The organism is Enterococcus larvae, assembly GCF_017830045.1.
Taxonomy (GTDB): domain Bacteria; phylum Bacillota; class Bacilli; order Lactobacillales; family Enterococcaceae; genus Enterococcus_L; species Enterococcus_L larvae.
The window spans coordinates 1-115,343 of record NZ_JAEDXU010000010.1; the positions used below are offsets into that span (position 1 = coordinate 1).

The following is a 115,343-nucleotide window of genomic DNA, read 5'->3' on the forward strand; positions in this document are numbered from 1 at the left end:
GTATAATCTTTAAACATAAAAGCACGCTCCTTTTGATTGGGTTTAGGCACTTTAATCATACAAGGTTGTGTGCTTTTTATGTACCCCTAAATCAAAAAAAGTGGGACAATGATCAGATTTTTTTCTGACTATTGTCCCACTCTCGATTTTTTTATTTTTACCCGATAAATGTCTCAACATCTGTATAAGGCAACTCCAAATCTGCGGCTACTGCCGGATTAGTCATTGCTCCATCGATGGTATTAACACCCTTTTTCAGTGCAGGGTTTTGCTTGATACTTTCTTCAAAGCCTTTATTAGCCAGTTCCATCACATACGGCAATGTTGCATTCGCTAAAGCATAAGCAGATGTTTGAGGAACGGCTCCCGGCATATTGGCAACCGCATAGTGGATCACGCCATGCTTTGTATATGTCGGCTGATCATGTGTTGTTACCTTGTCGATTGTTTCAAAGATTCCGCCTTGATCAATAGCAATATCAACAATGACTGAATGCTCAGGCATTGATTTTACCATTTCCTCTGTCACAAGTACCGGTGCTTTATGCCCCGGAAGGAGAACCGCACCAATCACTAGATCAGCGTTTTTCACAGAACCTTGGATATTGAATTGATTAGACATCAACGTTTTCACTGAACCGCTGAACTGATCGTCCAACTCTTGTAGACGCTTTGTGCTCACATCCAAAATCGTCACGTCTGCACCCATACCTAAAGCAACCTTCGCTGCATTCGTACCTGAGATACCGCCACCGATGATCGTCACATTTCCTTTACGCACACCCGGAACTCCGCCTAATAAGATCCCTTTCCCGTCAGGAACCTTCTCCAAGCATTTTGCTCCGATTTGTGTTGCCAATTTACCAGCAACCTCACTCATAGGAGACAGCAATGGCAAAGCACCGTTTTCAAGCTGTACACTTTCATAAGCGATTGTTTTGATTTTGCTCTTCATCAGCTCTTCTGCCAAAGGCTTGTTTGCTGCCAAGTGAAGATATGTGAACAGAACAAGATCTTCTCTTAAAAAGTGGTATTCTTCTGCCAACGGTTCTTTGACCTTCAATACCATTTCCTGTGCCCATGCTTCTTCAGCAGTTGCGACGATTGCTGCTCCCACTGCAATATACTCGTCATCCTTGATTGAAGCTCCTGCTCCTGCGTTTGTCTCCACAAACACTTCATGCCCTGCTTTGACTAAATCTAAAACACCCGCAGCAGGTAATGCCACACGGTTTTCACCAATTTTTATTTCCTTCGGAATACCAATTTTCATACGCTCTACCTTCTTTTCTGTTCATTTTTTATACATTCTTACATAGTCATGTAAAAATTATAAAGTAAGAAAAAGCGATGTGCAAGGCGATTTCCAATATTTGTGACCAGATGAGCAAACAATCGTTATTATTTTCAATAAATTTGCTCTACTATGATTTGGTTAAAGAGCCTGTCTATATTCTGCGGATCGATATGACCAGTTTTTGCCTCCAAGGCATTCAGCATCCCTGTCGTCATCCCCCATTTCAGTATTTCTTCATCAGAACAGCCCTCATTGATTCCAGCTGCCAAGCCAGCTAATGTCGCATCTCCTGAACCCACAGGATTGACCACCTCTATTTTAGGAATAGTGACCCGATAAAAGTTTCGATGATGCTTGGCTACAGCACCCTCTCCACCCATTGAAACAACGATCCATTCAATACCATCAAACAACGGATGCTGCAGCTGTTCAATCAGTGAATCCTTCTCTGTTGTATCTACCGATAACAGCTCTGCAATTTCGGTCTCATTCGGCTTGATCAAAAATGGTTTACTTTCAGAAGTCACAGCGCTCTTCAATGCATTCCCTGATGTATCCAACAGCACAGGAACCTGCTCTTCCTTTGCCAAAGCAATCAGCTGTTCATACAAGTCAGCTGACAAACCGGCAGCTAAGCTACCGGAAATCGTTACCAAAGAGCATTTTTCCAGCTGATGCTGATACCGAAGAATAAACCGCTGTTCCTCTTCTCGACTCACAACCGGTCCTTTTTCTAAAATCTCTGTCTGCTGTCCTCCGTCATGAAGGATGGCTATTGAGTTCCTTGACTCTTCCATAATTTCTGTAAAATCATGCGAGATCCCTTCCTCTGTCAATTTCTCTTTAATATAGGCACCTAGATGCCCGCCAATGACACCTGCCGCTAAAACATCCTTATCCAGCTGATATAGAACACGCGTTACATTAAGTCCCTTGCCTCCAGCAGTTTTCGATACCTGTGATACACGATTAACAGCATCTAATTTCAGATGCGGCAATGGATAAGACATATCAACAGACGGATTCATCGTTATCGTCAAAATCATCCTGTTTCCTCCTTCTTTGATAGAAAAAACGACTGGTAAGTAGATAAATACCAGCCGCCTAAGCACATCAGACCTTCATTTACTAAATCCAGAATAACTATTAGGGTATCCGTGGTTTCCCTCTATTACCAACTGCCCCTCTCTATTCCACTTCCACCTTATCATGCCATGAAGAGGCTGTACGATTAACCACTTCATTCAAGGTTTCAATATTGGCTTTTCCTTCTGAAAGTAGCCAGTCATGAGCCGCAGATTCGCCTTTTTCCACAAAAGGCTGAACACCATTCTTCCATGTCGCTCTTCCACAAAGTACCCCATTAAAGGTAGAGCCTGCTTCCTTTGCAAATTCTAATGTCTGTTGGAACAGCTCCGCAGAAACGCCGGCACTCAGAAAGATAAACGGCAGATGCGTCGCTTCACTTTGCTCCTTAAAGTACGCCAAGCCTTCTTCTCTTGAATATAAAGAATCTATACCTTGTTCGGCAAAGCCCTCCACATAATTCATATTGACAGGGACCTCAACTTTTAAAACATCCACGTTGTATTTGTCCTTCGAAAATTCTTTCATCATCTCGATTACTTTATGGGGCTTGATTTTAGCATATTCTTGCGATGCTGCATCAGAAATCTGCGCGTCATAAGAAACCAATTCTAGATAGAAAGGAATATCCTCCCCGATGCACTCACTACCTAAACGCTCAATAAAAACATGCTTCAAATGATTGATTGCCGGCTCCTCATCCACATCGTAATACAGCAGGAATTTGATTGCATCTGCCCCCGCTTCTTTCAAACGAAGAACAGACCAATCTTCTAAAAGATCCGGCAGACGCCCCGGCGTAGAAGCATCATAGCCCGTTTTTTCATAAGCTAACAATAAGCCTGCTTCTTCGTCACGAGCTTGCGCCGCTGCCAGTCCATACTCAGGATCAAGCAAAATGGATGACGCAAATGGCGTCAGATCCTTTGATACCAATTCTTTAAAATCACTGATTTGTTCTCCCTTTGCTTCTGCCCCCAGTGCAGTAATCATTTTTTTCAGCGCTCCACGCTGATCGATCGCCAGTGCCTCGATCAGTCCATCCTTTGTTGACAGACGATCCATAGCCGCCTTTTTCTCTTTGCTTAATTTCAGCATCTCTATATCCCCTTCTCAATTCTTCTCTTCATTTTTATACATAGAATGTCCATCTAAGTAGGTTTCCAATAAGGTCATATCTGGACGGATAACCAGAAAATCAGCAGGTAAACCAGACTGAATACTGCCGCAGCGATCATCAATATTCACACTCTTTGCCGGAACAAAGGATGCCATTTTAATCGCTTCCTCTACAGTAGCAATATCCCAATCCACGACATTCTTCACGCCATCAAACAGCTGTAGAATACTTCCCGCCAGACTTCCATTAGAGGTAAGACGTGCAGCACCATTTTTCACATCAACCGGAAACTCTCCTAATGTATACTCTCCGTCCGGCATTCCTCCCGCACGCATGCAATCCGTGATCAACGCTGTCTTCTCAGGCGTTTTAGTGCGAATCAGGATTTCCGCTGCCGCCGGATGTACATGATGCCCGTCGCAAATCAGTTCAGCAGTAGCCTCTTTTGTGTTCATCGCAGCTCCGACCATTCCTGGTTCTCGATGATTTAATCCACTCATCCCGTTGTAGGTATGAACAAATATTGATGCACCTGCATGAACAGCCGCCTTTGCCTCAGCATAAGCAGCAGAGCTATGACCCAGTGCCACCGCTACTCCTTGCTTAGTGACAGCTTGGATGAAATCCGCCGCACCTCGCCTTTCAGGCGCTAAAGCGATTTTTCTGATCAATCCGTTCGCCAGCTTCTGCCAGTGATTGAATACTTCAATATCCGGATCAGAAAAATAACCAGGATTTTGTGCCCCTTTATGCTCTTCTGTAAAAAATGGCCCCTCAAAGAAAATCCCTTGAATCTTAGCCCCTTCTACCTCCTTATAATGTTCACCGATCGAAGCAGTCACCTCATTCAAGGTTTCAACACCTGCTGTCAGCGTTGTGGGTAGAAAGGAGGTCACACCACAGCTAAGCAACCCTTTGGACATCTCCTTGATCCCATCAAAATTATTATCCATCACATCATGACCAAGAAACCCGTGAATATGAGTATCTACCAGTCCCGGAGCAATCCAGCGACCACTGTAATCAACAATTTTCCCATCTGGTTTTTCTTTCACAAACGTACCAAAATGACCATCAATAATTGCCAGATACCCCTCTGTCTCTACGCCGCCTTTTAAAAAGAAACGATCTGCATAAATAAAATAGCTGCTCATTTTTTCTATTCCTTCTTTCTCTAGTTAGCAAAAACTGCTGCCATTGATTCATCAACGAAAACATACTTATTCACTCATCGATTCTTGAACCTGACTCAAAAATAGCTTGATAATTTGAAAAATGGGTACACCAAAAACAGTGACAGAGATACTAGTTCTCCAACTAATATCCCGGCCCCTTAAATCTTTATACAAATATAGTAAAAGAAATACCTCATTTATCCCAGTCACTGTTTAGGAAAGTTCGTGGATCGTCACACCTTGAACGACACGGTTCACTGTTCCTGTTGGCGATGGTGTATCCGGTGTATTACCGACCTTGATGGAACTGTGTAGTGCAACAGTCTGTGCAAACAAAATATCAGGTAATGCCAGATAAGCCTCCGGCAAAAGTACCTCCTGCGTTGAATAGGTAAATGCTGTTTCCGAAAAGGAACCTTCCCCAGCTTGTCCAATACCCACTACAGCTGCAGCAATTCCGTCTCCATGAACCTCATTCAAAATATCCAAATCATATTTTCTTGTATACACATCATTACTTACGAATACAAAGACCATTGTCCGTTTGTCTACGAATGATTTCGGTCCATGTCTGAAACCAAGTGAAGAATCGAATACTGTCGCAATCTGTCCCGCTGTCAGCTCCAATACCTTCAGCTGCGCTTCCCTGGTCAAGCCGCTTAAAGAGCCTGATCCCAAATAAACGATTCGCTGGTATTCACGATCTAATACCGCTTGGATTTCAGCCTCACGCTGAATCACTTCTTGTCCCAGCTCCTGCATAGCCTGTACATATGCTGTTTTCTGTGACAGAGATTCCTGATCGAAAATCAACAAAGCAGAAAGAGTCATACATGTAAAACTGCCTGTCATCGCAAAGCCTTTATCATTTGATTTCGACGGCATCAACAATAATAAGATGTTTTCTTCGTTTTCAGCTGCCAATGCCAACTGACCATCCGCCGCACAGGTAATGGTGATATGGTAGAGCTGTTTGACGATTTTATCCGCTGCAGCAACTGCCGCCAAGCTCTCCGGAGAATTGCCGCTGCGGGCAAAGGAAACCAGGATCGTCGTTTCCTCCGGCAGTAAATAGTCATAAGGTGCACCCACGATATCTGTTGTACCAATACTCTCAAATGAAAAGCTGTGGTTGTCGCCATTTCGCGTTAAGTAAGGAACCAAGGTATCTCCAACGTATTGAGAGGTTCCTGCTCCGGTAAAAATCACGCGAATTTTTCGGTCAGTCGTCTTTTTTATCTTTTCGAGAAAAGCGTGGATTGCTACTTCATTTTTTTTATAGATTTCCAGTGTTTCCTGCCATAATTCAGGCTGTTGTTTGATTTCACTTGTTGTGATATCCGCACCCATTTTCTTTAAAATGTCTGCATTTTTTTCAAACATTCAGCATGCGCCTCCTTGTTTTAGTCAGCGAACATGGCGTACCTTATAGCGAAACTTATCAGCTCGAGCAACACTCAGTGTGAACTCGATCACTTCGTTCTTTATATTATATGTTGTCCGAACCAGATTAAGACTCGGTGCACTATAAGGCACATCCAACTGCTTCGCATCATTATCACTTACAATACTTGCATAAAATTCTTCTTCAGCCAGCTTGATCGTCTCACCATAATCATCAGCAAATAAATCATACAGCGGCTTTACTTCCAGATCTTCCCGTTTCATCGTCATAAACTTTTTATAAGGCAAATAAGAACGCTCCACCATCATCGGCATATCATCGGCACTTCTTAAGCGCTTGATTTTAATGATTTTCTCTCCAAGCGAAAGATTCAAATGCTCTGCAAAAAATTTATTCGCTTCAACGATCCGAAACTCTAAAATCGTCGTCACCGGCTCTTTTCCTAAAGACCTCATTTGTTCTGTAAAGCTGTAGCCCCCAGTCAAATTCGTTACTTCTTGACTGATTGAAGAAACAAAGGTTCCTTTGCCGTGTTGACGATAAATATAGCCCATTTTTTCTAATTCCTGTAATGCCAGACGAACCGTCGTACGGCTTAATCCGTATTTCTCAGACAGCTCCCGCTCTGACGGAAGCATCGCATGCGGCTCTAAATCATTTTCAATTTGCTCTTTCAATAGATCGACCAGCTGATCATATAATGGTTGTCTTCTCTTTCTTTCCAAAGTCTTCCCCTCCCGAATAAGCAGCTTGTCAAAAAGCCGATTTTTGCCACTCAACAGTCACACTTACATAGTGCAACGCACTGTTGGATCTAAGGCTATCTATCATTTATCTCTAAAAATCGATGACTTTCTTCCTGCTACTAACAAGTGGTAATTACCACATGATAAGTCTACCTATTCTTTTGATGAAATACAATGGTTTAGACAGAGGTTGTAAGAAAAGCGGAATGAGCTTGGTCAGCTCCCGAACAATAAGGCGAAAATAGTGCGTGGTGGCCTTTACCACGAAACACTTTTTGACTTATTGTTGAGAGGAACTAGCTCATGAAGCTAGACAACCAGAAAAGCGGAACGAGCTCGACCAGCTCCCGAACAATAAGGCGAAAATGGTGCGTGGTGTCCTTTACCATGAAACACTTTTTGACTTATTGTTGAGAGGAGCTAGCTCATGAAGCTAGACAACCAGAAAAGCGGAATAAGCTCGACTAGCTCCCGAAGCCTGCCATTGGCTAGTTGATTCCTTCTGTTACAGCCTCTTCTATGGCCAGATTGACGGCCACAGGCCAAATCCGGAGCCCACCAGCCCAATGATCAGAACAAAACCGATACATTTCAAAGGTGTCCAACCACGTTTCGCCAAGAAGAAGTACAGCATCATCGTCAATGCCAATGGAATCATTTGAGGCAATATACCATCCAATATTTCTTGAATATTGATTGTTACATCTCTTGTTTCATTTTGATTATAGGTTACTTCAAAATCTCCGGTAGCCAGCTCTTTCACACCCAATGCTTTTTCATCAGCACCGGCATCCTGTACGTCATCTGTCAGCTTGCCATCATCATCTTTTTTGTAGATGTACTCATCAAACTTGTGAACATCCGCAGCAGGTACCACCTCTGTTACTGAATACAGCGCATTGGTTGTGCCATTTGGAATCTTGACATCCACTTTTGTTGCACCATATACACACGTCAAGGCGCCAACAACGAAAATCCCCAAAATACTCGCCGCACGAGTGAACTCTTTCGCATTTTCCGTCAGAACACCGATTGCATCTGTTCCAAGCTTGTACGACCAGTTCATCAAGAAGAAACGCAGAGCAAACTGAGCAATATTGAATACCAGTAAGAAAATGAATGGTGCCGCAATGTTTCCATCAATTGCCATATTTGATGTAATACCAGCAGTGATAGGAACCAAGGTAAACCAGAACAACGCATCTCCAATACCACCTAGAGGACCCATTGCCGCCACACGGACCGCACGAATCGTTGGAATATCAGCTTTATTTTGTTCCAGGGAAAGAACGATCCCCATAACAAAAGTAACTAAAAACGGGTGAGTGTTGAAAAACTCTAGATTATGACTCATGGATGCAGATAAATCATCTTTATTGTCTCCGTGAATCTTTTTCAGTCCCGGAAGAATTGAATACAACCAGCCGCCGGCCTGCATCCGCTCATAGTTGAAGGATGCCTGCAGAAACAGGGAACGCCAAACCATCTTGTTCAGAGTCTTTTTATCCAGCTGATTAGCTGGCGTAGTGTTCTGATAGTTATCAGGAATGTTATATGCCATCTTCGTCACCTCCAACGTTAGTAGTCGCGGACTGTTTGAATTTCGTCTGGATCTGATAGTCCCAGAAAGCTAGCGCAAAGCCGATGAATGCAAGAATGATCAATGCAGGTCCGCTCAAGCTTGGTGCTGCCATTACAATAACAGCCATAGCAAAGCCGAAGAAGTAGAAGCCCCACATGTCTCTTGATACCATCACCTTAAGCAAAATAGCAAACCCGACATAACGCATCATACCGCCGGCAGCACTCAAACCACCCATCAGCCACTCAGGAATTGCATCAACAACGGTTTGTCCAAACGCCTGACCACCAATAAAGAATAAAACAACAATAATACCAAAAATGCTTCCCAAAGCCAGCATTGCCAGATAGTTGATCTTATCGATCCCCTTGGTATTCCCTTCATGTGCATAGTTGTCAGCCACAGTCATAACTGGAGACATCAATGAGAAAATCAACGTTACGCCATACTGTCCTAATAATGAAAATGGAATTGCTGTTGCAACTGCTACTGTTGGTTCAAGCTTCAATGTGATCGCCAGAACCGCGGCCATGATCCCACCGATTACTGCATTTGGCGGCTGCGCGCCTCCAACCGGCATATTCCCGATCGTCATCAGCTGATACGTACCACCAACGATCAAGCCTGTTTGCAAATCCCCTAAAATCAACCCAATGACCATACCGGTCACAATTGGCTGATACAGAGACTCTAAAAAACTGAACTGATCGATCGCCGCAATAAAGGTTACTAAAAACACTAATAATATTTGCAGAATACTGTAATCCATTTTTTTATCTCCTTTCCAGCTCTAACTAAAAAGTTTCTTCGTGTCTTCCACAGGCGTGGTCGGCACACGGCGAATTTCTAATTCTACGCCTGCATCCTGCAGCTTTCTAAAGGCTGCCACATCCTGATCATCGACTGCTACGGTTGTTGCCACTTGTCTTTTTCCTTCAGCCATATGCATGTTGCCGATGTTGACTTTCTTGATCGGTACACCACCTTCCACTAGTGTCAACACATCTTCAGGATTCTCAGCAATGATAAAAATCTTTTGATTCGCTGAAGCTTTATGAATAATATCAATGGTTTTCTGCAATGTGAAATAACGTGTTGCAACGCCATTTGGTGCAGCCATATCCATTAGTCCCTGTCTGACCTTATCCCCTGCTACCTTGTCATTTGCTACTAAAATTAAATTAGAGCCGATTGAACCGTTCCATTGTGTTGCCACTTGTCCATGAATCAAGCGATTATCGATACGTGTCAGTAAAATATTCGGCATGTCTCTTTTCCCCTTTCTTGAACTATATGAATACTATTAAGGATTTATCACATGAAAAATGTGTAACAAAAGAGTTAGCAGCAATTGTTATTTCTTTAATAGGATTTATATATTTATTAAAAAGTTTGTGGCCTAAGTATGGGTCAACTTTCCGGAGCTTAAAATAGTATTCCGGAATCAGTTCGCTGCTTTCGTCACAACCTCCGTAATAGCGAATCTCGAAACTTCCATCACTGCATTGGATTTCACCTTCACATCAACCGTCTCATCTCCTACTCGAGTCAATGTACCGTAGATCCCATTTAAGAAAACGACCTGTTGACCGACAGCCAGCTCTTGGTGGAGCTTTCTGTAATGATCCTTCTGAGCCTTGACGCCCTTATAATTGAGAAGATAATAAACGAGTGCCATCGCGCCAAGAAAAACAATCATTACAATCGATGATGCCAATATGTTTTGCCACATGATTATATCCCTTCTTCCTCATCTTCTGCTGCTGATACATCGATCAAATCAAGTGTTGCATGCATCAAGCCATCTTTTCCGATAGCCAAAATTGCGGGGATAAAATCTTCAACAGAATCAAATGCCTGACGAAGACCGCTACCCTCAATCAATATCGGCAGGTTGGTCCCTGCAATCACTTGTACCTGCTCCTTGCCGGAAGCTGCCAGCATCGCTGTTCGAAATGGTGTCCCTCCAAGAAGATCCGTAAATATCACAATGCCCTCAGCCGACGAAAGATTTTCTAACGCCTGTGTCATTTTTCCTTCAAAAGCCTCCAATGCTTCCTCCTCTCGAAAAGGAATTACTTCAAAAAGCTCTTGAGGTCCAGCAATCATCTCTACAGCACCCATCATTCCCGGGGAAAAACTGCCATGCCCTGTTAAAATACAGCCAATCATATTCTCACATCCTTTCACTGGTATTTAAGAAAAGCTGAACAGACTTGCTCAACTTCCGAGCAATATAGGAACTTGACTCACTGGTACTCTTTTTACCAGTGCAGGAAAGTTATCTTATTGCCGAAGAAGTTAGTCTGTAAAGCTAGACACTCAGAAAAGCTGAATGAGTCGAGAGCTCATGAGCGATATAGGGAACTGGCTCAGTGATGCCCTCTATCACTGAAGACAGTTCGTCTTATCGTTGATTGAGCTGACTCATGAAGCTAGACACTAGAAAAGCTGAATGAGCTTGAACAGCTCCCGAACAATAAGAGCAAAACTGACACATGGTGTTCTTTACCATGAGGCATGTTTTGACTTATTGTTGAGTGGAGCTAGCTCATGAGCGATATAGGGAACTTTTCCTAATCGGCTAACTCATCTTAATGAAGTGAATTTCCCTTTGAAAATCCACTCCACTCTTCGTTTCGCATACCATTCTACTAATAGTTCCTACAAAAGTAGAACTGACAATATCCTTTATCACTGAAGACAGTTCATTTTATTGTCGATTGAGCTTGTCAGATCCCCTATTTGATCAACAAACCCCAACTGGTAGTAACCACAATATGAGTATAAAGCAAAAACGTTTACAAAGTCAACCAATAATACTATATTTATAGTGATATTTCCGTAAAACCATCCTTTTATACATAAATAAAGGTATCTTTTTAGATACCAGTTAAAAATGCAAAAAGCTACGAAAATGTTGAAAAAATCAGCATTTCCGTAGCTTTGAAGTCTTTATTCGAATCCTATTCTACCTTATCACGCCAAGAACTAGCACTTTGTTCCACGATCTCATTCAAGGTTTCGATATTGTCTCTTCCTTTTGTCCTGAACCATTCTTTTCCGGCTTCCTCGCCATTCATCACATAGGGTTTCACACCATCACGCCAAGTTGCCCGACCGCAAAGAACACCATTAAAGGTTGAACCCGCTTCTTTTGCAAATTTAATCGTTTCTTGGAATAGCTCCATCGTTACGCCAGCACTAAGGAAGATAAACGGCAGTGCTGCTGCCTCACTTTGTTCTTTGAAGTAACTCAATGCTTCTTTTCTAGAATAAACAGACTCACTGTCAGAGAAGCCTTCTACATAATTCATGTCTACTGGTACTTCCAGTTTCAGAACATCCACATGATATTTCGGTTTCGCAAATTCTCTCGTAGATTCGATGACCTTTCTAGGCTTGATTCGAGCAAAATCTGCTGAATGAACATCTTCGATATCTGTATCATAGGTCACGATTTCAAGGAAAAACGGAATGTCTTCTCCTTCACACTCGCTGCCCAATCGTTCCACAAACACATGCTTCAAATGGTTGATCCGTCTATCGTCGTCCGGGTTATAGTACAGTAAGAATTTGATTGCGTCTGCGCCTTTTTCTTTTAGCCTCGCTACGGACCAATCTTCAAGGACATCCGGCATTCTTCCCGGAGTGGAAATATCATAACCTGTTTTTTCATAAGCTAGAAGTAAACCGGCATTCGCTGCACGTTCTTTTGCAGCAGGCAGGCCATACTCCGGATCAAGTAAAATGGCTGAAGCATATTTTGTCAGCTCTTCAGAAGCCGCTTTTTTGAAATGAATGATTTCTTCTTCTGCATTATTTTCGCCAAAACTGGCCATCATTTTCTTCAAGGAGCCGCGTTGGTCGATTGCAAGCGCCTCAATGATTCCATTTTTAGAGGATAGACGTTCCAGCGCAGCTTTTTTTCCTTCACTTATTTTCAACATTATTCGATAGTCTCCTTTCAATTCTCTTGCTCGCCTTGAGTATATGCCCGACTTGCCAAAATTACAAAAGAGATGCCTTTTTATTATTTTTCCCTTGACCTGTTACGCGTTTCAGAAAGTATAGTAAAGAAAACAAAGGAGGAATTCATCATGATTCAGGCTATTGTAGAATACAGTGACACGTTAGGAATGGATTTTTATTTCGTTACTGTCAGTATCAATAACGGTATAATGGAAGTAGACAGCTTAAACAGCTATTGTAAAGCCTTCAATAAAACGATAGACTTAACTCAGCTTACTCAATTAGCTGTACAAAAAGACGACTGCCCTTCTATCTATTTTTCCAGTGAAAACGAGGACTACCGTTTTGTCGATTACGGCAACGGCATCGTCTCTTATATAGAATCCAGATTACCGTCCGTGATCTATTGTTAAGCTATTGTTCTTCGTTGCTGCACTTGAAAGACTTGAACCTGTAGAAGCATTGACCAACTGACAACAAGGAGACTACTATGACGACTATTCGTGATATCGCTCGGCTGGCTGATTGTTCTGTCACAACGGTTTCCCGTGTACTGAACCGTCATCCCTATGTATCTGAAGTAAAAAGAAAACAGATCCTCGAAATTATCGATGAGCTGGACTACGTCCCTAGCGCTCAGGCTAGAGACCTGAGCTACGGCCTATCAAAAAACATCGGGGTACTGATTCCATATGCAAATGTCCCTTATTACGATAAAATCATCAGCGGGGTATTGAACGCAGCCTTTAAAGAAGGCTACAAAATCACTCTACTGCCGACAAATTACGAAGCGGAAAAGGAAAAATACTACTTGAAGCAGTTAGCCGCCAAAGCCTTTGATGGACTCATCATCACATCAAAGGTTATTTCCTTTGAAACGATCCAACAGCATTTGAAATACGGCCCTATCGTCTGTTGTGAGGATACTGGGGATTATCCGATTTCCTGTGTCTCTTTTAATAGAGAGGAATCCTATGTGGAGGTTTTTCAGCACTTCAAAGAAAGCGGGCTGCGCCACATCGGACTGGCCGTTGGACGACATCAGTCGATCAGTCCCAGTACAGCACTGATGCTGAATGCCCATAAAAAAGTCTTCGGGCACTTTCCTGAAGACTCATTGGTCATCCCTGATTGCCGCAATTATGAGGGTGGTGTCAAAGCCGGCAAGCTGTTTGCGCAATTACCGCAGCTAGATGGTATTTTCGCAAACAGCGATGAAGTGGCTGCTGGTATTCTTCAAACAGTCGACCTTCACTCGATAAAAATCATTGGTGAGGAGAATTTGCTTGCCGGTCATCTGTTACATTTTTCTACAGTTGATCATCATTTAGATCGTTGCGGCGAAGAAGCTTTTCAACTGCTATTCGAACCAAAGAATACCCGTTTATCAATCCCCTATCGCTTTATTAAACGCGAAAAAAACAACAGCTGATTTACTCAACTGTTGTTTTTTTCTTTTTATTGTTCTTTTTCCCTTTTTTTAGTTTATATCCCAAGAAGGCCAGGACGACCAAACCTATCAGGAAATAAATACTGTTGCTTGCTGTGAAAACGATCAGGTTTTCAGCTTTTTCTTTCCAAAACAGCTTCTGTTTTTCCAAATTCCCTGAAATTCGCGTAGTCAAGGAAGGGCTTTCCTGCTTCTTCTCAACCTTGTTGACCTCATCAATAGAAAGCTCCACCGTTACATAGTCAACTTGGTTATCAATGCCCTTATTGGAACGGACAAGTGTCTCTCTTTCTGCACGAATCGTGGATAAGCGTTCCTGAATTTTCAGCATATCCTCCAGTTTATCACTTTTTTCCAGCATTCCCAGTAATGCAGTTTCCTCTGTTTCTAATGCTTCAATACGACTTTCATTATCTGTATATGTTGAAGAGTAGTTCTCTGTCCGGACATTCTCATCGATGGTATCACCGATTTCACGAAGCTTCTCCAGCGTTTCCTTACTACCGTTACCTGCTTCCGGAATCCGAATCTTGTAATAAGCAGATTGTAAATCACCGGACCAATTGCTTCTATTCGAGGTTTCAATATAGCTGCCGCTTTCGTCAATCAATTTTTCCAGCTTATCAATATCTCCAGAAAAATCCGTCGTTTGCTTCGAATACTCATAAAATCGAGCAGTCTTATCAGAAACCGCAGTTGGTGCATCATCCTTACTCTTCGCCTCGCTGTCTCCAGCTCCGACAGTGCTTGGTTCCGCATCAAAATTTGATTCTGCTTCCTCATTCACCACCGCTTCACCATTGCTATAATCCGCTTCCTGTGTTGCAGTATCATAGGAATACTTCATTGTTTCCTGTCGAGACCAGTAGACGCCAGTCCCTACCACCAGCACCAGTGCACCTGTAGCTAGTAAATACCATGTCCGTTTGCGAAACTTTAATTTGATCGGTTTAACAGCTGTTTTGATTTTTTCTATAAGCGTCAGCTTCTCGGGCTTCTCAGTTGTTTTCTCAATGATTTGTGTGATTTTCAGTTCCGGAACTTCTATCTCGTCCCATTGTTGTTTCCATTCTTGATTCAGTTTCATTGCTCTCCCTCCTCAAGATATCCTTTTAGTTTCGTTCGTGCTTCATGCAGCTTATATTTTATCGTCCCCAAGGGTTCATTCAGAACTGCACTGATCTCTTTTACTTTTTTCCCATAAAAATAATGAAGAATCGTTACCTCCTGCAAATGCTGAGGCAGCTTTCGTATCCCTTCATAGATATCCAAGTGTTCTTCATTCGATAACCCCTTTTCAGGATCACAGATCTGTTCATCCATTTCCTCCATATACGCCGCATTCTTCTTCAAATGATCCAGAGACGTAAAAATCACGACTCGTACCGCCCATGTCGTAAAATATTCCGGAAATTGGAGTGTATTTATTTTATTCATGATTTTGATCACTGCATCCTGCACAATATCGAGGGCATCGGATTCATTTTTCACATAGAGAAAGGCCGTCTTGTATAATTGCTGATAATGCTCCTTCAAAAGTACCTCTAAGGCATCACGGCTTCCATCTATTGCTTTTTCAACCAGTACGTTCTTCATTTTTTCACCTTCTTTGCTTGTTAGACGATTGAGCGATAGAAAAGGTTGGAAACTTTTTCTAATTTCTTTATTTTATACTTCCTATTGTACTTTTTATGACAAGGTAAGCGATATTTCGTTGTAGCTAAAGGAAATAGGCGCTTGCTCTATTCTTTCACAGAGTCCATCTACTTTGATTATACAGGACTTCTTCAAAAGAAATCCTTCTGCAAACAAAAAAACGGCGGCATTCCATTAGAACACCACCGTTTTTCATGATATGTCATTTTATTCATCAGTTGTTACTGCCAGACATGCTCTTTTTCTATTCCATAGACTGATCAATCTGCAACAGACTTAGAGCTCCGCTGAAGTGAATACCTCAGAAACATCATCATCATCTTCCAGCTTATCAATTAAATTTTGCAGTTTTTCATTTTGTTCCTCTGTGAGTGTCACAAGCGTCTGAGGAATCATCGTCAGCTCTGCTTGAGCAAATGTATACCCTTGCTCCTGCAGTTGATCCCTAACGTCCGCAAAATCCTCAGGAGCCGCATAAACCTCAAATACCTCTTCCGATGTTTCCAAATCCTCCGCACCGGCTTCAAGTACTTGCTCTAGCAGCGTATCCTCATCCACGTCAAGTCCGGCACGTTCGATGACCAGATATCCCTTGCGATCAAACATATAGCTGACCGAACCGCTTTCTCCTAATGACCCACCATTTCTATTAAAGGCCGTACGGACATTTGTCCCTGTTCGATTCCTATTATCCGTCAATGCATAAACAAGTACCGCTGAACCACCCGGGCCGTAGCCTTCATAGGTGATTTCATCATAGTGCTCGTTATCCCCTGAACTGCCGGCTTTTTTTATGGCACGATCGATATTGTCATTCGGCATGTTCGCTGATTTTGCCTTATCAATAACCAAACGCAGGGAGGGGTTCATCGCGGGATCAATTCCACCGCTTTTTGCTGCCATGTAGATCTCTCTGGAAAGCTTCTGAAATATCTTTCCCCTTTTTGCATCCTGCGCATTTTTTCTACCTTGAATATTCTTCCACTTACTATGCCCTGCCATTCTATTTCCTCCTCCACATTTTCTTCTATGTTATATAAATCCCTTTAAAGATTCCATCACGTAAAAAACCGCTGCTGTCCCTCGTGCAGGCAAAAAAAATACTTTTTAAACTCATTTCTTCCACAGGACTCATCTATAATTGTACTATTCTTTCTTCTAAGTGCAACTTTTCTACAACTATCACTTAAACAATCAAAAAACAGTCCCTCACAACAAGCAGGAACTGTCTAACATACTATTTCTTCCGACTCTTCCAGCCGATAATCACTAAACACAGAACTGCCGCAGTCAACGCACCGATTGAGTCCAGTGCAATATCCTGAAACAACGGGGAACGACCGCCCGTAAACATCTGATGCAGCTCATCCAAAGCAGCATAACCTGTAGCCGCCAGCCAAGAAACAATGACCGTCAGCCCCAGCTGATTGATTCGAGGCTTCAAGCCAATGACCCAACTTGTTGATAAAAGGAAATACGTTCCAAAGTGAGCACCCTTTCGAATAAAGAACTCAATAAAGCTGAAATATCCTCTTGCTTGAATACTTACTTCCTCTGAAGCATAAACAAATGAAATACCACTCAAGCGCTCCTTAAACGGCTCATCAACCAATAATCGCTGCAACAGACCAAGCTGAGATTGCTCTTCATAGGTCTGTGAAGAACTGTAGAACAGGATGCCCATAATAATAAATGCTATAACTAAATACAAATTGCTATTTTTAAATAAACCTTTCACTTCATCACCCCACCTCATTAATATTAGCCTTTTTCGCTATAAGAAACAATGGGTTTTACGTTATAATAGGTAAATAACTACAGAAAAGAAAGAAGGTTGTTTTATGAGCTACTCTCTTACTTGGGATTTAGATAGTATCTTTCCCGGAGGAAGTTCCTCTAAAGAGTTAAAAACAAGAATGGAGGAATTGAAAAAACAAGCAAATCAGTATCAGACAAGCATTCGCCAATGGACCATTGACGCTGCGGATAAAGAAAAACAGCTTGAAGCAATCATCGCCTTGCAAAGCACTGCAGTAGAAGGATTCAGTCAATGCAGCAGCTATATAAATGCATTGCTGGCTGCCAACACAGGAGATAGTGATGCAAAGGTTCTGTTAGGTGCTCTCAATGATTTATCTCCTGCTTTACAGCTAGGGGATACGTTACTGAAAAAGAAGCTGACAGAAATCACTGATGCGAATTGGGCGTTATTTATTAAGCAGGATTCATTAAAACAACTGGCCTTCCGTCTTGATGAATTGAGAACAGAAGGAAAACGACTTCTTTCAGAAAAAGAAGAAGACATCATCAACACCCTCTCACTCAATGGCCTAATTGCTTGGAGTGGGCATTATGACACAATTGTTTCCACACTTACGATTTCTCACACTGAAAAGGATGGCAGCGTGGTACAGCTTTCTGCCGGACAAGCCTTTAACCGAATGACCAGTGATCCTGATGAAGCTGTTCGACAGAAATTATTTGAAAAATGGGAAGCCGCATGGCAGGAAAAATCTCCTTTGCTGGCGGATACATTAAATCATTTAGATGGTTTCCGACTCAGTGACTATCAGCTTCATGGGATCGATGATTTTCTGAGTGAGCCGTTGACCTACAACCGAATGAGCGAACAGACCTTGCAAACGATGTGGCAGGTCATTACAGAAAACAAACAGCACTTCATCAATTACCTTACTCGAAAAGCCCAGCTCTTCGGTAAAGAAAAAATGGACTGGCAGGATCAGGATGCACCAGTCATTCTAGGCAATCTACAAGAGAAAACATTCTCATTTGATCAAGCTGCGGATTTTATTCTCGAAAATTTTGAAAAATTCAGTCCTAAAATGGAGCAGTTTGCTAAAGAAGTTTTTGAGAAAAGCTGGATAGAAGCAGAGGATCGCCCTGGAAAGCGGCCCGGCGGTTATTGTACAGAATTACCTGAAACGAAGGAATCACGAATTTTCATGACCTTTGGCGGTTCAATCAACGAAGTCGCAACCTTAGCGCATGAGCTGGGACATGCTTTCCACAGCAGTGTGATGTGGGATCTTCCTACACTAAATCGAGATTACGCAATGAATGTCGCTGAAACCGCTAGTACCTTTGCGGAGTTGATTGTTGCTGATGCTTCTTTAAAAACAGCGAAAACAAAAGAAGAAAAAATCAATTTACTAGATGCAAAGCTGCAAAATGCCAATGCTATGTTTATGAATATTCATGCTCGATTCATCTTCGAGAAAAGCTACTACCAAGCAAGAAAAGAAGGCTTACTGACTGAAGAACAAATCACTGAGCTGATGCTTACTGCTCAAAAAGAAAGTTACCAAGATTCACTAAATCAATACCACCCACATTTCTGGGCAAGCAAGCTGCACTTCTTTATTGATGATGTGCCCTTTTACAATTTCCCATATACCTTCGGCTATCTATTCAGTATGGGTATCTATGCTATTGCACAGCAAAGCGGCGCTGATTTTGAGGATAAATACATTGACTTGCTGCGAGATACAGCTTCCATGACCTCAGAAGAGCTGGCACAAAAGCATCTGCAGGTGGATCTGACAAAACCGGAATTCTGGCAGCATGCAGTTGACTTAGTGATTGCAGATATCAATGAGTTCCTTGCATTGACAGAAGAATATAAATAGAGAAAATCAATGCCTGAAAGCTTTCTATGATTAGCTTTCAGGCATTGACTTATTCATCCACCACTCTACCTTCAAAGAAATGATAAAACCCCTTTGAAGATCTACCTCTTTCAGAATCAATCATCACTCTCTTTCAGTATTTATTAGATTTAAACAAAAAAAGATCTGGATGTCTCCAGATCTTTTTGATTATTCAATTAAAATTACATACGAACTGCAAAGCTTGGTGTGTAAGAACCTACGTTACCAGTAGTTACACCTTCACTTGGGTTAGCCGCATGGATGAAGCCGCCTCCGCCAGTAGCAATTGCTACGTGCCAAGAAGCTCCTGGTGAACCCCAGAAGTATAAGTCTCCTGCTTGTGCTTCAGATACAGAAATACGAGTTCCTGCACCCTCTTGGGCAACAGTATATCCACCTACATTACGACCTTGAGAAGTCATAAATGCATAATAAACTAGTCCTGAACAGTCAAAGCTGTTTGGTCCTTTTGCACCCCAAACATATGATTTACCAATTTGTGCTGCCGCAACAGAAACTGCTGAGCCACCAGTTGCAGGTGGTGCTGGTGTTTCTGGTACTTGCGGTGTTTCCGGTACTTGTGGTGTCTCCGGCACTTGTGGTGTTTCCGGTACTTGCGGTGTTTCTGGTGTTTGCGGTGTTTCGACTACACCAGTATTTCCAGTATTTGTATTGCCGCTCTCAGTACTAGTTGATGTTCCAGTAGTTGATGAGCTTGTTGTATCTTCAGTAACAACTGCTGTTTCAGCTGCAATAGCTTGTTCAGCTGCTACTTTCGCTGCTGCTTCTTGTTGTGCTACTAAAGCTCTTTGTGCTTCGGCTTCAGCTTTTTGCTGAACCAATGAAGCCTTTTGATCTTCTGCAGTTGCACGTTCCGCTGCAAGACCAGTCTGTAAAATTTCTAAGTCAAGCTGTGCTTTGATGATATCGCCCTTTTGAGCTTCCAAAGCTACTTGGTTTTCTTCGATTTGTTTTGATTTTTCGTCGTTTTCAGCTTTTTTCGCTTCGACTGCTTGTTGGTCAGTCTTTTGCTGTTGAACTAAGTCATTATTCGCACCAATGATTGTTGTCATTGCTTGAACACGACTAATAGCATCAGAGAAATTATCTGCTGATAAAATTGCATCCATATAGCTTAGGCTGCCGTTTACTTGTACGTCACGTGCCTGACCTTGAATAGCTTCTTCACGCTTTTCGATACGTTTTGTTAAATCAGCAATTTCCGTTTCAAGAGTTGCTGTTTGGTCTCTTAAATCAGTTTGTTGTACTTGCAGCTCGTCTGATTGAACAGCGATTCCTGCAATTTCATTTTGTAAAGAAGCGATCTGTGTTTGTACAGTTGCTTCCTGTGTTTTCAATCCGCTAATTTTTTGGTCCTGCTGTTGGATGTTCGAATCAACGTCATCCGCAAACACCGTTGTAGAAGGTCCAATTGTTGAAAGTACTAATGAGCTTAACATCAGCATTGGTATAACACTTTTCTTCACTATTCATTCCTCCGACAAATTATTTAAAGTTAACTATAACAGTAAAAAATTCTTTTTTCAATTAATGACTTCATCAGTTTAACATATTCCTATGTCACAGAGATAATAGAAATATTACAAAAGTGTTTCAAATCAAATAAATAAGCAAAAATCTTCATATATCAACATTTATCGATTATTTTTCTTAAACAGGATGTGGTATCTTTTTCGAAAAAACAAGATGGAACAAAAGCAGCTCCTACGGTTCTCACTATGCTCTGCTTCGTTCCTCAACATATATAGAGTTTGTTCCGCCGTTTATTCGGATTAAAGGAATCAAAAAGTGTGGGAGCAGATTCCTGTCCCACACTCGTTTATTCATCGTTATGAGTTATCCTGGAAAACGCCAAACCACTGCTCTAAAGTTAGCAGGTGGTGCCGGTGTCCAGCCCTTTGTTGTTGATACATAACCTGATCCGCCAGGGTTGTTGGCTTCCACGATATGAAGTGTCCCATTGCTGACGCCTACGATCAATACCGTATGAACGCCGCCGATCCAGCCTTCCGGAGTATAAATGTTTTCATACTGAATGACGTCTCCCGGTTTTATTTCAGATAAAGATACTTGCGTTGCACCAGATGCTGAATAGCCGCTATGAGGTCCGCCTACTGCAAAATTGATGCCGCCTGCGTTCAACCACCGACGAACTGATACCAGACATTCGCCTTGTGCGCCCCACCCGGTCGGATAGCTGTTGCCTACATCGGCTAAGGCTGCACTGATTGCTGCTTGCTTCGCAGAAGAAACTTCTCCTGCACTTTCAGGTATAGAAACATCGGCTCCATTGCTGCCGCCTGTAGAAGTTGACTGTTCAGGGGTGACGATTGTTGATGTTGTTCCATCTTCTTCGATCACATTGGTTCTAGTTGTCTGCGCTAGAATCTCCTGAGCAAGTCGTTCTGCTTCTTCTTGCTTTTTCTTTTGTGCAGCTTGTTCTTCTTCTAATTTCTTTTCAGCCGCTTCTTTTTGCGAGATATATTCAGATTTTTTACTTTCTTCTGTTGCACGTTGCGCTTCTAATTCGTTTTTCGCAATTTCTTGTTGAAGCTTCAATGTGTCCAAAGAATCCTGTTTATCGTTCAAATCTTTTTCCGCTTTTTCCAAAGCTGAAATCTGACCTTCAACTACTTCAGTCTTCTCTTCTACTGTCCCTTTATCTGTAGTTTGCTGCTCTAACAAATCGTTGTTGGCATTTACCAATGTGGTAAGTCCTTGTACTTTTGTCAATGCATCAGAAATAGATTCAGAGTTCAACAAAACTTCAAGATAGCTTGTTCCATTTCCGCTGACTTGAACATCTCTTGCTTGTTTTTGCATCTGCACATCTCTTTTTTGAATTCGAACATTCAAATCAGAGATTTCATTGTAAAGAGACTTGATTTCCTCAGTCAAAAGATCTTTCGTATCTGAAAGCTCATCGATTTTATCCGCAGTTGTATTCAACTCATCTTCGATTTCCGCTAATGCAGTTTCCGCTTCTGCTTCTTTTGTTTTCAAGTCATTTATTTTTTGATCCTGTTCTTTGATTTGCGTGTCGTAATCTGTTGCTTCCACAGACACTGGCAGGCTCACAGCTGTTAATACCAGCGAACAAACCATCAAAGTGGATAAGAGATTCTTTTTCACTAATTTATTCCTCCGAATTTATGTATAAGTATGTATGTTTTCAACTTCTTCATCTAATTTCCAGTTCACAACACTCAAATTGTAACACAGATTTATGTCATCTATATAAAAGTAATGTTACAAAACTGTTTCAACAACTTTTTTAAAATAACAAATATTATAGAATAAAAACCGAAAAACATAACAAAAAAGAGACTACTTTGTAGAAAATAGCCTCTTCATTGGATAGAAAAATAACACGAATATCAACATATTAAATAGCAGTGTAGGCCCCAGCACCCTCGTCACGAATATGATTGGTCCGACGTTAGATAGATGGAAAATCACCTGCAGCGCAACTGCAATCAACTCATAGCTGGTAACGAATATAACCATCCCAAAGAAAGCAGTGGGAATATTTGTTTCCACGATTCCCTGAAACGTATACATGAGCATCACAGTAGCAACTAAGGCAACTGTGTAGATTCCCAGCACACCTAAATAATAACTGTCGCAAATCAGTCCGATGATAAGGGAACTGACGATTACATAACCTTTGGACAAATTTGGAATGAGCAATAAATAGGCTAAAAGCAAAAGATGAACACTTGGATAATAAATATTATCCAGTATGTTTTCTGCTCCCATTGTCAACTGACCGTCAATCAGCAGCAATAGAAAGAAAATAGCAGGCGCAAAGTATTTTACTTTTTCCTTTGGAATCATTCATTTCCCCCTGCCGATCTTTGAATAATTGTCACAACTTTAAAATCATCTAAATCCGCATATGGTTTAACATAAACTTCTCGATCTAAGCCATATAAATCCGGTTCAACCTTCTCAACAGTTCCTATTGGTAAATTGGCTGGTGAGTTCCCCCCTAATCCGGAGGTTTGAACTACTGCCCCAACCTTGATTTCCGTATTACCAGTAAGCTGCGTAGCAACCAGCATTTGTTCCTTTTCATCGTATTCCTTCAATAATCCATATGAGTCATCATTTTCAGAACTAACTCGTACAGGAAAATGATTGGAGTTTTGATTTTTTGATGTAAGCAGCTCCACTTTTGATGAGAGGGTATTGACTTCGATCACTCGACCAATCAAGCCCTTTTGAGACATGACTGCCATATTGACTTCAATGCCGTCTGCACTTCCTTTGTCGACGACCATGATATCCTGCCATGTATCCGGCGAGCGAGTAATGACATTCGCTGTGACCTTTTCATAATCTGTCAGCGTTTCGTTCAGCTCAAGCTCTGCTTTCAACGCATCGATTTCTTTCTGGTAATTATCATTTTGAATAGCCAGATCATTGTAGCTATCAATCTTGGTCTTTAAACGTTGATTTTCATCATATGTATTAAAAAGATCCGACAAAGAAGTCAGGCTTCCGGCAACTGCTTTAGCCGGTGCTGAAATCATCTTGTCCACGAGTCCGACTCCGTCATTTACAACAGATTGAACGGGATTATTTTTTCCTCCTGCTCGTTGTGCGGCAGTTAGACTGATTACAATAACAACGATAATTACTAATATCAAAGTAATGATTATATTTTTATTTGGGTTGAATTTTTTCACTACGACACCTCAGATAGTCTTCAAACTGATAGCATTAATTTTACCACTAATTCACTGTAAACAAAAGAGGCGCAAGCGCTCTTTAACTTTTTTTATCATTTTTTACTATATGAAACCTTTTAAAGATTCCTCATACGAAAAATGACCGTTGATCCAAGTGTCTAACAAAGGAAATAAAATTAATTGTCATTTCTTTCAGTAGGATTCATATATAAGGAAAAACGAACAGGTTGTTTGCTGCTGCACCCATTCGTTTTTCAGATAATCAAATCTTTTTAATATTTATTTATTTTCTTCGTTCAACAATGCTTTTCTTGAAACGTTGACACGACCTTGCTTGTCGATTTCTGTTACTTTTACAAGCACTTCATCGCCAAGCTTCACAACGTCTTCCACGTTATTTACACGTTCATTTGCAAGCTGAGAAATATGAACCAGTCCATCTTTTCCTTTGATCAGGTTAACGAATGCGCCGAATTTTTCAATTCGAACAACTTTCCCTAAGTAGACTTGACCAACTTCAACTTCTTTTGTCAGCTCTTCAATGATCTTGATTGCTTTTTTGATCATATCTGCATCGGCAGAAGCGATACTTACGTTACCTTCTTGATCGATGTCGATCTTCACGCCAGTTTCATCGATGATACCATTGATCGTTTCTCCACCTTTACCAATCACATCCTTGATCTTAGCTGGTTTGATTTGGATCATTTCGATCTTCGGTGCGTACTGGCTAAGCTCTTCACGAGGTGCACTCAGAGTTGATGTCAGCTCAGCAAGAATTTCCATACGGGCTTTCTTCGCTTGAGTCAATGCCTCTGTCAGGATTTGCTCAGTGATCCCTTGAATCTTGATATCCATCTGCAATGCAGTGATCCCGTCTTTTGTTCCGGCAACCTTGAAGTCCATGTCGCCCAAGTGGTCTTCAAGTCCTTGAATATCTGTCAAAATAGTATAATTTTCTCCATCACTAACCAAGCCCATGGCGATACCTGCGACTGGTGCTTTGATTGGTACACCTGCATCCATCAATGCCAGAATACCAGCACAGATACTTGCTTGTGAAGAAGAACCATTTGATTCCAGCACTTCAGAAACTACACGAATTGTGTAAGGGAAATCTGCTTCATCTGGAATAACCTGTGCCATTGCACGCTCACCCAATGCTCCATGTCCGATTTCACGACGCCCAGGAGAACCGGCGCGGCCTGTTGAACCTACAGAGAACTGAGGGAAATTGTAATGGTGAATGAATCGCTTGCTGTCTTCCACACCTAAACCATCAATGATTTGGTGTTCACCCAATGGTGCTAAGGTACATACTGACAACGCTTGTGTTTGTCCACGTGTGAACAGGCCTGAACCATGTACACGAGGTAAAATTCCTACTTCTGAGGCAAGTGGACGGATTTCATCCAATTTACGGCCGTCAGGACGGATTTTATCGATTGTGATCAGCTCACGCACAACATCTTTTTCAAGATCTTCAGCGATTTGCTTCACTTCTTTAGTTATCTGATCCAACTCATCTGAATCAGCGAATTTTTCAGCGTAAACTTCTTTTACTTGGTCTTTAACAGCGTCGATGTTGTCCTCACGGGCAAGCTTTTCTTCTGTCATTACAGCTTCTTTCATCGTACCATAGTATGCATCGAAAATTTCTTTTTTCAAATCCGCATCTACTTGTAAAAGCTTCACTTCCATCTTAGGTTTACCGACTGCTGCGACGATTTCTTCTTGGAAAGCAACCAACTCTTTGATTGCATCAAAACCGAACAACAATGCACCAAGCATATCTTCTTCAGATACTTCTTTAGCACCACTCTCAACCATGTTGATAGCTTTTTTCGTACCGGCAACTGTCAGTTCGATATCAGTCTTTTCAGACTGTTCAATCGTTGGATTCAATACATATTCGCCATCCACACGACCAACATTCACACCGGCAATTGGTCCCGCAAACGGGATATCTGAAATTGCCAATGCTAGAGAAGAACCAAACATTGCAGCCATTTCCGGCGTACAATCCTGTTCCACACTCATCACAACGTTTGTGATCTGCACTTCGTTACGGAAGCCTTCCGCAAACATCGGACGAATCGGACGGTCAATCAGACGAGCTGTCAAGGTTGCACGCTCACTTGGACGACCTTCACGCTTGATGAATCCTCCTGGGATTTTACCAACTGCGTACATTTTTTCTTCATAGTTCACTGTCAACGGGAAAAAGTCAAAATCTCTTGCATCTTTAGAGGCAACAGCTGCACTCAATACGACTGTGTCGCCATAGCGAACCAATACCGCACCATTTGCCTGTTTTGCCATTTGACCAATCTCGACCTGCAGAGGGCGACCGCCCCAAGTGGTTTTAAATACTTGTTTCTCTGACATAAAAAATCTCCTTCTTTATTGAAGATAATTCGTTGATTTTGTCCAAAACATGAATTACCTTCATTTTATGATTTTCTGTCCATTGACTTCTATTCGTTGAAACACGACAATTGTCTTTCCAACTTCAACTAAAATAGAAGCAACGGCTTCTTTCTGCCCTCTGAAAAGCGAGACGCTACTAAACAAATGGAAAAATCCGAACACGGTTAGATTCTTTCATTTGATTAGTAGAGTTCTGACTGGCTTTCCAAAACGCAGTGACCAACATTCCTCTGGCTCATTTCCTTTTTTGACACATCCGGATATCCATATGAGACCAGCCTCATCAAAACAGGCAATCTAGTCTAGAAGAACTCCCAATGCAAAATCAATGCTATGAGACACGACCAACTGCCATGTCTCATAGCAAAAAAGTGAGATTCCGGTGAATCTCACTTTCGCATGTTTGATTAACGACGTAAACCTAGGCGTTGGATCAATTCACGGTAACGTTGGATGTCAGTTTTACGTAAGTAAGCTAACAAGTTACGGCGATGACCGATTTTTTTCATTAGTCCACGGTAAGAATGGTGATCTTTTTTGTGAACACGTGCATGTTCGTTCAGGTGATTGATATCAGCAGTTAATACAGCGATCTGTACTTCTGGTGAACCAGTATCTCCTTCATGACGAGCATATTCGCTAATGATTTGGTTTTTCTGTTCTTTTGACATTGCCATCTTTTCCACCTCTTTCTAAAGTATCATCTGCTTACTGAGTAGTACGTTGGTGATTCGTACAACCAAGTAAAAGACGGTGTGTTTCCACACAGATTATACTTTACAGGATAGCCCCTTAAAATGCAAGATAAAGCGTAGAGAAACAACCGCTTTTCTATAGAAAACTCCCCATTTTATTTTATTTTGTGATACACTTAATTACGCAAAACAATCAAGTATCAGTAAAAGCAGCAGCCTTTACTGTTTCGATGGTATAGAAGGAGGAATTATCCTAGTGATCACGATGAAAGATATTATCCGAGAAGGTCACCCGACATTGCGTAAAGTCGCAGAAGAGGTTACTTTCCCATTATCTGAGGAAAATGTTGAATTAGGAAAAGAAATGATGACATTTCTGAAAAACAGTCAGGACCCTGAAAAAGCAGCTGAACTGGAATTAAGAGGCGGTGTCGGCCTAGCAGCACCACAGCTGGACATTTCCAAGCGAATCATTGCTGTCCATGTTCCAAGCGGCGATCTGGAAAACCCTGAGCCTGTTCTCAGCGCAGTAATGTATAACCCGAAGATCATCAGCCATTCTGTTCAGGATGCCTGTCTGGCAGAAGGGGAAGGATGCTTGTCTGTTGATCGTGAAGTGCCCGGCTATGTTGTTCGCCATAATAAAATCACGATTTCCTATTTCGATGCGAACGGAGAAAAACACAAAACACGGTTAAAGAATTATGAAGCAATCGTAGTACAGCATGAGATCGACCATATCAACGGCGTGATGTTCTATGATCATATCAATGCTGAAAACCCATTCGCACTGAAGGACGGCGTACTGGTAATTGACTAGTCGTTATCAAAAAAAGCACCTGTCTTTCTTATAAACAGACGCGAGACAAAATTTCCACTATTTTTCTGCAGACGCGCTATACTGACGTTGTGAGAAACGAAAGGACTGAGCAGGATGCTGGAAATTCATTATCTTGTCACAAGTAGTGACACAGTGGAAAGTGTGAAAATATACGAAAAGGCGGCTGACTTTGTTGCCGCGCAGCAACGAGAGGTTCCTGATCTGGAGGATTATTTCCACGTGACTGAAGCATCGGTTGATGGGAAAAAATTGGAGCTGAAGGAACCGACCATATACGGACTGTTCAACAAATTAAATCAAGCAAATTGATTGATTCGCGATGAGCCTATCCAACAAAAAGAAGGAGAGTGGGACAATAATCTGTTGCCACTCTTTTCCATACTCTAAATCCGAATAAACGGCGAGTCAGAAGTAGCTCCTACGACAATAAGTCGGAATTCAACAAAAATTTGTGAAACAATTTTCGTGAATTCCGGCTTATTGCTTGTAGCTAAACACTTCTGTCTCAGCCTCCTTCTTTTCTGATTGATTTCAGGTATCTAATCGGGTTACTTAATCCACCGTTGAGTGAGAATAATATTCAGCCTCCAACTCCTGAGCATCGATCTGAAAGGTCACAATATAAGGTTCCTTGTCCTTATATACCCACATAGTGATTTTCTGCGGTTGTACTTCAATCACTCTACTGGAATCCATATGGGAATAATTGGTATACGAACCAAGGTGCTTTTCCCTATACGCTTCCGAAAAGCGGTGGTCCTCCGACGGACGACCACCCAATACAGCCGTTCCTTCAATTTGAATATTATCCACGCACAATGCAACCTGCTGATTCTTTTGTATTTGCTGATACTTCAACAGCTTCGTACTCGTTTGAAAAACAATTTTTCCGTCGTATACAACTACACTTACTGGTCTCGAGCTGACATGATCCGCAGCAGAAGTTGCTAAAACGGCTACTCCTCTTTTGGCTACCTTAGCCAACACCTTTTTAAGCTCATTTTCAAATAGCTCCATATCCTTTGCCTCCCTTATTCCTTCAATAACCCGCCATGAAAGACTAATTCATACAGCTTCTTCTCATTGAAATAGACTTCTTCCCTGCCAATCACCCAGTCTAAATCCCCGTCGATCTGACAATGATAGACCAAAGCACCCTTTTGAAAATGAACAGGACCTCTAAATGGCCGTTCCGGCGTAGTTTGAAACAATGCTTCTTTCAAAAATCTCGAAGAAAAATCTGTATCAAGTACACGTCCTTGATAGCTCAACGTCCAAATCGGCTGCCTATCAAAGGTCACGATTTCCTGCCCTGAAAAAATTTCATTCCCCACATAGCTGTCGTGATAATGATAAGGAGATTCTTCATAAGAATAATCATGCGAGTACTCTCGTAGACCTGTTGTATCCTGTTCAATTCCTGAAGCATAAGTTTTGATTTTAGCCCTATATAAAAATTGCCGCAGCTCAGTCTGATCGACCTCTACAGTTTCTTGAAGTCCTTCTTTTTTCGAACAGATTTCCGGCTGCTTTACTAGAAAATCAATGGAAACATCAAAGAGCTTACTTAGAGCAATCAAGTTCGTGATATCTGGAAAAATGTCCCCTGACTCCCATTTCGCTACCGCTTGCCGTGAAACACCAATTTCTTCAGCCAGCCGATCTTGAGAAAGGTGCAGCAGCTTTCTGAGCATTTTCAGCTTTTCATTAAACATCCTAATCCACTCCTTTTCTGTACCTTCATCCTAACAAAATCCGACGCCTGCAACAATACACCTCTCGTTGCTCTTTTGTAATTGTTGTTATACATTTCAGTTTCAAGAACTTTTAGGAGAGGCAAAGAAGCCGTTACCGACATTTCCAGCTACCTCCTACACAAAAAGCCGACCAGACTTTTTGCGGTCTGGTCGACTAGTGATTTTCTTATCTATTGTTTAGGCATACTCTAAATAAAGCGCAATTCCTTCAATGCTTTCCAAATGCCATCCTGATCATTGGTATCTGTAACCATAGCCGCTTCTTTCTGTACATGCGACTCTGCATTACCCATCGCAATACCGACCCCTACTTCACGAAGCATTTCCCGATCATTGTCTCCGTCACCAAAGGCAATAATATCCTCTCGCTTGATGCCCACTCTATCTGCCAAATTCAAAATCGTTGCCGCCTTTGAACCACCTTGAGGAAGGATATCTACACTTTCAGGATGCCAGCGGACAAAACGAAACTTCGGAAACAGCTGATCGAATTTGCCCTCGCAAGAACCATCATAGAAGGCCAATGCTTGATAGATGTCTGCAGATTGAGCAAAATGCTCATCGAAATCCAAATCATGGAAATCAATCGACTGCATTGCCGTCACGACTTGATCGGCACGATGACTGTTGGTTTTCTTGACATCATCAAGACCGACATACGCAAGCCCCAGCTCCTGTTTTTCCAATTCTGATGAAAAACGCTGCAGCTCTGTTTCATCCAAAAGATTTTGATAGTATTGTTCGTGATCCAAAAAACCAGCTGCGCCATTACACAGGATATAATTCGAAAATTCCAAATCTAAAATGACCTTCTGAGCCATATAGCGGCTTCTCCCCGTAGCAATCGTCACCAAATGACCTTGTTTTCTAAGCGCCTGCAGTGCTTCTCTCGTACTGTCCAATGCTTGCTTATCTGTTCCCAGTAACGTACCGTCGATGTCGAATGCAAAAAGTTTTCTTTTCATGGAATGTCACTTTGCCTGCCTTCATTTAAGATTTTTGTTCTTTTTACCATTGAATTGCGCTTCTGTAACTACACAACCTATTAAAAAATTGGAAATTACTTTCTTTCCCTTTGCCTGTGTCACAATCTAAGATCCCCGCACGCGTAATGAACGCTTTTATAGGATCTACGAATAGAGGCCGTCACATTTATTTTTTCATACGCAATAATTGTACCTTATCTATTTTACATATTTTCAGAAAAAAAGCCAACTCATCAAGATACATTGCTGTAAATCATTTTAAATATTTTTCTTGTAATTTTATCGTTTTTCATAACATGTTGACAAATTTATTATTATTATTGTGTGTTTTTCTATGATAAACTATCAGAACAATAATTCTAAAATTGAAAAGAACGGTGTTCCAGAAACAACTACTTCGGAAATAAGCCAAAATATACTGAAAATATGGAAAGCTATTTTCGTATATTTCTCCTTATTTCTCGTAGCTGAACGTTTCTGTCACAACCTTATCTGCACGTGCCTCCTCAGCTCAAATGAGCCAGGCTGCGAATGCTCTGAGCACCATCCAAACATTCGAATCAGACACTGGACAAACGACCGTCTCAGGGAATAAGAATGCACAGAGTACCATTAAACAGACGACACAAGCAATCAACAACTTCGTCTCCGCTTTCAACGGGGATATAGAAAAGATAACTACCGTCTCCAGCGAATTTGCCCGTGTCGATGCAGAGCGAGCAGAATCCTTCAATGCCTTCGACGCAGTCAACCCATTAGGCAGGTGGACGCCTGGATGACGGATAAAGAGACCGATAAAGAAGTCCAGCTGACTGGACAGCTCAGGCGTATCAATGAGCAACAGGAGGATAATCAGTTAGCATTAAGAAAGCGGAATGAATCAGAAGATTTTATTCATGAAGCCTATTCGTTGGAGCAATCCTTTCTAAATGATCTATCTGAAGTCCTTCACACCTCCAACTCCGTCCAATTCCTGCAGAGTATTGAGGAGGAGCATCACATGTGTAGACGCCAAAGCTTCACACGTTTAGAAGAACAGCTCGAAAACCTGCAGCAAGAAAAACAGACATTAACTGAAAAGGAAAATGACCTGCTCTGCGAAAGAACAGCGTTGCTTCAAGAGGAGGTCAAAGCCGATGAGTATTGATATGTACCTCTCTGAGGTCAGAAGCCAGACGAGCAGTGCTGTACAGCTGGCAAACGCCTATAGTCAAGCCATTGGTGCAATCACCGACAGCTGTCGGGCATTCATGGACGCCCCGCTTTCCGGTCAAACCTATGATTCAGCGAAAATCTATTTCACCACCGTCTATCCGCCTCTTGTCAATGGCGTTACCATGGTTTGCGAAGCCTTGACAGAAGCCCATCAGAAATTTCCAGATGATTTTGAACAAACCGTGGACAGCTGCGATATCAAAGAAAGTGAATTAAAAGAAAAAATCGCACAAGGAAAACAGGTACTGCAAGCACAATACAAAGCCATCGACAGCTTAGAGGAATCCGATCCTGCTTTAGAACAAAGCATTATGAGAACCCAGGCAACCATTGCGAAGCTGGAAGAAAAGCTAAGCCAGCTCTACTTGTTCAATGGTTCTTCTCCCGGTATTTTCTCTGATGTAGAAAGCTTATTGAACCAGCTCAATCAAGGAATCTCTGAGGTCGGCAAAGGCAGTGCGTGGAATGCCAGTTCCGGCACCTTTGAGCTGAATCGGATGAGCCTGTCATGGATTCAGCCGTTGAATGAAAAGTGGAAGGAACGCGGTCAATCAAAAATGGATTCAGAGCTGAATAAAGAGCTCAAAAAATATACACTAATCGAATGTTATGATGCATTCAATAATCGTGTCACTTGGTCAATCGAGCATAATGGAAAACGTTTAGATAATCCTGCATTGCAAGCCTATTTAAAAGAAATTGGCGCATATTTGGATGGATCGAACTATGATATACTACAGTTGACTCCAAAAGAGTGGGAAACACGAATAAACAATCAGTGGAAAAATGGAACTGAATATTTCAATGGAACCGACGTACCGTGGTTTTTCCAAGGGTTAGGACATATTCAAGATTTTGTTGGTAAAAGACAAACTGATGGTACTTGGGATGTGATGTGGAGCCTTGGTTTTACTTTCGCCAACATTCGGAATATTCAATTAAACACTAAAGGAGCTAATTTTGGAAGCATAGATCAATTGGAGTCTCACTTTTCAAAGCATGGTGGTGAATTCGGAAAAGCCTATTCCAATGCAAATGAGTACTTAGCTGGAGCAAATAATCTAATGAAATATGGCACAAAAGTTCAGTATCAGTACAAAGGGGAAGTACGAACAGGATACGTCAAGTTTATGAGAAACAGTAGCATAACCAATTCAAATGGTATTCCGATAAAAAGTTATGCTAAATTTGAATTTGTAGGAACAAATCGGTTTGGAGAAATCACAACTTATCATGTTGAAAGTGGGAAAACTTTTTGGAAAATGATGAATAACAAGAAAAATATCCCAGTTATCAATCCGGTGGAAAAGAGGTTGAAAAAATGAATAATACAATAAAAGTAAATAGGGTTGATTCGCTTATCGAAGAAGAAGTAGGATTTTCTGTTAATAATCTAGATATCGTCGGTTTTAATGTATCACCTCGAGAATTAGTACTTGGAGAGACATACGAAGCTGAGATAGATATATTTATGATTGATTTTTTAGACATGAAAAAACAAGAAGATGCAGAAAATAAAGAAATCAAACATATCAATAATTTTACTTATCATCTCTGGGGAAAATTACTTGATAAGAACGTTCTAGATGTTGGTTTCTACATTACCAGCGATTTGTTCGAAGATTATCAATATTTAGCGGGAGAGTATGTTTCGTTAGTGGTAGATAGATTACAAGTATATTGTGAATAAACCTATATATTAGTATGAGAACAACTTATTCCGTTAACAAAAAAACAGATTAAAATAAAACTGTCCAATAATCTTTGAATATGTAACAATACAAACGAAAAGTTATTAATTCCTTAAATAAATCAAAAAAAGCTACGAATGCGTCTATCTCAGCATTCGTAGCTTTCTTCGTACTCTAGTCTAAATAATTTGTATCTGCATTGTTCAACCAAGCGTAGCCCAGTCCCATGACTAGCCCGCCGCCGATAAAGTTTCCAATCAGTGCAAATACCAGATTGTGGATTACATTGCCGACTGTCAGTGCAGCCATTGTTCCGTGTGAAGCAAAATACGCAAGCGTAAATGCCGGGAAGTTTGCGATAACGTGTTCGTAGCCTAGAAATGCAAAGATGAAGATGATGAAGATGATTGCTGCAACTTTACCTGCATCGTCCTTCATGCGCATGCTTACCAATACAGCAGTGTTTACTACAATATTGGCAAACATACCTTCAACAAGGATTTGAACCGTGCTCTTTGTCAGCTTTCCTGAGATTGCTGTAAACATATAATTATCTGAAGCTAAATCTTGAAATGGAGCAGTCTGAGAAACAAGGAATCCGAAAAGCACTCCTCCGACTAGGTTAAACAAGATACATGTAATCAAAATCTTTGCTGCAAACGGGAATGAAATTCTTTTACGGTATACACCAACTGTCATATAAAGCATGTTTGACGTCCCCAGTTCAGCATTCATATAAAGGATCATTACCAAAGACCAACTGAACATAAAGGCATAAAGGATTTTTCCTACCCCATGTGCAATGTCCTCGCCCTTCATTGCGATAGCAAAGGCTACTGCGGTACCTAGTGTCAAAAACATACACGCCAGTATTGCACGAAAAGCGTAGCGAACAACACTATTTTGAAACAAACTCATTTTCTTATTGATCGACTTGTCGATTTGTTCAAAAAGAGGAGATACTGGTTTCATTATTACTGCTCCTTTTCAATTGATTTTCAATATGCGTTTTCAAAATATCCTTTTTTATTTTAATGACCTTAGCGCCATTTGTCCAGTAATTTTTTCACTCTTATTGTCTCATCCACTCATTTTCTTCTATTTATTCCCTCCAAAAATCCAGAAACAGCTTGACTTGACAAGGGTTTTCACGGTATAATACTCTTCGTGTAAAATAATGCAGCAGAAGAATAATAACTCGTCAACAGTTCATTGCCTCATAATATGGTTCAACTGCGTAACCGCGGCTGCAAAGGTGAAGGTTGAAGAATGAACTGCACGAATATGAATTTTTCAGAAGATTATTTTACTCCAAAAAAATTGATTTATTGGAGGAATTTTTAATGTCACGTTATACAGGACCATCTTGGAAAATCTCTCGTCGTCTAGGTATCTCTCTATCAGGAACTGGTAAAGAACTAGCACGTCGCCCATACAAACCAGGTCAACACGGACCAAACAGCCGTGGTAAATTATCTGAATATGGTTTGCAATTAACTGAAAAACAAAAATTACGTCATATGTACGGTATGAACGAACGTCAATTCGTTAACTTGTTTGTTAAAGCAAGCAAAATCAAAGAAGGTAAACACGGTGTTAACTTCATGATCTTGCTGGAACAACGTTTAGACAACGTCGTTTACCGTTTAGGTCTTGCTACTACACGTCGTCAAGCACGTCAATTGGTTAACCATGGTCACGTGACTGTTGATGGCAAGCGCGTAGATATCCCTTCATACCACGTTGAAGTTGGTCAAGTGATCTCTATCCGTGAAAAATCTAAAAATATCACAACAGTTAAAGAAGCTGTTGAAGCAACTATCGGCCGTACGGCTTTTGTTAGCTTCGATGCTGAAAAACTGGAAGGAAGCCTAACTCGCTTACCAGAGCGTGAAGAGCTTTATGCAGAAATCGACGAAGCACTTATCGTTGAATACTACAACCAAAAAATGTAATATCGTACTACTCAAAAACCTTGTCGAAATATTCGACAAGGTTTTTTTTATTTATTGATCAGTTCGTTCAATTCTCTGCTCTGTTTCTTGGCATCTATTTTCCCATAGACATAAAATGCCAGTGAATGGAGAAGAACAGACAGCAACAGCATCCCCGGAAGCCAGGGCAGAATAAAGGTAAACATGTCTATTGAAAATAAACAGACGGAAATTAGTCCAAAGCTGATGTTCAGCACAGAAGAAATCAACACATTCCATATTGGTTTAAGAGTCAAATAATTCCACAGTCCACTATAAACTACTCCGAACATCACTCCGCAACTCGCTGAAATCCCAATCAAATTCCAAAGATAATAGATGGTGATCGTCTGTTTACCAAAGAAAATCGTCAACAGCAACGTGACCCATACAAACGTCACTGTAAATACTTGAAAAAAAGAATGTCTTAACTGCTTGATCATGAAAATACCCTCCTGAATGTTTTAATATAGTGCCTGCTGATAAAATAGGCTGCCCCGTCCTTCATCAACAATTCGATCCTTGCGTTTGTTGTAGCTGAAAATTGTTCGATTTCTTTACAATTGATTATTACCTGATTGTTTATCCGAATAAAGCCATAGACAGCAAATTCTTCCTCTACATACTTCAAGCGTTTATTGTAAAGAAACATCTCTCCACTCACTAACCTTAAATTACATAAGCGGTCCTCCGACTCAATACTACTGATCGAGTTGATTGGGATTTGACTGTTGCGGTTGTTTTTTCCATTGATAACTGTCAGCATTTTCCCCGACTGCTCAATTGCTTGTCTGAATTGCGGCCATTCCTTCTGCTTTACTGGGTGCGTCATGACCAGTACATCCTCTGTCGCAAGCTGTTCTTTCACTTTGAATACGATATTCATCTGTTCCCCTCCTACTGGCTCTATAGTAAAGAATCTCCTCGCTGAATACGAGGTTTTTGTGGTTTGTTGCATGTTTTGTTTGCTTTGTTTCATCTGTCCATAAAAAATAATCAGCCCCTCGCATGATTCAAGCGACAGACTGATTATTCTTATTTCGATCCCCAATAAACTTTGCTGCTTATAAAAGGTTTTGGCTATTCATTATCTTGTATTTCCTGATCACGATACAGCTCCATTTTTTCTTGGAAGTAGGTCTCAGTTTTTCCATAAGTCGTGTATGTGATTGCATTCGCACCAGCTTCGATCGTTTCTCGGATTTGCTCATCCGTCTTTCCTCCTGAAGCAATGATTGGAAATTCCGGATATTGTGCTCTGATCCACTTCACTAGCTCTACTGTTTTAGAACCGCCTGCCACATTGAAGATATCAACACCGGCTGAAATCAGCTTACTAAGATCCCGCTTGTCATTTACAACAGTATAAATGATTGGAATATCCACTGCTTCATTAACAATTTCTATCGTGGTAAGGTCGCTTGGACCATTCAATACTACACCATACGCCCCATGTTCCTCTGCAAATGTTCCCAATCTTGACGAACGGTTCCCGGAAGTTAGGCCGCCGCCTATTCCAGCCAGGATTGGTACTTGCGCAACCTGAGAAATGGCACTTAAAATGCGAGTATTTGGTGTCCACGGATATACAGCCAATACCGCATCCGCGTCATTATTTGCAATAACTGCAACATCCATCGTATAGATGATGCTCTTGATTCTTTTTCCATAGATACTGATCCCACTACATTCACGAATCACCTTAGGCATCTTGATGATACTTTGTCGCAGTTCTGATGATAATTCCGGCATATGTCGATTATTTTTTTCCATTGATTTTTCTCCTTTATGTTGAGCCTGCCGCTCTTTTCCAACAACCTTACGGGACTTGCCAGCATCTCTCAATGAAGGCTTACGACAGTCTGTTTTTTTCGTACAAATTGCTAACAAGAGCCTGGGCACCGATTCGCACCTCAGACTCTTGACTGCTACTTCCTGTTTTTACAGCTCTGCATTAAATAATTGCTTCAGCTGATACACAACATCATCATTATCTGCATTGATTGTCGCACTTTCATTGATCGCTGACAGCTTCTTCAGTTCATCAAGCTGTGCGTTATAGCCGATCGTATTGACCGACACACCCAAACTTTTAATGATTGGCGCTACTTTATTGAACTCATACCCTTCATTGGTTTCACCATCAGATAAAACAAAGATGATCGGACGTGCATCCGGTACTTCTTCTAATTTCTCCTGAATCATGCTCAGCGCTACAAGCGTTCCGTCATAGGTCGCCGTTCCACCGTCAGCAGTCAGATTCTTGATTGCTCCAGTGAAATAGCTTCTCTGTTTAGAGTCCATACGTTCGATTGGCAGCTCGATCGTCACCTGATCACTATAAGAAACCAGCCCAACATAAGCATCATCCCCAATGTATTTTCCGCTGTTCAATAGCGACTGCTTCAACGAATTGATCGGCGCACCGTCCATTGAACCAGATACATCCGCCACAAAGACTGCAATAATCGGTTTTCCGCCGTTTTTATTCTCTTTCCACAGCTTTTGAATCGATGTGATTGTTGCTCCGTCGATTGCTTCCAGCTGGTAATCATAGTCGTCCAATTGATTGAAGCCATAGCTTGAAGCCTTCTCCTGATTCGCTTGTTCCTCCACAAACTCCGTAAAGGCTGAAACAACCTGCTGCTTCTCCTTGGCTGCATCATTCATTACATACATCGGTGAGTCCTGACGCATTCCTAACGGTACGTATTTGTACTGCTTGAACTCTGGTGTATTGATATAGGTCTGATAACTGATTGAAAGAATATCCACTGAACCGTTTTTAGCTACTTCTCTAAGCTGCAGTGTATTATACAGCGTAGATGGTAAGTCCTTCTGGAAGTTTCTCAACGCATCGACCGCTTGATCACTTAACGGATTCTCACTGTCAAAGTGAGTCATCAATTGCGTCAATAAGCTAAGTCCTGTAGAGGACGTATAAGGATTGGTATAGCCTAAAAGCATATCGTCATCCATGACCGCTTTGACTAAAGAATCAACTGTGACCTCGCCATATTTTTCTACAATATCATCGTAGGTTGCTTCCTTCATAAGAAGTCCGCCGGTATTCCCTATTGTGCGCTCAGCGACCGTGGTAAGTCCTGTTCCTTGTGTCTCAAGCATTTTACCCCATAATTGGTTGGACGGTGTGTAGGCATCCGGAACGTAGCTCTCACTACTGATGTAATCAAGACCAGTACCTGAAGCCATCGAACGAATAGAGACAGAAACTGTTTTTCCATCGATTGTTACATTCTTTTTATTGAAGGCTTCTGCCATTTCGTTGAACAGGCCATCCTTCCCGCTCCCCGCTTTTTCTGGACTGACAAAGATTTCTGCGTTGATCTGATTCGATCCTTCTACAGTCAGTGGATAGGTTTTATCGATATCCGGCAGTTCCGCCTTGGTATCAACAGAACCACTGTCAATGTCCCTCTTTGGCGTCGCCGTGCTTGGACCGATTTTTTTCACATAGCTGTTTAATTCTGTTTTTGCATCTGCCTCAGATAGTTTTTTGATATTATTTGAGGAATTGTCGATTTTCCCGTCGTTCCCGGTAGTACATCCTACTAAAAAGCTCAGCAGCAGCACACAGGCAACGCTAACAACAGTCATTGTTTTTCTTTTCATTCTCATTTTCTCCTTTTTACTACTCAATCGTTTGATTTAATGTTTTCAAGGCTTGTGTCATACTTTCTAAATCAGCCTTTGTTGACGGGGACTTGGAATCCAGATAGTTCACCGTTTCATTCAGCAGTCCTTTTACCTGTTGGACGATCTCCCCACTATTTTCCAGACGTTTGTTGATTTCAAGGCGATCTCCTTCTATTGTTACTCGGTTGATGATGCTTTTTGAATTTTGCAGGATCTGTGTTTTCGCCTGAATCATTGAGTAATTGATTTTATCCAATAATTCATAGTCGTTGTTTCCCTGTAATTCCTGTAGATCCTCCATTGAAGCATTGATCTGATCGATCAGTCTCTTCGCTTCATTAAGCTCTGCTTCATAGCTGACATTTTGCTTCGTCAGTTTTGTCAACCGTGCTAAAATCTCGCGTTCGTCATAGGTAGGATCATGTTTTTTCGCTTGAGCTTCTTCCTTCACTTTACGTGCCGTTTTCGCCTTTGATGTCAGTTGAAGACCAACCGCTGACAGCAGTGCCAAAGCAAACAATCCCCAGAGACTGTTCCCAATTGTTTGATATGTCCTCACTGTTTGAGAACCGTAGTTTATGATCGCCTGGTCGATGTCAAGAAGCCTTATCTTGAAAAAAACACCGCCCGCAAGGCCTATGCCTGCAAGAACGATCAAAAACAGCTGTATTCTTTTTTTGTTCATTCCTGTCTCTCCTTACTTACCGGCAGAAGCATCGATCAGTGCAGTTGCCAGCTCTGCACGCATTTTAGCCATTTCGCCTTGCGCATACTGACGATTTTCTGCTCCTTTTACTCGGATTGTTTGAATGTCTTTCAACGCTAAAATCGTTTGTGTGTTCACTTCCTTCAGCGTATCGATATCAACGATGCTTCGCTCTGCTGATTCCGCCGCCTGTGTGGATACATGATGAATCTTTTCAGCATTTCTCTTGAATAATTCGTTTGTAATATCTGAAACGGCATTGTCTGCTTCGATTGCTGAAAGTGTGTGCTGTGCAGACAATGCAATCACCATCTGCTGCTTCCACATCGGGATCGTATTTGTCAGTGTAGACTGAATTTTATACGCCATCGCCTTGTTGGCATTCTGAATGACGCGAATCTGTGTCGCCATTTGCTGGCTGATCATTTTGGTCATGTCCAAATCATGAACCTTTTTCTCAAACTGAGTCAGTTTATCTGAAAAATCAGAGAGGTTATTCAGGTTTTCTTGATCCTGATCTTGTGCCTTCTGCTGTAATTCAGGTAATGTTGTCGCTTTCAGCTCAACGATTTTTGCTTGACCAGCTTCAACGTATACTGACAGCTTTTGATAGAACAGCTTATTAGCCTCTGACATCTCCTCAAGGCTTAGGATGTCATTTGTCAAAGTAACATAGTGGGCTTCTAAATTATTGATGATTCGTTCGACATTTGCGTTCACATCCTCAAATCGAATCAGCATCGTGTTGATTTTATTCTTGCCGCGCTTGAATAATTTCGTCAATACACCTTCCGATTCTTCCGGCGTAAAGCTTTCTAACTCAACCACTAATTCATTAATGATTTTTCCTACATCTCCCAGCTCACTGCTTTTTACCTTTACCAGTGCCTGATCAGAAAATTCAGAAAGTCTTTTTTGCTCCGCTGCGCCGTAGTTCATGACTCCCAGTGCATCATTGATGTCGATTTGATCCTTAAGACCGCTGATTGCATTTGTCTGAGCTTCTGTCAGTTGGATCTGCTCTTGTGTCGGTGCCTTTATATCCAACAGCTGCTCGATTTCTTTTGTTTCCTCTTTTGGTACACCAAATGTGAATTCTTCCATAACACATACACCTTCCTTATTTCATCAAACTAGTTCCACTTATCGCTATGTCCTTTTTATTTCATCGTTTGCTTACGCTTGAGCCATAATCACTCACCAGCTCCTGTACCAGACTTTCTCAGTCTGATCCCAACGGATTTCAATGAGCGTATAGAATCATTCTTCGTCAACTATCTGCAGCAGCTTCTCCTATTCATTTTCAACTTACATATAAATACAGTATACACAATTTAGAGTCAGTTATTAATAACCCTTTTAAGAAAATTTTCCATTAGGTATCATTCAACTCTCATTATCCCCTCATTCCGGTAATAAGACTACATTTTTTTCTAAATTACTTGATGTATTCAAACAACCGACACAACATGTAAATTATTCATCACTTTGCTATTCACAGCTTATGCCGATGATTTAGCTACTTACTCTAGAAGATCATTCTGTCGTTAGCCAACCTCCTTCGATAGCAGCTATCAAAGAGCTGCTAACTGTATAGAAAAAAGCTGTAGATGAAGTCTTGTATACCTTCATCTACAGCTTCTATTTCAACTCAACTTTTTACTTCCAATCTATAGGGATCTGCACATCACCTTCATAATGAAAAGCCCCTTGTGTGACTGTCCAGCTAAGGTTCAGGTATTCTGTGTCCTGCGGTACAGCATTCCATTTCAATAATTCATCAGTGTTCGTAAACGTTGCATCCGTTGAAGAGTATACAATTTCGGCTCCTTCAAATTGAGACGAAAGAACGATTGGGTTAAACACTTCATATTTTCGGTACCCACTTCTCATGGAAATCGACTGCATGCCCCCGGCTGTCTTAATATCTACCTGCTCTAAAGAAGGATGATCGGATAATTCGGAAACATCCAGTAACGCATTGGTCGCATCGGCGCTATCTCCCTGTTCATATTTAAATGTTTTCAAGTTCACAAAACCTTGGCGCATAAACGACAAATCCTGAGAACCAGTCTTTGCTCGCCCACCATAGCCGTGCCCGCCAACAAGGTAGATCTCCAATTCTTCCAAGCGCCAAATATTCGCAATCGGATTGAAATCATATGGCTGCCCGTGTAAAACCAGTTTTTTAGTGTCTACATTCTGCAGCCCTTCCAAGCTGGAAGATTCATACCCCATGATTCGTGGCTCAAATGAAAGAAACTCCTTCTCAAATAAATAGCGAGGAACGCCGCCATAGCTTTGATCCAGCTCCAAATCCTGTCCTTCTTCAGGAACAAATCCAATAGACAGCTCTTCATTCAAATAATTCGTCAGTGTATAACTGGGCACCTGCACATTCCCATAATATGCTTCCGCCTTTCCACTAAATCCTACTAAACCAAATCCCAGCAACACGCCGCCAATAACCATTTTTCTACCTAACTTCATTTTGTTACCTCCCTGTTCTTCTTCACATTTTTAAACAAATTCCGCTATTTTTGTATGCGGTTAAACACATTGTATCATCATTTTAAGATACTTTATATTTTAATTTCAAATAAATTCAAATTTTTTTACAATCAGATTGAAAAAACTTAAAAAAGAAAATATCAGAGAAATATCAGCTGGCATATGCATCCTTTGTAGAACTCTATGGTTCGATTAAAATATTTTATCTATCCTTCAAAAACACTTTACAAAAGGAACGTACGTTCGTATAATGGTAATTGACTCTATAAACGAATAAACAATGATCAGGAGGAAACGAAATGAAATTAGTTGTCACGGAACGGCATTTAGGCGAGGGAATCTTCCCTTTATTTTCAGCCGGAGTAAAAGTTACAGAACTCATCCCCTGTACAAAATACAAGAATTGGACAGCAGGAACGATCGAAGGATACGCTACCTACTTACCACTGGATTATCTCGATAAGGATACCTTGATCCGCGACTACAATCCTACCGAGCTTGTAGCTGCTGAAAACAGTATCGTCGAGCTGATGGAGGTCGTCTACGAATGGGCATTGGTTAAAAATAAGGATGGCCTGAGCGGCTGGCTTCCCTTTGAGAAATTAAAATCTCTGGACTTCACTTGAAGTAGGTCGGCTGGAGACGATTCCTTATGAAAAAATATATTGGCTCTTTGAAGGAAAAGAGATCTGCTTTGATGACTGATGAGCTTCTGATTGCCCACGTCAGACATCTTCAGTATCTAGAACAGGCGGGAACACTGCTGCTATGCGGCCCTCTTAAAGACAATGATCAGGCTTTTCAATTATTGCAGGCAGAATCTCTTCTGGAGGCCCAGCTCCTTTTCTTCAGCGACCCGTTTATCCAAAACGGGTATTATAATCACTGTACTGTTCATGAATTGGTTGAAGCAAATCCAGCTAATCATTTTTTGATTTCCGATTCTAAACTCCTCAATCGATTAGGACAGGATAAATAAAAAAATAAGACGAAAAATACGAAATTGATTGAATACAATTTCAGTATTTTACGTCTTATTTTCGAATAGAATCGAGGGCTTATCCCTCTTTCAATTGCAGCACACCGTCATTCATCACAAAAACTTGATCGCATCGCTCGATCAATCGTTCATCATGGGTAACCATGATTGTTGCCTTATTTTTTTCTTTTGTTTCCTTCGCCAAGATATCAACAACTTCAAATGCCTTTTCCGAATCCAGACTGGCTGTCGGTTCATCCGCTAGAATGATCGATGGATTATTATATAATGCTCTAGCAATCGCTACACGCTGCCGTTCCCCTCCAGATACCTCATCCGGATATTTATTTTTCAGCTTATCCACCCCTAGTTGCTCCAACAGTTCTTGAATCCCATTCGCCGATTTTTTTTCTTTCTTCACCTTATCAACTAAACGAAGCTGTTTTTCGATGGTTAAAAAGGGCACTAAATTAGAGGCCTGTAAAATAAAACCAATTTCAGAAAAACGAAGCAAGGAACGCTTCTTCTCATTCTCGCTGCTAAAAGGCTGTTCATTGATTCTGACCTCACCTTTTGTAGGTGTTTGAAGCCCTCCGGCAATTGTCAAAAAAGTGCTCTTTCCTGATCCGCTGGGACCAATCACTGCTGCAAAAGTACCTTTTTTCAAAGAAAATTCTGTTGGCTTCAGTGCATCGATCGTCGCATCACCATCTAAAAAGTTTTTTTCTACTTGCTTGAATTCTATTGCTTTCATTGATTTATCACCATCCCTTACCCAATCGCTTTAAGAGGATCGACCTTAACGATCGTCCGTACAGAAAACAGTGCGCCCAGTACTGCAACCACTAGCATCGCACCGCTGATTCCTGTGAAAAACAGCCAATTTACCTGAAAAGGAACGGCTGCCGGAAGAACCAACGCTGTACCTACCGTACCCAGAAGTCCTAAACTGACCCCAATCACAGCCAGTAAGAATGTCTGCATGATCACAGAAGAAGAAATATAACCGCTTGATATCCCTTGTGCTTTCATCACACCAAAAATACTGATTTTTTGAAGCGTCAGCACATAGATAAAGATACCAATGACAATTGCCGCTATGATGATTAGAAAACCGATCATGAAACTAAAGGTCAGGACCTGTGCGTTATACCCTGGTAGTTCACTGATGAATGTCTGAATACTATAAAGCGACAGATCGTCGCTATTGACCTTAACCTGATCAAGATCGCCCTCTTTGCCCCGCACGATGATGCCATTGATACGTGCCTGATCTGCTGGCACTTTTTTTTCAAAACGAATCACTTGAAAATCTTCAATCGATACATACAAAACCGGTGAAACTGTGTATCGGGCATTTTCTGTAAAGCCAACGATTTTTATTTTTTCATCACTGCCGGATAAAGTCACGACATCATTCAGCTTTACACCGTCTTCATTTTTTAATGTGATATCCGCCACTGCTTCTCTTTCATTTTCAAACATACGGCCTTCAATAATATTCGGCGCTAAAAATTCATTTTTATTGATACCAAAAAAGCTGATATCCACCTTCTCTTTATTTTCTTTGCCTGTTTTAATGATTCCGGCGGTTTGACCGAAAGCTGCTTTTTCCGCTGCCTCCACCTCATCCAATGACTTGACCGACAGCATTGACATATTCAGATTTACATTGGATTCCTCTGACAGGATGATCCCGTCTGCCTGCCACTTATCGATAGCCATCCGATAATCCTGAGACAAACCATACGCCAACCCGGTTAGAAAAAATACCAGATACGCAATCAAAAACATCACGCCAACAATCAAGCTGTACCTCAATTTAGAGTGTTTGATTTCATTCCATGCTAAAAACATACTATTCCCCCCTAAAATCCTCAACAGGACGAGTATAGCAAATGGTTGATTTTCTTACAAAACAACTGCTTTCTTCACACGTTCAAAAATTTTTCTTTACTTTTTTTCTTTTGTCCTTTATATTATCGTTAACCAATAAAAAAAACAAGTTGACGAAGAGGTGCACGACATATGAACCAATCTTTACGATCCACGATTCTGGCAGCAGAATTTGCTGCTATCATCGCAGTTCTTTCCCAAATGACAATCCCTTTCGGACTCATTCCCCTGACGGGTCAAACATTAGCCGTTGGTCTTTCAGTAACGATTTTGGGACGAAAAACCGGCACTTATGCTATTTTAATTTATCTCCTTCTTGGTTTGATTGGACTGCCGGTATTTGCCGGCATGAGTAGCGGTGTTTCCGTTCTCTTCGGTCCAACGGGAGGCTATTTAGTAGGTTTCATCATCAATGGTTTTGTTACCGGTGATATCCTTGAACGGACGAGCTTCACTTATAAGTGGGCAATAATAGCTAATCTGATCGGTGCTGCATTTACTTTACTGTTTGGTACTGTCTGGCTGAAGCTGTCCGGCCAGATGGATTGGGCCGGTGCGTTTCAAGGCGGCTTTCTTCCCTTTATTTTACCTGGAGCAATCAAAGCAATCGCCGCAGCATATTTAGGGATTGTTCTAAGACAACGATTACCGTTTTTTACAGAAAATTCTAAACGATCCGTTTAAACCACTGGAAAAACAAGGTATACTATCCATATAACCACTATTAAATTATCATCGTACAATAAACGCCCTTTGCTTTAACGTTCGCAGCAAAGGAAATGAAAAGTTTAGTAGGTAGAAAAATCTGGAGGGATAGTAGTGACTAAACAAAACAAAAAGAAGCGATTTCGCACCGCAGCAGAATTTATTCTCTTGATCGGTTTTGTCTTTCTTTTGAGACACTTTGTTTTCAATCCTGTTGAGGTATCCGGTACCTCGATGGAACCAAATTACCAAGATGCTGATCGCTTATGGCAGACGACCTTTATCGCTCCCGACCGCTTTGATGTAATTACGTTCAAAAGCCCGAGGAATGGTAAATCTATCGTCAAACGTGTGATTGGACTGCCTGGCGACACTATCCGCTATGAAAATGATCAATTATATATCAACGATATTGCCTATGAAGAACCCTACTTAGATGAGTTCAAAGAGGCTAAGAAAACTGACCTGCTGACTGATGACTTTACCTTTGCCAGTCTACAACCAGTCGTTACCTCTAAAACAGTTCCGGACGAAAGCTATTTCGTTCTGGGAGATAACCGACAAAAAACAGACGATAGTCGCTATTTCGGCTTCGTAAACAAGGAAGACATTACAGGCGTGGTTTTCTTTCGATTTTTCCCACTTGAAAAAATTGGTGCGCCATAATCAGCTAAATGAAAACACAGCAAATGTATTTTTAAGTACACGTTTGCTGTGTTTTCTAATTCTTTATCAGTGACATAGTATTTTGGAGCACATAATTAGGGAGTAACTAAAAAACTCAAAAGAGGTCGAATTTTTTAGCAATCAAGAAAAAATTGTAGGTTATATGGCGCATAAGAGAGAATTTATGAGGCTACGGTCCCTTAAAATCACAAGAACAGTTGCTGCTAGATTTTTTCAGACACAGGCTATCATTGTTCATAGTTTATCTCAGCATTTTTATGTGTTTATACTTACTAAGCTTACGCCTAGAAGGATTTCAGAAAAGGACACAGCGTTCATTGTGATATCCCTCTATGACTCAGCAGCACAGATGACCACCATTTCGGTATGTGGCAAGGTCTATGTATGAGCGTGGGATAAAATCATCCCGAGCTCCTACAACCTAAACATTTAACACATATCCCCTTGAACGAACTGTTTTTATATATTCCGGCTTCAAGGGATCTTTTTCGATTTTTCTTCTTAAATGGAAAATCAAATTGGCCACACGAAACTTCAAATTCTCAGACTCTTCTTTATTGTTCCAAACTTGTCGATAAATCGCTTGATAAGGGATTGCCTCAGATTTCTTTCTGTACAAGAGCTCGATGGTTTTAAACTCAAGCTTTGTCAGCCCAACTTCTCTATCACCGTCAACTACCACACTTAAATTGCTTGGAACCAATTTGAAGTCCTTTGGTCCTTCAACTGCTTCTGTTAAGGATTGTGACATGTTTTGCATTGCACCATGCCGCAGTGAATTTTTCAGCATCAGCTGATACTCTTCAGGATCTACTTGTGAATTGACAATACCATCTGCCCCTAACTGTAAGAGGATGATTCTTGTCGTTTTAGGAAGCTCATCTGAAAAAATCCAGATCATAGCACTCGTCTCTTTCCGTATTTTTATCAACAGCTCACAAACTTTCCCAACTTCTCCTTCTGAATCGCTTTGAATAATCAACGCATCCATTTCTCTGACTTCTTCAACTTCCTTCTTCAGCGACATCTCAAGCAACCTGAATGACTCATCACTCTTCAAGGCTTCGATGTGCTGATTGTCTGGAAGCCCATTATTTGAAACAAACCCAATCTGGTACATACCATTTCCTCCTTAAATAAAATTAGTGTTATGCTAAGCTCTTTTTAAAGCATTATTCCCTGTTTCTTGATATAATTGCTATTAATAGACACGTCCTATTTAAGCCTTCCCACAGCCGTCTCTCGTACATTTGTCCGGTAATTTTTTCTTTAAATCATTAGTTCTGAGAAAAAAACTAAAAATAGTTGTTATATAGGCGTGTTATATATTCTTTGACGGTTTAAATGACGGCTCTTTACTTTACGTAACGAATCAAGTACAGCGGTAAATTAAAGAAGCTTCGCAAGAAAATCACGAAACTTCTTTCATAAAACTATTTAAATTTAATTTAGAATCCAACCTTGAAATTGCAACCTGCCTATTTTCCCACATAGAATCCGTATAGGTATCCAGCGTCATCTTGACAGAAGAATGACCTAGAAGCCTGCTTAATGTCGCAACATCGACCCCCTCTTCAATACACCGCGTTGCAAACGTATGCCTTAGTACATGAAAATGAATTCCCAATCCAGCCTTTTCCGTAATTTTTTTGAAGCGATAATTGATCACTCGCGGCTCCGCAAAGCTTTTTTTACAGGAAATCAGAAATTCCGAATCAGATTTTTCTTGATTTGCCAGTAGATACTCTTTCAAATTTTCAGCTAAGGGAATGTCTCGCCTTGACGTTTCTGTTTTTGGTGAACTTAAAATCAGCTTTGTTTTTTTGCTGTCTCCTTCACAAGTAACTCGAAGAAGTGTACGTCTCACTTGAATGATATTACTTTGAAAATCAATATCCGACCACTTCAGCCCACTGATTTCACCAATACGCATACCCGTATACAAGGCAAGTATCACCGGAGAGCAACTCCTCTCCTGCAAAGCCACCTGTTCCAGCCTTTTCTGCTGTTCAATAGTCATCGCACTGACGCGTGTATTTCTGTTTTTAGGAAGCACGACATCTTCGCATGGGTTTTCTGTAAGATAACGCTCTTTACATGCCTGATTCAACGCATGCTTCAATACAGTGATAATGCCCTTGATTGTTGTTGGCGACAACGCCTGATTTTGCAGAAAATAGACAAAATCTGTAATGTCTGTGTGCTTCAGCAACGCCATTTTTTTGCTCCCTAAAAAGGGAATGATATGTCTTTGTACACGACCGAAGTACGCAGCATATGTCGTGACCTTGACGTTTCTTCTTACCGTGTATTCAAGCCAACGGTTCAGCCAGTCCGCTAAACTGCCCTGAAAGATCAACTGAGACTTATCTGGTTGATTGTATTGTGATTTTAAAATCGTCAGTTTATTTTTTACCGTATTATATTTTTTTCCATACACATACCCAAAAACTATTTTGCCATTTTCAGTTCTGTTTTTTATATAGCGGCCTTCATAACGACCATCTTTTCTTTTATAGATATTTTCACCTTTTCTAGCCAAAAAAGATCACTTCCTACTATTAGTTTTGACGGCTTTTCCGACGGCTTATTAAATATTGAAAACAAATTTCCTTAGATTTGCTTATTATCTGCTGTCTTTCAATGTTTCTAACTTCATTTTTATCATTTGTTTCGTTTTTTTACGAAAAATATGAAAACAAAATCGCAAAAAAACGATAGACTGACAAACTTTTTTCGGTTAGAATACTATTGGAATCATAAATTCTGTCACTTATTCTGATAAAAATGACTTTTTTCTCAGAACTAATGATTTAAAGAAAAAATTTCTTTTTTTCTTATAAAATAAATGTATAATAATCAGATAATTTAAACAATACCAAAATCTCAATATTTCTCTGTAAAAATTGACAGTATCTCCCATTCTTATTATCAGATAGATATTACTCCATGTAAATAAACAGCGCCATCCTTCACCTTACCGTTTTATCTATCCAATACTCCTATTTCAAAACACTGACAGTAGTTTTCTCTCACCGTCAAATCTGCAACAACTTTTCCAACCTAAGCTTGATCCGTCCTATCCAACAACAACTATACATAAAAAATCCTGATCTTTTTTGCAAGCAATTATTAATCACTCAACAACAAAACAGAAACTTTAAGCGATTCATTCGTTCTTTAAAGGGAGTAAATACATATAAAAAGATCACTTTTATCGAAATCAATCAGCGTTTACGCAAACAGAAGGGACTCTGACTTTCAATCGTCAGAGCCCCTTCTATAATTTAGAAAGCTTTCTAAAGCTGAATATACAAATTGAAATTAGCAGCATACAGCCATTTCTCAACAGTATAAAAGACCGTTCTTAACAACTATCTTTTCATGAAGAAACTACTGAAAAAAATCCTTCAATGCCACTAGCTCCATTTGGGAAAATGTCCTGCTCCACTGCTCCAAAATCCAATAACTTTCAAAAGGAGTCTAAAGTCCAATCTCTCCCCTGCCATCTATTAAAGATTATTCATGCAACCTATTTTTAAGAAGCCAAATGACCGCTACCCTTGCTCCATCGCTAAAGTGTATAGCGGCAACAGTTGCTGATAGGTATCCAGCATATAGGCTTTCGCTTTCTCAGGGTCCTCTAAAAGTTGAGAATCTTTTCGGATGATTCGTCCTACTTGAAACTCCCCTTTTTTTATATTACAAAATCGAAGCAGCCCACGCTCTACATCCGCCTCATTCAACTTCTCGATTTCAGGCTGCGTATGATCCAAAGACATGTAGAAGTCTTCCGGCAAAAGATCCAACAACTCTTGATTATTTAAGAACGCCTCAGCAATTTTTTGTTCGTTTTTAGGATTATCGATCAATGACAACCACATGAAGATGTACTCCGGCCAGATCCCTAATTGAAAATGAGGCTCCATCTTATACCCACGTTTTTTTTGGCTTAGCGCAGACCACGTATTCTCAGGCGGGTATGCTGTCCGACGACGATGCTGTGCGATATGAACAAACAATTCTTTGTTGATCGCTTCTCCCAGCTCCAATGCAAAATATTCATCCAACTCTTGAAAAACAGGCTGAATCAAGCTGCGGATTTCTTCCATTCTCGGCTCCAGACCATCAATTTCAAATACTTCAAAACTTTTCTCTGTAAACATTAAAATAGAAACTCCCCCTTTGGTGATATAAGTCCTCTTTCACTCGAATAAGCCCATCCAAAGATGCGGCATACCAGTCCATCTAACGAATGAATAACGAGTACTTACTTTTTGAAATAAAACATGTCTAACTCTTCCTGCTATTTGAACCTATCTTTTTGATAAATTCAGCAGTCCAACTAGTCAACTATCCATTTTTCATGCTTAAGAGTAACACCTCTGCAAAAGAAATACAACTCCAATAACTATCATAATTTTTAATAAATTGAGTACTTGAAGAGAATAAGTATCCATGTTAATATATAGTTAAGCTATATATAGCCAAACTGTATATAATCAAATAACAAGCAGATAAGGAAATCGTTATGAATACACCATTGACCGAGACAACCTATTACATCCTATTATCACTAGTGACCCCCTTGCATGGTTACGGCATCATCACTAATGTCAGCGAACTAAGCAATGGACAAGTTCTTATCGCGGCGGGGACCCTTTATGGTGCTTTAGAAAACCTAAAAAAGAAGGGGTATATCGAATTATTTACAGAAAGCAGCTTAAGGAAGAAGAAGGAATATACATTGACAGAAGAAGGTTGGAGGGTGTTGAAAGAAGACTTTCAACGAATGAAGCAATTGGTCGCAATCAGTGAAGAGTTATTAGGAGGAAAAGACAATGAAAAGAATTAGATTCTGGTTTCCTGTAAACTCGGAAGAGAAGTGGCTAAACAAACAAGCAAAAAACGGCTACGAATTGGATACAATCGTCCCATTCCGCTTATTTGTTCCCTTAGAGATGCGTGTCTATGAGTTTAAGAAGACAAAAAACAAGAACCTGCACTACAGGATCGATTATCGCTCATTCCCATCGAAAGAAGCACTCAATGACTACCTTGACCTTCTTAAAGAAGATGGCTGGCAGCATTTCAAAAAGGACTTCAGCTATGATAACACGACAAATGCGCTTTATTTTTACAATGTTACCGATAGTCACAAAGAACTTTTCTCCGACAAGCAATCAGAAAAGGAACGAAACCATCGCGCCTCCTTTACGCTAGTAAAGATGAGCCTGCTCCCTTTTCTCGCAGCAGTATTGCTCCCTTATTACCGTAACTTACCCCCAGCTGACAGCTTCCTTTCATTCATCGGAAAATACTTTTTCCCTCTGGCGACTGCCGGTATGCTGATTGCTGCTGGTCTCTTAAAAATAACCGAAGACAAAAAAACACAGCTTCATCAGTAAATAAAAAACAGCTTATGAAAAAGCGTACCCTGCCTTTTCATAAGCTGTTTTGATTCCTACTAAACCTTTCGATAAACTGACAATAATTTATCCATTCGACCACCGTCTATTTTCAACATTCCACATGCGATCATACCGACCATCGCAAGGACCTCCACTATATTATGAAGAATAAATTCCATAGGATCGATTGCTGATTTAGTAAGAATGATGGATAATCCTTCAACACCAAAGCTCAAAAACAAGGCCAATACTGCCAACCACCAGAATCCAATCGACGTAAAACGCCACATCAGAACAAGTACCCAGCTATAACCAACCCAAACAGCGGCTACAGTTAGAAGCTGCTTTAAATCAAGCTCCTGGTTATAGCGTTGAATGACTACCATCAACAATGCAACCAGAATAGTTACGGATGCCCCTGCTTTGATTAGCCTTTCAGTCTCCGTATACCTCCATGTAGAAAGAATTGCTCCCGCTATCATACAGCCAACGACCACAATCAAAGACCAAGTAAACGCCTGATTGTATATAAAATCAATGCCCAGACAAATCAGACCGCTGACTGTCAACGTACTCATAAACACCATATAAAGAACTTCCCGTATATTTTTTCTTTTTAAACTGCTGACCATTTTCTTATCCCCCTTCAATAACGCATCTAAAGAGATTGAAAAAATTTCACTTAGCTGGATCAGGCTTTCAATATCCGGATAGCTTCGTCCCACCTCCCAGTTTGAAATCGTCTGCCTGGATACATGCATTCTATCTGCCAACTCCTGCTGAGTAAAATGATATTCCTGTCTTTTCTCTTTTAGCTTTTCTCCTAAATTCATTGTTGTCTCCTTCTGTTTTCACTATAGGAAAATCATACCATTTTCACAAGAAAAGAAAATGAGCAACTGATAAAAATCCAACGCCAAGAATCTAAGCACCTTGATATGACAGGGTTTCCGTACATTTCAAAAGAAGTACAACGCAAAAAAACGACCACCAAACGTTAGCTTTTCAAGCTAATGTTTAGTGGCCAATTCAGCCTATCGATACTTTTACCGCTGTTTATTTTTATAATTTACCATAAAGCTTCGTCAATAAAATCACTCTTTTATGTTCCACTGTTCTGTATACGAAATCAGATCTTCTACGATTCCTCTTCACTTTCTTTTACTAAACTGGCATAGATAACTTTATCGTCTGCTTTATAGATATAGATATGAATCGTTTGATTGTCATCCACTGTATATCGATATAATTGTACATCCTCCTCCGAATTCAAATAATCCATCAGCTCTACAAACTCCGGAAGACTTTCTATCTCATCACCGTTTTCCTGCAGATCAAGATTCACATACTTATCCAGATTTTCCATTGACAAATCCATTATCTCTGTCGGACTGCCAAGCTCCGCCTTTACCTCAGAAACAGTCATCCCCAGCTTAACTTTGTTCAAATCGTCTGCAGTGATCGTTTTTGAACAACCAGTTAGCAGAGAAAGGCCCACTGCAATCACGATACCTGTGATAATTTTTTTCATTATTTTCCTCATTCCATAATGGATTCCAACTATAATCCCTATCTATACGTGCTAAAAACGATGCACAGCCTACTTACGATAATCAATCGTTGCCGCATAAATTTGGTATAGAACACCATTTTCATCATAATTCACACCAAATATTTTCCCAAACAGGAGCGTTTCATCCTCTTGAGGCGTTTCATAAATGATTATCTTCTGCCCTTTCAAATCTTCCTGCTCTTTGGTTGCTTCTTTGAATGTCTCAAGCAGCTCATCTAGGTTCTCAAGCTTAAGGAGTTCACCGATTTTTTTCAAGACTGCATCCAGATTTTTACCGTTAAAGGTATTTTCAGCAACTGAATTGTAGATATCCAAACGCTGGCTGTAAAGGATCGTTTGTTCCAATTCTTCCAAATATTGAAATCTGGCTGTTACTGTCCCGTAAGAAGAGTAGTTCTCTCCATTCTTAAACTTTATCTTACTGATAAATCTCAGTTCCCTGCCGGAAGCATTGAACGTAAATTCCTCTGGTTCCTGTACTGCGCTGTCAACCTTCATCTCGGTCTTGATCAGGTCACGCCAGTCATCGAACAGCGGCGGCTTTTCCAACTGAAACTTATCTGTCAGATCTTCTACAGCCTCGGCTTCATCCTTCACGATATAATCATAATCGCCAAAATCCTGCGAGCGTTCTTTCCGCCACGTAAAGCCTGCTTCTTCTTCTGAAAGTGTTTCATCAAAGATTGACTGAGTCGTCTGATCCGCACATCCCGAAACAACAACGAGGAAGCTGATCGCAGCGGCTCCTATTATCCATTTTCTCATCCACATTCTCCTGCCTATCTTTCAATTGTCAGCTGCATCGGCGTACTACCATCAATCTTACCTGCATCTGCCTGAACAGTGATCGTCTGCTTTTCAGAGTGAAGGTCGTAGACCACTGCACATTCCATCGATTTTCCTGCAGCAATCTGCTGACTGCTCTGCTCAATCAAGTAACGCAGCTCATCATCTGCCGTTTCCAACTGCTTCATTGCCGATAACTTCTCCGTTCCTTCCGTAACTGTAAACAGCTCTTGCCATTCGTCTAATGGGATTAAAGGAGCCTCTGTTTTATTAGTGATCACATAGCGCAAAATCAATTGCTGATCGGTAACCTTGGAGCCTGTGATCCGAACAGAAAGCCGTTCATTTTCCAGCTGACGTGTCGTTTCAGGTTCGCTCTGGCTATCTTCTTCAGACTTTTCGCTTTCTCTGCTGCTTACTTGAATCAGAGAGTCGACGGATTCTCTGATCAGCTGCTGTTGCTTCTCCGCACTGTTATCTCTAGGGCGGTAGCACTGCAGATTAATTATATGGTTCTCTGTCACGATGTAGTAGATATCCAGCCAGACAGCCTTTTTTTCATAAACGCTGGGCATTAGATAATGGACGGCCGGATAGCCTTCTACTTCAAAGCTTTCCTGCTCGCCAGTCTCCAATTTATAATACGCACTCAATTCTTTTTCTGTCTGTTCAAGCAGTTCAGCCTCCGTTATCGGCTCACTTTTTTGTGCTCGAATAAATAATACAGAACGACTATTTTGATCCTCAGCGCCAAAGACAGCCGCTTCATTGAATACTTCCTTGTAGTCGTCCTCTACTTTCCAGCCTTCCGGAATCTGAATGCTGTATTCACTGCCATCGGCACTAAAGGTTTCACTTTCCTGATTCAACTGACCCTTCTGACAGGCTGTCAACAATACACTGATCAGGCCAAACCATAGAAAAATAGAAAGTCGCTTTTTCATATGCTTTCCTCACTTTTTTCTTTTTCCTCCTGCATCAGCTGCTTTCTTCTGCCCCACCAGACATACACGCTAAAGCAAAGTATGCAGCTAACAAATAAGACGGCACCCACAGCGAATCCTTGTGGTAAAAAGACAAATTCGATTTCATGCGCCCCTGCCGGTATCTTGACTGATAGGAAAGCATCTTTAAAGGTCGTAACCTCCGCCTCTTCTCCGTCGATCAGCACCTTCCAGCCGCGATCATATGGAATAGTTGTAAGAAGCACCTGTTCTTCTTCTAGTTCCACTGAAGCTTTTGCTCTCCGACCTTCTGTCTGAAACGCTACTCCCTGTTCCTGAATCTTTTCTGCTGCCTCAGCAAAACGCTCTGTATCTAAATAAACAGCATCCGGGCGATAAAGCGACAGACTTTGACTAGCATCCCCATCAGAAAATCCGACTTCTACTTCAACAGTTGTTGTTTCTTCGTAATACCCTAAATCATAGTATTGCCCTGTATTGACCAGTTTGCTGGTTTCAGCTGCAGCTTCTCCATTTATAGTCAATTTCACAGTTACACCGTTGGCTTCTGACCAATTGGCCGGTACAAGACTTAAATAGGCCTGCATCTTAGCAGGGACCGTTACCATCCAAGTAACCCTCTTCGTCAGATTCGGCTCCTTTTCACTGATGGTGATGGTTTTTTCTTCTTCCGTCACAATTGCATTCTCTGTACGGATCAATGCTGCTTCACCAAATGCAAACAGCTCTCCATCCATTCCTGACAAATGATTAAACAGCTCTGTCTGGTTTGCTACTGCATCTTTTCCATAAATAGCCTCATCTGTCAGCACACCCAGAGGCATTGCATATTGATTTTCATATAAGGAGTATTCCCCCGACTCAGCTACTTTTTTATAACCGAATTTATTTACTTCTCCTTTAGTCAGGTTGTATTTCATACCAATCAAAGTATCTGCCAGTAATGTATTGTTTTTGTACTCAATGGTCAGATTTGTACCCAACGACCGGAAACCCAATGCATTCAAATATTGAGAGGAATGACGGTTCCGAATGGAAGAAAACATCGAGACCCCATGAGTGCCGAAATTGAAACTGGAATTCAACGAATCTGTACCGGCGATATCCGACCGGAAAAATGCCGTTTCCTCCTGCCCCATCGTCCCAACTAGCGTTTCTATATCATCATAAGATTCTGTGTAATAGGAGCGAGGCGGATAGCCCCAATCATGCAGAACACCGCTTATCATTGCTTTTGCATTTATCCCAGCCTCTCCAAACATCAAAATCAGGAGCAAGACAGGAACCCATTTCTTCCATTTTGAATCAGAAATCCAAAACAACCAAATCAGTAAATACGCCAACAGCAATCCAATCGTCAAAACCAATGATTCTGTAGTGATCACGTCATAACGTTTTTTATTGGAGAAATAAAGGAAAGCCAAAAATACTGCCCCGATCCCCAAGATGCCATTGACCAATCGATTGCTTTCTTCCTTTGAAAACTGTTCTAGCCCATACCCGGCAAGTAAAATAACCAGAAATGACAACAAAAAACTAAAACGAAACAAAAACATATTCGGGGCATGCATCCCATGCCAGAATAAATTTAAAGGATAGATATAGACGCTGGCAATCACCAAAAGCATCAGACTTCCATAGCCTAGTTTATTCTTCAAAGGAATCTTCCCGCTTAAAAAATAAAACATACAGAAAATCACAGGAACCAGACCGATATAAACGAACGGCATGCTTTCATATTTCGAGGTATCATATACACCCACCATACTTTTCGCAATTAAATCCCAAACACCAGTATCAGGAGTCAATAACGAAGTGATTTCGTTCAAGCTTTCCCCGTTATAACTCAAATCCATAATCGTTGGAAGGATCGTTATCATTGATGCTCCGCCAGCCAGAAAGGAAGTAATCAAATAAGACACAAAGCGACCCTTGTATCGCTTCCAATCAAGAGTCGTCCGAATAAATGCATATAGGAAGGTAAATACACCCACCATGAAAGCCATGTAAAAATTCGATAAAAACAAAAGCAGATAACTGACAAAAAGAAGTGTTGGTTTTTTTTGATCCATCAGACGATGGATTCCCCAGACAATCAGCGGTAAGTATAGAAAAGTATCCAGCCACATGATTACAGGAGAGTAGCTTACAGCATAAGACATCAACGCATAAGAGACACTTAGTCCGACTGTCAGCCAACGGTTGATTTTAAATGTATGCTGCGCAAAAAACCAAAAGGATAGTCCGCTTGCACCAAATTTCAATAATGTCAGGTAATAGATTGTATCCGGCATGGCTGCATTGTCAAAAAGAGCAACGAGCGGTGTAAAAACACCGTTTAGATAATAGGCCATCAACGACCAGTAATTCAGCCCTAAAGAACCTGACCAAGTATAAAAAATACTCTGTTTCCCTTGAAGAACATTTTTGAAGCTGGCATGAAAATTGGAATATTGTGCAAAAGAATCCGTTGCCAAGATGCTTCGCTCACTCCCCGGATAAATATCTATAGAGTAATAGGCAATAATCATCAGCAGTACAGGAATACTGAAGCTCAGGATCATTGCCGGATAATGCTGTTTGATAAACGTTTGTAGTCGTTTCATTTACTTTCTCTCTTTCTTATCTTCTGGTCTCAATGAACAAGCCCCATCGTATTCAATGGATAATAACGATACACAACAATACCTTCGATTTGAGTGCTCTCAATCAAACCGAATTCACGGCTGTCACTTGAATGAAGACGATTATCTCCCTGAACAAAGTAGTGGTCTGCCGGGATTCGATCAAGATGAAGCAGTTCATTCGCCGCCTGTTGAGACAAGGTGACTTTAATTGTGCCATCCGATAGTTCCTCAGAATCTTCTACTTCATCCTGTTCATTTTCTTTCGGTAATAGGTACAAAGAAAGGCCTCTCACCTGAATTTTATCTCCCGGAAGGCCAATTACTCGCTTTACATAGGAATCATCCTCTGTATATTTCGGATCAAATGCAACAATCGAGTACCGTGTGATCTCTTTTGTCTTAACAATTAAAATCCGATCCCCATTCTGAAATGTCGGTTCCATCGACTGACCATCCACTTGATGAGCCGTAAACCTTAAAAAGAAGCATAAAACAGCTGCCAATAAAAGAAGCAGCCACAGCGTTTCTTTCTGCCTTAACCCTCTGAGAAAATTTTTTCCGGTTTTTTTCCAAAAGGAAGGCTGTTTCAGTCGATGCAGACGCTGCTTCCACGTCAGTTTTTTTCTTCTGACAGGTGCCCGCCCCTTCTTTTTACTGCTCTTCCCCGTTTTTTTCTGAGGTGGTCTTCTTTTTTTCTTCTTATTTCCGACTGGCGACTGTCTGTCGGATTTTCTTCTCTGCTGTTCCATCAATCTTAATCCTCATTAAAACTGGCGCATTGCATGGATCGGAAAAATACGTGCTTTAACAACGCCAATTATTTCTTTCTTCTTTACAAAGCCAAAATAACGACTATCGGTTGCATAGGATCGATTATCCCCCATGACAAAATAACAGTCCTCCGGCACTCGATTGCTGCCTGTTGCTTCATTCAAGGTAAAATCCTCTGTCAATAATTCATCTACGCCATCGATACTACCTGTAGAAAGAAAGCGCTCCGGAATCTCATTGCCATTCACAAATAAACTACCGTTTTTATAGTACAGCTCTTCTCCTGGCAAACCAATCACTCGACGTACAAGATTTTCCTCGGAAGAAGCCTCTTGAAAATAAATCAGACTAAATCGACGAATCGTTCCCCATTTGTAAACCAGCAGTCGATCCTGATCATTCGTTGTAGGGGTCATAGAGTAACCTTCCACTTTTGGCAAGCTGAGCAGCAGCTGAAAGACGGCAAAGAACAGAAGCAAAGAAATTCCTAATGCGAGCAATATTTCCATGACTGTTGTTCGCCTTGTTTTTCTCTTCCTGTTCTTTTTCGTTTTACGCTTTCTCTGGACCAACTTTCTTTTTCTTGTATTTGCAGAGGCTTTCTTCTTCTGTCTTAAATTACCGCTGTCCCTTTTTGCAGTCGCTTTTTTTGCTGATTGTCTGCTCTTTTTTGAACGTCTTACATTGCCTTTAGGAACCAGCTTCTTTTTTTTACTCACTGTTCAGCACCTCAGATCGTCTCTGTTATTGCTGCTTTTTCAAGGCTTGTTCATTGACACTGAAACGCTTGAATACACTGCTCTGACTTTCCTGCACTTTTTCAATATCCTTCAGATAGCTTTCAGCCGTTGCCTGATTTGCAAGGCTATCGACCGTCTGTCCATTTAAATTGACACCTAACTCCCGCAGTAATGTGAAATGACGGTTCAGCAGATTCTGTCCATCTTCTGCAAGACTAAGGGACGCACGACGAGCACCATAGCTTGCTAAACGAGAGGTGATTTCCTGTAGGTTTTTAATCGACTTTTGCGGATTTTCACCAGCAGCAATGTTATTGATCTGCAGCTGTGCTTCATCCAATAAATAGTAACTCTGAACTAAAGCCTCAGAATCTTCACTTGGCAAATGATTTTGCTGATAATAACGGGAATATAGGCCTGTCCCCAGAGATAACCCAGCTATCAATAACAGCAGCACACTTCTAAAAAGCTGCTTTTTTCTTTTTTTCTCCAATTGTTTACGCAAGCGTAAAAACTGCCGACGCTTCTTTTTGTTTTTCGGCGGACGTTTCTTTTTTACAGCCTTATATTTACGGCCAGTCCGAAAAGAACTAATAAAAAAGAGGAAGCCGAACAGGGAAAAAAGAAGAGTGCTGGATAATAAGAGAACAAATGACCAGTCTAATACACTCATACTTCTTTCTTCCTTTCTTTTCCCTTACTCTTCGCGAGGCTTTTTAGATTTTTTTTGTTTACGTGCTGCCTTTTTCTTCGCTTCTTTTCTTTTACGTACAATGCGTACGATCCCGAAAATAATCAGAATCACGACTACCATACCGCCGACAATCATTCCCACCAACATCCAGTTTATGCCTTCTTCTTGTACTAAGTTTACATCCTGTTTGTTGTACTTATCAGCTTCTTCATCTGTAATAGTAAACTCCTGATCCCATTCCCATTTCCGTTCTCCGGAAGCAGCCGTGACCTTTGCACGATAATTTCCCGGTACCATTTTTTCACCATTCATTGAGACAGGGAAATCCAGCATACTATTAGGAGCAACTCGCATATTTGCCTTCTTAGTATCATAAAGAACTGTTTCTGACCCTTGCTCAGTGACCTGTACCTCGATTGTCAGATCATCTAAATACGCTGCTTCAATATTAGACAGATTAACAAAGATACTGTTTCGGTAGTTGTTCAATCCGGCATAAACGCTGTTCAAATCCAGCTCCGGCTCCACCACAGTATCCGTTTCCGTCAGCAGCATCCCGACCATAAAGGCGTACTCGTTGATGACCCCTGTCTGTTCTTTTCTAGCTTCCTCATCCACCGCTCGCTTCAACTGAATCCCGCCGGAGATAACACCGTCATATCCTGCTTCCGGCATAGTAATCGTTAAATCAAACATGGCAGTCCCGCCAGCTGGAACCACAATAAATTCCGGAGCCTTCACAATATCTGCAAAATCATATTTTAATGATTTGTCATTATCTATTGCGCTTGGCCCATATTCTATTACACCATTCCCATTCGTTTTTGCCCCGTTCAAAGAGACACTTACCTCTGTATCCGTATTTCCATCGTTTGCCAGCTCGATTTGTACAACCTGCTGTTGACCAGGCGTCATTCGCAGATCAAAGTAGCCCACCTGTGTATTCAGTTGGTTTTCTGGTTGAATCGTTTTATAAGAAAATCCCAGTGCACTTGCTGTATCAGCTGCTGCAGACGATGCTTCCTCTGCATATGTTGGTGTTGATATACACCCTATTCCTACTATGTATAAAACAATAGATAAAAACACGACAAGTCGTTTCTTCATGCTTTTCGGCTCCTTCTCTTTCATCATAAAAGAAGGTTTCCGGCTCATGTGAGCCGGAAACCTCACTCATTTTGATTCGTTTTTTCTTTAGATAGTTTCAGACAATGTCCAAGTGATTACTGCATTGTAATCGCCTGATCCGATTGGAGATCCATCAGGAATATTCAGAGTTACTGACTCTGCTGCTTCCTGTGAAGCATCGCCAACTTTACCGAAGTTCAATTCGAACTGTCCGTAACCAATACCATTTACACCAGTGTTACGGATAAATGTAATTGAGTTGTTTGAAGCTGAATCGATTGTTCCACCTGTGTTGTTTACTCCATCAGGATCTAAAAGAGCAGAACCAGTTTGTGTTGTATACACATTTTTATAAGTGATGTTTGCCCCTTTAAGTTCAACACCTGAAGCTGTTTGGAAGTTTTGAGTCATTGTTGCAGATAATGCATATGCATGGTTTTCTTGAGTACGCAAGTCTTGGTATTTAACAAAGTTTTGTACTTCGAATTCTTCTGTTCCAGCTGTTGTGCTTCCTGGGTTAGCAGTAAATGCCAACGCATCGTAGTCACGTTTGTTTGTTGCTGTCAGAACATTATGAGAATCAAATTCCAATGGTGTTACAGCGATGATCCCGAATTCACCTGGGTTTGTTACTGATGGAAGGTTTGTGATAGTTGTTCCGTCAGTTACACCTGGTTCTGTTGGAATTACGTCTGAAGTATCTGTACCCAGAGTAAATTCGATATGTCCAGTACCCGTTTTAGAATCGTCAGCTGCCTTTGTTGTGTTTGGTACTGCAAGTGCTACACCTGCTGCTGCTACGATTGCAGCGCCGCATAATTTGTGTGTTAATTTCATTTGTGTTTCCTCCTAATATTATGTGTTTTTTTATTTATGGCAACTCGGCTAATATCCAAGTTAACACCGTAGAGTAAGCGACCGGATCCTTTTTAGTTGCCCCCGGTACAGACAACGTGATTGCACTGTTTTCATGAATGGCTTTGCCATAAACGGCATCCTGCATCGGATTTCCGTCAATTCCCTGCTTTTCTGTCAGCGTATTAGTCTGTCCCTTTGGGTTCTCGCTAGAGGCACCGAAGGAAATCGACCAAGTACCGGCACCGGTACCCGACTTTGCTTCAGCAAGGTTATAGGTTGCACCAATATTGTCCAGTTGAATCACTTCTTTAGAAACAGTTGGCGCCATTGAGCTGTCCATAGTGGAATTTACCCATGACTTATCCAGTGATAGTACAGCCCCATCTAATTGACTGTTGGCTGTACCAGTATTTTGAAATTGCGTCTCCTGCCTAAGCTGTAATGTCCAGCCCAACGCAGCGCCGCGATAATCAGAAATCTGTACAAAATTTCCTCTGGCAGCCGTATCATCATGAAACAGCTGTGCATTAACAGAGTAAATCATGTCCTTATCAGAAATTTTATTGACGCTTGTAAAATCAAACTGAGGAACAAAGTCGATCCGAAGTTTTCCGGATGTACTTGGACTTTCTCCTGGATTCGTTGGATTTTCGGGATTTTCAGGATCACGTACTCCTACATCATCATAATCCCCTGTAAATTCTACATTCCCGCTACCATCTCTTGTGCTTTCCGCATAAGCCTGCAGACTTGCAGGAAGGAATAGACACGTGCTGAAAACAAGTGTCAAAGAAGCCCGCATCAAAAAATGCTTCATTCTTCTGCCTCCTTTTTCTTACGCTTGAACAAGAACAGGATAAAAGCAATCATCAAAAGAGCGATACCGCTAATTGACAAGCTTGTTTTTACCAGCTCACCAGTAGATGGATACTTTCCTGTCGGCTTTGTTACCGCCGTACTTGAATCCTGCACACTTGAAGAGCTCGGCACTTGTGATGAACTAGATTCCTTTATAGGAGGTTCTTCACTTGTAGAAGAGCTTGGTTCTGTCTCCCCTTCATAAAAACCGATGTGTCCATTCGTCTGAACAGCACCGCCGACTCCTTCAGCTGCAAATACCAAAGAAGCGGATGAGCTGCAAGCCATTACCAACACCAAGGAAGATAACAACAGACAGATTGTTTTTTTCACTATTGTTTCCTCCCTTTTTATGGTGTTTCACTCAATGTGAATAGGATAATTGCCTGATATTCACTCATTTTTCTATATTGGTTCGCTGATAGATGCAATTCAAAACCATTATCTTTATTTTCCCATTCAGCTTCACTCACGTTATAGCTGCCGCTGGAAGAATGTTGATGCTCTGTAATGATTTTCGCTTGATTCAGCTCCAGAACCTCTCCGCCGCCATCACTCTTGTAAACCAATGCATCGGGCAACAGATAAGATGAGTCCTCAAGAGAGGTCATTACCTGTGTGACTGTTGCAGTTAATTTCCAACTAGTTAAGGTCGCTCTGCTGTCACTGACAACCAACGGCGTATCATAAGTTGGTTTCTTAGCCGAGAACTCCCCATAACTTCTAGTTTCTCTTACACCGAAATCAATTTTGTTTGGTGCGGAAACCAGCTGCAGTGTACCGAAAACATTGCCTGGTGCTGCTGCTGCATTGGAGCTTACTTCATAGGTTTCGTGATCAGCGTTTGGATCAATCGGCCCTGCAACAAACGGTGTTTCTCTTGGAGAGTCACCGATTGCACTTGCTTGATTGGTAACGATTGTTCCTACTGCTGAATCGTTAACTGTCACCTTGAAGGTCACTACCACATCCTGCTGGCTGCTCAGATCACCTACGTTAACTGTCAGTACATGTGTACCAGCATCGTAGTTGTAATCCGGCGTCACAGAAGTGCCATCAACAGTAACGGTCAGCTCTGCTGATGCAGAATCAAAATCGACACCTGTCGGTAACCCATCCGTAATAACAACGTTTGCCCAATTTGTATCAATTGTGTCAGCCTTGTCATTTTTCGCCGTCAATGTATACAGCAAGGTATCGCCTACCTGAGTAGTGGTTACTTCCGCATTGTTTCGATAAACCTTAACGCCTTTAGTCATGGTTGGACTATCCGGCAGCACGTCGATTGTCATCAAGTGTAACGATGGATCAAAACGTTCATCTGCTGTATCTGTCTTCACCGCATCATGATAGCCTATAAAGCTGTCATAGCTGTGAATATCAATATTCAGATTTCCATATGCGCCATTCGGTTCTTGTGTGTAAGAATCCGGTAACACATAGCCTGGATTCGGATCGATCACGGTATTGTCTTTCAAGTAGACATCCACGTCATCGTTTTTCTCTAAATAAGCAGACAGATCCAATGTCCATTGACCACCGGAAACTGTTGTTGTTACAACGTCGCCAGAGCTGTTTTTCAGCCATTGACCATTCACTTTGACAAAAACATTTGCTCCGTTTTCATCACTCGTTCCAGTCAGCTGTTTCGTCGCATTCGTCAAACTCCAACCACTAGCAACAGCTGCCTGGGTTGGTGGTGTAACATCGATCGTTGTTGTAATGCCTACTTGAATGTCTTCCGGGCTACTTACATGTACACGATCAGAATTGGCATCTGAACCACCACGCCATGCAGCAACAACTTCTACTGTCATGCCTTCCTGAATAAATTTCCCATCAGGAATAGGGATTTTAACCATTCCTCCACGTGCTTCTTCGCCGTACACACTTAAGCCGGCACTCGTATCATCTTTACCGATCGTTGTCCCTACGGTTGTAAATGCAGTTGTACCATCAGGATTTTTCACAACAACTTCTACATAAACTTCGTCTGTCCAAGCGTCACGAATGTCATCGATTCCCTCCGGAACAGAGACATGTCCATAAACGTACTTATCTGCATTTGTCGGAACTCTTATTTCATCAATGATTGCCGCCGCATTATTGGCACTCATACGTGCGTAAGCCTGTGCTCCGGTAGATCCATAAGAATCTGCCGCAGTATTGAACTCCGCCGGCACATTTGTTGAAACAATATTTCGGAAATTTGCACCAGATAGAGAATAATCAAAAATCGACCATGCTCTGAATGGATTACCATCTAAGTTAGAACCGGTTTTCCAAACAGATAAATCTGAATTTTTAGAAACCATCGTTGAAGCAGATCCACCTGAAAGCGCATAGCCTCCACCTGGACGGTTATTTCTCAAATCAAAGTATTTTGGTGCGTCTAACTCAAAGATCAACGTACTTGCATTGATCGCTCCACCATTAGTAGCTCCAGATGATCTTCCTTCCAAGGAATAGATAGTCTTCGGACCAGCTGTTGCACTCAACGTAGAAGATGAGTAGATAGCCGGACCTTCTGCTGCGTAAACATCTACTAAGCTGTTTTCACCTGAAAGATTGAACGACCCAGTTCCTGTGTACTCAATACCACCACGATCATCATTATCGGCACTGCCATTGTATCCTTCGTTACTGATACGTAATTGACCGCCATTAGTAACGTTGGCATGGTTATCATTTCCATACATACGAATTCCGAAGGATGTCGTATTTTTAGAAACAATATTTACAATCCCATTATCGATATTGAAGGTTTGCTGCCCTCTGATCCGGAATCTCAGTGTCGAGCCCAAATTATAGTCAGAAGCACCTTGGCTATCTTTAACTAAATGCATTTCAGCACCGCCGCTAACATTGAAGATCGATCCTTGAGACTGCATTTGCAAAGCAGAACTACGGATATTTCGACTGTGAAGTTCAGCTTCGTCAGTCAAATTAAACGTAGCACCGTCTCCTTGTACACGCATCGTTGCTCCATTATTCGCTGTAAAGCTTGTGTTGTCAGACGACATATTCAACAAGGTTCCCAGACCTGAAATATTGATAGTTGCCGGCTTATCAGCGTGAGCACCATCACCAAAATCATAAGCAAGGGCTACTGCCTCTCTTGTCTTTGAGTGGACATTAAAAACTGCACCACTAGACATATTCAGCTCATTTTTTGTTCGTGTCCAATAACCAACAGCAAAAGCATTGATAGTCATTTCAGAATTAGGTTCCAGTGTAAATTTAGAAATTGTTCCATAAATACCATGGGAACCATTAGACCCTGCACTTAAGTCACCGGTAGTTGTCACTGTATTAGATGTACCATTATTGGTAATTGTTACTTTGGCACCTTCTTTAATAAGAACTTCGGCCTCTTCATCAAGGAAAACCACCGCATCACTCGTTGCATTGTTACTAGCCAACTCAAGTGTAGCGTCCTTCCCAACAACTAAGCCTGTACCATAAATCCTGCTTCCAGATCCTGTAGGTGTTACTTTGAGTTCCACATTGTCTTCAACGACAAATTTCTTCACATTGAAGGAATAGCTAAACGTATTTGCTGCATAAGTGTACTCAAGGTTGAAGTTTGCACCTTCACGAACAATAAATTCAGCTGCCGCAGATTTCACCTGTGATACAGTTGCTCCGTTCGCAGTTAAGTTTAATGTGCCGCCATTCAGAACATTGATTGCCCCTGTGGCATCCAACTGCGTACTATTCGCACCAGTACTCGAACTAGTGATTACAGCACCTGACTCCACCGTTAAATCACCAGTGGTAGCAATAACACGTGTATAAGTTGACGTTGAACTTGTTTCTACTTTAGAACCCATTTTTGCAGTAAACGATCCCGCATTGATAATGGTTGTATAGTTTGCAGAGATTGCTGTCGCAGTACCTGCTTTGATAACAGCATTTTCTTCAAGAGTCACAGCCCCTGTAACATTGATACCAAAAGCATTAGTAGCCGCTGCTCCATTGACACTCCAAGTGCCTAAATCAACTGTTGCATCTTTGCCAACAGTTATAGTCTCTCCTTGGAAAGCACCACCATTTCTCAATGCTGATGTATTGAACACCACGTTTGCGTTGTCCAATACATTTAATGTCGTTGCCCGAATATGAGGTGCGCCTGCCGCTGAGTTCATTCTCAGTTGCGTATTTCCAGAAATATTTACCACCGCACCTGCAGCGTCTATTAATGCGCTTTGTGCAGCAGTTGTTTTAGTTCCAGAGGTCACATTATTCACATTGATCACCCAGTTTGCTCCAGCTCCTGAAAAAGTAGCTGTTGCCGGGGTTGTGTACTTATGGAAGTCAACATTATTCAGAGTCAATGTAGTTGTTTGTCCAACACTCCCCAAAATGATTCCATTGCCAGGCGCTGTTGTACCGGTAAAGAAGTTGATTGAGTGACTATTCCCATTAATTGTCACATCTCTTGAGATTGTGCCTGGCGAAGCAGAGCCACTGGCAGGTTTTGTAATATCTCCACTTAGGTTTATCTCAGAAACAGTAGATGTCTGCAGTGCCGTAACAAAACCATCCCAGTCACTGACAGTTGTGCTTGACGCGTAAGCCTTATCTGATCCGGAAAAACCTAAACAAAATAGTACTGCCACTAGCCCTGTCACTACAGCGATCTGTCTGAGTTTGCTAAATCTGTTTCCTAAGCTCATAATTCTTCTCCTTTCCTCAAAATTTTCGTGTTTCACTAATCCAAACACTTATATTCCAAATCCCAAAAAATAAGTTGTTAAATTTCATATCGTGTTTCAACTTGACTATTTCATTGGGAATGAAACCTGATTGAATGATTGCCGATCAAATCACAGCATTTAAGAATCATGATTCAGACAGCATATAGCCCTTAGACCGAACTGTACGAATAATTGAAGGCTTTGCTCCGCCATTTTCCAGCTTTACTCTTAAATGAAAAACCAAATTGGCTACTTTATATTTATATTTATTATTCTCATAGGGTGCCTGCCAAATTTCTTCATAGATATCTTTGTAGGAAACACCTTTTGAATGATTTTCATAAAGCAGCCTCATCAATTGGAACTCAAGCCGTGTCAAAGGAATTTCCTCTGAACGTCCAGATGGTCTTACACTTAGGTTATGATTAATCAGTTTCAGACCTCCCTCTTCTTTCTCTTCGCAGATATCTTCTATTGTGTTTATCTTTTGATACCTCTTTAGCGAGTTGTTCATCGATAAACTCATTTCTTCCGGGCTGTTGTCTTTAGTAAAAATCCCATCTGCTCCCAATTGAAGATAAATGATTTTTTGCACATCCACAGGTTCATCACAGAATATCCAGATAAAGGAATTCGACATCTTTTTGATCTTTATTATCAGTTCGCAAATTTCGCCAATATTCTGACTCGTATTCTCTTTAAGAACAACACCATCTAAGTCATCAATCACCTCTTCTATATCCTTTTCATCCACTAAGGAGAGGTTGCACTCGGATTTGTTGATTGTATTCACATATGTATTTTCAAATTTTTCATTCACTAAGTTTATTCCTATGTTGTACATACTTCGATTCTCCTTGTATACTAAAATTTAAGTGTCTATTTTTATAACTGCTGTTTTTGAGTGTCTAACTATTTGGGTATTCACTATCGCTTGCCATTACGTTTGCTTTCCACTACAAATCCAGAGCAAGTTAAATACGATTTTCCGCCAAACAGCTTATAATCTAGATAGTAATAACAAGCACCTGCACTGTTGAAGAATCCAGATTGCCTCAACTTAAAATTATCAAATGGCCCTCCCATCTATAATTTAGTTGACCTCTGTTACATGTAGTTCAAAACGGATGATTTAGCAGTGCTTACAAATTTTCTCTTGTAATGAGTAATTACAAGAAAAACACCTGTATCAAGTCCTGATACAGGTGTTAGAATAACAATTGACGGTATTATTGACGGTTAATAACTTCAGAATAATCAAATTGCCGTTGATCAATGACGGCCATAGCCTCCCTTCTTTTTTCCCATAGAGAATCTGCATAGGTATCTAAAGTCAGCTTTGTTGACCTATGTCCTAACAATTTACTAAGCGAGGAAATATCCACACCATTTTCCACACAGCGTGTAGCAAACGTATGTCTCAATACATGGAAGTGAATAGGCGTTATGCCCGCCTGCCGAACCAGCTTTCGCAAATGATAATTGACCATACGAGGCTCTGTATGATTTCCATTAGTAGAAACCACATATTTAGAATCACTCTCTCCATACTTTTTGAGTAGATACATTTTGAGAAACTTACCTAATGGGATTTTCCGAATCGAGCTTTTTGTTTTCGGTGTACTGATCAGCACTTTTGTCCTGTTCAAATCATCAGGATTCGGTATTCTCTGAAGCGTGCAGTTCACATTAATCATCTCTTGCTCAAAATCAATATCTGCCCATCTTAAACCGCAAATTTCTCCCACCCGCATTCCAGTAGCCAACCCAATGATCACAGCAGAACTACCTTTTTCTTCAAAAGCTAAAGCTTCCAACTTTTTCTGTTCATTGGTCGTCAAGGCATGAACAGCATTGCTTTTACTTGTAAAAGAGATAGAGATGCTTCTGCATGGGTTGGTTACTAAATAACCATTATCAACAGCGTAGTTGATGCTGATTTTTAATATAGTAATGATATTTTTAGTTGTGTTGTCTGAATAGTTTTCAGTAGACAGCTGTTGAACAAACATGTTGATATGCTCTTTCTCCAATAAATGCAGCTTCTTCTTTCCTAGAGAAGGAATAATGTGATTTCTTATTTTCGATTCATAGCTTGTCCATGTCGACTGCTTTACCTGATCCTTTATTGCTGTATAGAGCCAGTAATCCAGCCATTCGGCAAGCGTCCCTTCAAATACTCTATTTGTGTTTCCGGAATATTGCTGCTTCTTCTCTAGAAGCTTTTCTCGTGCCTCACTATACGTTTTCCCATAAATATAGCCATAAATGATCCGGCCATTCTTGCTTCTCGATTTCTTATATCGACCTTCCCACCTACCGTCTTTTCTTTTATAAATGTTTTCTCCTCTTTTAACCAATAGATACACACTCCTATATGACGCTTCATTTGACGTTTTATATATTTTTACAAAGACAATCATTTAAAATAAATAGTAAGATTTAGAAAATAAAACTAAAAAAACTGTAAATTTTCTCATTTTTTTACAATATAACTAAAAAACATGAGAGAAATGTTTCGTTTTCTATATAGACTTGCGAAAAAACATGTATTATAATCGTATTGAATTAAGAAAAACCATCCTTTCCATCTCTTGTAATTACTCATTACAAGAGAAAATATAGGTTTTTTTTAAGGAAATGATGCCTCTAATTCAGTATTTTTTTAAATAAATGAATAATATAAGAACAATTATGCAAGTAACTACTGGAATACGAAGTTGCTTCTTTTTTTTATTTAAATATCAGAATCAGATAAACAGATCGGTTGTACCACCGCTGATACTACAATTCTTATGATATATAAGTATTGCCGGAGTCCTTCTAGGACAGCCAGCAGTACTTTTTTATTATGCGACAGCAAAACAGACAGACGATCTCCACAAAAAATAGACAATACTTTTCATAAAAAAAAAGCAATCTCTCAACTAAAATAATTATTTCAAAATCTTATTCCCCCTCAATATTATTCTTTCCCATACACTTTCACCTTCTATATTATGAGCAGCATCCTCACCATCTCCTTCCTAACTCTCCCCAAACTTCTTAAATATCTTTCTTCAATAAAAATCATAACATTTCAATAATAAAATAAGATTATGCCTTGATTAGGAGGAAGCCCCAATTATTCAGAAGATAGCAATAAATCAATGCGTATATATTGAAAGGAAGTCGAATCTCAAATCTATTCAAACAACTTACAACTGAAGACTGCACATAAATGTACAAGAAAAATTTTAACTATTGATGTTTTGCGGCTTTTTGATTCTCAAAAGGAAAAAAACACTCCCATTATTCATCGTAAAAAAGACTGTATCACGCCCTTTCCAGCGAATTCCCTTCCTTCTAAATGTATATTTTATTACAAAAATGCATTTTTCTGCATATTTATTTACAAAAATGGTTGATTTTTGAATTTTCAAATGCTATGATAAGTTCAATTCAATTTTTGAGATTAAACAAGGGGTGCATTTGATGAAAGAAAAAGTAGTATTAGCATATTCCGGAGGGCTTGATACCTCCGTCGCGGTTAAATGGTTAGTAGATGAAGGCTATGATGTCATCGCCTGCTGTTTGGATGTTGGCGAGAGAAAGAATTTGGCCTTTATCAAGGAGAAGGCTTTGAATGTGGGGGCTTCGGCTTCTTATACCATTGATGCAAAGGAAGAGTTCGCTCAAGAATTCGCCTTGATTGCATTACAAGGACATACCTTCTATGAACAGTCTTACCCGTTGGTTTCCGCACTATCACGACCACTGATTGCGAAAAAACTGGTAGAGCTGGCAAAAGAAACAGGCGCAACAACGATTGCTCATGGCTGTACAGGAAAAGGCAACGACCAAGTCCGTTTTGAAGTGGCAATCAATGCATTGGCACCTGAGATCAAGGTCATTGCTCCTGTTCGTGAATGGAAATGGTCACGTGAGGAAGAAATCAATTATGCACTGGAAAAAGGCGTGCCTGTTCCAGCTGATTTAGATAATCCTTATTCTATCGACCAAAATCTGTGGGGCAGAGCAAACGAATGCGGCATTTTGGAAGATCCATGGGCAACACCTCCAGAGGGGGCATACGAGCTGACAGCCAGCTTAGAAGATGCGCCTGATCAAGCAGATATCATTGAAATCACATTTGTAGAGGGTGTTCCAACAGCAATCAACGGAGAAGAAATGCTTTTGTCTGAGTTGATCTTGTATCTAAATGATTTAGCCGGCAAGCATGGGGTCGGTCGGATCGATCACGTGGAAAACAGACTGGTAGGCATCAAATCACGTGAAGTCTATGAATGTCCGGGAGCAATCACCTTGATGACTGCTCATAAAGAACTGGAAGACCTGACATTTGTTCGTGAGGTTGCTCATTTCAAACCAACTATTGAAAATCAGCTGTCACAGGTTATCTATGATGGCTTATGGTTCAATCCGCTGACCGATGCGTTGATTGCCTTCTTAAAATCAACACAGAAGTATGTGAACGGCGTTGTACGTGTCAAGCTGTTCAAGGGACATGCCATCGTAGAGGGCAGAAAGTCAGCCAACAGCTTATATAATGAAGAGCTGGCAACTTATACATCCGCGGATACCTTCGATCAAGATGCAGCAATCGGCTTTATCAAGCTGTGGGGCTTGCCGACGAAGGTTCATGCAGAAGTACAGGCACAGGTAAACAAAGAAGAATAGAATGTGTTTCATAGAGAGATGACCTTTACAGCGCGCTGTAAATAAGGATACCCAACACATTTTTTCGATACTTGCTTCTAGAGAGGCTCCTTTCGTTCTGCGGGATGAAATAACGAGTACAGCAAGGCTTTCATCACGAATCATATCCACTCAGATATCGCTTCCGAGTGGGTGTGATTACCCCTGAAATACAATACAGACGGTTCGTCTATGAAGTAGAGATAGACGAACCGTCCTTTTCTTTAATGAAAAAACAAATCATAATGAGGTGACGAACATGAAAAAACTATGGGGCGGACGTTTCGAAGGAAAGAGCGAGAGCTGGATCGATGAATTCGGTGCATCTATTTCTTTCGATCAGGCATTGGCTGCACAGGATATCCAAGGGAGCTTGGCTCACGTGAAAATGCTGGGACATACAGGAATCATTCATGCAGATGAAGCGGAAACCATCAAGAACGGTCTGTTAGCAGTTCAAGAAAAGCTGGCGAACGAGGAACTGACCTTCAGCATTGAAAATGAAGATATCCATTTAAATATAGAAACCTTCCTTCACCAGGAGATAGGCACCGTAGCTGGGAAGCTCCATACAGGCAGAAGTCGAAATGATCAGGTCGCTACCGATATGCATTTGTATTTGAAGACAATTGTTCAACAAACCATCGAAAAAATCCATACCTTCCGTCATGTTCTGGTGGAGAAGGCGGAAAAGCATGTAGAAACGATCATGCCCGGCTATACTCACCTGCAGCATGCACAGCCGATTTCTTTTGCGCATCACTTAATGGCTTATTACGGCATGCTGACAAGAGATCAGGAACGTTTTTCAGAAAGCCTGAAACGGATCGACATTTCTCCTTTAGGCTGTGCTGCACTAGCAGGGACGACATTTCCAATCGACCGAGAATATTCAGCAAAAGAGCTTGGTTTCTCTTCTGTTTATGAAAATAGTCTGGACGGCGTGAGTGATCGAGACTTCATCTTAGAATTTTTGAGCAACAGCTCGATCATGATGATGCACCTTACTCGTTTTTGCGAGGAACTTATATTATGGTGCAGTCATGAATTTCAATTTATCGAGTTGACGGATACCTTTTCCACCGGCAGCTCGATCATGCCGCAAAAAAAGAATCCAGATATGGCTGAGCTGATTCGTGGGAAATCTGGACGGGTTTTTGGCAACTTATTTGGTTTGCTGACTGTATTGAAAGGTCTTCCTCTGGCTTACAATAAGGATTTGCAAGAGGATAAGGAAGGCATGATCGATACTGCTCATACGATTCTGACCAGCTTGGATATCATGGCTGGCATGATCGATACCATGAAAATCAACGAGGAAATCATGGAGAAATCCACAGAGAAAGACTTCTCTAATGCAACAGAATTGGCTGATTATTTGGCTGCGAAGGGTATGCCCTTCAGACAAGCTCATGAGGTCGTCGGCAAGTTGGTATTAGAATGTACGAAAAGAAGCACCTATCTACAGGATGTTCCGTTAGAAGAGTATCAAAGCATTACACCTTTGATTGAAAAAGATATTTACACTGCACTGGCTTCACGGACAGCTGTTGAGCGTCGGCATTCACTGGGTGGTACAGGCTTTGAGCAGGTAACAGCTGCAATTAATAAAGCCACGGCTCAATTAGCTGGAGAATAAAAGAAAAAGAGCGAGACTTACTCCAACCGGAGTCACTGTCTCGCTCTTCTTCTAGCTATTTATAGTTTCAAGTCTTAATTATCTGGTTTTAGTACGTGTATCTGCATCAATGCCAGGTGCTTTTCCTAATTTTGCCTGAATCATCCAGATTTTCTTTTCGATATCTGTTTTGTTGGCAATAAAGATATCTTGAGTAGAGTCGTCGCCTTCGTCGCCGGAAACATCGATCCCTTTTTGATACAGATCAGCTAAGTAGCGGTAGCCCTCTACTAATTTTTCCATGCGTTCAGGAATTGTACGATCCCAATTTCCGATTTCATCTTCGATTCCGGTATTATCCGCAAATTCTCTTAATGTAGAATAAGGAGAACCATCTAAAGTGATCAGACGTTCAGAAACCACGTCCAGCTGATCATTGATTTCATCCATAAATTCGTCCATTAATGGATGCAGCGTCAAAAATTCAGGGCCGCGCATATACCAATGTGTTTGGTGGATAACTACTGAAAACTGGCTTAAATCTGCTACTAACTGATTCAATACTTCTTTTGTTTGTTCAAATTTCATTTCTTCATCCTCCTATTTCTATATGAATACGACGAAATAAACAATGGTAAAAATGACCTTTATTATCTGTGTGCCAGACAATCGTCATTTTTCGTATAAAGTATTATTTCGTGAGTTCCATACACCTAATATTCTATACTATCATTGTATTATGAAATGAATGGAAAGTACAACAAAATCACTCAAAATTAGAATATTTATTTTTTGATAATAATTACATTCTATTCCGAAGCGCTTGTTGAGGACTCCTCCGTACTTTCCTGCGCTTCTCTTAACAGGTCATCTACAGCATCTTTCAGCTCATCATCAGAAGTATTTTCATCCAATGCCGGCTGACTATAAAGATCATCTAATAATTCATTCATCACTTCATCCGTCACTTCGTTGAGTGCTTCATCCAGTTCCTCAGGTTTCTCTGTTCCGGAAATAAACGCCATAAAGATATTAGACACTACTTCTTTCTGATCGTCAGGAATAAACCATTTGCCATTCGCCTTCTCCAGCCTCAAATCCATTTCAATAGAGTCGTTCTCTATCTTTATAACCTGTATCCGTTCGGTCAAGATTGTAATAGCAGACTGAAGAGTCTCTTCACCGCTTGCCTCATCCTCAGATTGTTCTGCCGCTTCACTCGCCTCTCGAATCAGCGTACGGGTCATCTCCTTCACTGCGTTCACCAGATCCAATCCGGTAATAAAGTAAGTGATCGTCGCTGTATCCTTCTCCTCTTTGATTCCGGCAACCTTGAAACTTGTCTTCTCTCTCATTTGCTTCAGCAATTCTTGAGTGAGTCCGGCAACATCTCTTTCAGAAACACTCTCGTCACCTGTTAATAACCCTTCCAAAAAATCATCTTCAAACTTCTCAGCATTCTTATCCAGCTCTTCTCCGGTTTTCACACCATCCTCAAAAGCATCAGCAAATTCATTCGTCCGTTCCTGATAAATCAAACGGTCGATAAGCAGCTCTCCGGCTTCATCCGCTGGTATTGCTTTGTTACAGCCGGTAAGAACTAGCGCTGTAACAGCAATTATGAACAATGCAGTTTTTTTCATATGTGTTTTTTCCTCCATCTATGTACTCTGTCATTCCTATCTATTCAACTACTCTTATAGTCTATTATTCCTAAAAGATTCCGAAAAGTCTACCTGAAATAAAAAAATTTACTATTTTTGCGTATTTTCTTTTGAAGGGAGGAATAATATGACACAAGTAATACTATTCATTCTGGGATGCTGTCTGGGTTCATTCTATTGTCTGATTGCAGAAAGAGTGCCGCAAGGGAAATCTATTCTTTCCCCAGCCTCACACTGTCCCTATTGCAGACAAAGGCTTTCTTTTTATGAATTGATCCCATTGCTGTCCATCACAACCCAACAATTCCAATGCAGATCTTGTTTTAAACAACTACCAATCATCTATTTTATCAGTGAACTGGCAGGCGGATTTCTTTGTGTTTTCTGCTTTGCTCAGGGGCTGCATCCCTCCTCCCTTTATCTCTTCTTATTTTTGAGTATGGGCCTGCTTCTCTCATTGACAGACTGCTTCTATCTGATTGTTGAACCAAGGATATTTTATTCCTTTTCTATCACTTTATTGGCTTGGCAGCTTTGGTGTTCATTCTCCCTGCACCTAGCCGCCGGTCTTATCATAAGCCTCTTTCTTTGCGGTTTGAACAAGCTCTTTCCACAAGCCATCGGCGGCGGTGATATTTTATTATTAGGCTGTTGGAGCTTGCTGCTTGGGTGGGAAAGCATTTTACTACTGCTATTTTCAGCAAGTACAAGTGCACTGCTTTACAGCATGACCCAGCAGCTCCTTTTTCGAAAGAGAATCACACAGCTTCCGTTCGTCCCTTTTTTAACAATTGGATTATTCTCAGTATTTCTATTTAAGTAGCTCGAGTAATAAAAGAACCATTTGAACTGCTCGTCTGTGTTGGGCGATTGTTCAAGTGGTTCAGTCCTCGATTTTATTTGCTATTTTTTCCAATGATCCTTGATAAATTTTGCACGGCCGGAACCTTGTCTGTATAGATTATAGTGCAGACTGTTCTTTTGATAATAATCCTGATGGTACTCTTCAGCAGGATAGAATGGCTGTGCCGGCTCAATTTTTGTTACGATTGGTTTGGTGAAGCGACCGCTATTTTGTAATGCAGCTTTCGATGCCTCCGCAATCTCCTTCTGTTCCTCGTTCATGTAAAAAATCACTGGACGATAGGAATCTCCTCGATCCGCAAATTGCCCCAATGCATCAGTCGGATCTGTCTGTTGCCAGTAGATTTCTACTAAATCCTTATACGATAAAACTGTTGGGTCAAAGGTGATTTCAACAGCCTCTGTGTGACCGGTGGTTCCAGTCGTTACCTGCGCATAGGTTGGGTTCTCTACATGTCCTCCGGTATATCCGGACACGACAGAAATAACGCCCGGCTGTTCATCAAAAGGATGTACCATACACCAGAAGCAACCTCCGGCAAAAATTGCTTTTTCATACTGCATACTCATGATCGTCCCTCCACTTTTTTTCTTCATCATACGCTTATTCCAGAAGGAACAACAATTATCTGCACTCTAAAAGGATAATGGAGCTCTGACACCGATCTGTCAGAGCGCCATAAATAAACAATCATTTCCATTGATCCTTTTCAAAACTCTGTTCAGCCCACTCAAGAATACAGCTACTTCAACGCAGCTATAGTATACTCTACCCGATTTTCTTAAACCCGAAGATACAGCTGCTATAACGGCCTCAATTCATCTGCTTATTGATGATAGAGCGTGCCACTTTTTCCCTCATTTGAAGCTCGTTGATACCATAAGTTTTCTCATAATATGTGATCAATAAATCAATTGCAAATACTTGAGAAACCTTTCCTGTCAAAGATCCACCATTCAATAGATACTCTTCGATCGCTGTCTGCAACACGACATCACTGATTTGAGCAATCGGAGACAACACATAATTGGAGATGGCGATGATCGTTGCTTTGTTTTCTTTGGCAATTGATAATGCATCATAGATATCTTTAGTTTTTCCAGTAAGACTCAGAGCGATCACAACATCCTCTTTAGTAAACAGTGAAGCACTCATCGCTTGATAATGCGAATCTGTAATTGCTTTTGCTTCGACACCACCCCGTAAAAAACGTGATTCCATATCTCTCGCAGTTATCCCACTGGAACCTACACCAAATATATAGATATTTTTAGCGTTGTAAATGTATTCAACAGCTGCTTTCAGCTTTTCTTCATCCGCCAATACACTGGTCTCTTGTATTGCCTTTATCAAGCGATTCTCCACCACTTTAACAAATGATTTCTCTGAAGAATCAGCATGATTTGATGCCGAGGACGGGAATCCTTCTTTAGCAATATCGATCTTCAAATCGGAAAATCCATTATAGCCAAGCTTTTGACAGAATCTGACAATCGTAGCATCACCGACCATTGTCGCTTTTTTTATATCTACCAACGTTTGATGAAGGACTTTCTCTCCCGAAGAAACGATATAATCAGCTACTTTTTTTTCTGATTTTGTTAGATAGGTGTAATTGGCATGTATATTCTCTAAATAGCTCATAAGTACGCTCCACTTTTTCATGTTTTCTCTATTTTCCATTGATTTACAAATTTTGTCAAATTTCTCCGCCCCTCCATATTTACTTTTGTGGAGGAGTGTAGTATATTAGAATCAAATTCGGAGTTTTTCTCCGAAAATAAAATATTGGAGGAAAAAATGAAAAAGAACGAATTTCTATCCGCAATAAAAAACGGCATTATCGTTTCCTGCCAAGCACTCCCTGGCGAACCGTTATACTCCGCCCTAGGCGGAATCATGCCCCTGATGGCTAAAGCTGCCCAGGAGGCTGGTGCAGTGGGGATTCGAGCAAATTCTGTACGTGACATCAAAGAAATTCAAGCGGTGACATCTTTACCAATCATCGGAATCATTAAGCGGGAGTATCTACCCCAAGAGCCTTTTATCACCGCAACGATGAAAGAAGTGGATGAATTAGCTGAATCCGGCGTTCCTGTTATCGCCTTAGACTGCACAGAAAGAGAGCGTTTTGACGAAAAATCCGTTGCTCAAAATATACAGGAAATCAAATCAAAATATCCGGATATTCTTTTGATGGCAGACATTTCCACAGTTGAAGAAGGTATCCTCGCTTGGGAGGCGGGAGTAGATTTTGTTGGAACGACATTGGCTGGCTATACGAAGGAAAGTACACCATCTGACGGGCCTGATTTCAACTTGATTCAACAGCTTACTGCTGCTGGAATAGACGTTATTGCAGAGGGGAAAATTCACACACCAGAGCAAGCTGCTGCAATTCATAAACTAGGTGTTGCCGGAATCGTCGTTGGCGGTGCAATCACACGTCCGAAGGAAATCGCTGCACGTTTTATTGATGCAATCAACTAAGGAGTTACCAAAAGATGAAGGAGGATTTTTATGTTTAAGAAATTTTCACAGTTAGGAAGAGCATTTATGCTGCCTATTGCTATTTTACCAGCTGCTGGTCTTTTGCTAGGTATAGGCGGAGCGTTGTCAAATGCCAGTGCCATTCAAGCATATCCTTGGCTGGATCAGCAATGGCTGCAGACTATTTTAACGATCATGAGCAATGCGGGGAATGCCGTTTTTAGTAACTTAGCACTTATTTTTGCTATCGGTTTGGCTGTTGGTTTGGCAAACGGGGACAAAGGAACTGCTGGTTTGGCTGGTGGAGTTTCTTTCCTTGTTTATACTGCAACGATCAGTGGTTTACTGCAATTATTTTCGCCTGACAACACGATCGATACTGGTGTTGTCGGATCTATTGCTATTGGTGGAACGGTTGCTTTTCTCCATAATCGTTACCGTAAAATCGAGCTGCCCAGATTCTTAGGCTTCTTTGGCGGTTCCCGCTTCATACCCATCATTTCTTCCATGGCAGCAATTGTAATCGGTGTCATTTTCTTTCTGATTTGGCCGCCGATCCAACAAGTAATGACTAGTGCAGGAGAAGCAGTTGCAGGTATGGGAAGTTTCGGGACTTTCCTCTACGGTTTCTTACTTCGTTTGACAGGGGCCGTCGGGTTACACCATACGATCTATCCGATGTTCTGGTACACCTCTTTAGGCGGCGTAGAAGTTGTAGCCGGTGAACAAATTGTCGGGGCACAGAATATTTTCTTTGCTCAGCTGGCAGATTCAAATCACACAGGTCTATTTACTTATGGTACACGCTTTTTTGCAGGGCGTTTTGCAACAATGATGTTCGGGCTTCCCGCAGCCTGTTTTGCAATGTATCGAGCTATTCCTAAAGAGAATAGAAAGAATACCGGCGGCCTGTATGCCAGCGGCGCATTGACATCATTTTTGACAGGGATCACAGAACCGATTGAATATATGTTTTTATTTGGGGCACCATGGCTGTACGTTATCCATGCTTTTTTAGATGGTTGTTCATTTCTCGCAGCCGATTTATTGAATATCCGCATTGGAAATTCATTTTCCGGCGGTTTGATCGACTTTCTGTTGTTCGGTGTTTTCCAAGGACAGGATCGCACTCATTGGCTCTATGTAATCCCATTAGGCTTAGTCTGGGCAGCAATCTACTACTTCGTCTTTACTTTCTTCATCAAAAAATTCAAGGTGGCAATTCCCGGAATGGAGAGTAGTGATGAAATAGAAGCTGTAACAACTCCTGCTTCAAAGGGAACCAATGCACTTTATGATGATTCCTTGATTATCATTGACGCCCTCGGTGGTGAAAAAAACATCGATTCTGTCACGGCTTGTGCCACTCGGTTAAGAGTAGCCGTCAAGGACAGCACCGCTGTAAACAAGGATCAGATCAAACGTTTAGGGGCCGTAGCTGTACTAGAAATCGATGGTGGTATTCAAGCTGTCTTCGGTGGAAAAGCTGATCTGTTCAGCCAAGAAATCAATCAGATATTAGGCAGCGAATAAAAAAAATGGCAGCCGCCCAAAGCTAGCATTACGTTCCTAGCCTTGGGCGGTCATTTTATGATGAATAGCACACCGTTCATTTTTTCTTTACTAGATTGCTTCTATATTAATCAAGCGTCTCTGCCATCATATAGGAAATAGTCTCAACGCCAGATTTTCTGTTGAATAACTGTTTCTCTTCTCTCATGAATCAGTGTCTGCATCCGTCCTTCAACCAGCAACCTTCGTCCCTTTGGATTTCTAGTATAGACAATGGAAACACTTGGAATCTTTTTACGGATTGCTTTCAAGAAATGCTCGGCTTCTTGCTTTTTCCTTCCATAACGCTCTGGTACAGCATAGGTATTTCCTCCAATCAGCAGCAAATACCTTGGATTTTCGATTGCTTCAAGCATCTCCTTTGCTGCGTCAATGAATAGTCGCTCATTATGATAACTGACTGTCTTCACTTCACAATAGAAGCTGTTTGCCTCAATAGCTGTGTAAAGCTGATCTTCCTCAGCAATCAGCTGGTCCTGCTTCAGTAAATCCAACAAAGCCTGCAGCAGCTGTTCCTTTTGCCGACATTTCCTGCGCCAGTTTCGCTCTCGTTTTCTTTCACTGAAATAGTTGGATAATTCTCCGGCTGTTAGAGAAGACCAAAAGCCCTTTTTCGGCTGTTCCTTGATTGTCAGGAAATGCTGCTGCTCATTTTTTTTACTTATCTCTTTGAGGAAAAGCGGCATCGACAAGCGAGACCCTCGAACCAGCGCCTTCTGCCAAGTTTCCCGATGCTGCTCTCTTTCAGCCGCCATAAACAATTGCTGGTGCGTATAGGTATTGATTTGCTCCAATGTTGCTTCCCCTGGAAGATCAAACCGTTCATTGCCGGTCGTGATCAGTGGTGGTGCTTCAAACTCATTTATCCCTTCAATATACGACAAGCGCTTGATGATAGGAGCAATATCCGGCTGTTCAGCGAAGGGAACATTGGGAAAAACCAAGCCTAAATGCCAGATATTTGTTAATTTACTCTCAGAAGACCTTCTTAGCCCACGCCCGCGAATTTGTTGGATTTGAACGTACGAGGATGAACGATTCCCTAAAATCACTGTATTGATTGCCGGACAATTCCAGCCTTCACCCAGCAGACTGATTGTTCCGACTAAAATATGAAGCCTTTTTTGATCCAAAAGCTGTGTCGTCTGTGATAAGATTTCTGCTTTGTTTTTTTCAGTTAATGGTAGATAGTAGTAACCATCACATAATGGATGCTTTTGAAAAAATTCGCTGTAACCTAAATAGTACCTGTCCCCCAGCTGTTGACTGATCAATAGAAACTCTCCGCAAATCGCTGCCAGTTCCGTTTGCGGTTGAATCAGATCCTTTAAGGTTAGAAAAATCGGAACTACACCGTAGGACCATTCCATATCCTCCCCCTGCAGAACCTCTTTTTTGATACGATCCAGAAAAACCACACAGGACAGTTCCTGCCCCAAATAACTTTCTTCCTTGATCACAATATGGCTGATTGCCTCTTTCAGCTGCGGGATATTCTGCCTATATTCATTGTTCAAGGTATACTCCGGAAATAGATGAAGTTTACTATCATAAAACCATTTCATCTTCTCCAGATAAGTAAAAATAGTTAACTCAGGCTGGCTCTTGTATAACTGTGTATACAAATCAATCAGCGATTTTTTCGACTGTTCAGGAATTGTCATTCGCTTATCCAATCCAAGCACTAGCCAATGATCCTTACTCAACTCGTAATCTTGCTCGTTCAAATAAAACAAGCAGCTAAGATAGTAATCAAAATTTTTATAAATAAATTCAGTTTCTTCCAAAGGCGTTTGTAGAAAATCCTGTTGTAATAAGTAGTCGGTGACTTCCTGATCACTGCACAGCACTTGCCTGATTTGCTCCTGTTCATATAAAAACTGTTCAAATTTTCGATAGCCTTCTGCTGTTACAGGAACTAGGTAAACGTAATCCTGATACGGTGCAAGAACCTTTTCCTTGATCAGCTCTGAAACTGAAATTTCCTCATCGATCGCTCCATTTAATTCTACATATCGCTGCCATTCCTTCCCAGCTGCATCAAAGGGCGGTGTCGCAGTCAAGGATAGGGTTTGCAAATCCGGAGCATTTCCCTTTAGCTGAAGCAGGACCTCTGACCAGCTGTTTTTCAGATGATGTGCTTCATCCAATACTAAAAACTCAATACCTTCCTCTGCAAAAAAGAGCGGTTCTGCCCTTTTTTTGCTGTACAGTTCCTGATAAGTTGTTACTGTAACGACCTCTGAATCAAGCAGGTTTTCTGAGATAGCCAGAGAATCATCATATTGCCTTAAAACAGCCAACCATTGCTCCTTCAAAATCAAGGACGGTACTAAAATCAATGTCTTTTTCTGCAGGCGATGCGTGATACCCACACCTAATAGTGTTTTCCCCGAACCCGGCGGTGCAATCAAATGAATACTTTGATCATCCAAATAACTCTCTAAATTGGCAAGCACTCGTGTCTGATAGCTTCGCCACTGAACCTGTTCTTTCTTCAAGAAATCCCCCCTTTCTATCTAGCACTGCTATTGGTTTGATAGCTTTCCAACAGCTTTTATCAAAGCTGCTACATTTTCAGCAGTTCGCTCCAGATTTGTCTCCGCCTCAGCTAAAACAGTCTGTAGATCTGCCGGTTCATTGACTGTTGAAAAAACAGCATCAATCCCATATTCAACAGCTTGTTCACTCCCAGCACCAGTACTTCCACAGATTGCCACTACCGGTATACCCTTAGGGACTCTGCGAGCAATACCAACAGGAGCTTTCCCTTCCATACTCTGACCATCCATTTTCCCTTCACCGACAATAACAACATCCGCTGTAACCACCTTTTCGTCAAACGCCAATAGATCCAGTACATAATCGATCCCTGAGACAAGCTTTCCGTGAGCGAAAGCTACTAATCCTGCTCCCATACCACCACCTGCTCCACTTCCCGGCACATCGATGATCTTAGGGGAAACCAGAGAATAAAAATGATGCATAGCTTTATCTGCCTCGCCCATTTGTGATTCAGCCAAACCTTTTTGAAGGCCAAAAATATATGCTGCACCATTTTCTCCACATAGAGGGTTAGCCACATCTGTGATTACAGTGATTTCCGGCAGCTTCAGCTCAGCTAACCCTTGCGGCGGTTGAAAAGAAGCTACCTTCCCCAAATTTTCACCAATCGCTTCAAGCCTATCACCAGCCTCGTCAAAAAAAGTATAGCCCAAACCTTCCGCCATACCAATGCCGCCATCGTTTGTTCCACTTCCACCGACGCCAATGAACAGCTTTTCGACACCTTCCTCTGCCAAGTCTCGGATCAACTCTCCTAGACCTCTGGTTGATAGGCGGAGCGGCGCTCTTTTTTCCTTTGGAATAGCCTGCAGACCAACTAATGCCGCCATTTCAACTAATGCTGTTTTACCATCTGAGGTGTAAGATATCTTTACTTCAGAACCAAATGGCCCCGCCACTTTCTTACTCATTTCTGTCAATCCCATATTGGCAGACAAAGCAGCTACCGTGCCTTCCCCACCATCACCTACTGGCAGTAATTCATAATCAGCATGCGGAAAAACCTTCTCAAATCCCCTTTTGATGATTTGCGCTGCTTCTAATGCAGACAAGCTTTCTTTAAACGAATCTGGTGCAATCAAAAAGCGCATACGCTCGTCCTCCTATTCTCTAATTTTTATCCTATATACAGCATCTCACCTACTTAGCAGGAAAGGTTGATCCATTCTAAATATCAACTGCTGTTTCTTTCGACAGCTTCAACAAAAAATCAATCCTATCAGCTATTATTCTATGGGTAAACTACTTCGGATACAAGAAAATTTGCATTCTACTTTTTTAGTCTGTCATTTCTCACTAAAGACTGGTAAACTATTGAGGGCTTTTACATCGTATCAGGAGGAAAGAACATGATCAAAAAAATACCATTCAATAACAAACAATCCAGCTGGATCAATATAAATACTGAAGATAAAGAAGCATTGAAAAACATTTACGCAGAATATGGGATCGACGATGAAATTGTTGAGTATTCTCTGGATAAAAATGAGCGGGCTCACTTAGACTATGATTCAAAGACAAATACCTTTGTTCTTATTTTCAATGTGCCGAATCGACAAAAAATCGATAACCACTATGAAACGATCCCGATGACTTTCATCATCAAGGACAATCGCTTCATTACTATCACCAATAAAAAGAATAAATATATTTTCTTGGAAATGGAAAAATACTTAGATGGAAACCCGGAAATAACAATTTTTAAATTTCTGTTCAGCACGCTGTTTCTGATCACTGATCTCTTTTTCCCTTATGTCGAAGAGATGAATACTGGCAGAAAAAGGGTCAATGACAAGCTGAAAGAAAAAACCAGCAAGCAAAATCTACTATTGCTGTCGGATTTAGAGACAGGAATTGTCTATTTCGTTTCTGCTTCTAAGCAAAATGTGGTGCTATTAGAACAGGTAAAAACCCATCAACTTTATAAAGGACTATCTGAGTTTGAAAAAGAAGAGCTGGACGATGCATTGATTGAGGCAAAACAGCTGGTTGAAATGACCCAGCTGTCTTCACAAATTCTTCAGCAATTGTCAGGCACCTATACCAATATCCTAAACAATAACTTGAATGAAGGGATGCGTGTTTTGACCGTTCTATCTGTTCTATTGACTGTTCCAACCATCATCACCGGTTTCTTCGGCATGAACATGCCCTTACCGTTGGAAAAAAACACCTTTGGCTGGATCATTACTATCATGCTCAGTGCTTTTCTTTGGTTCGCCTTGTCGTTTGCGTTGAAGAAACTCATGAAGTAGCTCTAACCATAAAAAAACCGTTCCTCAAGTCTTAAGGCTTGGGGAACGGTTTTTTAACTATCAAGAAGAACGTATCTTCTTATTTGTTTAGCTCATTCAATGCATCTTCAGCAGCCATCTGTGCTTCAATATCAGAGATACTGTAAACATTCTCGCTGGCTACTTTAACCTCTTTAGGTTCCATGTTACGGTAGCGAGCCATACCTGTACCAGCAGGAATGATCTTACCGATGATAACATTTTCCTTCAGACCAAGTAGAGGATCTTTCTTACCACGGATCGCAGCATCTGTCAGCACACGAGTTGTTTCCTGGAAGGACGCAGCAGATAAGAAGCTGTTTGTTTCCAGAGAGGCTTTCGTGATACCAAGTAATACTGGACGACTTGTCGCAGGAACACCGCCGGCAACAAGTGTATCGTAGTTACGGTCTTTGAATTCAGCAATATCCAGTAATGTTCCCGGCAAGATATCTGTATCACCTGGGTCCATAACGCGGACTTTACGAAGCATTTGGCGAACCATTACCTCGATATGCTTATCGCCGATTTCCACCCCTTGCATACGGTAAACACGTTGTACTTCACGCAACAGGTAGTTTTCAACTGAAAGGACATCACGAACTTGAAGCAATTGCTTCGGATCGATCGAACCTTCTGTTAAAGGCATACCACGGTGGATCGTATCGCCTTCTGCCACTTTCATGCGGGCAGTATATGGAACAGTATACGTACGTGTATCTGTTTTTCCTTTGATTGTTACTTCTTTTTGGCGTGTTGCAGGATCTTCAGAAATATCGATAACTTCACCGGTAACTTCTGTGATGACCGCTTGACCTTTCGGATTACGGGCTTCAAAGATTTCCTGAACACGGGGCAGACCTTGAGTGATATCGTCACCGGCAACCCCGCCGGTATGGAATGTACGCATGGTCAGCTGTGTACCAGGTTCTCCGATAGACTGAGCGGCAATTGTACCAACTGCTTCTCCGACTTCGACATCTGAACCAGTCGCAAGGTTACGTCCGTAACAATGCTTACATACGCCGTGTTTCGTGTTACATGTGAATACGGAACGAATCGTTACTGTTTCAACACCAGCATCGATGATTTCCTTCGCAATATCTTCTGTGATCAAATCATCTGCACCAATGATAACTTCACCTGTTTCAGGATGGCTGATTGCTTTACGTGTATAACGTCCAAGCAAACGTTCTTCCAGAGACTCGATGATTTCATTACCCTCTTTGATTGCTGCAATTTCCAGACCACGATCTGTTCCACAGTCGTCTTCACGAATGATAACATCCTGTGCCACATCAACCAGACGACGAGTCAGGTAACCTGAATCGGCTGTCTTCAAGGCTGTATCGGTCATTCCTTTACGAGCACCATGGGTAGAGATAAACATTTCCAAGACAGATAGTCCTTCACGGAAATTCGAGATGATCGGTAATTCCATGATACGTCCGTTTGGTGCTGCCATCAGTCCACGCATACCAGCAAGCTGAGTAAAGTTGGAGATGTTACCACGGGCTCCGGAATCCGACATCATGAAGATTGGATTTTTTGCATCCATACTTTCAATCAGCTTCAACTGGATCTCGTCTTTTGCACCGTTCCAAACAGCAATAACACGTTCATAACGTTCGTCATCTGTAATCAAACCACGACGGAATTGCTTCGTGATTGTTTCTACTTGTTTATGTGCTGCATCAATGATTTCTTGTTTCTCATGAAGAACCATGATATCAGCGATACCTACAGTGATACCGGCATGAGTAGAATGCTTGTACCCAAGGTCTTTCATACGGTCAAGCATTTTAGAAGTTTCAGTGATATGGAATCTCTTGAATACTTCTGCAATGATATTTCCAAGATTTTTCTTCTTGAACGGTAAAACCAGTTCCTGTTCTTTGATGTAAGTCGGAATATCTGTTCCAGCTTCAACAAAGTATTTATCAGGTGTTTGAACCGTCAAGTTGTAATCTGTTGGTTCATTCAGGTAAGGGAACTCCACAGGCATGATCTCGTTGAAGATGATCTTACCGACAGTCGTGATCAGCAGACGTTCTTTCTGCCAGTCTGTAAATGGTTTGTCTCCCAACAAGGTTGTTTGAACACCAATACGTGAGTGTAAATGGACATAACCATTACGCCATGCCAGTACAGCTTCATTCATATCACGGAAGACCATACCTTCGCCTTCACGATCGTCTTCTTCCATTGTCAGGTAGTAGTTACCCAAGACCATATCCTGAGACGGTGTTACAACCGGTTTTCCATCTTTTGGATTCAAGATGTTTTGAGCAGCCAGCATCAGCATACGTGCTTCTGCCTGTGCTTCTTCGTTCAACGGCACATGGACAGCCATTTGGTCTCCATCGAAATCGGCATTGTAAGCTTCACATACCAATGGATGCAGACGGATTGCACGACCTTCAACCAATACTGGTTCGAATGCCTGGATACCCAATCTATGCAGCGTAGGTGCCCGGTTCAGTAGAACTGGGTGTTCTTGAATGACTTCTTCAAGGATATCCCATACTTCATCTTCTCCGCGCTCAATTTTACGTTTTGCATTTTTAATGTTCGTTGCGATTTCACGCTGAACCAATACACGCATAACGAATGGTTTAAATAGTTCAATTGCCATTTCTTTCGGCAAACCACACTGATACATCTTCAAGTTTGGACCAACGACGATAACAGAACGACCAGAGTAGTCAACACGTTTACCCAGCAAGTTCTGACGGAAACGACCTTGTTTCCCTTTCAACATATGAGAAAGAGATTTCAATGGACGGTTACCCGGACCAGTTACCGGACGTCCGCGACGACCGTTATCGATCAATGCATCAACAGCTTCTTGAAGCATACGTTTTTCATTTTGAACGATGATACTTGGTGCATTTAGATCCAACAGACGTTTCAGACGGTTGTTACGGTTGATCACACGACGGTATAAGTCGTTCAAATCACTTGTCGCAAAACGTCCACCTTCCAATTGAACCATCGGACGAAGATCCGGTGGAATAACTGGGATAACATCCATGACCATCCAGCTTGGCAAGTTTCCGGATGAACGGAAAGCTTCCAAAATATCCAGACGGCGGATTGCACGTGTTCTCTTTTGTCCTTGGGCAGTCTTCAGCTCTTCTTTCAAGCTGGCAACTTCGCCATCAGGATCAACAGCATCCAACAGCTGTTTGATTGCTTCTGCACCCATTGCTGCTGAGAATCCTTGACCATATTGGTCACGTTTTTCACGATACTCACGCTCTGTCAGCAGTTGTTTTTTCTCCAGTCCAGTATCACCGGCATCAATAACAACATAAGAAGCAAAATAGATGATTTCCTCTAACGCACGCGGACTCATGTCTAACACAAGCCCCATACGAGAAGGAATACCTTTGAAGTACCAAATGTGTGATACTGGTGCAGCCAATTCAATATGACCCATACGTTCACGACGAACTTTAGAACGAGTCACTTCTACACCACATCGGTCACAGACGATACCTTTATAACGAATACGTTTATATTTCCCGCAAGCACATTCCCAATCTTTGGTAGGACCGAAAATACGTTCACAGAACAAGCCTTCACGTTCAGGCTTAAGCGTACGATAGTTAATCGTTTCTGGTTTCTTTACTTCCCCATACGACCAGCTTCTGATCTTCTCAGGCGAAGCTAAACCGATCTGCATACTCTCGAATTTATTTACATCGATCAAAAGGGGTTCCCTCCATTTCATAATAAGAAAAGCTGAACAAGTCGTCTAACTCATGAGCGATAAGCTCGAACAAAACACATGATGCTCTTTATCATGAGGTTCGTTTGACTTATCGTCGATAGAGTTGACTTGTGAAGCTAGACAGCGAAAAGCTGCACGAGTCGTCTAACTCATCAGTAATTCAACACCTGGGCTATGTCTGGAAAATTGAATTTTCCAGACACGACCTCATTAATCTTGACGATCTTCGGCAGTTTCTATACTTTGAACAACATCAGCTTCAGCTGCTTCTTTCGCTGCTGCCGCTTCTTTTTCTAATTGTTTTGCGGATTGCTGTTCAGCAAACTTAGTCAATGCATCGACAGTGATCAAATCATCGTCGTCATCATCCATATCACGCAATTCAATTTCTTGTTCTTCAATATCAAGGACACGCATATCCAGACCAAGCGACTGCAACTCTTTTACCAATACGCGGAATGATTCCGGTACGCCTGGTTTTGGAATTGGTTCACCCTTAACAATTGCTTCGTATGTTTTCACACGACCAACAACGTCATCTGATTTGTATGTCAGGATTTCTTGAAGTGTATAAGCAGCACCGTAAGCTTCCAGTGCCCAAACTTCCATCTCACCAAAACGCTGTCCACCGAACTGTGCTTTACCACCCAACGGTTGTTGTGTAACCAATGAGTAAGGTCCGATTGAACGAGCATGCAGTTTATCATCGACCATGTGGGCCAATTTGATCATATACATGACACCGACAGAAATTCGATTATCAAATGGTTCCCCTGTACGTCCGTCATAAAGAACGGTCTTCGCATCACTGGCCATACCAGCTTCACGAACAGTTTCCCACACATCATCATCGTTAGCTCCATCGAATACAGGAGTAGCAACATGAATACCTAATTGACGGGCAGCCATACCTAAGTGCAGCTCAAGCACCTGTCCGATATTCATCCGTGATGGTACCCCTAATGGGTTCAGCATGATATCGATTGGTGTTCCGTCAGGTAAGAACGGCATATCTTCTTCCGGCATGATTCGGGAAACAACCCCTTTGTTTCCGTGACGTCCGGCCATTTTATCCCCTTCGTGAATTTTACGTTTTTGAACGATATAAACACGAACCAGCATATTTACACCAGGAGACAGCTCGTCGCCGCCTTCGCGGGTAAAGATTTTCACGTCATGAACGATACCGCCGCCGCCGTGAGGCACACGTAGAGAAGTATCACGAACTTCGCGGGCTTTCTCCCCAAAGATCGCATGCAGCAGACGTTCTTCTGCAGATAATTCAGTTACACCCTTAGGCGTTACTTTACCTACCAATAGATCGCCATCTTTTACTTCTGCACCGATACGGATAATACCCATTTCATCCAAATCTTTCAGTGCATCTTCACCGACGTTTGGAATTTCACGAGTGATTTCTTCAGGTCCTAATTTTGTATCACGAGCTTCTGATTCATATTCTTCAATATGGATAGATGTATACACATCGTCTTTTACCAGACGACGACTCATGATGATCGCATCCTCATAGTTATACCCTTCCCATGTCATGAAGCCGACTAGAACATTTTGTCCTAAAGCCATTTCTCCTTCTTCCATGGATGGTCCGTCAGCCAGAATGTCGCCGCGCTCGACTTTTTCGCCAAGAGTCACGATTGGACGCTGGTTATAACTTGTTCCTGAATTAGAACGACGGAATTTCGTTACCATATATTTATCTAAAGCACCATTGTCACGACGGACACGTACTTCAGAAGCATCAACAAATTCTACAACACCATCGTGTTTACATAACAGGGCAGCACCTGAGTCATGCGCTGCTTTGTATTCCATCCCTGTCCCGACAAACGGAGAACGAGGCTGAATCAAAGGAACGGCCTGACGCTGCATGTTCGCACCCATCAAGGCACGGTTGGAGTCATCGTTTTCCAAGAACGGGATACATGCTGTCGCTACAGCAACTACCTGTTTTGGCGATACGTCCATGTAATCGACCTGATCGATAGCAATTTCCAGGTTTTCACTTTGCAGACGCGCCATAACAACATCTTCAGCGAATGTTCCATCTTCGTTCAGCTTAGAGTTAGCCTGAGCTACAATGTAATGATCCTCTGTGTCAGCTGTTAGGTAATCAACTTCGCTAGTTACCTGACCAGTTGCACGATCCACACGACGATACGGTGTTTCGATAAAACCGAATTTATTTACTTTCGCATAGCTTGACAAGCTGTTGATCAGCCCGATATTCGGACCTTCAGGTGTTTCGATCGGACACATACGACCATAGTGGGAATAGTGAACATCTCGAACTTCATAACCGGCACGGTCACGAGTCAAACCACCAGGTCCCAAGGCAGATAGACGACGTTTGTGCGTCAACTCACCCAATGGGTTGGTTTGGTCCATGAACTGTGACAACTGAGAAGAACCAAAGAATTCTTTGATACTTGCTACAACTGGACGAATGTTGATCAACTGTTGCGGTGTCAATGTTTCAGTGTCCTGAATGGACATTCTTTCACGAACCACACGCTCCATACGAGCCAATCCAATACGGAATTGGTTCTGTAAAAGCTCACCAACGGAACGGATACGACGATTACCCAAGTGATCGATATCATCCACATTGCCGATATCCTCCATCAAGTTGAAGAAGTAGCTCATTGAAGCCACGATATCCGCAGGACGAACAGTTTTCACGCTTGAATCAGGATAGCCATTACCGATCACATTTACGATACGCTCAGGATCTTTTGGTGATTCCACCTTGATCACTTGAACAGTCATTGGTTCTGTTACAACACCATCTTCACTAGGATAGTAAGTGATACTGTTCAGACCATTATCAATGTGTGCGCCTAATGTTTCCATTACTTGGTGTGTCAGGACAGTGCCTTTTTCAACCAAGATTTCTCCTGTTTCCGCATCGATCAGCGTTTCAGCCAATGTCAGGTTCAACAAACGAGTTTTTAAATCTAATTTTTTATTTACTTTGTAACGACCAACATTTGCCAAGTCGTAACGTTTTGGATCAAAGAAGCGAGCTGTCAGTAAGTTACGTGAGCTGTCAGCTGTTTTCGGTTCGCCCGGGCGGAGTCGCTCGTAAATGTCTTTCAAGCCTTCCTCTGTACGGGAATCACTTGCGTTTTTATGCAAGTCCTTTTCAATTGTATTTCTAAGTCCTTCGCTTTCGCCAAAGATTTCAAAAATCGTATCATCTGAACCAAAACCTAATGCACGTACCAAGACAGTTAAAGGAATTTTACGTGTACGGTCAATACGAACATAAGAGATATCTTTCGCATCAGTTTCCATTTCCAACCATGCACCACGGTTCGGGATAACTGTTGAGCCGAAGCCTTCTTTTCCGTTTTTATCCACTTTTCCATGGAAATAAACACCAGGAGAACGTACCAACTGGGAAACGATAACACGTTCTGCACCATTGATAATGAATGTTCCCATCTCAGTCATCAATGGGAAGTCCCCAAAGAATACTTCTTGAGATTTGATTTCTCCGGTTTCACGGTTTGTCAGACGCAACGTCACATGTAAAGGAGCCGAATAGTTCGCATCATGCGCACGTGCTTCTTCTACTGTGTACTTAGGTTCCTTCAATTCATAATCTACAAATTCCAGGGACAGGTTTCCTTGAAAATCTTCAATTGGCAGAATATCCTCAAACATTTCGCGTAACCCTTCATCTAAAAACCACTGATAAGAGTCTGTTTGGATCTCGATTAAATTTGGTAATTCCAACACTTCACTGATACGCGCGAAACTTCTACGTTCGCGATGCTTTCCGTATTTTACTACGTGTCCAGCCAAGCTCTTCACCCCTCTAGATATAAGTCTGTCAAAACTCTACCCAAAACAATTACATTTAAGTTACGAATATTAAATTAACGTAACAAAAAGCATTTTTTGCGGTTTTTAGGCAAAAAAAAACCAAAAATAGAACATCCTCATGATCAATAAATCAAGTGTTTCTACTTTTGTTTCCTTATTTAAAACCGGAACGGACAATATTTCGCTCCTGCTTCGTCATTTTTTAGATAGTTTTTGCATCTATATATTTTACTTCCTTCTATAGTAAAAGTCAAGGGGTCTATCGAAGTTCTTTGCGCTCGCATTGATTATGAAAAAGCGATCTTTTTTGTGCAATTGTTCTTAGGCTCTCATTGATACCGATAATGCGTTCAGCACAAGCACTTGAAACTTGGCTCATTTATTCGCTAAATGTTGTTAAAGTAACCAATCGAGCTAAAACCAATGATTTACTAAAATAAACGCAGCAACCTTGAATTCTCCCGGTTACTGCGTTTATTAATTATTTTTAAGTGTATACACACGTACGACGTTTGTTAAAAACTGACCATTTCATTCAGTGTCATATATTCAAAGTCTGTTTTACTTTTTCTAGTAGTTCTAGCAATTCTGAATCATCAGGATTCTTTTCTATCTCGGTTTTTACATTTCGATCTAAACAGCTGTAAAAAGTTTCAAAATCTAAATATGCTATTTGATCTACTTCGACAGCAGGAGCCCCTAATTCTACTAGAACACGCTTATCATCTAATGGTAAGGACAGTTGAGCCATATCATAATCATCTAAATCCGATTGAAAAGAAACAAAAACTATTTCTCGACCAAAACCTTCTTTATTTGCAAAGTATTCTAAAGCTCTTTTTAAATACTTTCTATTAATAAAATTGAAATAAGTTGACATTAGCTCATCAATGCTCTTTTTTTCCTCTAAAATATGAAATTCCTTCTCCATGGCAGTGTGATCCAATCATTCTATATTTTCTTTTAAATCAGCATGTTTGATACTTTCAGTTGGAATTGTTATGACCTTATTAGCAGTTTTCCCAGCCGCAGAAGATAATTCGATTGTATCAGGGTAGTTATCCCAAAAATAGAACTGATCAAAGGGGAAAATCTGTAATTTTCTCCTTTGATCTTTTGTGAGTCGCTAGCCACTTGCTATGCTTGCCAGAAACATATTCTCAATTTTCGAAAGATGTGTCTAAGACACTAAAATCAAAATTTTTGCACTCAAAAGAGAATAAACTGTTCTCATCTTCAACTATTCTATAGTTGATACCCTCCATTTGATATGAAGATATATCCGTAATAGAAAGAACAGTTTTAAAGAGTCCGTCTAAATCCTTTATTTTCAAATCTTTAACATTTTGAAAATCCATTACTAATTTTTTATCGCCAAGTGTATAAGGATAAGAGAAAAAAGAAATCTTTAAATTATTAACCAATTCATTTTCATCCTCAATATCTCTATAAATAGTTAAAGATTCAATATAGCCAAATTGTAGTTGCTCTTTGTAAAATTGAGTTATTTTTTCATTGTTTTTCATGGTTTATACCCTTCAGTATACATTCTATAGTTGTGAGGGATTTCGTTCATGAGGCTCGTAGACAAGAGGTTACTTACTCTACCAACTATAAATTGTTTGTTTTTTCGTAAGTGTATATAGACTCACGATGACTGCCAGAAACTCATCGCTTGATTCGGTGCTAGATATTTAAAGCCAGCTTTACTTTTTCTAGCAGATCTAGCAATTCTGAATCATCAGGATTCTTTTCTATCTCGGTTTTTACATTTCGATCTAAATAGCTATAAAAAGTTTCAAAATCTAAATATGCTAACTGCTCTACTTCGACAGCAGGAGCCCCTAATTCTACTAGAACATGCTTATCATCTAATGGTAAGGGCAGTTGAGCCATATCATAATCATCTAAATCCGATTGAAAAGAAACAAAAACTATTTCTTGACCATAACCTTCTTTATTTGCAAACAGTTTTAGAGCCTTGCTCAATTTACTATTGATTACTGAAAAATATGTTTGCATTAATTGATCAATTTCGCTTTTAAGCGTCAGTACTTCAAAATTTTCTGTCATGTTACCATCCAACTCCAACCAGATTATAAAGTGTCGTTTTCCATTACATTTGCTTATCCAGTTTATAGTTTTTAATCCAATTAAGTGTTTCTCTTTTATTCATAATTAGTTTGATAAAATTTTCTTCCTCGAATTGAACTCGAGTATCTTTTATATTGACACCATGAATTTCACTTAATAAATCAATTATCATTACTTTTCCTTTTGAACTAGATAATAAATATTGATTACCTTCTAAAAATATACCCTCATATCGGCTTCCCTCGTACAGCTCATCATTAAAATTAGTCTTCTTACTATTATCATCAGAAACTACAAAATCTATTGTTTCCTGTAAATTATCTTCATCCATCTCTGAAAGTAAAAAATCCTCTAGTTTAAATAGTTGCTGTTGTTCACATGATTGTATGATATCTGCTATTTTTTTATCACTTATTATGCTTACCTCCTATTTAAGGTTTTGGAACAGAATATAGGTAATTATCCAAAACTAGAAATGATAAAAAAGTCAAACGCAGAGAACGCAGATCTCCACGTTTGGCTCTCTTTGAATTTTTTGTAAGTGGCGGCGAGCCACTTACTATCTTACTACCCTTGCCAGAGACAAGTAGGAACTACAGATATTTATTTGTAGGAGATGTTTACTTTCCAGTTATCTCCAGGCATTTCTTTGTTGTAGTCATCTAGTAATTCTTTTAAAAGAGCAGAATCTTCAGGTAAATTTCCTTCTAAATCCATCCAATTTTCAAATACTATATTTTTTGGCATTGCTACTAATCCAGTTATAGCATCCCAAAAAGCATCCCAATTTTTCCCATAAAAATCTGGGAAATCTAGACTTTCTTTCAGTACCATGTGCAGTTGTTTAGCTGTTTGTATGCCTTTTACATCAATAACTGTTTGTTCTTTTCTTGATTCTTCCATGTCTATTCTCCTTTATGGTAAGTATGTTCCGATAAAATGAACTGTTTCATAATGATCAGTAGTTATATATAATAACCCATCATTAGAATATAGCAATCTTGTTCCAGGTTGTTTTGCCCGAGACATTGTTCCGATGAGTCCTACATCAGCTTCATGCCAAATTCTACCAGGATTTTCTGGTAAAATTTTGGTTTTATTTTTATAAATTCCACCACCAATTTGACCTCCATGTACATAATTTTCTAATGCTTTTCCTGATTCCCAACCAGCGAGTCTCGCAGCATTATGATCAAGGTAATTACTTGGTAAGTTACCAGTCTGTCTGAGACTATCTACTAATGGATTTGCTTTTTCTGTTGTGCTTAAAATGTCTTTATATTTTTCATAGCTGACTATATTATTGGCACCACTAGCAACTTTTCCAGCATCCACCACATCATCAGCAATCTCCACTTTTTTGACCACTTTGGCTGCCGCATGTGCTTCTTTCAATGCTTCCCAGCTGGCTGAAGATAACTTGATCGCATCCATCGTTGTATCGCCATTTTTCAGCAGCTTCGCTGTTTTTATCAGCGCTTCGATCTCATCAGCCGGCAAGATGCTCATCAAAAGAAAAATACTGGCAGCTGATTTTTGCACAGTACTTGACTCGCTATCTAGTAGTACTTCCACATCATCCAAATTTAGCCAAATTTTAATGATCTCCGGTCCCAACTCTTTCAGCATATCCCAATTCTTGTGTGTAATCAACCAGTTGTATTCCGCTGTCTTTTCTGGATCTTGTACCCCATTCTTCAAGACAACAACGCCATCTGCGAATTCTAATATCTCGTAGCGATCCTTTGGCGCAGTATCGTTCCTTTTTTTCAATGTTTGATACCAAGCCGCAGAAGTATAGTCTACCAACTTGAACCCATCTTTTCCTCCGGTGAAGTTCCCAGATGATCCTAAAAAATCGATGCCGCTTTTTACTGCCTGTAATGTGGTACACAATCCGGAGAAATCACCGGCATGAGCGCTTTCAAATGCCTGATATTTTTCTAAAACGGCAATTTCAGAAGCCGTCTCCACCATCGTGTTTTCCTGAAACCAGTTGCCAATAAAAGGAATATCCTTAAAGGCTGCCGCTAAAGCTTCATTGATCTCATTTCTCTTTAGCTGTTCTTGCCGCAGCTGGTTGCGGAGTTCTTCCAGCTTGTCTGTATCCAATCGATTTTTTGCAGCGCCAACTGATCCGACGAAATCATTTAGATAGCTGGATAAGGCATCATCTACATCGTATAGTGCATTGTAAATGCCGCTGGCAACTTCTTCATAGGGAGAAAAATAGGCTCTGGCAGAATCCCAACTATCCCCAGTCAGTTTCCCCGAACTGTCTTGGAAGGTTTGATTGGCTACAGTAAAGGCAGTAAATTGCGTGACGACCCCTCGGCGCAGCCGCTTTACTTCAGCGGATACCGTCTGCAGTTCACTGTAGTCAATTTTGGGCATGTTCTTCCTCCTTGGCTTGTGAAACTCTCCATTCAGACCAAGCCTCTTCCGTCTCATTTAGGGCTTTCTGCTGCTCCTTAACCATCAGATTCAGCTCTTCCTTGCCTTCTTCGAAAGTATGCTTGTACCGTTCTTCTTCATGGTAGGCATCCTCTAATCGATAGCGAGCCTCATTTTCAGCTTCTGTCCCTTGGCTATAAAAAAGAATCTCGTCAAGAATTGCCTGTTCTCGTTTATAACTGGCAAGAGCATCCTGAATAATGCTCTTGGCATTCTCTCGTCTGTTTTTAAGACTAGTGATTTCTTCTTCATGATGAGCTACCTGCTCTCTAAACTGTCGATCCATTAAGAACCTCCCTGAGCAAGCTTCTGATCTGTTTCTTGAATGTAAGTATGAATTTTTGTTAAATTTTGTACATCTGTTTTGGCGGTACTCTGGAAGGTTTGTACAGAGGTATCTAGATACGCCAAACATAAGATCAAGCCGTTCATCGCCGTACTGTCAGAGTAGCTGATGGATTCTTTACAAGAAAAAGACAGTCCGCTTAAGCTTGAGTTGAAGCCAGAAGTGACCGAAGTCACTGTACCGTTATCCGTACTTACCTTAGTCATAAATTACCACCACCAGCCTTCTATTTTCACGCATTTTCATCATTGGTTCATTTCTCCTTTTTTTCACGGGCTCTTTCTCATAAACCCACATACTAACCATTACTTTTGTACTTTTAAAATTTATTTTTATCACTTGTTTCCTCCTTTTTGTCCCAAAACACTAACCCTAACCAAAATGCTATCACAATATTAAAATTCAATTCAACATATAATTAGAAAATAATAATAAAATAGATTTTTTCACCACCTGCCTTTCTCTCAAAAACCTGACTAGCTTGCTGTGGCTGCAAGCTCAATCAGTCACTATATTTAGAAGTATCTTCTATGCCATTTTTCTGCTCTGCAATAATCAAATAGTAAAACCATCATTCATTACAACTGTTTTTTAATTCGTCAGAAAATTCTAAAAATCTGTTGACATTTTTTCCTCGTCTGTATATACTAGGAACAATTCAATCATGCGAAGGAGAATTCCTATGACACATTTATCCATTCACGCACAATTGAATAATTACTACTTTAGCTATTTTAGATAGGTTTGTATTCATACTTCATGGGTACAGACGGACAAACTCGTTTTTGTATCTATGATGGCTAGAGCACTTTGCTTCGAACAAAACAGCCGCGTAGACGATATTTCTAAGTGGCTATGAAAATAAGAGACGTACTTGATTTGTTCTTATCATCCATTTAGGCATATTGTCTAAATGGATTTTTTGTTTCAATGACAACTCACAAAAGAAAACGGAGGAATAAAAGATGAAAAAGAAATTAATTGGATTAGGCATATTGGCAACAGCGGCAGTCGTTCTCGGCGCCTGCGGAAATGAAAAGGAAGACAGCGGCAGTAGTGACAGCATTACAATTGGGGTTTTACAGCCGGTTGAACACGGTTCTTTAGATGCTGCATACGAAGGATTCAAGGAAGGGCTGGCTGAAAACGGCTATAAAGAAGGAGAAAACGTGACCTTCGAATACAGTAACGCTCAAAATGATCAATCTCAACTAAAAACAATGAGTGAAAAGCTGGTTAAATCAAAACCGGAGCTGCTTCTTGGAATCGGCACACCAGCAGCGCAGTCTCTTCTAAATGAAACAACAGAAATTCCGATGGTCGTTACAGCAGTAACTGATTTAGTCGGAGCCAAGCTAGTCAAATCAGATGAAGAGCCTGGTGGAAACGTAACTGGAACAACTGACATGGTTTCTATCGAAAAACAAATCGAGTTCCTGCTAAGTATCGTTCCTGATGCAAAAACAATCGGGATTATGTACAACGCCGGAGAAGCAAACTCAAAAATCCAAGCCGATCTAGCAGAAGAAGCGTTGAAGAAAGCGGGTGTTGGTGTTAAGGTACTGACTGCCAACTCTACCAACGATGTTCAGCAAGTAACAACCAGTCTGGCAAAAGATGTGGATGGTATCTACATCCCTACGGATAATACCTTTGCTTCTGCTTCTGCCGTTATCGGCGACGTAGCTAAGGAACTGAAAATACCAATCGTTCCTGCTTCTATCGATCAAGTAAAAGAAGGCGGACTAGCAACAATCGGGATCGACTACCATTCATTAGGAAAACAAACTGGTGTGATGGCAGCGAAAATCCTGAAGGGCGAAGCAGAACCCGCAACAATGCCGGTTGAAAGTGCAAACGAACTGGAATTATATGTCAATGAAGACATGGCTGCTGCTTTAGGAATCGACCCAGACAGCATTCAAGTACCAAAGTAAACAACGCTCGCTTAACTTTAATATGAAAACAAAAAAATAGAGGGAATAAGCTGACTATCAGAGTCGTCAGACTTATTTCCCCTACAAATTCGAATAGACGGTGTTCCAATCGCTGTTTGACATCGAAGGTCGCAGAGAATCTCATAAAGACGTGGTGTTTTATGACGAGAATTGAGTACTTTTTAACAAGGCATGCAAAAAGCACTTTCTCAGCTTGAAGCAAAAACCCTAGATGTAAAAACTCCCCAGCTTCGAAAATCGAAGCAACAGATAGCGAATCATTGGCACACCTCGATACATAAAACTTACTGGAAAGAAGCTGATTTTTTTGATAGACATTTTACTTTCTTCAACCTCACAGGGGCTCTTATGGTCGTTACTGGCTATTGGTGTTTTCCTGACTTACCGTATTCTTGATATTGCCGATTTAACAACAGAAGGCAGCTTCCCTCTCGGTGGAGCCGTTGCGGCTGTGATTTTGGTAAAAGAACCGGAAACCTGGCCGGATTTTCTTCAACCAATTCTTACAAGCCATCCATTAGTCCTGCCTATTTTTGCTCTTATTCTTGCTTTTATCGCAGGCGCACTTGCCGGCTTGGTTTCAGGGATTCTGCATACGAAACTAAAAATCCCTGCCCTATTGGCCGGAATTATCACAATGACTGGCTTATATAGTATCAATTCACGGATCATGGGAGCACCAAACATTTCACTTTTAGGTGCAGAAACGATTTTTTCTCAGGCTCAAAGCCTTGGTATCGATCGAGTAACTAGCGTGATCATCGTAGGATTGATCGTCGTGATGATCGTGATTGGCTTATTGACCCTGTTCTTCAAAACAGAAATCGGGTTAGCCACTCGTGCTACCGGAGATAATATTGAAATGAGCCAGGCAAATGGGATCAATACAGACCGAATGAAGATGATCGGCTATATGCTTTCTAACGGCTGCATCGCCTTAGCCGGCGCATTACTGATTCAAAATAATAACTTTGCAGACTTGAACTCTGGAATCGGGACAATCGTTATTGGACTAGCTTCCATCATCATTGCTGAAGTACTGCTTAGAAACAGACCACTGTTTTCCCGCATGATCACAATCGTTGTAGGCGCGATCCTTTACCGTTTCATTCTGGCGTTAGTTCTGGAATTCAATGTCGATCCGACCGATCTTAAGCTCTTTTCCGCACTGATCCTTGTGCTGTGTCTGTCTTCACCGCTGATCCAGAAAAAAATGAAACTACCTAAAAAGGGAGGCGCTCGCTAATGGAAGCTGTACTGACTATCGAAAATTTACATCAATACTTCGAACGAGGAACCGTCAACGAAAACCATGTGTTGAAGGGCATCAACCTGACAATCAACAAAGGCGAATTCATCACGATCATCGGCGGAAACGGTGCTGGGAAATCAACCCTGTTGAATAGTATCGCCGGAACATTGCCAATAGAAGAAGGCAAGCTGTTTTTGAATAAAAAGGATATTACTAAGCAAAAGGTCATGACTCGCTCGAAGCAAATCAGTCGTGTCTTCCAAGACCCGAAGATGGGCACTGCTGTCAGATTGACCGTGGAGGAAAATATGGCGCTGGCAATGAAGCGTGGGAAAAAGCGCGGCTTAGGCAGCGGCGTTCGTAAAAGTGACCGAGAATTTTTCAAAGAACATCTGGCAAAACTAAACCTCAATTTGGAAAATCGGCTGACTGCTGAAATCGGACTGCTTTCCGGCGGACAGCGTCAAGCCATTACTTTATTGATGGCAACGTTGATACAACCGGAGCTTATTCTTCTGGATGAGCACACAGCGGCTCTTGACCCTAAAACATCAGCTACAGTTATGGAGCTGACAGATCGTTTGATCAAAGAGCAGCAATTGACCGCCTTTATGGTTACCCATAATATGGAGGATGCTATTCGTTACGGCAACCGTCTGATCATGCTGCATCAAGGAAATATCGTAGTAGATGTAGATGCTGAAGCGAAGAAAAATTTGACCGTCAACGAATTGATGGAGCTGTTCCATAAAAACAGTGGTACTGAACTAAAAGATGATCAGCTGCTCTTAGTTTGATTTTCTTTATGCAAACAAAAAAATACGGACAGCTGTTCCAACTGGAACGCTCGTCCGTATTTTTATTTTCAACTATTAGCCACCGATCAAGAAGTCTAAGACATTCCAGCCGTCTGATGTTTGTCCTCTGTATAGTTCTGTGAAACCGCATTTTGAACAGCTCACCGTAATAAATTTCTTGTTCTGTACATCAAAGATCTTGGCAAAGTTGCCGCCAGTTGCTTGAAACTGATCTGAAACATAGTGAGTATTTCCACATTTATCACAAACATATTGCTTTCTTTCCATTTTTGTCTTCCTCTTTTCTGTTGTTGTTGATAAAATTATATCAAAATCAAACGCATTGCACATACATCTAAGGAATGAATTTTCAATAGTATTTCACTATTTTTGACAGCATCAATCAGAAACGATACGTTTTTAGATTAGGACAACAGACAAAACAACAAAGGACGTGACGAAATGACCGTAAAAAGCAGTATCCTTTCCCTATTGATGGAACAATCTCCTGCATTCATTTCCGGCGAAGAAATGGCACAGCAGCTGAATGTCTCAAGGACCGCGATCTGGAAGGCCATCAATGAACTAAAAAAGGAAGGACATCTGATCAACAGTGATCGAAAAGGCTATCAATATCAGTCATCGGATATTTTATCTATAGAAGGCATTCGACTCCATCTTGCAAAAGAGACACCGGAGCTATCGATCAAGTTATTGAGCTCCTCTTCTTCCACAATGAAGGATGCCAAGCTTGCGGCACTTGATGGTGAAGCGGAAAATACGCTAGTCATTGCCGATATGCAGGAAGCCCCGAAAGGACGATTTGGCCGTCCATTTTTTGCCAGTAAGGGCGGCGGGATTTACATGAGCATTCTTCTACGTCCGAATCAAAGCTTTGAAGAGATGGCCCAATACACAATCATCATGGCTGTTGCCATTTCAGAAGCTATAGAAGCTACTACTGGAATCACAACAGAAATCAAGTGGGTCAATGACATTTATAAAGATAGGAAGAAAATCTGCGGCATCCTCTCTGAAGCAATGAGTGATGTAGAATCCGGTCAAATTACAAATATCGTGATTGGAATGGGCATCAACTTCTCCATCAAGCAGGAGGAATTTCCGAAGGATATACAGGAAAAAGCTACTTCGCTTTTCAGCGACCAGCAGCCGACACTAACTCGAAATGAATTGATTGCAGCGATTTGGAACCGATTCTATGCTATCCTTGACAAAAACAATACGGATTTTCTTGATTATTACCGAAGAAAGTCCTTTGTTCTAGGAAAAGAAGTGACCTTCACCCAAGCTGGCACTCCATTCAACGGAACAGCTGAAACAATCAATGAACAAGGAGAACTGATTGTGCGCCTAAAAGATGGTACACAAAAAATACTCTCTTCCGGAGAAGTCAGCTTAAGCGAAATCAAGTAAAGTACCTAAAAATAGAAAGCCCTTCTGGAAAGCTATTTCGTGAATAACTTCCCAGAAGGGCTCTTGTGTCTCATGCTTCTATTCTAATTAGTTTTTATAAAGTCCGCCTCGGAATGCTTCTTCCAGATAGTCATAGTAACTAGAGTAAGAACTCTTTGTTTGGATTTCCCACTTGTCGTCTTTTTTCTTCAAGACCATCTTGAATGAATCACTATAGCTTTCTGCTTCAGCCGGGAATGAACTCTTGAACAGCTCAGGAAGTTTTGCCAAGACAGCTTTGTCAGCACCTTCCCAACGAGCTTCATAATCTAAATCATTATTAGATTCTACGAAGTCTTCTTCGATTCTATCCATTTCGTCTTCCATTTCATCAAACAAAAGAACTTCCGCTTTGATGGCGATTTCCGCAGAATCAGGGAAATAAGAAGTGACTTCATAAGTAACTTCTGCTACTTCTCCATTCGCTTCCTTAAATGCCTTTCCAACTGAGCTTGCTTCATCATCCGTCACTTTATAGTAGTAGAAAGCATTTTTGAGTCCTTTAGTAAAGTTTGAATCAAATGCGCTGATTTGTGCATCACGGTCATTGCTGACTAATTTATTGTAGTTTTCGTTTGTCGTTGCCAAGAATACTTCATCAATATATGCAGTTGCTGCATTCACTGCTTCTTCACTATTGTCTTCGTAATCACCTGTGTTCACATCCAAAACAACAGGGTCCAACTCTTTATCGATTTCATAGATCGTTGGTTCATAGTGCAGCTGATAGGCTTCGTCTTTTCCTACTTCAAAAATAATGTAGCCGGTTTTGCTTTTTCCGGCAGAGATTTTTTCATAAGAAAGAGTTTTGATACCTGTCTCGCTCATGTAAAAGTTCTCTAAAGAGATCTTATTGTCTTCTTCATCATAAAGCATGAAATCATCTGAAGCCAAGTCGATACTTTTATCTGATTCGTTTGTGATTTTAACCTTCAGTGCCAGAAAGCCGTCCCCTTCGCTAGCTTCTGCCTCACTGGCTTGAGGAATGATATATTCCCCTTCTTCAATTGCGATAGACGCAACATCAGACTTTCCTTTTTCTGTTTTCCCTGCATCACCAGTGTTGCACGCAGCAAGTAGAACAACTGCTGCCACAGAAACAAATGATAACCCTAATTTTCTCATTTTTTTCGGTCTCCTCTTCTTTTTCGTTTTTAACTACCAAAAATACTATAACAAAAATACCATTCACTAGCAATCTCAGTAAAAAAATTCGTACAACCTGAACTTAGGAGAACATGGTGTTTTTAACGCCTTTTCAGCTTATCCAATGTTCCTCAGAGATAGATATCGTTCAGTCATTAATCGCTCTAGAAGCTGCAAGAAGTATGCTATATTCATTTGATCTACAGCATAGTCTCCAACTATATTCCGTGCTCGTCAAAAATTCTAAAAAGGCACGCCTTTATTTCCTCTTGATGGAAATCGACGCGCCGTTTGCAAAGTCAGCTTCGACAAAAAAAGCCAGCTTCTAAATGCTTTTCAGCACTCAGAAGATGACTCAAGTATATCTCTCAATCTTTTATGGGTAGATGCTACGAGAGCTTATTCAAAAGAATCGTAGCCAACAAACCAATCAGATAGCTTCCGTTGAATAGAATCAGATTACTGATTGAAAAGCGGAAGCTCTGCGGCTGCGGTAATTCCTTTTTGAATTGCTGCAAATTTTTACGGATTTTTGGAAAGGAAATCAAAACCAGCAGGATCGGCCAATCATAAACACCGAAAACCATGCCGAAGAAAATAATAGCGTAGCAAAACAGCTGCATCAGCTGAAAAAGCAGAACGCCTTTTTTACGTCCAATATAATAAACCAATGTATACCGATGATTCTCTATATCCGTATCTAAATCCCGCAGGTTATTAGCCAGCATGATATTGGCAATCGTCAGCACCAGAGGCAGCGATGCCCAGATGACTGCTAATGTCTGCCAAATATTTCCTGTTAAAGCAAAGGTTCCCTTGATAAAGGAGATGTCCAGGTAAAATGGAGGATTCGTTCCTACGTTCAGATAAACCGTCATCGCAAAAATCCCCAGCCCCATTGTTACACCGCTGAACACTTCGCCTAACGGCATCCGAGACAAAGGAATCGGTCCGAAGGTATAAAATATCCCGATCAAACAGCATAGTCCGCCCATGACCAGCAGCAGCCAGCCTGTCTGAATCGTCAATATCACCCCAATTACAGCAGTAAAACCAATCATCCCGAAAATCATGTTCCTTACCAAAGTCGGCGAAACACCGGAAACACCGATGACATTCTCCTGATACTTGTAGGTCTCTGATTTCGCTTTGTGAAAATCCATGTAATTATTGATCGCTGTTGTCGCCATATCAAAAACAATCATCCCGATAAAAAACAGTAGTGTATGTGACCATGAAAACTGGTCAAAATGAGCCATTGAAAATAAAACACCCACAAAAAAAGGAAACAGACTTGCAAGCTTCGTTCGAATTTCCACTACTTCTAAAAACACCTTTATTGACATACATTTCTGCTCCTTACTTCAGCTCTGAACGATCGCCCATCGTATAGCCGGAATCTTCCCCCAGTACAAACGTTTCTTCGATGTCTTTACTTATATATACCTTGTCTTCTTTCGTTACAAAGATCGCATCAACATCCTTTAGACCTTCCACATATTCCAGTCCCTCTTTCACGCCCATAGAGAATACTGCAGTCGACAGCCCGTCACCATCAATTGATTTATTCGTGATGATCGTTACACCGGCAATATCGTTATCGAAAGGATAGCCCGTTGTCGGATCGAATAAATGGTGGTAAGTCTCCCCATTGACTTTCAAGTATCGTTCATAGATACCTGAAGTGACCAAGGTCTTGTCGCGTTCTTTCACTGTACCAATAACTGTATTTCTTGCCTTGTTCGGATCTTGAATCCCAACGTTCCAGTCCTCATCTTCGCCTCGTGGACTGTGTCCTAAAACATACACATTTCCGCCTAGATCGATGATCGCTGTTGTCACGCCGTTATCCTCTAATACTTTAACCACTTCATCAGTGATATAGCCTTTGGCAATCGCACCAAGATCCAGCTCCATCCCTTTTTCTTCAAGGTAAACCGTTTTTTCCTTATCATCTAATACGACTTTATGATAATCCACTAGTTTCAGCGCCTGATCGATTTCTTCTTGTGACGGCTTCCGAGCATCATCAAAACCGATATGCCACAGCTGCGTGATTGGGCCAATCGCCATATCAAAGCCGCCCTTGGAATCTTCACTGTATTCATACGCCCGTTTCAATAATGTATATACATCATCCGAGACTTCGACAGGCTCGATTCCCGCTTTTTCGTTGACGGCATCAATTTCAGAACCAGGCTCGTTGACTGTGATTTTGTCCCCAAGTTCTTTGACCCGATCAAACGCTTTATCCAGAACCTCTTCTTTTCCATCATCATAGATTCTTATCTGTACATAGGTCCCCAGCAATAGCTCCTGTTTCGAATACGGGTCCTTATTGACTTTCGTTTCTTCCTTTTGATTACTCGAACAGCCAGCAATCACCAATCCTAGAACAAACAGCAGACTGAAGCCTACCCAAAATCGTCGGTTTTTCATCATCACGCCACATCCTTATTCATTATCTATTCAATAAATATATTTCTTTCATTTAACAAAACACTTCCAAGTATAATGCAGAACACTTGATTTCACTAGCAAAATCTCTTTTATATTATAATACTATGTATTTTTTCTCAAAACGACTATTCCAGTAAATACGAACAGGGATACAGATCCGTCATTTCAAGTACGTAAAAAACAGGACAATCATCATAGTGAAAATTGTCCTGCCTTCTACACTAGAATGAATAGTAAGACAGAAAATGTCTTATTTAGGCAGCATATTTCACCGCTTATCATTCAAGTAAATGGTGTTCTGGAAGTATCTTCCGTCACAGCCTGTTATTTTGCCATTACGATATTGTCAACGATGATTTCAGTTGTGTCGCCTTTTTCAGCAGCGTTGATCAATTGCTCTGCATAGATAACGAATGAGTGGAAGCTATGTGTTGCACCAGTCACAACATCCATTTCAGCAGGAGAGCCGTCTTCTTCGCCCATTGCTTTTACGAATTCTTCGTTAAGTGTAGGGATGAATTCAGATGGATCTGTACCAGCTTTTTCCTTCATCATTTCGTTGTACTCTGTATCATCTTGTTTTGATTTTCCTTCATCATTTACGTTGTCATATTTAGACTCTGTTACTTTGCCGTCTTTTACAACCATTGTAAATTCAGTGTGGTAACCATTTGAATTGTTTTTCTCTTTCAATGTGTATGAACCGTCTTTCAGTTCAGCACCATTGTCGATTTCAATTGTATCTGTATTTCCAGCTTGTGCTGCTTGGATCAATTGTTGTGCATAGTTTTGGAATGACTCGAATGAGTGAGTCGCGCCAGATACTACATCAATATCAGAAGGTGATTGTTTTGCAACCAGCTCTTCATTAAATTTAGGGATAAATTCTTCCGGACTTACACCTGCTTTATCCTTCATGTTTGTGTTGTACTCTGTGTTGTCAACTTTTGATTCGCCAGCTTCGTTGATGTTGTCGTAGTTAGATTCTACGATTTTTCCATCTTTCACAGTGATTTCAAAAGATACACGGTAATCGTTAGAATAGTTTTTCTCTTCTAATTTATACGTACCGTCCTGCAGGTCCCCACCCGCTTCTTTTACTGCTTCTGTTGATTCTTCCGTTGCTGAAGAAGAAGCCGCTGTTGATGATGATGCACTTGAAGAATCAGCTGTATCCTTGCTGTCTGATCCACATGCCGCTAAAACCATTGTAGTCAATGCAATTGCTGCAACGCTCTTGATAAATTTGTTCGCTTTCATTTTTTTCCACCTTTTCCTTTGTAATGATACGTCAACCTTAGTATGAATCCTGTTGATAAATAGGCACAAAAATCAGGAACTTGATAGTTCACACTATCGCCTTCAGTAAATCTTTGTGAGATAAAATACCAAACGGTCTCCATACATAAATCTTGTGAAAAAATAAAAAATGTGCTCATTTCCTTTGTTTTTACGGTGTTCAAAGATTTCTTCTCACACAATAAAAACTTTAGCAAGGTGTATATAGTCACAAATTTTTCACAAAAACTTTGTGATTCAATTAACATTCTAACGATTTATCTTTTTCTGTCAACTGCACATTAGAATAATTCAGAAAACTTATCGCATTTTCATATTCTTTTAATCTGAAATCATTTATTTGCTTTATTATAGGAATTGTTATTAGACAAAAGGCTAAACTCACTATATAATGGATTCGATTGCGAAATTATGATCAATTATACTTTTATTTTTTAAGGAGCGGATTACCAATGACAAAGCAAAAAATTGTCGTTGTAGGTGCTGGGTATGCTGGGGTATCAGCAACCAAATTTCTAGCTAAAAAGCTGAAAAAAGACGACGTGGAGATCACTTTGATCGACCGTCATTCTTACCACACTATGATGACAGAGCTGCACGAAGTAGCAGGGGGCCGCGTAGAACCAAGTGCGATCCAATATGATTTACAACGACTGTTCTCACGCAAAAAGAATGTTAAGCTTGTCACAGATACAGTAACAGGAATCGATAAAGACAAAAAAGTCGTTACAACAAAACTGGGTTCTTATGAATTCGATCAACTGATCATCGGTATGGGTGGTGAGCCAAACGACTTCGGTACACCTGGTGTTAAAGAAAACGGCTTTACTTTATGGTCATTCGAGGATTCTGTGAGAATTCGTGAGCATATCGAAAAAACAGTAGAAAAAGCAGCGATCGAGCCTGATGCAGAAGTCCGCAAAGCTATGCTGACATTTGTTGTCTGTGGTTCCGGATTTACCGGGATCGAAATGATCGGTGAGCTGATTGACTGGAAAGATCGTTTAGCGAAAGAAACAAAAATCGATCCAAACGAAATCACTTTAATGGTTGTCGAAGCAATGCCTACGATTCTGAATATGCTGACACGTAATGATGCGGCAAAAGCAGAGCGATATATGGAGAAAAAGAAAGTAACATTAATGAAAAACTCTCCTATCGTAGAAGTAGCTGCAGATCATATCAAATTGAAAGACGGTACACAAGTACCAACACATACCCTTATCTGGACAGCTGGTGTTAAAGCAACATCTGATGCTGCTGATTTCGGATTGGAAGCAGCTCGCGGTAATCGTCTGATTGCTAATGAGTTCATGCAAGCCAAAGGATATGAAGATAAAAATATTTATGTCATCGGTGACTTGGTTTATTACGAAGAATTTCCAGATACACCAACACCACAAATCGTTCAGGCTGCTGAACAAACTGGACACACAGCTGCAGCAAACATCGTTGCTGATATCAAGGGCGGCGAAAAGCATAAATTCAAAGGAAATTATCAAGGCTTCATGGTTTCCATCGGCGCGAAATGGGGTGTTGCGAACCTGTTTGATAAGATCCATTTAAGCGGGTTTTTAGCTATCATCATGAAGCATATCGTCAACCTGAAATATTTCTTCGATATTCGTTCAGGCTACTATATGTTCCAATACATGATGCATGAATTCTTCCATATCAAAGACGACCGCAATGTGGCAAGAGGTCACTCTTCTCGTTACGGCAATATTTTATGGAGTGTTCCTTTACGTGTCTTCTACGGTTTGATGTGGTTTGTAGAAGCGGCGAAGAAAGTCGTCGGAAATGGTGAATACCTGAAACCAGGAACATGGTTCGGCGAAGGTTCATGGTTCTCTGATACCGTTGTCTTCCCATTCCCATGGCTGCAAGATCAAGTAACTACTGGTGCCTCTGCAGCAGCTGATGCAACTACAGCCGCAAGCGGTGCAACAGATGCCGCAGCTGAAACAGCTACTCAAGCAGCTCATTTTGGATTGAACTACGCTTACGGCGAAGAACCAATGCTGGTCTTCGATCATATGCCGAAATGGTTTGAAAGTGTAATGAAGTTCATGATGCCGAATCAGGAAGTTGCTTTGTTCTTCCAGAAATTCATGACGATCGTTGAGATTCTGATTGCATTAGCATTGATTGCCGGTCTATTCACTTGGTTATGTAGTGCAGCAACAATCGGATTGGTGGCTGCCTTCAGTCTATCCGGTATGTTCTATTGGGTAAATATCTGGTTCGTCTTTGTAGCATTTGCTCTAATGAACGGCTCCGGACGTGCACTAGGATTGGATCGCTGGGTTATCCCTTGGGTTCAACGTACAGTAGGTAAATGGTGGTACGGGACACCAAAATCCAGATACGGAACCAAGTAGCATTACCATATAATAAAAATGAGGTTGTTGCAGAAGTGAACAGCTCAGAGAAATAAGAAGGATGACCCAAAAATAGCTTCTCATATTTTCTGGATCATTCGACTTATTTTTGAAAGAGCTGCTTCTAAAACACCGTTTAAGCTGGTTTTATCACCAGTTAAAGTCGGGACAGAAGTATGTAACTCCGGGAAATAAGAAGAGCTTTCCAAAAAAACTTTGCGAAACCTCGACTTATCTCTAAGAGAACTGCTTCTGTCCCGCCATTTGTTTAAGTAGAAAATCTGAGCGAACTTGGGAAGCTGAATAATCGAAAAACTGAACGCGTTCGTTCAGCTTTTTCTTTGAGTGTGTTAAAATGAAGAACTACAAAGGAGAGGAAAGAACAATGAACGTAAAGGATTTCATCAAGAAAAGCTACTTACGCCCATGGGATATCATCATCATTTTAGTCTTGGCTGTCGGTTCTTTTCTGCCCCTTGTTGTTTTTAGTACCCAAAATACTGATTCTGTAACAAAGCAGGCCGTCTTAAAGGTCGATGGAAAAATCATCAAGACCTTCGAGTTAAAAAAAGGAGCACCTGCCTATACATACAAATACGAAGATCCGGACGGTGACTACAACTTGATCGAGGTTGACGGCGACCGGATTCGTATAAAAGAGGCAAATTGCACAGACCTCGCTTGTGTTCGCCGCGGTTGGATATCCAATGCCGGTGAAACACCGATCGCCTGTCTGCCTCACAATTTATTTATCACGGTCGAAGCTTCCGACGGAAACGAGGACGGCAGTCTGATTTACTGATACTGCCTATACCAATCATGACTAAATTACAAAAAAACATCTACATCTCTATGCTGGTTGCTCAAGGCGTCATCATTTCTCTAATTGAGAACATGATCCCTTACCCCTTCGCTTTTGCTCCCGGAGCTAAGCTGGGATTGGCAAACCTAATTACAATCATTGCCATCTTTACGATGAAAAAAAGAGAGACTGTCTTTTTGATTTCAATGCGTCTGGTGCTGGCTACACTTCTTGGAGGGACGATTTCAACCTTCTTTTACAGTGCCAGCGGTGCATATCTCAGCTTCCTTGGCATGCTGCTGATTAAACAACTGGGACCAAAGCGCGTCAGTATTATCGGAATCAGTGCAGTCGGCGGCTTCCTTCATAATGTCGGACAGCTGTTGACCACCTCGTTTTTCGCTCAGTCATGGGCGCCGATGCTGTACCTGCCTTTCCTATCGATATTAGGCTTGCTGTCAGGAATCGCTATTGGGATCGCCGCAAACTATTTGCTGCAGCACGTACAGACGTTGAAAAAATTTCAGCTTGATTATGAACAGACATCTAAACAAAAATGGGAAATTTTTTAAAAAGAATTAAAGGAGCTATCCTATGAATATCCATCAAATGTGGAATCCTTATCCTCTGCTTTCAGAAGAGCTTGAAGCAACACTGCACCTTATGGAGGAAAGTATTCAAATCGAAAATAAAGAGGTGGAACAGGCGATCTTATCCATGATCCACTCTGGCGGAAAGCTGCTGCGCCCCGCCTATCAATTACTGTTTGCCCAATTTGGGCCGGCAAAGGATGAACAAAAAGCGATTGCTCTGTCTGCATCGATCGAAATGCTTCACACAGCAACGCTGATTCATGACGACATTGTTGATCACGCGGATACAAGAAGAAACCTGCCGACGATTCGCTCGCAATTCGGCAATCAAACAGCAGTCTATGCTGGAGATTACCTGTTTATTTGCTGTTTCAAGCTTTTAGCAGAATACTCTTCTTCATTAAAGAGCATTCAGCTGAATTCAAAAAGTATGGAGAAAATCCTTTCCGGTGAATTAGGCCAGATGGATACTCATTACGATTGGTCTATGACGATTGATCAATACATCGACAATATTTCCGGAAAAACTGCCGAGCTTTTTGCTTTGAGCAGCTTCATCGGTGCTTACGAAAGCGGCTGTTCGGATCAATTCGCCAACAAATGTAGAGAAATCGGGAAAAATATTGGGATCGCCTTCCAAATCATCGATGATATTCTCGACTACTCACAGTCCTCTGATCATATCGGAAAACCTGTCTTAGAAGATGTGAAACAAGGTGTCTATTCATTGCCTCTGCTCTACGCATTGAAAAAGGATAAAAAGAAGCTTCTGCCTTATTTAGAAAAACGGGAAAACTTATCCACAGAGGAAACACAAGAGGTCTATCAACTTGTCCACAGCCTTGGTGGTGTGGATAACGCCCAGAAACTGGCTGAAAAATATACACAGAAAGCATTGAAGGCTATCCAAAAACTGCCGGCTAATGACTTGCATACAAAAGAATTGCTATTAGATATTACTGGTAAAATCTTGAATCGTACAAGTTAAGAAAACTGATAAAACAGCTATACCAAAAAAAGGCTGGGCCAAAAGCGGGAGGCTCTGAGAATTAAGAAGAAATAGACGAAAATGATTTTTCATATTTTCAGTATATTTCGGCTTAATTCGGAAGGAGCAGCTTTTGGCTCGCCGTTTATTCATGTTTAGAGTGTGAAACAATTTCTAATTTGATTATTGTCTTACACTTTTTTTGATTTAACGATTCAAACAAGTATTCTTAAAAACCGTAACTGTCTTCTTTAGCCACTGAACCAGCTGCTACTAAATTTTCTACTACTGCCTGATCAATTTTATATAATTGATAGTTCGATTGACTGGTAGTTGTCTGGAAATAGTAAGATACGGGACTACCCTTGATCATAATAAGGGCATAGAGACCAGACATTCCTTCTTCCAGATTTTTGTTCAATTCTGGGATTTCCTTAGCTAAATCATCCAATGCCCCATCATAAGAAAGAACAACGCCAAAATTTGATTTTGTATAATCAGATAACACAATCGGCAACCCAACTTCATCGTTCACCCATTCAAAAGGTCCAGGTAAAGCCACATTGTTAAGTTCTTCTTGGTAGTAGGAACCAGAATCAAGACCATAAGCATTGATTGTATCAGCGGACAGCATTCCTCCATAGATACCTCCGGGTTCTGTCACAGAAAGAGGCTCAGTGATTGTGATAGGCGAATAGACCGCATATTCCTCTTGAGAACCATAAGAACCCGATGTAAAGCTGATCGTCACTTCATAAACAGACAGCTCGTCCTTAATCAGTTCTTTTGTCAGCGCAAGACCTTGATCAGTTGTATATTCAGGATCAAGCTGCTTTTCAAACTCATAGTATTTTTTCCCATCTTTTTCAACTAATAAATCATTTGGATCAAAGCCGTCCTTATTATCGATATTATCGTTTCTAAGATTGTCATAAACCATTGCCAGCGAAGCAAAATATTTATTCGTTCCCGGACTCTTGGTGTAATTCAACTGAACATCTGTATAGCCTTGATCCTTTAATGCTTTTTTCAATGTATCACTGATTTTCAAAGAATCTTTTTTTACTAAATAAGGCGCAATAGAGTACAGGCTGTCTATTGTTTCGGTAATTGCGGTCTCAGAAATATTTGTTAAGGTGTGTGCTTTTACCCCATTAGAGATTGTCGCTTCAAACTCTAAATCTTTCGTTGATTCAGCCACTTTCTGAGTGAAACTAAGATAGTCTTGCAAGAATTCCACCCCATCAGCTGGCTCGCTTTCTAAAGGAACAGAAATATCACTTATTACAAGTGAGTCATCGCTCAATTCTGTTTGAATCAACTTGCGGTATTTTTTATTAAAGCTTTTATCCCCAATCTGTGCTATCAACTCTTCTAAATCGTCGTAGCCAAAAGTATCTCTCAGCCTTTTGCCATTTTTGGTAGAAATCGTATATTCTACATCTGGAAATTCCTTTATAGCAACTAATGCTGTCCAATTCTTTTCAGAGATTTTAGCGTATTCCAATTTTTTTACGACCACTGTTTGATTGTGGTTCTTTTTTGCGTAAGCAATTGCTTCGCTTTTGATTTGATTTGGTTTTACATAATACAAATATGCACCGATGCTTACCACGGCAACGGCCAATAGCCCAACTAGACTAAAAATAACCCCTTTTTTTATTTTCATTTTTTCCTCCTAAAAAGTAATGCATTCTAAGCCATTATATAAAACTTTTAACAGGAAAAACAATCTTTTTTTCGAAAAACAGGAATGCTATAATAGAGCAGATGGTATTAATTTTTTAGTATAAAGGAGACAATAAATGAAAAAAGGGATTGTTGGATGTATTACTGTAGGAATGTTGAGTATCATGCTGCTTCCGGCAAATGGGGTTGCTCAGGAGTATCCGGATGTGATAGATGTTTATGATAAAAATAATGATGTTACCACAACTGAACCCTATCAAACAACGAAGCAGACATTTGAGAAAGAGGCCTTTTCAGACCCTGAGTATAGTGCCTACATGACAATGAAAAGCTTGTACGGAGATGGATTCAAAGACAGCAAAGAGATTTTGCCAGTTACAGAAGAAGACTTTTGGAAAAAAGTGGAGGACGCTTATCAAGATGAGGTGACGAAAGACAGTCGCGGAGTGATTGTAAAAGACCGTACCTTTACACCGGAAGAACTAGCTAAGGCAAGAGCTAACTCAGTCAAAGCATTAGTGAAGCAAATTGTTAATTACCAAGTTCTTTCTTCTAAAGTTGATGGTGAT

General features: G+C 40.9%; 107 protein-coding genes (1 of these 107 running past the window's edge). 31 read left to right on the top strand and 76 right to left on the bottom strand.

Annotated features, from left to right (window positions below):
- Positions 1–157: 157 nt before the first annotated feature.
- The 12 genes from ald to lacD (I6N96_RS16145) form a co-directional block, all read right to left on the bottom strand.
- Entirely contained in the window at positions 158–1,273 is a 1,116-nt protein-coding gene (gene ald, locus I6N96_RS16090; RefSeq protein ID WP_209558593.1) for an alanine dehydrogenase, read from the bottom strand.
- A 134-nt stretch (positions 1,274–1,407) separates the two neighbouring features.
- Positions 1,408–2,343 carry a hexose kinase gene (locus I6N96_RS16095; RefSeq protein WP_209558594.1) on the bottom strand — a complete coding sequence of 312 codons (936 nt, stop codon included), beginning with the start codon at positions 2,341–2,343 and terminating at the stop codon, positions 1,408–1,410.
- Between the two features lie 142 nt (positions 2,344–2,485).
- Complete coding sequence (lacD, locus tag I6N96_RS16100; protein ID WP_209558595.1) at positions 2,486–3,481, bottom strand: tagatose-bisphosphate aldolase; 996 nt, start codon at positions 3,479–3,481, stop codon at positions 2,486–2,488.
- Between the two features lie 15 nt (positions 3,482–3,496).
- A complete protein-coding gene (nagA, locus tag I6N96_RS16105) occupies positions 3,497–4,657 on the bottom strand; it encodes an N-acetylglucosamine-6-phosphate deacetylase (protein ID WP_209558596.1) in 1,161 nt (386 codons plus the stop codon).
- 234 nt (positions 4,658–4,891) lie between these two features.
- Complete coding sequence (locus tag I6N96_RS16110; protein ID WP_209558597.1) at positions 4,892–6,061, bottom strand: AgaS family sugar isomerase; 1,170 nt, start codon at positions 6,059–6,061, stop codon at positions 4,892–4,894.
- A 24-nt stretch (positions 6,062–6,085) separates the two neighbouring features.
- Positions 6,086–6,808 carry a GntR family transcriptional regulator gene (locus I6N96_RS16115; protein WP_209558598.1) on the bottom strand — a complete coding sequence of 241 codons (723 nt, stop codon included), beginning with the start codon at positions 6,806–6,808 and terminating at the stop codon, positions 6,086–6,088.
- Positions 6,809–7,346: 538 nt separating this feature from the next.
- Positions 7,347–8,390 (bottom strand): PTS system mannose/fructose/sorbose family transporter subunit IID, encoded by a 1,044-nt coding sequence (locus I6N96_RS16120; protein ID WP_209558599.1) that lies wholly within the window; start codon positions 8,388–8,390, stop codon positions 7,347–7,349.
- On the bottom strand, positions 8,380–9,180 hold the full coding sequence (locus I6N96_RS16125) for a PTS mannose/fructose/sorbose/N-acetylgalactosamine transporter subunit IIC (protein ID WP_209558600.1): 801 nt from the start codon (positions 9,178–9,180) through the stop codon (positions 8,380–8,382). Before I6N96_RS16125 ends, I6N96_RS16120 begins: the two co-directional genes overlap by 11 nt.
- Positions 9,181–9,201: 21 nt before the next feature.
- Positions 9,202–9,678: a PTS N-acetylgalactosamine transporter subunit IIB gene (gene agaV, locus I6N96_RS16130; RefSeq protein WP_209558601.1), complete on the bottom strand. Its 477-nt coding sequence runs from the start codon at positions 9,676–9,678 to the stop codon at positions 9,202–9,204.
- A gap of 177 nt (positions 9,679–9,855) precedes the next feature.
- Positions 9,856–10,143 (bottom strand): preprotein translocase subunit YajC, encoded by a 288-nt coding sequence (gene yajC / locus I6N96_RS16135; RefSeq protein ID WP_245187009.1) that lies wholly within the window; start codon positions 10,141–10,143, stop codon positions 9,856–9,858.
- A 2-nt stretch (positions 10,144–10,145) separates the two neighbouring features.
- Positions 10,146–10,583: a PTS sugar transporter subunit IIA gene (locus I6N96_RS16140; protein ID WP_209558602.1), complete on the bottom strand. Its 438-nt coding sequence runs from the start codon at positions 10,581–10,583 to the stop codon at positions 10,146–10,148.
- A 794-nt stretch (positions 10,584–11,377) separates the two neighbouring features.
- On the bottom strand, positions 11,378–12,361 hold the full coding sequence (gene lacD, locus I6N96_RS16145; RefSeq protein ID WP_209558603.1) for a tagatose-bisphosphate aldolase: 984 nt from the start codon (positions 12,359–12,361) through the stop codon (positions 11,378–11,380).
- A 150-nt stretch (positions 12,362–12,511) separates the two neighbouring features.
- On the opposite strand from lacD (I6N96_RS16145), the gene I6N96_RS16150 reads away from it, so the two are divergent.
- Both I6N96_RS16150 and I6N96_RS16155 read left to right on the top strand, forming a co-directional pair.
- Complete coding sequence (locus I6N96_RS16150; protein ID WP_209558604.1) at positions 12,512–12,796, top strand: hypothetical protein; 285 nt, start codon at positions 12,512–12,514, stop codon at positions 12,794–12,796.
- Positions 12,797–12,873: 77 nt separating this feature from the next.
- Positions 12,874–13,815, top strand: coding sequence for a LacI family DNA-binding transcriptional regulator (locus I6N96_RS16155; RefSeq protein ID WP_209558605.1), 942 nt, complete (start codon positions 12,874–12,876; stop codon positions 13,813–13,815).
- 1 nt (position 13,816) lies between these two features.
- Here I6N96_RS16155 and I6N96_RS16160 read toward each other — a convergent pair whose 3' ends face one another.
- From I6N96_RS16160 to I6N96_RS16175, 4 genes are all read right to left on the bottom strand, one after another.
- Positions 13,817–14,920 (bottom strand): DUF4349 domain-containing protein, encoded by a 1,104-nt coding sequence (locus I6N96_RS16160; protein ID WP_209558606.1) that lies wholly within the window; start codon positions 14,918–14,920, stop codon positions 13,817–13,819.
- Entirely contained in the window at positions 14,917–15,429 is a 513-nt protein-coding gene (locus I6N96_RS16165; RefSeq protein WP_209558607.1) for a sigma-70 family RNA polymerase sigma factor, read from the bottom strand. The genes I6N96_RS16160 and I6N96_RS16165 overlap by 4 nt, the downstream gene beginning before the upstream one ends.
- Positions 15,430–15,765: 336 nt before the next feature.
- On the bottom strand, positions 15,766–16,491 hold the full coding sequence (locus I6N96_RS16170) for a YebC/PmpR family DNA-binding transcriptional regulator (RefSeq protein WP_209558608.1): 726 nt from the start codon (positions 16,489–16,491) through the stop codon (positions 15,766–15,768).
- A 235-nt stretch (positions 16,492–16,726) separates the two neighbouring features.
- On the bottom strand, positions 16,727–17,227 hold the full coding sequence (locus I6N96_RS16175; RefSeq protein ID WP_347339092.1) for a VanZ family protein: 501 nt from the start codon (positions 17,225–17,227) through the stop codon (positions 16,727–16,729).
- Positions 17,228–17,330: 103 nt separating this feature from the next.
- On the opposite strand from I6N96_RS16175, the gene I6N96_RS16180 reads away from it, so the two are divergent.
- Positions 17,331–19,136, top strand: coding sequence for a M3 family oligoendopeptidase (locus I6N96_RS16180; protein WP_209558610.1), 1,806 nt, complete (start codon positions 17,331–17,333; stop codon positions 19,134–19,136).
- Positions 19,137–19,339: 203 nt separating this feature from the next.
- On the opposite strand, the gene I6N96_RS16185 is transcribed toward I6N96_RS16180, so the two are convergent.
- The 6 genes from I6N96_RS16185 to rpsO all read right to left on the bottom strand — a co-directional run bounded on the left by I6N96_RS16185 (position 19,340) and on the right by rpsO (position 26,979).
- Complete coding sequence (locus I6N96_RS16185) at positions 19,340–20,644, bottom strand: C40 family peptidase (RefSeq protein WP_347339093.1); 1,305 nt, start codon at positions 20,642–20,644, stop codon at positions 19,340–19,342.
- A gap of 370 nt (positions 20,645–21,014) precedes the next feature.
- On the bottom strand, positions 21,015–22,283 hold the full coding sequence (locus I6N96_RS16190; protein ID WP_209558701.1) for a coiled-coil domain-containing protein: 1,269 nt from the start codon (positions 22,281–22,283) through the stop codon (positions 21,015–21,017).
- A 222-nt stretch (positions 22,284–22,505) separates the two neighbouring features.
- Positions 22,506–23,015, bottom strand: a complete 510-nt coding sequence (gene mreD, locus I6N96_RS16195) for a rod shape-determining protein MreD (RefSeq protein WP_209558611.1) — start codon at positions 23,013–23,015, stop codon at positions 22,506–22,508.
- Positions 23,012–23,869, bottom strand: coding sequence for a rod shape-determining protein MreC (gene mreC / locus I6N96_RS16200; RefSeq protein WP_209558612.1), 858 nt, complete (start codon positions 23,867–23,869; stop codon positions 23,012–23,014). Before mreC ends, mreD begins: the two co-directional genes overlap by 4 nt.
- Before the next feature lie 282 nt (positions 23,870–24,151).
- On the bottom strand, positions 24,152–26,260 hold the full coding sequence (gene pnp / locus I6N96_RS16205) for a polyribonucleotide nucleotidyltransferase (protein WP_209558613.1): 2,109 nt from the start codon (positions 26,258–26,260) through the stop codon (positions 24,152–24,154).
- 449 nt (positions 26,261–26,709) lie between these two features.
- On the bottom strand, positions 26,710–26,979 hold the full coding sequence (gene rpsO / locus I6N96_RS16210; protein ID WP_086349479.1) for a 30S ribosomal protein S15: 270 nt from the start codon (positions 26,977–26,979) through the stop codon (positions 26,710–26,712).
- A 274-nt stretch (positions 26,980–27,253) separates the two neighbouring features.
- Here rpsO and def point away from each other — a divergent pair, with 274 nt between their 5' ends.
- Positions 27,254–27,817, top strand: coding sequence for a peptide deformylase (def, locus tag I6N96_RS16215; RefSeq protein ID WP_209558614.1), 564 nt, complete (start codon positions 27,254–27,256; stop codon positions 27,815–27,817).
- Between the two features lie 114 nt (positions 27,818–27,931).
- Complete coding sequence (locus I6N96_RS16220) at positions 27,932–28,147, top strand: DUF4649 family protein (RefSeq protein ID WP_209558615.1); 216 nt, start codon at positions 27,932–27,934, stop codon at positions 28,145–28,147.
- Between the two features lie 243 nt (positions 28,148–28,390).
- Here I6N96_RS16220 and I6N96_RS16225 read toward each other — a convergent pair whose 3' ends face one another.
- The 3 genes from I6N96_RS16225 to I6N96_RS16235 all read right to left on the bottom strand — a co-directional run bounded on the left by I6N96_RS16225 (position 28,391) and on the right by I6N96_RS16235 (position 30,560).
- Positions 28,391–28,855, bottom strand: coding sequence for a pyridoxamine 5'-phosphate oxidase family protein (locus I6N96_RS16225; protein ID WP_209558616.1), 465 nt, complete (start codon positions 28,853–28,855; stop codon positions 28,391–28,393).
- Positions 28,856–28,869: 14 nt separating this feature from the next.
- Entirely contained in the window at positions 28,870–29,553 is a 684-nt protein-coding gene (locus tag I6N96_RS16230) for a DUF5680 domain-containing protein (protein ID WP_209558617.1), read from the bottom strand.
- 230 nt (positions 29,554–29,783) lie between these two features.
- Entirely contained in the window at positions 29,784–30,560 is a 777-nt protein-coding gene (locus I6N96_RS16235) for a Cof-type HAD-IIB family hydrolase (protein ID WP_209558618.1), read from the bottom strand.
- 488 nt (positions 30,561–31,048) lie between these two features.
- Between I6N96_RS16235 and I6N96_RS16240 the strand changes: the two genes are divergently transcribed.
- Genes I6N96_RS16240 through I6N96_RS16255 form a run of 4 tightly spaced genes read left to right on the top strand, consistent with a single transcriptional unit; the run spans position 31,049 to position 33,486 of the window.
- Positions 31,049–31,360, top strand: coding sequence for a TIGR04197 family type VII secretion effector (locus tag I6N96_RS16240; protein WP_430650171.1), 312 nt, complete (start codon positions 31,049–31,051; stop codon positions 31,358–31,360).
- On the top strand, positions 31,357–31,728 hold the full coding sequence (locus I6N96_RS16245) for a DUF3958 family protein (RefSeq protein ID WP_209558620.1): 372 nt from the start codon (positions 31,357–31,359) through the stop codon (positions 31,726–31,728). The genes I6N96_RS16240 and I6N96_RS16245 overlap by 4 nt, the downstream gene beginning before the upstream one ends.
- On the top strand, positions 31,718–33,121 hold the full coding sequence (locus I6N96_RS16250) for a T7SS effector LXG polymorphic toxin (protein WP_209558621.1): 1,404 nt from the start codon (positions 31,718–31,720) through the stop codon (positions 33,119–33,121). The genes I6N96_RS16245 and I6N96_RS16250 overlap by 11 nt, the downstream gene beginning before the upstream one ends.
- Positions 33,118–33,486: a hypothetical protein gene (locus I6N96_RS16255; protein WP_209558622.1), complete on the top strand. Its 369-nt coding sequence runs from the start codon at positions 33,118–33,120 to the stop codon at positions 33,484–33,486. The genes I6N96_RS16250 and I6N96_RS16255 overlap by 4 nt, the downstream gene beginning before the upstream one ends.
- Before the next feature lie 175 nt (positions 33,487–33,661).
- Here the strand turns inward: I6N96_RS16255 and I6N96_RS16260 are convergent, their stop codons facing one another.
- A complete protein-coding gene (locus tag I6N96_RS16260) occupies positions 33,662–34,459 on the bottom strand; it encodes a formate/nitrite transporter family protein (protein WP_209558623.1) in 798 nt (265 codons plus the stop codon).
- Between the two features lie 371 nt (positions 34,460–34,830).
- Here I6N96_RS16260 and rpsD point away from each other — a divergent pair, with 371 nt between their 5' ends.
- Positions 34,831–35,442 (top strand): 30S ribosomal protein S4, encoded by a 612-nt coding sequence (rpsD, locus tag I6N96_RS16265; RefSeq protein WP_209558624.1) that lies wholly within the window; start codon positions 34,831–34,833, stop codon positions 35,440–35,442.
- A 47-nt stretch (positions 35,443–35,489) separates the two neighbouring features.
- Here rpsD and I6N96_RS16270 read toward each other — a convergent pair whose 3' ends face one another.
- The 7 genes from I6N96_RS16270 to I6N96_RS16300 all read right to left on the bottom strand — a co-directional run bounded on the left by I6N96_RS16270 (position 35,490) and on the right by I6N96_RS16300 (position 42,313).
- A complete protein-coding gene (locus tag I6N96_RS16270) occupies positions 35,490–35,903 on the bottom strand; it encodes a hypothetical protein (protein ID WP_209558625.1) in 414 nt (137 codons plus the stop codon).
- A complete protein-coding gene (locus I6N96_RS16275) occupies positions 35,900–36,346 on the bottom strand; it encodes a LytTR family DNA-binding domain-containing protein (RefSeq protein WP_209558626.1) in 447 nt (148 codons plus the stop codon). Before I6N96_RS16275 ends, I6N96_RS16270 begins: the two co-directional genes overlap by 4 nt.
- A gap of 194 nt (positions 36,347–36,540) precedes the next feature.
- Complete coding sequence (locus I6N96_RS16280; RefSeq protein ID WP_209558627.1) at positions 36,541–37,233, bottom strand: beta/alpha barrel domain-containing protein; 693 nt, start codon at positions 37,231–37,233, stop codon at positions 36,541–36,543.
- A 168-nt stretch (positions 37,234–37,401) separates the two neighbouring features.
- Entirely contained in the window at positions 37,402–39,093 is a 1,692-nt protein-coding gene (locus I6N96_RS16285; RefSeq protein WP_245187010.1) for a vWA domain-containing protein, read from the bottom strand.
- 19 nt (positions 39,094–39,112) lie between these two features.
- The gene (locus I6N96_RS16290) at positions 39,113–39,802 is read right to left on the bottom strand and encodes a hypothetical protein (RefSeq protein WP_209558629.1); all 690 of its coding nucleotides are present in this window, start codon (positions 39,800–39,802) and stop codon (positions 39,113–39,115) included.
- 12 nt (positions 39,803–39,814) lie between these two features.
- On the bottom strand, positions 39,815–40,927 hold the full coding sequence (locus I6N96_RS16295) for a toxic anion resistance protein (RefSeq protein WP_209558630.1): 1,113 nt from the start codon (positions 40,925–40,927) through the stop codon (positions 39,815–39,817).
- 555 nt (positions 40,928–41,482) lie between these two features.
- Positions 41,483–42,313 carry a hypothetical protein gene (locus I6N96_RS16300; protein ID WP_209558631.1) on the bottom strand — a complete coding sequence of 277 codons (831 nt, stop codon included), beginning with the start codon at positions 42,311–42,313 and terminating at the stop codon, positions 41,483–41,485.
- Positions 42,314–42,633: 320 nt separating this feature from the next.
- On the opposite strand from I6N96_RS16300, the gene I6N96_RS16305 reads away from it, so the two are divergent.
- Positions 42,634–42,960, top strand: coding sequence for a hypothetical protein (locus I6N96_RS16305; protein ID WP_209558632.1), 327 nt, complete (start codon positions 42,634–42,636; stop codon positions 42,958–42,960).
- A gap of 26 nt (positions 42,961–42,986) precedes the next feature.
- Positions 42,987–43,313 (top strand): YciI family protein, encoded by a 327-nt coding sequence (locus I6N96_RS16310; RefSeq protein ID WP_209558633.1) that lies wholly within the window; start codon positions 42,987–42,989, stop codon positions 43,311–43,313.
- Between the two features lie 79 nt (positions 43,314–43,392).
- Here I6N96_RS16310 and I6N96_RS16315 read toward each other — a convergent pair whose 3' ends face one another.
- On the bottom strand, positions 43,393–44,067 hold the full coding sequence (locus tag I6N96_RS16315; protein ID WP_209558634.1) for an ABC transporter ATP-binding protein: 675 nt from the start codon (positions 44,065–44,067) through the stop codon (positions 43,393–43,395).
- Positions 44,068–44,084: 17 nt separating this feature from the next.
- Positions 44,085–45,170 carry an ABC transporter permease gene (locus tag I6N96_RS16320; RefSeq protein WP_209558635.1) on the bottom strand — a complete coding sequence of 362 codons (1,086 nt, stop codon included), beginning with the start codon at positions 45,168–45,170 and terminating at the stop codon, positions 44,085–44,087.
- Positions 45,171–45,341: 171 nt separating this feature from the next.
- On the opposite strand from I6N96_RS16320, the gene I6N96_RS16325 reads away from it, so the two are divergent.
- Entirely contained in the window at positions 45,342–45,893 is a 552-nt protein-coding gene (locus I6N96_RS16325; RefSeq protein ID WP_209558636.1) for a biotin transporter BioY, read from the top strand.
- A gap of 135 nt (positions 45,894–46,028) precedes the next feature.
- Positions 46,029–46,580, top strand: a complete 552-nt coding sequence (gene lepB / locus I6N96_RS16330; RefSeq protein ID WP_209558637.1) for a signal peptidase I — start codon at positions 46,029–46,031, stop codon at positions 46,578–46,580.
- 442 nt (positions 46,581–47,022) lie between these two features.
- Here the strand turns inward: lepB (I6N96_RS16330) and I6N96_RS16335 are convergent, their stop codons facing one another.
- The 3 genes from I6N96_RS16335 to I6N96_RS16345 form a co-directional block, all read right to left on the bottom strand.
- Complete coding sequence (locus I6N96_RS16335; protein WP_209558638.1) at positions 47,023–47,721, bottom strand: response regulator transcription factor; 699 nt, start codon at positions 47,719–47,721, stop codon at positions 47,023–47,025.
- A gap of 291 nt (positions 47,722–48,012) precedes the next feature.
- The gene (locus I6N96_RS16340; protein WP_209558639.1) at positions 48,013–49,143 is read right to left on the bottom strand and encodes a tyrosine-type recombinase/integrase; all 1,131 of its coding nucleotides are present in this window, start codon (positions 49,141–49,143) and stop codon (positions 48,013–48,015) included.
- Between the two features lie 1,015 nt (positions 49,144–50,158).
- Complete coding sequence (locus I6N96_RS16345; RefSeq protein WP_209558640.1) at positions 50,159–50,767, bottom strand: DUF1054 domain-containing protein; 609 nt, start codon at positions 50,765–50,767, stop codon at positions 50,159–50,161.
- Between the two features lie 365 nt (positions 50,768–51,132).
- Here I6N96_RS16345 and I6N96_RS16350 point away from each other — a divergent pair, with 365 nt between their 5' ends.
- Together I6N96_RS16350 and I6N96_RS16355 are read left to right on the top strand one after the other, a co-directional pair.
- Positions 51,133–51,456: a PadR family transcriptional regulator gene (locus tag I6N96_RS16350; RefSeq protein WP_209558641.1), complete on the top strand. Its 324-nt coding sequence runs from the start codon at positions 51,133–51,135 to the stop codon at positions 51,454–51,456.
- Complete coding sequence (locus I6N96_RS16355) at positions 51,443–52,009, top strand: DUF2812 domain-containing protein (protein ID WP_209558642.1); 567 nt, start codon at positions 51,443–51,445, stop codon at positions 52,007–52,009. The genes I6N96_RS16350 and I6N96_RS16355 overlap by 14 nt, the downstream gene beginning before the upstream one ends.
- 59 nt (positions 52,010–52,068) lie before the next feature.
- Here I6N96_RS16355 and I6N96_RS16360 read toward each other — a convergent pair whose 3' ends face one another.
- The 15 genes from I6N96_RS16360 to I6N96_RS16430 all read right to left on the bottom strand — a co-directional run bounded on the left by I6N96_RS16360 (position 52,069) and on the right by I6N96_RS16430 (position 70,072).
- Entirely contained in the window at positions 52,069–52,845 is a 777-nt protein-coding gene (locus I6N96_RS16360; RefSeq protein WP_209558643.1) for a helix-turn-helix domain-containing protein, read from the bottom strand.
- A gap of 305 nt (positions 52,846–53,150) precedes the next feature.
- Entirely contained in the window at positions 53,151–53,543 is a 393-nt protein-coding gene (locus I6N96_RS16365; protein WP_209558644.1) for a hypothetical protein, read from the bottom strand.
- 69 nt (positions 53,544–53,612) lie between these two features.
- Positions 53,613–54,350 carry a hypothetical protein gene (locus I6N96_RS16370; protein ID WP_209558645.1) on the bottom strand — a complete coding sequence of 246 codons (738 nt, stop codon included), beginning with the start codon at positions 54,348–54,350 and terminating at the stop codon, positions 53,613–53,615.
- A gap of 14 nt (positions 54,351–54,364) precedes the next feature.
- The gene (locus tag I6N96_RS16375; protein WP_209558646.1) at positions 54,365–55,315 is read right to left on the bottom strand and encodes a DUF5067 domain-containing protein; all 951 of its coding nucleotides are present in this window, start codon (positions 55,313–55,315) and stop codon (positions 54,365–54,367) included.
- The gene (locus I6N96_RS16380) at positions 55,312–57,942 is read right to left on the bottom strand and encodes a YfhO family protein (RefSeq protein WP_209558647.1); all 2,631 of its coding nucleotides are present in this window, start codon (positions 57,940–57,942) and stop codon (positions 55,312–55,314) included. The genes I6N96_RS16375 and I6N96_RS16380 overlap by 4 nt, the downstream gene beginning before the upstream one ends.
- A 29-nt stretch (positions 57,943–57,971) precedes the next feature.
- Positions 57,972–58,712: a signal peptidase I gene (gene lepB / locus I6N96_RS16385; RefSeq protein ID WP_245187016.1), complete on the bottom strand. Its 741-nt coding sequence runs from the start codon at positions 58,710–58,712 to the stop codon at positions 57,972–57,974.
- Between the two features lie 15 nt (positions 58,713–58,727).
- Positions 58,728–59,453 (bottom strand): signal peptidase I, encoded by a 726-nt coding sequence (lepB, locus tag I6N96_RS16390; RefSeq protein ID WP_209558649.1) that lies wholly within the window; start codon positions 59,451–59,453, stop codon positions 58,728–58,730.
- Between the two features lie 25 nt (positions 59,454–59,478).
- Positions 59,479–60,147: a hypothetical protein gene (locus tag I6N96_RS16395; protein ID WP_209558650.1), complete on the bottom strand. Its 669-nt coding sequence runs from the start codon at positions 60,145–60,147 to the stop codon at positions 59,479–59,481.
- A 24-nt stretch (positions 60,148–60,171) separates the two neighbouring features.
- On the bottom strand, positions 60,172–61,275 hold the full coding sequence (locus I6N96_RS16400) for a WxLIP family cell surface protein (RefSeq protein ID WP_209558651.1): 1,104 nt from the start codon (positions 61,273–61,275) through the stop codon (positions 60,172–60,174).
- An 87-nt stretch (positions 61,276–61,362) separates the two neighbouring features.
- Complete coding sequence (locus I6N96_RS16405; protein ID WP_209558652.1) at positions 61,363–62,133, bottom strand: WxL domain-containing protein; 771 nt, start codon at positions 62,131–62,133, stop codon at positions 61,363–61,365.
- A 34-nt stretch (positions 62,134–62,167) separates the two neighbouring features.
- Entirely contained in the window at positions 62,168–62,971 is an 804-nt protein-coding gene (locus I6N96_RS16410; RefSeq protein WP_209558653.1) for a WxL domain-containing protein, read from the bottom strand.
- Complete coding sequence (locus I6N96_RS16415) at positions 62,968–63,345, bottom strand: LPXTG cell wall anchor domain-containing protein (RefSeq protein WP_347339094.1); 378 nt, start codon at positions 63,343–63,345, stop codon at positions 62,968–62,970. The genes I6N96_RS16410 and I6N96_RS16415 overlap by 4 nt, the downstream gene beginning before the upstream one ends.
- Before the next feature lie 17 nt (positions 63,346–63,362).
- Positions 63,363–67,691: an isopeptide-forming domain-containing fimbrial protein gene (locus I6N96_RS16420; RefSeq protein ID WP_209558654.1), complete on the bottom strand. Its 4,329-nt coding sequence runs from the start codon at positions 67,689–67,691 to the stop codon at positions 63,363–63,365.
- A 166-nt stretch (positions 67,692–67,857) separates the two neighbouring features.
- Positions 67,858–68,556 carry a DNA-binding response regulator gene (locus I6N96_RS16425; protein WP_209558655.1) on the bottom strand — a complete coding sequence of 233 codons (699 nt, stop codon included), beginning with the start codon at positions 68,554–68,556 and terminating at the stop codon, positions 67,858–67,860.
- Positions 68,557–68,941: 385 nt separating this feature from the next.
- On the bottom strand, positions 68,942–70,072 hold the full coding sequence (locus I6N96_RS16430) for a tyrosine-type recombinase/integrase (RefSeq protein WP_209558656.1): 1,131 nt from the start codon (positions 70,070–70,072) through the stop codon (positions 68,942–68,944).
- Between the two features lie 1,114 nt (positions 70,073–71,186).
- On the opposite strand from I6N96_RS16430, the gene I6N96_RS16435 reads away from it, so the two are divergent.
- Positions 71,187–72,392 (top strand): argininosuccinate synthase, encoded by a 1,206-nt coding sequence (locus tag I6N96_RS16435; RefSeq protein WP_283811222.1) that lies wholly within the window; start codon positions 71,187–71,189, stop codon positions 72,390–72,392.
- A 277-nt stretch (positions 72,393–72,669) separates the two neighbouring features.
- Positions 72,670–74,049, top strand: a complete 1,380-nt coding sequence (argH, locus tag I6N96_RS16440) for an argininosuccinate lyase (RefSeq protein WP_209558658.1) — start codon at positions 72,670–72,672, stop codon at positions 74,047–74,049.
- A 78-nt stretch (positions 74,050–74,127) separates the two neighbouring features.
- On the opposite strand, the gene I6N96_RS16445 is transcribed toward argH, so the two are convergent.
- Positions 74,128–74,616 (bottom strand): Dps family protein, encoded by a 489-nt coding sequence (locus I6N96_RS16445; protein ID WP_209558659.1) that lies wholly within the window; start codon positions 74,614–74,616, stop codon positions 74,128–74,130.
- Positions 74,617–74,837: 221 nt separating this feature from the next.
- Complete coding sequence (locus tag I6N96_RS16450) at positions 74,838–75,671, bottom strand: DUF5105 domain-containing protein (protein ID WP_209558660.1); 834 nt, start codon at positions 75,669–75,671, stop codon at positions 74,838–74,840.
- A gap of 148 nt (positions 75,672–75,819) precedes the next feature.
- Here I6N96_RS16450 and I6N96_RS16455 point away from each other — a divergent pair, with 148 nt between their 5' ends.
- Positions 75,820–76,515, top strand: a complete 696-nt coding sequence (locus I6N96_RS16455; RefSeq protein WP_209558661.1) for a prepilin peptidase — start codon at positions 75,820–75,822, stop codon at positions 76,513–76,515.
- Between the two features lie 80 nt (positions 76,516–76,595).
- Here the strand turns inward: I6N96_RS16455 and msrA are convergent, their stop codons facing one another.
- On the bottom strand, positions 76,596–77,126 hold the full coding sequence (msrA, locus tag I6N96_RS16460) for a peptide-methionine (S)-S-oxide reductase MsrA (protein ID WP_209558703.1): 531 nt from the start codon (positions 77,124–77,126) through the stop codon (positions 76,596–76,598).
- A gap of 244 nt (positions 77,127–77,370) precedes the next feature.
- On the bottom strand, positions 77,371–78,201 hold the full coding sequence (locus tag I6N96_RS16465) for a MurR/RpiR family transcriptional regulator (protein WP_209558662.1): 831 nt from the start codon (positions 78,199–78,201) through the stop codon (positions 77,371–77,373).
- A gap of 156 nt (positions 78,202–78,357) precedes the next feature.
- On the opposite strand from I6N96_RS16465, the gene I6N96_RS16470 reads away from it, so the two are divergent.
- Positions 78,358–79,047 carry an N-acetylmannosamine-6-phosphate 2-epimerase gene (locus I6N96_RS16470; RefSeq protein WP_209558663.1) on the top strand — a complete coding sequence of 230 codons (690 nt, stop codon included), beginning with the start codon at positions 78,358–78,360 and terminating at the stop codon, positions 79,045–79,047.
- A gap of 30 nt (positions 79,048–79,077) precedes the next feature.
- Positions 79,078–80,580, top strand: coding sequence for a PTS transporter subunit EIIC (locus I6N96_RS16475; protein ID WP_209558664.1), 1,503 nt, complete (start codon positions 79,078–79,080; stop codon positions 80,578–80,580).
- 143 nt (positions 80,581–80,723) lie between these two features.
- Here I6N96_RS16475 and I6N96_RS16480 read toward each other — a convergent pair whose 3' ends face one another.
- Both I6N96_RS16480 and I6N96_RS16485 read right to left on the bottom strand, forming a co-directional pair.
- Entirely contained in the window at positions 80,724–83,120 is a 2,397-nt protein-coding gene (locus tag I6N96_RS16480; RefSeq protein ID WP_209558665.1) for a DEAD/DEAH box helicase family protein, read from the bottom strand.
- 27 nt (positions 83,121–83,147) lie between these two features.
- Positions 83,148–84,275: a glycerate kinase family protein gene (locus I6N96_RS16485; RefSeq protein ID WP_209558666.1), complete on the bottom strand. Its 1,128-nt coding sequence runs from the start codon at positions 84,273–84,275 to the stop codon at positions 83,148–83,150.
- A gap of 258 nt (positions 84,276–84,533) precedes the next feature.
- Here I6N96_RS16485 and I6N96_RS16490 point away from each other — a divergent pair, with 258 nt between their 5' ends.
- Complete coding sequence (locus I6N96_RS16490; protein ID WP_209558667.1) at positions 84,534–85,439, top strand: magnesium transporter CorA family protein; 906 nt, start codon at positions 84,534–84,536, stop codon at positions 85,437–85,439.
- 79 nt (positions 85,440–85,518) lie between these two features.
- Here the strand turns inward: I6N96_RS16490 and rpoC are convergent, their stop codons facing one another.
- The 11 genes from rpoC to I6N96_RS16545 all read right to left on the bottom strand — a co-directional run bounded on the left by rpoC (position 85,519) and on the right by I6N96_RS16545 (position 98,275).
- Positions 85,519–89,172, bottom strand: coding sequence for a DNA-directed RNA polymerase subunit beta' (gene rpoC, locus I6N96_RS16495; RefSeq protein ID WP_283811223.1), 3,654 nt, complete (start codon positions 89,170–89,172; stop codon positions 85,519–85,521).
- A gap of 231 nt (positions 89,173–89,403) precedes the next feature.
- Positions 89,404–93,021, bottom strand: coding sequence for a DNA-directed RNA polymerase subunit beta (rpoB, locus tag I6N96_RS16500; protein WP_209558669.1), 3,618 nt, complete (start codon positions 93,019–93,021; stop codon positions 89,404–89,406).
- Between the two features lie 562 nt (positions 93,022–93,583).
- Positions 93,584–93,973 carry a ribonuclease toxin immunity protein CdiI gene (cdiI, locus tag I6N96_RS16505; protein ID WP_209558670.1) on the bottom strand — a complete coding sequence of 130 codons (390 nt, stop codon included), beginning with the start codon at positions 93,971–93,973 and terminating at the stop codon, positions 93,584–93,586.
- 229 nt (positions 93,974–94,202) lie between these two features.
- Positions 94,203–94,568, bottom strand: coding sequence for a hypothetical protein (locus tag I6N96_RS16510; RefSeq protein WP_209558671.1), 366 nt, complete (start codon positions 94,566–94,568; stop codon positions 94,203–94,205).
- A 160-nt stretch (positions 94,569–94,728) separates the two neighbouring features.
- Complete coding sequence (gene cdiI, locus I6N96_RS16515; RefSeq protein WP_209558672.1) at positions 94,729–95,115, bottom strand: ribonuclease toxin immunity protein CdiI; 387 nt, start codon at positions 95,113–95,115, stop codon at positions 94,729–94,731.
- A 43-nt stretch (positions 95,116–95,158) separates the two neighbouring features.
- Positions 95,159–95,467, bottom strand: a complete 309-nt coding sequence (locus I6N96_RS16520) for a hypothetical protein (RefSeq protein ID WP_245187011.1) — start codon at positions 95,465–95,467, stop codon at positions 95,159–95,161.
- A 272-nt stretch (positions 95,468–95,739) separates the two neighbouring features.
- A complete protein-coding gene (locus tag I6N96_RS16525; protein ID WP_209558673.1) occupies positions 95,740–96,039 on the bottom strand; it encodes a barstar family protein in 300 nt (99 codons plus the stop codon).
- 12 nt (positions 96,040–96,051) lie between these two features.
- Positions 96,052–97,530, bottom strand: a complete 1,479-nt coding sequence (locus I6N96_RS16530) for a T7SS effector LXG polymorphic toxin (RefSeq protein WP_209558674.1) — start codon at positions 97,528–97,530, stop codon at positions 96,052–96,054.
- A complete protein-coding gene (locus I6N96_RS16535; protein ID WP_209558675.1) occupies positions 97,517–97,876 on the bottom strand; it encodes a hypothetical protein in 360 nt (119 codons plus the stop codon). The genes I6N96_RS16530 and I6N96_RS16535 overlap by 14 nt, the downstream gene beginning before the upstream one ends.
- Positions 97,876–98,142, bottom strand: coding sequence for a DUF3130 family protein (locus tag I6N96_RS16540; protein WP_209558676.1), 267 nt, complete (start codon positions 98,140–98,142; stop codon positions 97,876–97,878). Before I6N96_RS16540 ends, I6N96_RS16535 begins: the two co-directional genes overlap by 1 nt.
- Positions 98,135–98,275 (bottom strand): hypothetical protein, encoded by a 141-nt coding sequence (locus I6N96_RS16545; protein WP_209558677.1) that lies wholly within the window; start codon positions 98,273–98,275, stop codon positions 98,135–98,137. Before I6N96_RS16545 ends, I6N96_RS16540 begins: the two co-directional genes overlap by 8 nt.
- A 626-nt stretch (positions 98,276–98,901) precedes the next feature.
- On the opposite strand from I6N96_RS16545, the gene I6N96_RS16550 reads away from it, so the two are divergent.
- The 3 genes from I6N96_RS16550 (at position 98,902) to I6N96_RS16560 (ending at position 101,943) form a co-directional block, all read left to right on the top strand.
- The gene (locus I6N96_RS16550; RefSeq protein WP_209558678.1) at positions 98,902–99,873 is read left to right on the top strand and encodes an ABC transporter substrate-binding protein; all 972 of its coding nucleotides are present in this window, start codon (positions 98,902–98,904) and stop codon (positions 99,871–99,873) included.
- Positions 99,874–100,192: 319 nt separating this feature from the next.
- A complete protein-coding gene (locus I6N96_RS16555; protein ID WP_209558705.1) occupies positions 100,193–101,140 on the top strand; it encodes an ABC transporter permease in 948 nt (315 codons plus the stop codon).
- A complete protein-coding gene (locus I6N96_RS16560) occupies positions 101,140–101,943 on the top strand; it encodes an ABC transporter ATP-binding protein (protein WP_209558679.1) in 804 nt (267 codons plus the stop codon). The genes I6N96_RS16555 and I6N96_RS16560 overlap by 1 nt, the downstream gene beginning before the upstream one ends.
- A gap of 75 nt (positions 101,944–102,018) precedes the next feature.
- Here the strand turns inward: I6N96_RS16560 and I6N96_RS16565 are convergent, their stop codons facing one another.
- On the bottom strand, positions 102,019–102,231 hold the full coding sequence (locus tag I6N96_RS16565; RefSeq protein WP_209558680.1) for a zinc ribbon domain-containing protein: 213 nt from the start codon (positions 102,229–102,231) through the stop codon (positions 102,019–102,021).
- A 174-nt stretch (positions 102,232–102,405) separates the two neighbouring features.
- Here I6N96_RS16565 and I6N96_RS16570 point away from each other — a divergent pair, with 174 nt between their 5' ends.
- The gene (locus tag I6N96_RS16570) at positions 102,406–103,377 is read left to right on the top strand and encodes a biotin--[acetyl-CoA-carboxylase] ligase (protein WP_209558681.1); all 972 of its coding nucleotides are present in this window, start codon (positions 102,406–102,408) and stop codon (positions 103,375–103,377) included.
- An 87-nt stretch (positions 103,378–103,464) separates the two neighbouring features.
- Here the strand turns inward: I6N96_RS16570 and I6N96_RS16575 are convergent, their stop codons facing one another.
- The 4 genes from I6N96_RS16575 to pplA form a co-directional block, all read right to left on the bottom strand.
- Positions 103,465–104,541, bottom strand: coding sequence for a DUF5105 domain-containing protein (locus I6N96_RS16575; protein ID WP_209558682.1), 1,077 nt, complete (start codon positions 104,539–104,541; stop codon positions 103,465–103,467).
- 410 nt (positions 104,542–104,951) lie between these two features.
- Positions 104,952–105,908, bottom strand: a complete 957-nt coding sequence (gene menA / locus I6N96_RS16580) for a 1,4-dihydroxy-2-naphthoate polyprenyltransferase (protein ID WP_209558683.1) — start codon at positions 105,906–105,908, stop codon at positions 104,952–104,954.
- A gap of 13 nt (positions 105,909–105,921) precedes the next feature.
- Positions 105,922–107,001 (bottom strand): FAD:protein FMN transferase, encoded by a 1,080-nt coding sequence (locus tag I6N96_RS16585; protein WP_430650172.1) that lies wholly within the window; start codon positions 106,999–107,001, stop codon positions 105,922–105,924.
- 345 nt (positions 107,002–107,346) lie between these two features.
- The gene (pplA, locus tag I6N96_RS16590) at positions 107,347–108,282 is read right to left on the bottom strand and encodes an extracellular electron transfer flavoprotein PplA (RefSeq protein WP_209558685.1); all 936 of its coding nucleotides are present in this window, start codon (positions 108,280–108,282) and stop codon (positions 107,347–107,349) included.
- Between the two features lie 491 nt (positions 108,283–108,773).
- On the opposite strand from pplA, the gene I6N96_RS16595 reads away from it, so the two are divergent.
- The 4 genes from I6N96_RS16595 (at position 108,774) to I6N96_RS16610 (ending at position 113,085) form a co-directional block, all read left to right on the top strand.
- Positions 108,774–110,702 carry an NAD(P)/FAD-dependent oxidoreductase gene (locus tag I6N96_RS16595; RefSeq protein ID WP_209558686.1) on the top strand — a complete coding sequence of 643 codons (1,929 nt, stop codon included), beginning with the start codon at positions 108,774–108,776 and terminating at the stop codon, positions 110,700–110,702.
- 385 nt (positions 110,703–111,087) lie between these two features.
- Positions 111,088–111,504, top strand: a complete 417-nt coding sequence (locus I6N96_RS16600; protein WP_209558687.1) for a NusG domain II-containing protein — start codon at positions 111,088–111,090, stop codon at positions 111,502–111,504.
- 17 nt (positions 111,505–111,521) lie between these two features.
- A complete protein-coding gene (locus tag I6N96_RS16605; protein WP_209558688.1) occupies positions 111,522–112,076 on the top strand; it encodes a Gx transporter family protein in 555 nt (184 codons plus the stop codon).
- 22 nt (positions 112,077–112,098) lie between these two features.
- On the top strand, positions 112,099–113,085 hold the full coding sequence (locus I6N96_RS16610; protein ID WP_209558689.1) for a polyprenyl synthetase family protein: 987 nt from the start codon (positions 112,099–112,101) through the stop codon (positions 113,083–113,085).
- Positions 113,086–113,314: 229 nt separating this feature from the next.
- Here I6N96_RS16610 and I6N96_RS16615 read toward each other — a convergent pair whose 3' ends face one another.
- Positions 113,315–114,754: a hypothetical protein gene (locus I6N96_RS16615; RefSeq protein WP_209558690.1), complete on the bottom strand. Its 1,440-nt coding sequence runs from the start codon at positions 114,752–114,754 to the stop codon at positions 113,315–113,317.
- Between the two features lie 136 nt (positions 114,755–114,890).
- On the opposite strand from I6N96_RS16615, the gene I6N96_RS16620 reads away from it, so the two are divergent.
- A protein-coding gene (locus tag I6N96_RS16620; RefSeq protein WP_209558691.1) for a hypothetical protein crosses the window boundary here: on the top strand, positions 114,891–115,343 show its 5' portion. It continues 384 nt past the right edge of the window; only the first 453 of its 837 coding nucleotides appear in the window; the start codon lies at positions 114,891–114,893; the stop codon falls past the right edge of the window.

Excerpts from the sequence above, each read along its gene's own strand:
- ald (WP_209558593.1), bottom strand. The coding sequence starts at position 1,273 with ATGAAAATTGGTATTCCGAAGGAAATAAAAATTGGTGAAAACCGTGTG.
- I6N96_RS16095 (WP_209558594.1), bottom strand. The coding sequence starts at position 2,343 with ATGATTTTGACGATAACGATGAATCCGTCTGTTGATATGTCTTATCCA.
- lacD (WP_209558595.1), bottom strand. The coding sequence starts at position 3,481 with ATGCTGAAATTAAGCAAAGAGAAAAAGGCGGCTATGGATCGTCTGTCA.
- nagA (WP_209558596.1), bottom strand. The coding sequence starts at position 4,657 with ATGAGCAGCTATTTTATTTATGCAGATCGTTTCTTTTTAAAAGGCGGC.
- I6N96_RS16110 (WP_209558597.1), bottom strand. The coding sequence starts at position 6,061 with ATGTTTGAAAAAAATGCAGACATTTTAAAGAAAATGGGTGCGGATATC.
- I6N96_RS16120 (WP_209558599.1), bottom strand. The coding sequence starts at position 8,390 with ATGGCATATAACATTCCTGATAACTATCAGAACACTACGCCAGCTAAT.
- I6N96_RS16125 (WP_209558600.1), bottom strand. The coding sequence starts at position 9,180 with ATGGATTACAGTATTCTGCAAATATTATTAGTGTTTTTAGTAACCTTT.
- agaV (WP_209558601.1), bottom strand. The coding sequence starts at position 9,678 with ATGCCGAATATTTTACTGACACGTATCGATAATCGCTTGATTCATGGA.
- yajC (WP_245187009.1), bottom strand. The coding sequence starts at position 10,143 with ATGTGGCAAAACATATTGGCATCATCGATTGTAATGATTGTTTTTCTT.
- I6N96_RS16140 (WP_209558602.1), bottom strand. The coding sequence starts at position 10,583 with ATGATTGGCTGTATTTTAACAGGGCATGGCAGTTTTTCCCCGGGAATG.
- lacD (WP_209558603.1), bottom strand. The coding sequence starts at position 12,361 with ATGTTGAAAATAAGTGAAGGAAAAAAAGCTGCGCTGGAACGTCTATCC.
- I6N96_RS16150 (WP_209558604.1), top strand. The coding sequence starts at position 12,512 with ATGATTCAGGCTATTGTAGAATACAGTGACACGTTAGGAATGGATTTT.
- I6N96_RS16155 (WP_209558605.1), top strand. The coding sequence starts at position 12,874 with ATGACGACTATTCGTGATATCGCTCGGCTGGCTGATTGTTCTGTCACA.
- I6N96_RS16160 (WP_209558606.1), bottom strand. The coding sequence starts at position 14,920 with ATGAAACTGAATCAAGAATGGAAACAACAATGGGACGAGATAGAAGTT.
- I6N96_RS16165 (WP_209558607.1), bottom strand. The coding sequence starts at position 15,429 with ATGAAGAACGTACTGGTTGAAAAAGCAATAGATGGAAGCCGTGATGCC.
- I6N96_RS16170 (WP_209558608.1), bottom strand. The coding sequence starts at position 16,491 with ATGGCAGGGCATAGTAAGTGGAAGAATATTCAAGGTAGAAAAAATGCG.
- I6N96_RS16180 (WP_209558610.1), top strand. The coding sequence starts at position 17,331 with ATGAGCTACTCTCTTACTTGGGATTTAGATAGTATCTTTCCCGGAGGA.
- I6N96_RS16190 (WP_209558701.1), bottom strand. The coding sequence starts at position 22,283 with ATGGTTTGTTCGCTGGTATTAACAGCTGTGAGCCTGCCAGTGTCTGTG.
- mreD (WP_209558611.1), bottom strand. The coding sequence starts at position 23,015 with ATGATTCCAAAGGAAAAAGTAAAATACTTTGCGCCTGCTATTTTCTTT.
- pnp (WP_209558613.1), bottom strand. The coding sequence starts at position 26,260 with ATGTCAGAGAAACAAGTATTTAAAACCACTTGGGGCGGTCGCCCTCTG.
- rpsO (WP_086349479.1), bottom strand. The coding sequence starts at position 26,979 with ATGGCAATGTCAAAAGAACAGAAAAACCAAATCATTAGCGAATATGCT.
- I6N96_RS16220 (WP_209558615.1), top strand. The coding sequence starts at position 27,932 with ATGCTGGAAATTCATTATCTTGTCACAAGTAGTGACACAGTGGAAAGT.
- I6N96_RS16225 (WP_209558616.1), bottom strand. The coding sequence starts at position 28,855 with ATGGAGCTATTTGAAAATGAGCTTAAAAAGGTGTTGGCTAAGGTAGCC.
- I6N96_RS16230 (WP_209558617.1), bottom strand. The coding sequence starts at position 29,553 with ATGTTTAATGAAAAGCTGAAAATGCTCAGAAAGCTGCTGCACCTTTCT.
- I6N96_RS16235 (WP_209558618.1), bottom strand. The coding sequence starts at position 30,560 with ATGAAAAGAAAACTTTTTGCATTCGACATCGACGGTACGTTACTGGGA.
- I6N96_RS16245 (WP_209558620.1), top strand. The coding sequence starts at position 31,357 with ATGACGGATAAAGAGACCGATAAAGAAGTCCAGCTGACTGGACAGCTC.
- I6N96_RS16250 (WP_209558621.1), top strand. The coding sequence starts at position 31,718 with ATGAGTATTGATATGTACCTCTCTGAGGTCAGAAGCCAGACGAGCAGT.
- I6N96_RS16255 (WP_209558622.1), top strand. The coding sequence starts at position 33,118 with ATGAATAATACAATAAAAGTAAATAGGGTTGATTCGCTTATCGAAGAA.
- I6N96_RS16260 (WP_209558623.1), bottom strand. The coding sequence starts at position 34,459 with ATGAAACCAGTATCTCCTCTTTTTGAACAAATCGACAAGTCGATCAAT.
- rpsD (WP_209558624.1), top strand. The coding sequence starts at position 34,831 with ATGTCACGTTATACAGGACCATCTTGGAAAATCTCTCGTCGTCTAGGT.
- I6N96_RS16270 (WP_209558625.1), bottom strand. The coding sequence starts at position 35,903 with ATGATCAAGCAGTTAAGACATTCTTTTTTTCAAGTATTTACAGTGACG.
- I6N96_RS16275 (WP_209558626.1), bottom strand. The coding sequence starts at position 36,346 with ATGAATATCGTATTCAAAGTGAAAGAACAGCTTGCGACAGAGGATGTA.
- I6N96_RS16280 (WP_209558627.1), bottom strand. The coding sequence starts at position 37,233 with ATGGAAAAAAATAATCGACATATGCCGGAATTATCATCAGAACTGCGA.
- I6N96_RS16285 (WP_245187010.1), bottom strand. The coding sequence starts at position 39,093 with ATGAAAAGAAAAACAATGACTGTTGTTAGCGTTGCCTGTGTGCTGCTG.
- I6N96_RS16290 (WP_209558629.1), bottom strand. The coding sequence starts at position 39,802 with ATGAACAAAAAAAGAATACAGCTGTTTTTGATCGTTCTTGCAGGCATA.
- I6N96_RS16295 (WP_209558630.1), bottom strand. The coding sequence starts at position 40,927 with ATGGAAGAATTCACATTTGGTGTACCAAAAGAGGAAACAAAAGAAATC.
- I6N96_RS16300 (WP_209558631.1), bottom strand. The coding sequence starts at position 42,313 with ATGAAGTTAGGTAGAAAAATGGTTATTGGCGGCGTGTTGCTGGGATTT.
- I6N96_RS16305 (WP_209558632.1), top strand. The coding sequence starts at position 42,634 with ATGAAATTAGTTGTCACGGAACGGCATTTAGGCGAGGGAATCTTCCCT.
- I6N96_RS16310 (WP_209558633.1), top strand. The coding sequence starts at position 42,987 with ATGAAAAAATATATTGGCTCTTTGAAGGAAAAGAGATCTGCTTTGATG.
- I6N96_RS16315 (WP_209558634.1), bottom strand. The coding sequence starts at position 44,067 with ATGAAAGCAATAGAATTCAAGCAAGTAGAAAAAAACTTTTTAGATGGT.
- I6N96_RS16320 (WP_209558635.1), bottom strand. The coding sequence starts at position 45,170 with ATGTTTTTAGCATGGAATGAAATCAAACACTCTAAATTGAGGTACAGC.
- I6N96_RS16325 (WP_209558636.1), top strand. The coding sequence starts at position 45,342 with ATGAACCAATCTTTACGATCCACGATTCTGGCAGCAGAATTTGCTGCT.
- I6N96_RS16335 (WP_209558638.1), bottom strand. The coding sequence starts at position 47,721 with ATGTACCAGATTGGGTTTGTTTCAAATAATGGGCTTCCAGACAATCAG.
- I6N96_RS16345 (WP_209558640.1), bottom strand. The coding sequence starts at position 50,767 with ATGTTTACAGAGAAAAGTTTTGAAGTATTTGAAATTGATGGTCTGGAG.
- I6N96_RS16350 (WP_209558641.1), top strand. The coding sequence starts at position 51,133 with ATGAATACACCATTGACCGAGACAACCTATTACATCCTATTATCACTA.
- I6N96_RS16355 (WP_209558642.1), top strand. The coding sequence starts at position 51,443 with ATGAAAAGAATTAGATTCTGGTTTCCTGTAAACTCGGAAGAGAAGTGG.
- I6N96_RS16360 (WP_209558643.1), bottom strand. The coding sequence starts at position 52,845 with ATGAATTTAGGAGAAAAGCTAAAAGAGAAAAGACAGGAATATCATTTT.
- I6N96_RS16365 (WP_209558644.1), bottom strand. The coding sequence starts at position 53,543 with ATGAAAAAAATTATCACAGGTATCGTGATTGCAGTGGGCCTTTCTCTG.
- I6N96_RS16370 (WP_209558645.1), bottom strand. The coding sequence starts at position 54,350 with ATGAGAAAATGGATAATAGGAGCCGCTGCGATCAGCTTCCTCGTTGTT.
- I6N96_RS16375 (WP_209558646.1), bottom strand. The coding sequence starts at position 55,315 with ATGAAAAAGCGACTTTCTATTTTTCTATGGTTTGGCCTGATCAGTGTA.
- I6N96_RS16380 (WP_209558647.1), bottom strand. The coding sequence starts at position 57,942 with ATGAAACGACTACAAACGTTTATCAAACAGCATTATCCGGCAATGATC.
- lepB (WP_245187016.1), bottom strand. The coding sequence starts at position 58,712 with ATGGAACAGCAGAGAAGAAAATCCGACAGACAGTCGCCAGTCGGAAAT.
- I6N96_RS16395 (WP_209558650.1), bottom strand. The coding sequence starts at position 60,147 with ATGAGTGTATTAGACTGGTCATTTGTTCTCTTATTATCCAGCACTCTT.
- I6N96_RS16400 (WP_209558651.1), bottom strand. The coding sequence starts at position 61,275 with ATGAAGAAACGACTTGTCGTGTTTTTATCTATTGTTTTATACATAGTA.
- I6N96_RS16405 (WP_209558652.1), bottom strand. The coding sequence starts at position 62,133 with ATGAAATTAACACACAAATTATGCGGCGCTGCAATCGTAGCAGCAGCA.
- I6N96_RS16410 (WP_209558653.1), bottom strand. The coding sequence starts at position 62,971 with ATGAAGCATTTTTTGATGCGGGCTTCTTTGACACTTGTTTTCAGCACG.
- I6N96_RS16420 (WP_209558654.1), bottom strand. The coding sequence starts at position 67,691 with ATGAGCTTAGGAAACAGATTTAGCAAACTCAGACAGATCGCTGTAGTG.
- I6N96_RS16425 (WP_209558655.1), bottom strand. The coding sequence starts at position 68,556 with ATGTACAACATAGGAATAAACTTAGTGAATGAAAAATTTGAAAATACA.
- I6N96_RS16435 (WP_283811222.1), top strand. The coding sequence starts at position 71,187 with ATGAAAGAAAAAGTAGTATTAGCATATTCCGGAGGGCTTGATACCTCC.
- argH (WP_209558658.1), top strand. The coding sequence starts at position 72,670 with ATGAAAAAACTATGGGGCGGACGTTTCGAAGGAAAGAGCGAGAGCTGG.
- I6N96_RS16445 (WP_209558659.1), bottom strand. The coding sequence starts at position 74,616 with ATGAAATTTGAACAAACAAAAGAAGTATTGAATCAGTTAGTAGCAGAT.
- I6N96_RS16450 (WP_209558660.1), bottom strand. The coding sequence starts at position 75,671 with ATGAAAAAAACTGCATTGTTCATAATTGCTGTTACAGCGCTAGTTCTT.
- I6N96_RS16455 (WP_209558661.1), top strand. The coding sequence starts at position 75,820 with ATGACACAAGTAATACTATTCATTCTGGGATGCTGTCTGGGTTCATTC.
- msrA (WP_209558703.1), bottom strand. The coding sequence starts at position 77,126 with ATGAGTATGCAGTATGAAAAAGCAATTTTTGCCGGAGGTTGCTTCTGG.
- I6N96_RS16465 (WP_209558662.1), bottom strand. The coding sequence starts at position 78,201 with ATGAGCTATTTAGAGAATATACATGCCAATTACACCTATCTAACAAAA.
- I6N96_RS16470 (WP_209558663.1), top strand. The coding sequence starts at position 78,358 with ATGAAAAAGAACGAATTTCTATCCGCAATAAAAAACGGCATTATCGTT.
- I6N96_RS16475 (WP_209558664.1), top strand. The coding sequence starts at position 79,078 with ATGTTTAAGAAATTTTCACAGTTAGGAAGAGCATTTATGCTGCCTATT.
- I6N96_RS16485 (WP_209558666.1), bottom strand. The coding sequence starts at position 84,275 with ATGCGCTTTTTGATTGCACCAGATTCGTTTAAAGAAAGCTTGTCTGCA.
- I6N96_RS16490 (WP_209558667.1), top strand. The coding sequence starts at position 84,534 with ATGATCAAAAAAATACCATTCAATAACAAACAATCCAGCTGGATCAAT.
- cdiI (WP_209558670.1), bottom strand. The coding sequence starts at position 93,973 with ATGGAGAAGGAATTTCATATTTTAGAGGAAAAAAAGAGCATTGATGAG.
- I6N96_RS16510 (WP_209558671.1), bottom strand. The coding sequence starts at position 94,568 with ATGAAAAACAATGAAAAAATAACTCAATTTTACAAAGAGCAACTACAA.
- cdiI (WP_209558672.1), bottom strand. The coding sequence starts at position 95,115 with ATGACAGAAAATTTTGAAGTACTGACGCTTAAAAGCGAAATTGATCAA.
- I6N96_RS16520 (WP_245187011.1), bottom strand. The coding sequence starts at position 95,467 with ATGGATGAAGATAATTTACAGGAAACAATAGATTTTGTAGTTTCTGAT.
- I6N96_RS16525 (WP_209558673.1), bottom strand. The coding sequence starts at position 96,039 with ATGGAAGAATCAAGAAAAGAACAAACAGTTATTGATGTAAAAGGCATA.
- I6N96_RS16530 (WP_209558674.1), bottom strand. The coding sequence starts at position 97,530 with ATGCCCAAAATTGACTACAGTGAACTGCAGACGGTATCCGCTGAAGTA.
- I6N96_RS16535 (WP_209558675.1), bottom strand. The coding sequence starts at position 97,876 with ATGGATCGACAGTTTAGAGAGCAGGTAGCTCATCATGAAGAAGAAATC.
- I6N96_RS16540 (WP_209558676.1), bottom strand. The coding sequence starts at position 98,142 with ATGACTAAGGTAAGTACGGATAACGGTACAGTGACTTCGGTCACTTCT.
- I6N96_RS16550 (WP_209558678.1), top strand. The coding sequence starts at position 98,902 with ATGAAAAAGAAATTAATTGGATTAGGCATATTGGCAACAGCGGCAGTC.
- I6N96_RS16560 (WP_209558679.1), top strand. The coding sequence starts at position 101,140 with ATGGAAGCTGTACTGACTATCGAAAATTTACATCAATACTTCGAACGA.
- I6N96_RS16565 (WP_209558680.1), bottom strand. The coding sequence starts at position 102,231 with ATGGAAAGAAAGCAATATGTTTGTGATAAATGTGGAAATACTCACTAT.
- I6N96_RS16570 (WP_209558681.1), top strand. The coding sequence starts at position 102,406 with ATGACCGTAAAAAGCAGTATCCTTTCCCTATTGATGGAACAATCTCCT.
- I6N96_RS16575 (WP_209558682.1), bottom strand. The coding sequence starts at position 104,541 with ATGAGAAAATTAGGGTTATCATTTGTTTCTGTGGCAGCAGTTGTTCTA.
- menA (WP_209558683.1), bottom strand. The coding sequence starts at position 105,908 with ATGTCAATAAAGGTGTTTTTAGAAGTAGTGGAAATTCGAACGAAGCTT.
- I6N96_RS16585 (WP_430650172.1), bottom strand. The coding sequence starts at position 107,001 with ATGAAAAACCGACGATTTTGGGTAGGCTTCAGTCTGCTGTTTGTTCTA.
- pplA (WP_209558685.1), bottom strand. The coding sequence starts at position 108,282 with ATGAAAGCGAACAAATTTATCAAGAGCGTTGCAGCAATTGCATTGACT.
- I6N96_RS16595 (WP_209558686.1), top strand. The coding sequence starts at position 108,774 with ATGACAAAGCAAAAAATTGTCGTTGTAGGTGCTGGGTATGCTGGGGTA.
- I6N96_RS16600 (WP_209558687.1), top strand. The coding sequence starts at position 111,088 with ATGAACGTAAAGGATTTCATCAAGAAAAGCTACTTACGCCCATGGGAT.
- I6N96_RS16605 (WP_209558688.1), top strand. The coding sequence starts at position 111,522 with ATGACTAAATTACAAAAAAACATCTACATCTCTATGCTGGTTGCTCAA.
- I6N96_RS16610 (WP_209558689.1), top strand. The coding sequence starts at position 112,099 with ATGAATATCCATCAAATGTGGAATCCTTATCCTCTGCTTTCAGAAGAG.
- I6N96_RS16615 (WP_209558690.1), bottom strand. The coding sequence starts at position 114,754 with ATGAAAATAAAAAAAGGGGTTATTTTTAGTCTAGTTGGGCTATTGGCC.